At 63.2% G+C, this 110,777-nt stretch carries 118 protein-coding genes and 1 tRNA gene (2 of these 119 running past the window's edge); 76 read left to right on the forward strand and 43 right to left on the reverse strand.

Going from position 1 to position 110,777, the window contains the following annotated elements; translation table 11 throughout:
- Positions 1-118, reverse strand: partial view of an ABC transporter ATP-binding protein gene (locus tag A6B35_RS28415; protein WP_006203171.1) — the start only. It extends 1,415 nt beyond the left edge of the window; only the first 118 of its 1,533 coding nucleotides appear in the window; it begins with the start codon at positions 116-118; its stop codon lies off the left edge, out of view.
- A 190-nt stretch (positions 119-308) separates the two neighbouring features.
- On the opposite strand from A6B35_RS28415, the gene A6B35_RS28420 reads away from it, so the two are divergent.
- The gene (locus A6B35_RS28420; RefSeq protein ID WP_193364566.1) at positions 309-515 is read left to right on the forward strand and encodes a SlyX family protein; all 207 of its coding nucleotides are present in this window, start codon (positions 309-311) and stop codon (positions 513-515) included.
- Between the two features lie 16 nt (positions 516-531).
- Positions 532-936 (forward strand): hypothetical protein, encoded by a 405-nt coding sequence (locus A6B35_RS28425; protein WP_006203173.1) that lies wholly within the window; start codon positions 532-534, stop codon positions 934-936.
- Here the strand turns inward: A6B35_RS28425 and A6B35_RS28430 are convergent.
- The 4 genes from A6B35_RS28430 to A6B35_RS28445 all read right to left on the reverse strand — a co-directional run bounded on the left by A6B35_RS28430 (position 931) and on the right by A6B35_RS28445 (position 3,859).
- Positions 931-1,392: a GNAT family N-acetyltransferase gene (locus A6B35_RS28430; RefSeq protein WP_006203174.1), complete on the reverse strand. Its 462-nt coding sequence runs from the start codon at positions 1,390-1,392 to the stop codon at positions 931-933. The two genes, A6B35_RS28425 and A6B35_RS28430, sit on opposite strands and share 6 nt — an antisense overlap.
- Before the next feature lie 95 nt (positions 1,393-1,487).
- Entirely contained in the window at positions 1,488-2,477 is a 990-nt protein-coding gene (locus A6B35_RS28435; RefSeq protein WP_006203175.1) for a BMP family lipoprotein, read from the reverse strand.
- Between the two features lie 243 nt (positions 2,478-2,720).
- Entirely contained in the window at positions 2,721-3,041 is a 321-nt protein-coding gene (locus tag A6B35_RS28440; protein WP_006203176.1) for a hypothetical protein, read from the reverse strand.
- A gap of 116 nt (positions 3,042-3,157) precedes the next feature.
- Positions 3,158-3,859 carry a DUF2569 family protein gene (locus A6B35_RS28445; protein ID WP_006203177.1) on the reverse strand — a complete coding sequence of 234 codons (702 nt, stop codon included), beginning with the start codon at positions 3,857-3,859 and terminating at the stop codon, positions 3,158-3,160.
- Positions 3,860-4,220: 361 nt separating this feature from the next.
- On the opposite strand from A6B35_RS28445, the gene A6B35_RS28450 reads away from it, so the two are divergent.
- From A6B35_RS28450 to A6B35_RS28500, 11 genes are all read left to right on the forward strand, one after another.
- A tRNA-Ser gene (locus tag A6B35_RS28450) sits at positions 4,221-4,310 on the forward strand.
- 677 nt (positions 4,311-4,987) lie between these two features.
- Positions 4,988-5,182 carry a helix-turn-helix transcriptional regulator gene (locus A6B35_RS28455; protein WP_040583052.1) on the forward strand — a complete coding sequence of 65 codons (195 nt, stop codon included), beginning with the start codon at positions 4,988-4,990 and terminating at the stop codon, positions 5,180-5,182.
- Between the two features lie 12 nt (positions 5,183-5,194).
- Positions 5,195-5,572 (forward strand): hypothetical protein, encoded by a 378-nt coding sequence (locus A6B35_RS36455; protein WP_006203179.1) that lies wholly within the window; start codon positions 5,195-5,197, stop codon positions 5,570-5,572.
- Between the two features lie 145 nt (positions 5,573-5,717).
- Positions 5,718-5,972 carry a hypothetical protein gene (locus tag A6B35_RS35775; protein WP_139032222.1) on the forward strand — a complete coding sequence of 85 codons (255 nt, stop codon included), beginning with the start codon at positions 5,718-5,720 and terminating at the stop codon, positions 5,970-5,972.
- Between the two features lie 148 nt (positions 5,973-6,120).
- Positions 6,121-6,348 carry a hypothetical protein gene (locus tag A6B35_RS28470; protein WP_006203181.1) on the forward strand — a complete coding sequence of 76 codons (228 nt, stop codon included), beginning with the start codon at positions 6,121-6,123 and terminating at the stop codon, positions 6,346-6,348.
- The gene (locus A6B35_RS28475; protein ID WP_100084792.1) at positions 6,336-7,793 is read left to right on the forward strand and encodes a virulence-associated E family protein; all 1,458 of its coding nucleotides are present in this window, start codon (positions 6,336-6,338) and stop codon (positions 7,791-7,793) included. The genes A6B35_RS28470 and A6B35_RS28475 overlap by 13 nt, the downstream gene beginning before the upstream one ends.
- 184 nt (positions 7,794-7,977) lie before the next feature.
- Entirely contained in the window at positions 7,978-8,319 is a 342-nt protein-coding gene (locus tag A6B35_RS28480) for a hypothetical protein (protein WP_006203183.1), read from the forward strand.
- Positions 8,320-8,485: 166 nt separating this feature from the next.
- Positions 8,486-8,809, forward strand: coding sequence for a hypothetical protein (locus tag A6B35_RS28485; RefSeq protein ID WP_006203184.1), 324 nt, complete (start codon positions 8,486-8,488; stop codon positions 8,807-8,809).
- Positions 8,806-9,465: a hypothetical protein gene (locus A6B35_RS28490; protein ID WP_006203185.1), complete on the forward strand. Its 660-nt coding sequence runs from the start codon at positions 8,806-8,808 to the stop codon at positions 9,463-9,465. The genes A6B35_RS28485 and A6B35_RS28490 overlap by 4 nt, the downstream gene beginning before the upstream one ends.
- 180 nt (positions 9,466-9,645) lie before the next feature.
- Entirely contained in the window at positions 9,646-10,761 is a 1,116-nt protein-coding gene (locus A6B35_RS28495; RefSeq protein WP_006203186.1) for a DUF262 domain-containing protein, read from the forward strand.
- Positions 10,758-11,405: an MAE_28990/MAE_18760 family HEPN-like nuclease gene (locus tag A6B35_RS28500; protein WP_006203187.1), complete on the forward strand. Its 648-nt coding sequence runs from the start codon at positions 10,758-10,760 to the stop codon at positions 11,403-11,405. The genes A6B35_RS28495 and A6B35_RS28500 overlap by 4 nt, the downstream gene beginning before the upstream one ends.
- A gap of 57 nt (positions 11,406-11,462) precedes the next feature.
- Here the strand turns inward: A6B35_RS28500 and A6B35_RS28505 are convergent, their stop codons facing one another.
- From A6B35_RS28505 to A6B35_RS28525, 5 genes are all read right to left on the reverse strand, one after another.
- Positions 11,463-12,260: a toll/interleukin-1 receptor domain-containing protein gene (locus tag A6B35_RS28505; RefSeq protein ID WP_006203189.1), complete on the reverse strand. Its 798-nt coding sequence runs from the start codon at positions 12,258-12,260 to the stop codon at positions 11,463-11,465.
- A 60-nt stretch (positions 12,261-12,320) separates the two neighbouring features.
- Entirely contained in the window at positions 12,321-12,911 is a 591-nt protein-coding gene (locus A6B35_RS28510; protein WP_006203190.1) for a recombinase family protein, read from the reverse strand.
- An 87-nt stretch (positions 12,912-12,998) separates the two neighbouring features.
- Positions 12,999-13,484 (reverse strand): hypothetical protein, encoded by a 486-nt coding sequence (locus tag A6B35_RS28515; protein WP_006203192.1) that lies wholly within the window; start codon positions 13,482-13,484, stop codon positions 12,999-13,001.
- Positions 13,485-14,011: 527 nt separating this feature from the next.
- Complete coding sequence (locus A6B35_RS28520; RefSeq protein ID WP_139032223.1) at positions 14,012-15,832, reverse strand: AAA family ATPase; 1,821 nt, start codon at positions 15,830-15,832, stop codon at positions 14,012-14,014.
- Between the two features lie 110 nt (positions 15,833-15,942).
- On the reverse strand, positions 15,943-17,190 hold the full coding sequence (locus tag A6B35_RS28525; RefSeq protein ID WP_040583058.1) for a tyrosine-type recombinase/integrase: 1,248 nt from the start codon (positions 17,188-17,190) through the stop codon (positions 15,943-15,945).
- A gap of 258 nt (positions 17,191-17,448) precedes the next feature.
- Here A6B35_RS28525 and A6B35_RS28530 point away from each other — a divergent pair, with 258 nt between their 5' ends.
- From A6B35_RS28530 to A6B35_RS37585, 5 genes are all read left to right on the forward strand, one after another.
- Positions 17,449-17,757 carry a DUF6538 domain-containing protein gene (locus A6B35_RS28530; protein ID WP_139032224.1) on the forward strand — a complete coding sequence of 103 codons (309 nt, stop codon included), beginning with the start codon at positions 17,449-17,451 and terminating at the stop codon, positions 17,755-17,757.
- Between the two features lie 156 nt (positions 17,758-17,913).
- Positions 17,914-18,747, forward strand: coding sequence for a hypothetical protein (locus A6B35_RS28535; protein WP_006203197.1), 834 nt, complete (start codon positions 17,914-17,916; stop codon positions 18,745-18,747).
- Positions 18,748-18,924: 177 nt separating this feature from the next.
- Positions 18,925-19,878, forward strand: a complete 954-nt coding sequence (locus A6B35_RS28540) for an Abi-alpha family protein (protein ID WP_006203199.1) — start codon at positions 18,925-18,927, stop codon at positions 19,876-19,878.
- Positions 19,879-19,980: 102 nt separating this feature from the next.
- The gene (locus A6B35_RS37580; protein WP_425277660.1) at positions 19,981-20,334 is read left to right on the forward strand and encodes a Rap1a/Tai family immunity protein; all 354 of its coding nucleotides are present in this window, start codon (positions 19,981-19,983) and stop codon (positions 20,332-20,334) included.
- Positions 20,335-20,807: 473 nt separating this feature from the next.
- Entirely contained in the window at positions 20,808-20,912 is a 105-nt protein-coding gene (locus A6B35_RS37585) for a YjiS-like domain-containing protein (protein ID WP_425312840.1), read from the forward strand.
- On the opposite strand, the gene A6B35_RS28550 is transcribed toward A6B35_RS37585, so the two are convergent.
- Complete coding sequence (locus tag A6B35_RS28550; protein WP_006203201.1) at positions 20,876-21,406, reverse strand: MarR family winged helix-turn-helix transcriptional regulator; 531 nt, start codon at positions 21,404-21,406, stop codon at positions 20,876-20,878. The two genes, A6B35_RS37585 and A6B35_RS28550, sit on opposite strands and share 37 nt — an antisense overlap.
- A gap of 432 nt (positions 21,407-21,838) precedes the next feature.
- Here A6B35_RS28550 and A6B35_RS28555 point away from each other — a divergent pair, with 432 nt between their 5' ends.
- From A6B35_RS28555 to A6B35_RS28565, 3 genes are read left to right on the forward strand one after another with little or no spacing between them, the layout of a single operon-like run.
- The gene (locus A6B35_RS28555) at positions 21,839-23,278 is read left to right on the forward strand and encodes an efflux RND transporter periplasmic adaptor subunit (protein WP_006203202.1); all 1,440 of its coding nucleotides are present in this window, start codon (positions 21,839-21,841) and stop codon (positions 23,276-23,278) included.
- Positions 23,271-26,417 (forward strand): multidrug efflux RND transporter permease subunit, encoded by a 3,147-nt coding sequence (locus A6B35_RS28560; RefSeq protein WP_006203203.1) that lies wholly within the window; start codon positions 23,271-23,273, stop codon positions 26,415-26,417. The genes A6B35_RS28555 and A6B35_RS28560 overlap by 8 nt, the downstream gene beginning before the upstream one ends.
- The gene (locus tag A6B35_RS28565) at positions 26,414-29,689 is read left to right on the forward strand and encodes an efflux RND transporter permease subunit (RefSeq protein ID WP_006203204.1); all 3,276 of its coding nucleotides are present in this window, start codon (positions 26,414-26,416) and stop codon (positions 29,687-29,689) included. The genes A6B35_RS28560 and A6B35_RS28565 overlap by 4 nt, the downstream gene beginning before the upstream one ends.
- A gap of 108 nt (positions 29,690-29,797) precedes the next feature.
- Here the strand turns inward: A6B35_RS28565 and A6B35_RS28570 are convergent, their stop codons facing one another.
- Positions 29,798-30,232, reverse strand: coding sequence for a hypothetical protein (locus A6B35_RS28570; RefSeq protein ID WP_006203205.1), 435 nt, complete (start codon positions 30,230-30,232; stop codon positions 29,798-29,800).
- A 162-nt stretch (positions 30,233-30,394) separates the two neighbouring features.
- Entirely contained in the window at positions 30,395-31,579 is a 1,185-nt protein-coding gene (locus tag A6B35_RS28575) for a Gfo/Idh/MocA family protein (protein ID WP_065518300.1), read from the reverse strand.
- A 121-nt stretch (positions 31,580-31,700) separates the two neighbouring features.
- Between A6B35_RS28575 and A6B35_RS28580 the strand changes: the two genes are divergently transcribed.
- From A6B35_RS28580 to A6B35_RS28620, 9 genes are all read left to right on the forward strand, one after another.
- Entirely contained in the window at positions 31,701-32,591 is an 891-nt protein-coding gene (locus A6B35_RS28580) for a MurR/RpiR family transcriptional regulator (protein WP_006203840.1), read from the forward strand.
- Between the two features lie 73 nt (positions 32,592-32,664).
- Entirely contained in the window at positions 32,665-33,447 is a 783-nt protein-coding gene (locus A6B35_RS28585; protein ID WP_006203839.1) for an SDR family oxidoreductase, read from the forward strand.
- Entirely contained in the window at positions 33,444-34,982 is a 1,539-nt protein-coding gene (locus A6B35_RS28590; RefSeq protein WP_006203838.1) for a mannitol dehydrogenase family protein, read from the forward strand. The genes A6B35_RS28585 and A6B35_RS28590 overlap by 4 nt, the downstream gene beginning before the upstream one ends.
- Positions 34,983-35,020: 38 nt before the next feature.
- Positions 35,021-35,935, forward strand: coding sequence for a sugar phosphate isomerase/epimerase family protein (locus A6B35_RS28595; protein ID WP_006203837.1), 915 nt, complete (start codon positions 35,021-35,023; stop codon positions 35,933-35,935).
- A gap of 52 nt (positions 35,936-35,987) precedes the next feature.
- On the forward strand, positions 35,988-37,022 hold the full coding sequence (locus A6B35_RS28600) for an ABC transporter substrate-binding protein (RefSeq protein ID WP_006203836.1): 1,035 nt from the start codon (positions 35,988-35,990) through the stop codon (positions 37,020-37,022).
- Positions 37,023-37,129: 107 nt separating this feature from the next.
- Positions 37,130-38,680 carry a sugar ABC transporter ATP-binding protein gene (locus A6B35_RS28605; protein ID WP_006203835.1) on the forward strand — a complete coding sequence of 517 codons (1,551 nt, stop codon included), beginning with the start codon at positions 37,130-37,132 and terminating at the stop codon, positions 38,678-38,680.
- Positions 38,677-39,663 carry an ABC transporter permease gene (locus A6B35_RS28610; RefSeq protein ID WP_006203834.1) on the forward strand — a complete coding sequence of 329 codons (987 nt, stop codon included), beginning with the start codon at positions 38,677-38,679 and terminating at the stop codon, positions 39,661-39,663. The genes A6B35_RS28605 and A6B35_RS28610 overlap by 4 nt, the downstream gene beginning before the upstream one ends.
- Positions 39,660-40,646 (forward strand): ABC transporter permease, encoded by a 987-nt coding sequence (locus A6B35_RS28615; RefSeq protein ID WP_006203833.1) that lies wholly within the window; start codon positions 39,660-39,662, stop codon positions 40,644-40,646. The genes A6B35_RS28610 and A6B35_RS28615 overlap by 4 nt, the downstream gene beginning before the upstream one ends.
- Before the next feature lie 127 nt (positions 40,647-40,773).
- Positions 40,774-41,733 carry a DMT family transporter gene (locus A6B35_RS28620; RefSeq protein WP_040583261.1) on the forward strand — a complete coding sequence of 320 codons (960 nt, stop codon included), beginning with the start codon at positions 40,774-40,776 and terminating at the stop codon, positions 41,731-41,733.
- Positions 41,734-41,756: 23 nt separating this feature from the next.
- Here A6B35_RS28620 and A6B35_RS28625 read toward each other — a convergent pair whose 3' ends face one another.
- The 3 genes from A6B35_RS28625 to A6B35_RS28635 form a co-directional block, all read right to left on the reverse strand.
- Positions 41,757-42,905, reverse strand: coding sequence for an amidohydrolase (locus A6B35_RS28625; RefSeq protein WP_006203830.1), 1,149 nt, complete (start codon positions 42,903-42,905; stop codon positions 41,757-41,759).
- A gap of 234 nt (positions 42,906-43,139) precedes the next feature.
- A complete protein-coding gene (locus A6B35_RS28630; protein WP_040583259.1) occupies positions 43,140-44,111 on the reverse strand; it encodes a hypothetical protein in 972 nt (323 codons plus the stop codon).
- A 102-nt stretch (positions 44,112-44,213) separates the two neighbouring features.
- Entirely contained in the window at positions 44,214-45,716 is a 1,503-nt protein-coding gene (locus A6B35_RS28635; RefSeq protein ID WP_006203827.1) for a helicase HerA domain-containing protein, read from the reverse strand.
- Positions 45,717-46,050: 334 nt separating this feature from the next.
- Between A6B35_RS28635 and A6B35_RS28640 the strand changes: the two genes are divergently transcribed.
- From A6B35_RS28640 to A6B35_RS28650, 3 genes are all read left to right on the forward strand, one after another.
- Complete coding sequence (locus A6B35_RS28640) at positions 46,051-46,281, forward strand: hypothetical protein (RefSeq protein WP_006203826.1); 231 nt, start codon at positions 46,051-46,053, stop codon at positions 46,279-46,281.
- A 73-nt stretch (positions 46,282-46,354) separates the two neighbouring features.
- Positions 46,355-46,615, forward strand: a complete 261-nt coding sequence (locus tag A6B35_RS28645; protein ID WP_006203825.1) for a DUF982 domain-containing protein — start codon at positions 46,355-46,357, stop codon at positions 46,613-46,615.
- Between the two features lie 74 nt (positions 46,616-46,689).
- The gene (locus A6B35_RS28650) at positions 46,690-46,878 is read left to right on the forward strand and encodes a DUF3606 domain-containing protein (RefSeq protein ID WP_006203824.1); all 189 of its coding nucleotides are present in this window, start codon (positions 46,690-46,692) and stop codon (positions 46,876-46,878) included.
- Between the two features lie 82 nt (positions 46,879-46,960).
- Here the strand turns inward: A6B35_RS28650 and A6B35_RS28655 are convergent, their stop codons facing one another.
- Positions 46,961-47,446: a hypothetical protein gene (locus A6B35_RS28655; RefSeq protein WP_006203822.1), complete on the reverse strand. Its 486-nt coding sequence runs from the start codon at positions 47,444-47,446 to the stop codon at positions 46,961-46,963.
- 232 nt (positions 47,447-47,678) lie between these two features.
- Here A6B35_RS28655 and A6B35_RS28660 point away from each other — a divergent pair, with 232 nt between their 5' ends.
- Both A6B35_RS28660 and A6B35_RS28665 read left to right on the forward strand, forming a co-directional pair.
- Positions 47,679-48,044 carry a RidA family protein gene (locus tag A6B35_RS28660; RefSeq protein ID WP_040583257.1) on the forward strand — a complete coding sequence of 122 codons (366 nt, stop codon included), beginning with the start codon at positions 47,679-47,681 and terminating at the stop codon, positions 48,042-48,044.
- A 31-nt stretch (positions 48,045-48,075) separates the two neighbouring features.
- On the forward strand, positions 48,076-49,311 hold the full coding sequence (locus A6B35_RS28665; RefSeq protein WP_065518301.1) for an amidohydrolase/deacetylase family metallohydrolase: 1,236 nt from the start codon (positions 48,076-48,078) through the stop codon (positions 49,309-49,311).
- 18 nt (positions 49,312-49,329) lie between these two features.
- Here A6B35_RS28665 and A6B35_RS28670 read toward each other — a convergent pair whose 3' ends face one another.
- Entirely contained in the window at positions 49,330-51,120 is a 1,791-nt protein-coding gene (locus A6B35_RS28670) for an NAD(P)/FAD-dependent oxidoreductase (protein ID WP_006204441.1), read from the reverse strand.
- Positions 51,121-51,606: 486 nt separating this feature from the next.
- Between A6B35_RS28670 and A6B35_RS28675 the strand changes: the two genes are divergently transcribed.
- The 7 genes from A6B35_RS28675 (at position 51,607) to A6B35_RS28705 (ending at position 59,894) form a co-directional block, all read left to right on the forward strand.
- Entirely contained in the window at positions 51,607-51,696 is a 90-nt protein-coding gene (locus A6B35_RS28675; protein ID WP_023669708.1) for a K(+)-transporting ATPase subunit F, read from the forward strand.
- An 18-nt stretch (positions 51,697-51,714) separates the two neighbouring features.
- Positions 51,715-53,418 (forward strand): potassium-transporting ATPase subunit KdpA, encoded by a 1,704-nt coding sequence (gene kdpA, locus A6B35_RS28680; protein ID WP_006204440.1) that lies wholly within the window; start codon positions 51,715-51,717, stop codon positions 53,416-53,418.
- A gap of 7 nt (positions 53,419-53,425) precedes the next feature.
- Positions 53,426-53,641, forward strand: a complete 216-nt coding sequence (locus A6B35_RS28685) for a hypothetical protein (RefSeq protein ID WP_040583462.1) — start codon at positions 53,426-53,428, stop codon at positions 53,639-53,641.
- Entirely contained in the window at positions 53,638-55,731 is a 2,094-nt protein-coding gene (gene kdpB / locus A6B35_RS28690) for a potassium-transporting ATPase subunit KdpB (RefSeq protein ID WP_006204438.1), read from the forward strand. The genes A6B35_RS28685 and kdpB overlap by 4 nt, the downstream gene beginning before the upstream one ends.
- Before the next feature lie 12 nt (positions 55,732-55,743).
- Positions 55,744-56,313, forward strand: a complete 570-nt coding sequence (kdpC, locus tag A6B35_RS28695; protein WP_006204437.1) for a potassium-transporting ATPase subunit KdpC — start codon at positions 55,744-55,746, stop codon at positions 56,311-56,313.
- Between the two features lie 156 nt (positions 56,314-56,469).
- On the forward strand, positions 56,470-59,205 hold the full coding sequence (locus A6B35_RS28700; protein WP_006204436.1) for a sensor histidine kinase: 2,736 nt from the start codon (positions 56,470-56,472) through the stop codon (positions 59,203-59,205).
- Positions 59,202-59,894, forward strand: a complete 693-nt coding sequence (locus A6B35_RS28705; protein WP_006204435.1) for a response regulator transcription factor — start codon at positions 59,202-59,204, stop codon at positions 59,892-59,894. Before A6B35_RS28700 ends, A6B35_RS28705 begins: the two co-directional genes overlap by 4 nt.
- An 81-nt stretch (positions 59,895-59,975) precedes the next feature.
- Here A6B35_RS28705 and A6B35_RS36460 read toward each other — a convergent pair whose 3' ends face one another.
- On the reverse strand, positions 59,976-60,233 hold the full coding sequence (locus tag A6B35_RS36460) for an invasion associated locus B family protein (protein ID WP_206076573.1): 258 nt from the start codon (positions 60,231-60,233) through the stop codon (positions 59,976-59,978).
- Here A6B35_RS36460 and A6B35_RS28710 point away from each other — a divergent pair.
- Both A6B35_RS28710 and A6B35_RS28715 read left to right on the forward strand, forming a co-directional pair.
- Complete coding sequence (locus tag A6B35_RS28710; protein WP_244897058.1) at positions 60,232-60,501, forward strand: hypothetical protein; 270 nt, start codon at positions 60,232-60,234, stop codon at positions 60,499-60,501. The genes A6B35_RS36460 and A6B35_RS28710 overlap by 2 nt on opposite strands.
- 135 nt (positions 60,502-60,636) lie before the next feature.
- On the forward strand, positions 60,637-61,113 hold the full coding sequence (locus tag A6B35_RS28715; protein ID WP_006204432.1) for an NUDIX hydrolase: 477 nt from the start codon (positions 60,637-60,639) through the stop codon (positions 61,111-61,113).
- 9 nt (positions 61,114-61,122) lie between these two features.
- Here the strand turns inward: A6B35_RS28715 and A6B35_RS28720 are convergent, their stop codons facing one another.
- The 5 genes from A6B35_RS28720 to A6B35_RS28740 all read right to left on the reverse strand — a co-directional run bounded on the left by A6B35_RS28720 (position 61,123) and on the right by A6B35_RS28740 (position 66,343).
- A complete protein-coding gene (locus A6B35_RS28720; protein ID WP_065518302.1) occupies positions 61,123-61,974 on the reverse strand; it encodes a citryl-CoA lyase in 852 nt (283 codons plus the stop codon).
- Positions 61,971-63,155, reverse strand: a complete 1,185-nt coding sequence (locus A6B35_RS28725; RefSeq protein WP_006200359.1) for a CaiB/BaiF CoA transferase family protein — start codon at positions 63,153-63,155, stop codon at positions 61,971-61,973. Before A6B35_RS28725 ends, A6B35_RS28720 begins: the two co-directional genes overlap by 4 nt.
- 15 nt (positions 63,156-63,170) lie before the next feature.
- Positions 63,171-64,694, reverse strand: a complete 1,524-nt coding sequence (locus A6B35_RS28730) for a tripartite tricarboxylate transporter permease (protein ID WP_006200360.1) — start codon at positions 64,692-64,694, stop codon at positions 63,171-63,173.
- Positions 64,695-64,698: 4 nt separating this feature from the next.
- Positions 64,699-65,235, reverse strand: coding sequence for a tripartite tricarboxylate transporter TctB family protein (locus A6B35_RS28735; protein ID WP_006200361.1), 537 nt, complete (start codon positions 65,233-65,235; stop codon positions 64,699-64,701).
- Between the two features lie 130 nt (positions 65,236-65,365).
- The gene (locus tag A6B35_RS28740; protein WP_006200362.1) at positions 65,366-66,343 is read right to left on the reverse strand and encodes a Bug family tripartite tricarboxylate transporter substrate binding protein; all 978 of its coding nucleotides are present in this window, start codon (positions 66,341-66,343) and stop codon (positions 65,366-65,368) included.
- Between the two features lie 204 nt (positions 66,344-66,547).
- Between A6B35_RS28740 and A6B35_RS28745 the strand changes: the two genes are divergently transcribed.
- Both A6B35_RS28745 and A6B35_RS28750 read left to right on the forward strand, forming a co-directional pair.
- Positions 66,548-67,300 (forward strand): IclR family transcriptional regulator, encoded by a 753-nt coding sequence (locus tag A6B35_RS28745; RefSeq protein ID WP_006200363.1) that lies wholly within the window; start codon positions 66,548-66,550, stop codon positions 67,298-67,300.
- 326 nt (positions 67,301-67,626) lie between these two features.
- Complete coding sequence (locus A6B35_RS28750) at positions 67,627-70,110, forward strand: EAL domain-containing protein (RefSeq protein WP_006200364.1); 2,484 nt, start codon at positions 67,627-67,629, stop codon at positions 70,108-70,110.
- A gap of 16 nt (positions 70,111-70,126) precedes the next feature.
- Here the strand turns inward: A6B35_RS28750 and A6B35_RS28755 are convergent, their stop codons facing one another.
- Positions 70,127-70,333 carry a hypothetical protein gene (locus A6B35_RS28755; RefSeq protein ID WP_006200365.1) on the reverse strand — a complete coding sequence of 69 codons (207 nt, stop codon included), beginning with the start codon at positions 70,331-70,333 and terminating at the stop codon, positions 70,127-70,129.
- Between the two features lie 141 nt (positions 70,334-70,474).
- Here A6B35_RS28755 and A6B35_RS28760 point away from each other — a divergent pair, with 141 nt between their 5' ends.
- Positions 70,475-71,968 (forward strand): winged helix-turn-helix domain-containing tetratricopeptide repeat protein, encoded by a 1,494-nt coding sequence (locus tag A6B35_RS28760; protein ID WP_006200366.1) that lies wholly within the window; start codon positions 70,475-70,477, stop codon positions 71,966-71,968.
- 51 nt (positions 71,969-72,019) lie between these two features.
- Here the strand turns inward: A6B35_RS28760 and A6B35_RS28765 are convergent, their stop codons facing one another.
- Positions 72,020-72,559: a GNAT family N-acetyltransferase gene (locus A6B35_RS28765; protein ID WP_006200367.1), complete on the reverse strand. Its 540-nt coding sequence runs from the start codon at positions 72,557-72,559 to the stop codon at positions 72,020-72,022.
- 234 nt (positions 72,560-72,793) lie between these two features.
- Here A6B35_RS28765 and A6B35_RS28770 point away from each other — a divergent pair, with 234 nt between their 5' ends.
- The 4 genes from A6B35_RS28770 to A6B35_RS28785 all read left to right on the forward strand — a co-directional run bounded on the left by A6B35_RS28770 (position 72,794) and on the right by A6B35_RS28785 (position 76,478).
- Positions 72,794-73,249: a DUF2214 family protein gene (locus tag A6B35_RS28770; protein ID WP_006200368.1), complete on the forward strand. Its 456-nt coding sequence runs from the start codon at positions 72,794-72,796 to the stop codon at positions 73,247-73,249.
- 172 nt (positions 73,250-73,421) lie between these two features.
- Positions 73,422-74,399, forward strand: coding sequence for a tripartite tricarboxylate transporter substrate-binding protein (locus A6B35_RS28775; protein ID WP_006200369.1), 978 nt, complete (start codon positions 73,422-73,424; stop codon positions 74,397-74,399).
- Between the two features lie 98 nt (positions 74,400-74,497).
- A complete protein-coding gene (locus tag A6B35_RS28780) occupies positions 74,498-74,959 on the forward strand; it encodes a tripartite tricarboxylate transporter TctB family protein (protein WP_006200370.1) in 462 nt (153 codons plus the stop codon).
- 10 nt (positions 74,960-74,969) lie between these two features.
- Complete coding sequence (locus A6B35_RS28785; RefSeq protein ID WP_006200371.1) at positions 74,970-76,478, forward strand: tripartite tricarboxylate transporter permease; 1,509 nt, start codon at positions 74,970-74,972, stop codon at positions 76,476-76,478.
- On the opposite strand, the gene nth is transcribed toward A6B35_RS28785, so the two are convergent.
- Positions 76,475-77,296: an endonuclease III gene (nth, locus tag A6B35_RS28790; RefSeq protein ID WP_006200372.1), complete on the reverse strand. Its 822-nt coding sequence runs from the start codon at positions 77,294-77,296 to the stop codon at positions 76,475-76,477. The genes A6B35_RS28785 and nth overlap by 4 nt on opposite strands.
- Positions 77,297-77,318: 22 nt before the next feature.
- On the opposite strand from nth, the gene A6B35_RS28795 reads away from it, so the two are divergent.
- From A6B35_RS28795 to A6B35_RS28845, 11 genes are all read left to right on the forward strand, one after another.
- Positions 77,319-77,813, forward strand: coding sequence for a DUF2244 domain-containing protein (locus tag A6B35_RS28795; RefSeq protein WP_006200373.1), 495 nt, complete (start codon positions 77,319-77,321; stop codon positions 77,811-77,813).
- Positions 77,814-78,127: 314 nt separating this feature from the next.
- A complete protein-coding gene (locus A6B35_RS28800) occupies positions 78,128-79,033 on the forward strand; it encodes a methylated-DNA--[protein]-cysteine S-methyltransferase (RefSeq protein ID WP_040582108.1) in 906 nt (301 codons plus the stop codon).
- 233 nt (positions 79,034-79,266) lie between these two features.
- Positions 79,267-79,737 carry a hypothetical protein gene (locus tag A6B35_RS28805; RefSeq protein WP_006200375.1) on the forward strand — a complete coding sequence of 157 codons (471 nt, stop codon included), beginning with the start codon at positions 79,267-79,269 and terminating at the stop codon, positions 79,735-79,737.
- 23 nt (positions 79,738-79,760) lie between these two features.
- Positions 79,761-80,153 carry a PDZ domain-containing protein gene (locus A6B35_RS28810; protein WP_006200376.1) on the forward strand — a complete coding sequence of 131 codons (393 nt, stop codon included), beginning with the start codon at positions 79,761-79,763 and terminating at the stop codon, positions 80,151-80,153.
- The gene (locus A6B35_RS28815) at positions 80,120-80,656 is read left to right on the forward strand and encodes a hypothetical protein (protein ID WP_040582110.1); all 537 of its coding nucleotides are present in this window, start codon (positions 80,120-80,122) and stop codon (positions 80,654-80,656) included. The genes A6B35_RS28810 and A6B35_RS28815 overlap by 34 nt, the downstream gene beginning before the upstream one ends.
- Complete coding sequence (locus A6B35_RS28820) at positions 80,634-81,113, forward strand: hypothetical protein (RefSeq protein ID WP_040582111.1); 480 nt, start codon at positions 80,634-80,636, stop codon at positions 81,111-81,113. The genes A6B35_RS28815 and A6B35_RS28820 overlap by 23 nt, the downstream gene beginning before the upstream one ends.
- Positions 81,114-81,202: 89 nt before the next feature.
- Entirely contained in the window at positions 81,203-82,108 is a 906-nt protein-coding gene (locus A6B35_RS28825; protein WP_006200379.1) for a ribokinase, read from the forward strand.
- Positions 82,105-83,565, forward strand: coding sequence for an amidase (locus A6B35_RS28830; protein WP_006200380.1), 1,461 nt, complete (start codon positions 82,105-82,107; stop codon positions 83,563-83,565). Before A6B35_RS28825 ends, A6B35_RS28830 begins: the two co-directional genes overlap by 4 nt.
- Positions 83,566-83,675: 110 nt before the next feature.
- On the forward strand, positions 83,676-84,290 hold the full coding sequence (locus tag A6B35_RS28835) for a LysE family translocator (protein WP_006200381.1): 615 nt from the start codon (positions 83,676-83,678) through the stop codon (positions 84,288-84,290).
- A gap of 155 nt (positions 84,291-84,445) precedes the next feature.
- Entirely contained in the window at positions 84,446-84,718 is a 273-nt protein-coding gene (locus tag A6B35_RS28840) for a hypothetical protein (RefSeq protein ID WP_244425875.1), read from the forward strand.
- Between the two features lie 57 nt (positions 84,719-84,775).
- Entirely contained in the window at positions 84,776-85,144 is a 369-nt protein-coding gene (locus A6B35_RS28845) for a hypothetical protein (RefSeq protein ID WP_006200383.1), read from the forward strand.
- A 65-nt stretch (positions 85,145-85,209) separates the two neighbouring features.
- Here the strand turns inward: A6B35_RS28845 and A6B35_RS28850 are convergent, their stop codons facing one another.
- Positions 85,210-86,151, reverse strand: coding sequence for a nucleoside hydrolase (locus A6B35_RS28850; RefSeq protein WP_006200384.1), 942 nt, complete (start codon positions 86,149-86,151; stop codon positions 85,210-85,212).
- Positions 86,152-86,295: 144 nt separating this feature from the next.
- On the opposite strand from A6B35_RS28850, the gene A6B35_RS28855 reads away from it, so the two are divergent.
- Together A6B35_RS28855 and A6B35_RS28860 are read left to right on the forward strand one after the other, a co-directional pair.
- Positions 86,296-86,721: an Hsp20 family protein gene (locus tag A6B35_RS28855; RefSeq protein WP_006200385.1), complete on the forward strand. Its 426-nt coding sequence runs from the start codon at positions 86,296-86,298 to the stop codon at positions 86,719-86,721.
- 64 nt (positions 86,722-86,785) lie between these two features.
- The gene (locus A6B35_RS28860) at positions 86,786-87,043 is read left to right on the forward strand and encodes a BQ00720 family protein (RefSeq protein WP_006200386.1); all 258 of its coding nucleotides are present in this window, start codon (positions 86,786-86,788) and stop codon (positions 87,041-87,043) included.
- Positions 87,044-87,114: 71 nt separating this feature from the next.
- Here the strand turns inward: A6B35_RS28860 and ptsN are convergent, their stop codons facing one another.
- The 6 genes from ptsN to lptC all read right to left on the reverse strand — a co-directional run bounded on the left by ptsN (position 87,115) and on the right by lptC (position 92,361).
- Positions 87,115-87,579 carry a PTS IIA-like nitrogen regulatory protein PtsN gene (ptsN, locus tag A6B35_RS28865; RefSeq protein WP_006200387.1) on the reverse strand — a complete coding sequence of 155 codons (465 nt, stop codon included), beginning with the start codon at positions 87,577-87,579 and terminating at the stop codon, positions 87,115-87,117.
- Between the two features lie 62 nt (positions 87,580-87,641).
- Positions 87,642-88,226, reverse strand: a complete 585-nt coding sequence (gene hpf, locus A6B35_RS28870) for a ribosome hibernation-promoting factor, HPF/YfiA family (protein ID WP_040582113.1) — start codon at positions 88,224-88,226, stop codon at positions 87,642-87,644.
- Between the two features lie 291 nt (positions 88,227-88,517).
- Entirely contained in the window at positions 88,518-90,047 is a 1,530-nt protein-coding gene (gene rpoN / locus A6B35_RS28875) for an RNA polymerase factor sigma-54 (RefSeq protein ID WP_006200389.1), read from the reverse strand.
- Positions 90,048-90,261: 214 nt separating this feature from the next.
- Positions 90,262-91,080, reverse strand: coding sequence for an LPS export ABC transporter ATP-binding protein (gene lptB, locus A6B35_RS28880; RefSeq protein WP_006200390.1), 819 nt, complete (start codon positions 91,078-91,080; stop codon positions 90,262-90,264).
- Positions 91,080-91,661 (reverse strand): LptA/OstA family protein, encoded by a 582-nt coding sequence (locus A6B35_RS28885; RefSeq protein ID WP_006200391.1) that lies wholly within the window; start codon positions 91,659-91,661, stop codon positions 91,080-91,082. Before A6B35_RS28885 ends, lptB begins: the two co-directional genes overlap by 1 nt.
- Positions 91,648-92,361: an LPS export ABC transporter periplasmic protein LptC gene (lptC, locus tag A6B35_RS28890; RefSeq protein WP_006200392.1), complete on the reverse strand. Its 714-nt coding sequence runs from the start codon at positions 92,359-92,361 to the stop codon at positions 91,648-91,650. The genes A6B35_RS28885 and lptC overlap by 14 nt, the downstream gene beginning before the upstream one ends.
- 303 nt (positions 92,362-92,664) lie before the next feature.
- Here lptC and sppA point away from each other — a divergent pair, with 303 nt between their 5' ends.
- The 4 genes from sppA (at position 92,665) to lhpI (ending at position 95,375) form a co-directional block, all read left to right on the forward strand.
- The gene (gene sppA / locus A6B35_RS28895) at positions 92,665-93,621 is read left to right on the forward strand and encodes a signal peptide peptidase SppA (protein WP_006200393.1); all 957 of its coding nucleotides are present in this window, start codon (positions 92,665-92,667) and stop codon (positions 93,619-93,621) included.
- 80 nt (positions 93,622-93,701) lie between these two features.
- Entirely contained in the window at positions 93,702-93,986 is a 285-nt protein-coding gene (locus A6B35_RS28900; RefSeq protein WP_006200394.1) for an integration host factor subunit beta, read from the forward strand.
- 41 nt (positions 93,987-94,027) lie between these two features.
- Positions 94,028-94,372 (forward strand): DUF1049 domain-containing protein, encoded by a 345-nt coding sequence (locus tag A6B35_RS28905; protein WP_006200395.1) that lies wholly within the window; start codon positions 94,028-94,030, stop codon positions 94,370-94,372.
- Between the two features lie 37 nt (positions 94,373-94,409).
- Complete coding sequence (gene lhpI / locus A6B35_RS28910) at positions 94,410-95,375, forward strand: bifunctional Delta(1)-pyrroline-2-carboxylate/Delta(1)-piperideine-2-carboxylate reductase (protein WP_006200396.1); 966 nt, start codon at positions 94,410-94,412, stop codon at positions 95,373-95,375.
- 41 nt (positions 95,376-95,416) lie between these two features.
- Here the strand turns inward: lhpI and A6B35_RS28915 are convergent, their stop codons facing one another.
- Together A6B35_RS28915 and A6B35_RS28920 are read right to left on the reverse strand one after the other, a co-directional pair.
- Complete coding sequence (locus A6B35_RS28915; protein WP_006200397.1) at positions 95,417-95,794, reverse strand: VOC family protein; 378 nt, start codon at positions 95,792-95,794, stop codon at positions 95,417-95,419.
- 99 nt (positions 95,795-95,893) lie between these two features.
- Positions 95,894-96,592 (reverse strand): helix-turn-helix transcriptional regulator, encoded by a 699-nt coding sequence (locus tag A6B35_RS28920; RefSeq protein ID WP_040582129.1) that lies wholly within the window; start codon positions 96,590-96,592, stop codon positions 95,894-95,896.
- A gap of 111 nt (positions 96,593-96,703) precedes the next feature.
- Here A6B35_RS28920 and A6B35_RS28925 point away from each other — a divergent pair, with 111 nt between their 5' ends.
- The 6 genes from A6B35_RS28925 (at position 96,704) to olsB (ending at position 103,635) form a co-directional block, all read left to right on the forward strand.
- On the forward strand, positions 96,704-97,795 hold the full coding sequence (locus A6B35_RS28925) for an RsmD family RNA methyltransferase (RefSeq protein ID WP_006200399.1): 1,092 nt from the start codon (positions 96,704-96,706) through the stop codon (positions 97,793-97,795).
- Positions 97,796-98,653: a TrmH family RNA methyltransferase gene (locus A6B35_RS28930; RefSeq protein ID WP_006200400.1), complete on the forward strand. Its 858-nt coding sequence runs from the start codon at positions 97,796-97,798 to the stop codon at positions 98,651-98,653.
- Positions 98,650-99,138: a signal peptidase II gene (gene lspA / locus A6B35_RS28935; RefSeq protein WP_006200401.1), complete on the forward strand. Its 489-nt coding sequence runs from the start codon at positions 98,650-98,652 to the stop codon at positions 99,136-99,138. The genes A6B35_RS28930 and lspA overlap by 4 nt, the downstream gene beginning before the upstream one ends.
- 79 nt (positions 99,139-99,217) lie before the next feature.
- Positions 99,218-100,213: an acrylyl-CoA reductase (NADPH) gene (gene acuI / locus A6B35_RS28940; RefSeq protein WP_006200402.1), complete on the forward strand. Its 996-nt coding sequence runs from the start codon at positions 99,218-99,220 to the stop codon at positions 100,211-100,213.
- An 80-nt stretch (positions 100,214-100,293) separates the two neighbouring features.
- Complete coding sequence (locus A6B35_RS28945; RefSeq protein ID WP_006200403.1) at positions 100,294-102,585, forward strand: PAS domain-containing sensor histidine kinase; 2,292 nt, start codon at positions 100,294-100,296, stop codon at positions 102,583-102,585.
- A 174-nt stretch (positions 102,586-102,759) separates the two neighbouring features.
- The gene (gene olsB, locus A6B35_RS28950; RefSeq protein ID WP_006200404.1) at positions 102,760-103,635 is read left to right on the forward strand and encodes a l-ornithine N(alpha)-acyltransferase; all 876 of its coding nucleotides are present in this window, start codon (positions 102,760-102,762) and stop codon (positions 103,633-103,635) included.
- 77 nt (positions 103,636-103,712) lie between these two features.
- Here olsB and A6B35_RS28955 read toward each other — a convergent pair whose 3' ends face one another.
- Positions 103,713-104,345, reverse strand: a complete 633-nt coding sequence (locus A6B35_RS28955) for a trimeric intracellular cation channel family protein (RefSeq protein ID WP_040582133.1) — start codon at positions 104,343-104,345, stop codon at positions 103,713-103,715.
- Positions 104,346-104,484: 139 nt separating this feature from the next.
- Positions 104,485-105,123, reverse strand: a complete 639-nt coding sequence (gene grpE, locus A6B35_RS28960) for a nucleotide exchange factor GrpE (protein WP_006200406.1) — start codon at positions 105,121-105,123, stop codon at positions 104,485-104,487.
- A 218-nt stretch (positions 105,124-105,341) separates the two neighbouring features.
- Here grpE and A6B35_RS28965 point away from each other — a divergent pair, with 218 nt between their 5' ends.
- Together A6B35_RS28965 and A6B35_RS28970 are read left to right on the forward strand one after the other, a co-directional pair.
- Positions 105,342-105,539: a hypothetical protein gene (locus tag A6B35_RS28965; protein WP_006200407.1), complete on the forward strand. Its 198-nt coding sequence runs from the start codon at positions 105,342-105,344 to the stop codon at positions 105,537-105,539.
- A gap of 130 nt (positions 105,540-105,669) precedes the next feature.
- Positions 105,670-106,692: a fatty acid desaturase gene (locus A6B35_RS28970; protein WP_006200408.1), complete on the forward strand. Its 1,023-nt coding sequence runs from the start codon at positions 105,670-105,672 to the stop codon at positions 106,690-106,692.
- 53 nt (positions 106,693-106,745) lie between these two features.
- Here the strand turns inward: A6B35_RS28970 and A6B35_RS28975 are convergent, their stop codons facing one another.
- From A6B35_RS28975 to A6B35_RS28995, 5 genes are all read right to left on the reverse strand, one after another.
- Positions 106,746-107,366: a DJ-1/PfpI family protein gene (locus A6B35_RS28975; RefSeq protein ID WP_006200409.1), complete on the reverse strand. Its 621-nt coding sequence runs from the start codon at positions 107,364-107,366 to the stop codon at positions 106,746-106,748.
- Between the two features lie 194 nt (positions 107,367-107,560).
- On the reverse strand, positions 107,561-109,168 hold the full coding sequence (locus tag A6B35_RS28980; protein WP_006200410.1) for a GMC family oxidoreductase: 1,608 nt from the start codon (positions 109,166-109,168) through the stop codon (positions 107,561-107,563).
- 97 nt (positions 109,169-109,265) lie between these two features.
- On the reverse strand, positions 109,266-109,796 hold the full coding sequence (locus tag A6B35_RS28985; RefSeq protein ID WP_006200411.1) for a DUF934 domain-containing protein: 531 nt from the start codon (positions 109,794-109,796) through the stop codon (positions 109,266-109,268).
- Positions 109,797-109,902: 106 nt separating this feature from the next.
- On the reverse strand, positions 109,903-110,667 hold the full coding sequence (locus tag A6B35_RS28990) for a phosphoadenylyl-sulfate reductase (protein ID WP_006200412.1): 765 nt from the start codon (positions 110,665-110,667) through the stop codon (positions 109,903-109,905).
- Positions 110,642-110,777, reverse strand: the 3' end of a protein-coding gene (locus A6B35_RS28995) for a nitrite/sulfite reductase (protein ID WP_006200413.1). Its footprint extends 1,535 nt past the window's final position; the window shows 136 of its 1,671 coding nt (coding positions 1,536-1,671); its start codon lies beyond the right edge, outside the window; it ends in the stop codon at positions 110,642-110,644. The genes A6B35_RS28990 and A6B35_RS28995 overlap by 26 nt, the downstream gene beginning before the upstream one ends.

Here is a 110,777-nt window from a genome sequence, read left to right on the forward strand (position 1 = left end):
TCTCGCCGACGATGCCGTGGATGGTGCCGCGAACGATTTCCAGATTGATGTCGCGATTGGCGCGCACGGCGCCAAAACTCTTGTTGATGCCGATCAGCTCGATTGCGGCTTGCGCCATGTCCCACTCTTATTTTTATCGCTTGGTCAAAACGCCTAGCATGACACCCCGCCCGTGCCAATTGGCGGAGTGCTGTCCACTCTCGACAAATCCCCGCGCGCTTGTCAATTTCGAACGTGCCCGGGACCTTCACATTCGCTAATATGGACACGCGGCCTGGGAGCCGCGCAACGGACCGGGGTTTTGAATGATCATGCCTGCCGACCGGCTGACGACGCTGGAAATCCGCGCCGCCGAGCAGGAAAAGACGATCGAGGAACTGTCCGGCCAGATCGCCGAGCAATGGAAGGTGATCGAACGCATGCAGCGCAAGCTCGACGCGCTGACCGACCGGTTCCTGGCATTGGAGGAGCAGTCCGCGCCCGACGTGCCGGTGACCAAGCCGCCGCACTGGTGAGGGAGGAGCAAGTGTCATGGCCAGTGAAAGCGACCGCATTGCCCGCGCCGGCGATTATGTGCTTGGCCTGATGAACGACAGGGACCGCCAGCGCGCCGAGCGCGACCTGGAGATCGACCCTGCTTTCCGCGACACGGTGCTGCGGCTCGCCGAACGGATGCGCGTCTTCGACGACGCCGCACCAGTGGACGCAGCGTCCGACAATCGCTGGAAACTGGTCTCGCAGCGCATCGCCGACCTGCCGCAGATGCGGCTGGCCGCCCTTGGCGAGGCTGAAGCCAAGCCGCCCGTCGTGATCCACAGGCTGGAGCGCCCAGCCTATGGCGTCGGCGTGCATTCCCTCGGCCGGCGGCGCGGAACCGTCATCGCCATTGCCTTGGCCACAGCCTTCGCGCTCGGCTATCTGGCCGGACAGCTATAGGCGGAGCTTGCGCGACATCAACTGCATCGGCCCGCTGTCCTGTTCGAACGTCTCGACCGCAGCCCAGCCAAGCCTGGCGTAGAAATCGCGCGCTTCCCAGGTGTAGAGATAGAGCACATCGACGCCGATCGACGCGGCACGCGCCTCGACCGCGCCGACCAGCGCCGTGCCGATCCCGCGGCCGCGATGCCCGGCATCGACGACAAGCCCGGCGAGCCAGGGCGTCAATTCATGCGCCGGTTCCAGTTCGTTGCGGACGAGCAGACAGGTCCCGATCGCGACATCCCCGTCACGAGCCACGAAAGCGGCTTCGAAGCTGTCTCCTGCCGAAAGCCTGTTGAGGTCGGCGATGTCTTTCTCGAGTGTCCTTCCCGTTCCCTCGAAGAAGGCGTCAAGGCGCATCCGTGCAAGAACCTCGACATCGCGAGCTTCCATGAGTTCGATTGTCGGCCGCATCGTTTCTCCCGTGGCTGACGCTGCTCTGTCGACCGTCCAGTCAAAACAAAAACCGCCGGGACGATGCCCGGCGGTTTGCAACCGATACTGGCCGATCAATACGGGCAGGCGTTGTCCGACATGTAGTCGTGCACCTTGACGGTGCCGGCGATGATGTCGGCCTTGGCCTTCTCGACGGCCGTCTTCATCGCGTCGTCGACAAGCGCCTTGTTGTTGTCGTCCATGGCGTAGTCGACGCCGCCTTCCTTGAGGCCGAGGTCGTTGATGCCGCCGGTGAACTTGTCGTTCTTGGCGTCCATGAAGGTGTTGTAGACGGCGACGTCGACGCGCTTGACCATCGAGGTCAGCACCTTGCCGGGCTGCAGGCCGTTCTGGTTGGAATCGACGCCGATGCCGAGCTTGCCGGAATCGGCCGCTGCCTGCAGCACGCCGACGCCGGTGCCGCCGGCCGCGGCGTAGATCACATCCGCGCCCTGGTCGATCTGCGTCTTGGCGATCTCGCCGCCCTTGGCCGGGTCGTTCCAGGCGGCGGGCGTGTCACCCGTCATGTTCTGGATGACGTCGGTCGCCCCTGCCGACTTGGCGCCGCCGACATAACCGCAGCCGAACTTGCGGATCAGCGGAATGTCCATGCCGCCGATGAAGCCGACCTTCTTGGACTTCGAGGCCATCGCCGCCATCACGCCGACCAGATAGGAGCCTTCTTGCTCCTTGTAGACGACGGAGCGGACATTGGGCTTGTCGACGACCATGTCGATGATGGCGAACTTGGTGTCAGGGAATTCAGCGGCGATCTTGTCCAGCGCGTCAGCCCAGGAGAAGCCCGCCATGACGATCGGATTGCGGCCGTCCTCGGCGAAGCGGCGCAGCGCCTGCTCGCGCTGGGTGGCGTTGGAGACCTCGAATTCGACATAGGCAATGCCGGTCTCGGTCTTGAATTTTTCAGCGCCGTTGTAGGACGCCTCGTTGAAGGATTTGTCGAACTTGCCGCCAAGATCATAGAGAATGGCTGGCTGGATATCGGCGGCGAAGGCCGGAAGAACCATTGCGGTTGCGGCCAGGAGGCCGAGAACAATACGTTTCATGTGATCCACACCCTGTCGGTTATTTTTCCGTTGTACACCGCGTCCTGCCCGGTTCTCCGGCAGGCACGCGACGTCAGGCAGGAGTGTACTCCCCTCCCGCTCCGGGCCAATCTGGCACGGCCCGAAACAAAATTCACGCGGAATTTTGACCTTTTGGAAAAGCATGCCGCGGGCGGGTTGCGGCGCCCACCATTCCGTTCGCCAAGCCGCCGTAAGGTTGTTCGTGCTGGTGGTCCGCAAACGTCAGGTCGCGGCGAATTCATTGCGCCGCTGCCGCCGGTAGCCGACGGCATAGAGCAGGAAGGCCAGCACCGCGAACACGGCAAAGCCGGGCTGGCCGAGCACAAAGGCGATGGCGCCGTCCCACAGCAGCGGGCTGGCCTTTTCGCGCACGTAGCTTTCGAAGGCCGCGCGGGTGTCGGGGGAGACCGCCAGCCAGCTTGCGTTGAGCGGCGTCATGACAAGCGCCGAGGCCGCCACCGAGCGCGTCGCATCGACCACCGCCATGATGACGGAAATCGAAAGCGCGACCATCGCCGCGAGACGAAAGATGAAACGGAACATCCAGACTTCCTCCCCAGGATTTCCCTGGCCCCTCCCTTGGGCCCGGTTACGTCCCTTCCCGTCAGAGAGATAGAACGCGCCTGCCCGGACGGCAATCGTGACACGCGAATTTGAAATTACGCGACCGGCCTGGCTCTTCGCCGATTCACGCGCCAGACGGCAAACAGCCCGCCGGCGATGGCGCCGACAACCAGCCCGGCCAGGCCGATGAACACGGCGAAATAGCCGCAGGCGCCTTCGAAACAGCTCATGTCCGTGATTTCGGCGATCAGCGAGCCGGCGGCAAATCCGACGCCGGCGCCGAGCACCGCGCCGAGGAGGATGCCGAGCAAAGCGGCAACGACCGAAACCAGAACCGACGGGCTTTCGGCTTCCGGCTTGGCATAGACCGTCTCGGAGCCCGAGCCGCGCCGCAAAAGATAGATGCAGAGCACGCCGATGGCGATTTCGCCCAGGCTGAAGACAAGCCCTTGCGCTGAAAATCCGAAATCCGGCGCGAGCAGCACATAGGCCAGCCTCGCCGCCAGCCAAACGATGGTGACGACTTGCCAGATGATGAAATGACGCGGAAAGCGCGCCGAGCGGTTGAAGGCAAGGCCGAGCAGGTAAAGACCCCACAGAATGGTGACGATACCGCCGGCAAGACCGCTGTAGATGAAGTATGCGACGCTGTCCGGCAGGTCGTAGCCGCCGATCACCCGCCATGACGAGATCAGGCCATAGGCCGAAAGCGCCATGGTGATGCAAAGCCACGCCACCGGCACGTAGGCCAAGCCGCTGTCCGGCCGCCTGGCCGGCTCCTGGTTGATGGATGTCATGTGCCGACAATGCCCCCGCAAAGCCTTAAATCCACTCGACAGGGGACGGCTGGCGAAGTCAAGCAACGACAGGCTGTGCCGCGCTGCCTGTGCACATTATTCGCCCGCCGCCGTGCCGAAAAGCACCGCGCCGGCGGCATCGCCGACGATCCGTGCGCGGCAAAGCCGGCGAAGCGCCATTATGGCTTGGCATTCGCCGCGGGATCGACTAGATGAGCCCCGCGCCTGTTGCTTCGACGGCTTCAGGTGCAGGGAAGGGTTGCCCGCGGTTGACGGCGCCCACGACGCGGAGGTTCCGCCCCCAAGGGAATGCATGTCCCCAACCCGCGCGGCAAAACCGGCCGGCGCGCCATGCAAGGACGGAGAGGTGGCCGAGTGGTTGAAGGCGCACGCCTGGAAAGTGTGTTTACGGGAGACCGTAACGCGGGTTCGAATCCCGCTCTCTCCGCCATTTATGTCAATTAACACAATAAAATCAACACTTTAACCGGAAATGGTTGTTTCGACCCACATTTCTACCCACATGGGATTATTTTCCTATCTTATGCACCCCAGGCCATCGGGCGGCGGACTCGGTGGGCCAGGGCTAAAGCCCTCCTTAGAACAGTCCTAGGTGGATTTTTGGGTGGCGCCCATGCCGCATTGCTGCCGGGGGAAGAAGCGGCGGTAGTTCAAAGTATGGCTAATACACAACGTGTAACAGCCATACCAACAGCTGCCGGTGCGGCCGTTGCCACAGCCGAAGATGCGGGCCGATTGGCCCCCGGTGCTCAACGCGCGGCGAACGTTCTCGACAGCAATCCGGTCACGCGCTCGCCAGTGACGGACACACTGACTCCCGACCAAACCCGTCCCTCGCGACTCCTTCCCGCGCACCAACTCGTAAGAGTGTCGAATAGCACCGCGCGACTCCCGGCTTGCAAATTCTACTAGTCGACTCCTGTCTAGAGTATTTTTCGATCAGTTTTAAGTATGTCTATTGCGCAAGGTTCAATATACGGCTTTCACCTAGCTATCAGAAAATATACTTCCAAGCATCCAAAGTATGGCTTTTCGATTTCCATTGACTACGATGGGACACGGACGCACAATCATCCGTCCGGACATGGGGTCCGCACGGAGACGACAATGACTACATTTATCAGGAGACCAGAAGTTCTTACACGAACCGGCCTCAGCGTGTCAACACTTTATGAGTTGATCAAAGCTGGCCGGTTCCCGAAGCCGCTGAAGATCGGCCTGACCGCCGTAGCCTGGGATGCCGATGAGATTCAGCGATGGCAGGAACGCAAAATCGCGGAACGCGACACCGCAGCAGCGTAAGGAGAAACGAACATGGACGAAACATCCTTCACCGCCCTCAAGAAGGGCATCGCCCCTGCGACGCAGGCCCCGACGCCCCCGCCGCCTCCGCGCAGCAAATACTACGAGTCCTTTGTCGACTTCGTCTCAGACAAGGATTTGCATGAGGGCGCGCAGAACAGGAACGAAATCGCGTCGTTCGCCAAAGAACCGTGGCGAAGCGAGCAGCAGCAAGCCCATGAGCGGGATCAGCGGCGGCAGACCGAAGCCGAAAGGGTGGCGGGGGAACTTCTGGCGCTCGCGCCGGATGCGCCCGACGAGTTCGCCCCCCTCGTCCGATCCTATCCGTGGCTTGCGGCATACCTGCTGCCGGTCTTCGTCAAAGCGAGGAAGCACGATGCCACGCCCTAAGACAAAGCGTCGGCGGAACAAGGTCGCGGAGGTTCAAGCGATCCTCCGTGACCTGAAGTTCTCCCCTGACGGCAGGCACGACTTCGCAGATCAAGTCATGGCTCATCTCCGCCCAGACAATCTGGTGGTGATCATGAGAGCACTCATGCTGCTTTCCGATTATCACCCCGATGTCGAGATGAAGTTCCGCCAGTTCATCACTGCGCGCTGCCGGGAGTGGGTGGCCGAGATGATGCAAATGCCAGAGTTCGAACGATGGCGGGCGTCCAGCACCTCGATGCGGGCCATGGGCATCGAGCCGAGCCCCGAACTCTTAGCGACGGAAGCCCGCATAAGATTTCTGGCTGCGCGAGAATTGGAGCGTCGAGGGATGGGCCATCTCATTCCCCGAGTCCATTGAGATGGGAGCGCCCCGCACCGCAACCGACAGCCGAAGGGTATGGCGAATCGATTTAATCGAAAAGCCATATCAGCTCCGCGCGGGGCGTTCGCTTTTTCCCCTGATCGTAATTTTCTGGATCGTGCTGGCAACCTGACGGAGTTCGGAAATGGGTGATGTGATTTCATTTGAAAAGGCGCGAGCTAAGCAGCGCAGACCGCCCGATCCGCTGGTTGATCCGGCGTTCGTGACAGCGTGGGAGGCGATCTTCGAGGCGCTGGAACTCGTGGAGACCATTCAATTGCCGAGGACGGAGCGAGCGCGGGAACTGCTTCTGCGGGGATTGGGCGTGATGCTTGAAAGGGAACAGAGGAGATTGGGCCAGTGCGCGAAGTGATGAAAGCGGAGACTTTGGATTGGGAAGTGGTGGGGCCGCTCACGGAGGAGGATATGGCGGCGCTGACGGCGGAGGCCGAGGCGGAGTGGAGCGCGTTTGAGCGCGGGCAAGAAAAGCCGACGGGGGGCGGCAACGGGCCGCTGGTGAAGATGTTCGCGGAGCAACTGACCCGGAAGCAGCAGGCGTCCGCAGTCCCCGCCCCGGCCAAGACGGAGGAAGGCTCGGCGGAACTTAGCCGGGTGAGAAATCCCAGTGGGATTGTGGCTTCGCTGGATAATGCGGTGATGGCGATACGGAAACTCGGGGTCGTGTTTCGGTTTGATGAGTTCCGGCAAAAGGTCATCTGCGAGGGCTTGGAAGGGCGGCTCGGCGTGACGATGGAGGACATCGTTCTGCATGTTCGGAGGGCGGTGATCCAGACGCTTGGGTTCGATCCAGAGCCCACACACACGCGGGATGCGATCCGCCTTCTGGCACAAGAGAACTCCTTCAACCCGGTGCTCGACTACATCGATGCTCCGCAGTGGGATGGGGTGTCGAGGATCGACACATGGGTGAGCGTGTATCTCGGAGCGGAAGACAACGAGCTGAACCGGGCGTTTGGGCGAGCGGTCTTGATCGCGGGCGTTCGGAGGGCGCGCCGCCCCGGATGCAAGTTCGACTGCGTGCTGGTGCTTGAGGGACCGCAGGGGCGCGGTAAGTCGAGCGTACTTAAGATCATGGCCGGGGGCGAAGATTTCTTCTCGGACGAGATCGTTATCGGCGTGAGCTACAAGGAGCAGCAAGAACTGCTCCAAGGGAAGTGGATTGTGGAACTGCCGGAACTGGCCGGGCTAGCCCGCGCGGAGATTAGGGGAGTAAAACAGTTCGTATCGAAGCAGTACGACCGAGCGCGGGGGGCGTTCCAGCGCTCGGTGGAAGAGATGCCCCGCCGGTGTATTTTCGTGGGCACGACAAATGACTCTCAGTACCTCCGCGATGTGACCGGGAACCGGAGGTTCTGGCCGGTGACGGTGGGCAAGATTGATCTGAAGGGGCTGGCTGAAGACATGCCCCAGCTTTGGGCCGAGGCTGCGATGGCGGAACGCGAGGCCCCCGATCCGATTTCGATCCCGGAAAGGCTTTGGGCTGCTGCTGAGGAACGACAGGCTGAGAGGGTGGCGGGCGACCCGTGGGAGGACGTGCTGCTGAGCGCCTTGCCCGCGTATGCGAAAGTTGCGGAAGGCGAGCTTCGGATATCCACTCAAACGGTCTTCGAGAAGATCATGAACATAGATATGCGCCAAGCGCGGATGGCCGACTACCGGCGCCTGGGCGATTGCATGCGTAAGCTTGGCTGGAGCGGGCCGAAGGTCCTCCGGCTCGATGGCGCTAACGTGAAGGGCTTGGAAAGCGGCTCTGAAGTTGAGCGGGTGATATGGCTCTTGCGCGCGCTACCGGTGTAACCGGTCGCTACCGGTAGCGCCTATAGACTTTCCGGCGTGATATATCACAACCCAACAATGGTAAATGGACCGGTAGAACCGGTAGAAGCGGTAGAAGTCGTTCAAAAACAACAATTTAAGTCGCTACCGCCCCGCTACCACATCTACCGCTTGGCGGAGGCAGGTCGCCCAAAACGAGGAAGAAATGACTGAACCCGAAATCAGCCCGGCGCTGCGAAAGCTGCTGGACATCATGACCTCACCGGAGGTGCCCGTGGCGCGGTCCATCGCTGCTGCGCGAGCGATCATCGAATACGAAGCGCCTCCCGAAGTCTTCGACCTCACCTACCGGTTTCTCATGGGCGTGGCCGAAGACCCCAACTCGGACGTCGGCTTGCAGTTGAAGGCCCTTGAACTCATTCGCAAGGTCGAGGCGCGGCGTGTATCGCCGGGGACGACGAAGGGGGCGGACCCAATGGAGGGGCTCGGCCTGCGATTGGAAGCGGCGCGGGTGAGGGCGGAGGCGAAGCGGAAGGCGGTGAACTAGGCGCAGTTTCTGTTGCGGGCCGGTTGAGGTGGATGGGTTTGGGGCGCGGTTGGAAAAAGCAAGGGCTATACACAATTCGAGCATTGCCGACTAAGAGTTGGCCGAAGTGGGCGGAAGTCTGATAATCAGTGATGGCCACGCATGAAGAGCTTGCAGGGGAACTCTGATGTCGGAAATCCTTCGTATAGGGCGGATCATTCACGGTGAAACGGACGCTAAGTCGCTCCAAGACGGTATGACGATTGTCTTCGAGAAGTCACTTACGCCGCTCTTTGAAACTGACATGCTTGTTGTCGAAATGACCAGCGGCGAAATCGTCCTTCACGTGTTGGAGAATGACGGTGATACAATCGCGGTGAGCGGGCCTTCCCCAGGTCAGGGAAATTGGCACTTCCACTTAGACAAACAGCAAGGGAACACATGGGTGGTCCGGCTTGAACCACAGCACATCGAACTTTTGCAGCTGCTGGGAAGGCGTCAGTCTCAATGAAATCCGAGGAGGCTGAAGAAATCGGTCTAACGCTGCCGTCCAGTTTCAACTCGCATGATGCCTCCGAACTGCAAGCGCAACTGCGCCCGTATCTGAATATCGGGCCGCCGCAGTACTTCTTCACAAAGTCGCTTGACCCGGAGAAGGTCATCCAGCTCATTGGAAACGCTCCCCTCTGGTGGGCGTTTGGCACAGCGGCAACTGCCTTTCTGGTGTCCCTCGGTACGACCACCGGAAAACGCGTCGCGGACGATATTTATGAACTCGCAAAGTCGGCACTGAAGCGAAAGGAGGCGGCTCCCGTTGCGAACGTAAGTGAGGCATTGGCAAGGGCCCTTAACCAAGCCGGTCCACGCGCTTCACTCGTCGTAGGAATTGCCGTTCCAGATTCGCATTGGGGAACGGCCCTCGTCATCCGTGAGCCTGACACCGAAAAGATCGCGATCGACCTTTCGCGCTTTGCAGTCAATGCAGCTGAATTGTCACGCGCGATGAACGAGCAGCTGAAGGCCGGCCAAAAACCGCTTGGCCGAGCGTTCATAACTTTCGAGGGCGACGAAGTGGTCGTTAGCTGGATCGACCAGGAAGATCTCGCCAAGCACAAAATGCGCCTGCCGGACCTTTCGAAGAAGGGCAGCCCCGACCAGTCCGGCTGACAATATCGGCGCACTGGTAGCGATCTATCCATCTCGCCACACCACGCTTCTCTCCCATCGAATCTCGCCCAGCCGCCAAAAATCGAATCGTGTGCAAATTGTAGCGGGCGAGGACGAAGTATAGTCGTTGAAGGGTGAACATCGTGGTAGAGGCAAAATCAGCCAAAAGGATGCAAGGAAATGCTTTCTGAAGAAATTGAAAAGGCACAGCGCCTCGTCCGCACGGACGCCTACCAGATGTCGATTGGCGAAATCGTCAGCATGTATGAAACCCGGGAGATCATCATCGACCCGGAATTCCAGCGGCTGTTCCGATGGGACATCGGGCAGAAGTCCAAGCTGATCGAGTCTTTGCTTCTCGGTATCCCTTTGCCTTCAATCTTTGTGTTCGAGAAAGAAGACGGCAGTTGGGAACTGATCGACGGGCTTCAGCGCATCTCGACAATCCTTGAGTTTATGGGACGCCTCCGCAACCCAGAAGGAGGCCAGCATTCTCCGTCCGTCCTCGAAGCCACGAAGTACTTGCCCTCGCTCCACAATGCGGTCTGGGAGCCGTCCGACCGCATTCCAGAGGTCCCGTTAGACGAGCAGCGCCCTGTTGATCGAGCTCAGCAGCTTGCCATTCGCCGCGGAAGGCTCGGGGTCGAAATTCTGAAGCGCCCCAGCGACGACCAGACTAAGTACGACCTTTTCCAGCGGCTGAATGCCGGAGGCACTCAGGCGAACTCTCAGGAGCTTCGCAACTGCATCATGCTGATGATCAACGGCGACTACTTCCGAGCAGTGAAGGCTGCCGCCGAACAACTGCCGTTCCGCACTGTGACATCAGTCAGTGAGGATCAGGCAGAGAGACAGCGCCACATGGAAATGGCCGTTCGCTTCCTTGTCCACACGAACGTTCCATATGACGGTCGGCTCGACGTGGAGGAGTACATCGACGAAGGCATCGTAAGCCTCGCGCAGGCTGGAAACCACGCACTCGCGACTGACCAGATCAGCCGGACTTTCCAGCTGCTTGACGAGATCGCAGGCGGAAATGCCCTCCGCAGGTTCCAGAACGGCGGCTATGTGGGGAAAGTTGGTCTTGTAGGACTTGAAGGGATCGCGGTTGGTGTCGCGAAGAACCTCGACGCTATCCAGGCGCTCGGCCCGGAGGAGGCCCAGGCGTTCGTACGGACGAGGATGCAGGAGTTTTGGTCGCAGCCGCAGAGTGCAAACTTCACTTCCCCCGGCCTGCGAGGCACTATCCGCATTCAGCGGACCGTCCCATTCGGTGAGGCGTGGTTCCGTCCATGAGCAAGCCGTACACGGTGGCCGACTTCTCAGCGCAAATCACGGAGGACCGCAACTGGCGCATTAAAGAGATCTCAGACCTGAAGGCCGCGATCACGCGCGGGGACAACAATCTCCAGCGGGTTCTCCTGCGCGCGTTGGTCACGATTTGCTATGCGCATTGGGAGGGCTATGTCAGGTTTTCGGCAAGGAAATATCTCGAACACGTCGCGCTGAGACGCTTTCAGTACGGCGAGCTCGACAGGCAGTTCTTTCGGAACTACTTTCTGCCCCGGCTGGCTGCGCTGACGATTTCAAAAGTCAGCATCGCTGAGCGCTGCGACCTGATTGACGAGATACTCAACTCTTCAGACCGCCGTTTCAGCCGAGTCAACGAGGATTTGATCAATACCAAGGCCAATCTGAACTTCGACGTCTTCACCGACATCTGTCTAGTGTGCGGCGTACACGCGCAGCCGTTCTCTGAGCAGGCTACGTTCATTGACGTCGTCCTTCTCAGGCGCCGGAATGCAATCGCTCATGGAGAGGACACCCTTGTAGCCCTCCCAGATCTTGCCGAAATCACCAACCACACAATCGCGCTAATGCGAGCCTTCGGCGATGCCTTAGAGAACCATGTCGTTCTTCGGACCTACAAAGCAGCCTGACGCAGAGTGATTGACGTATGGGGTTTGGGCCCGAGCGGAGGCCGCGAAATGCGGCCTTCAAAATTTTGCCCGTCGAGGCTCAACGATAGGAGAACGAGGCACGCTACCATCCGTAGAGGCTGGATCATTTGCACTAGGCTGCAGCCCCGATTGCCGTGTAAGTTCTTCGGCAAGGGCCATCAAATTGAGCGGCGGGTTGCCAGAGCTGCCAAACCTGAAATGGGCATCATCAATGTTGAGGGCTTTTACCAACATCGCCCGGAGATCATTCTGCGCCCGTGATTGCTGCGATTGAGCAATCATAATTTGCGCCAGAGCGGCCTGAATGTTGTCCTTTTCCTCGGCTCGTGGACCATTGGCTTTTGGCTCCGCCTGCTTATCAACAGGGATTTTCCGATACTCTGATTCAAGATCGGGCCACCATTTTTCGAAGGCTCCGCTCAACCGCCCTTCATCGATAGGTGTTGGCGATGCAGCATTTATGTCTTTGACCAATTTCAGGATGCCGCTTCGGTCGAACTTATTGTGCTGAAATTGATTGAGAGGGCTTTGAACGAGAGCCAAGGCCGGCATATCGCAGAGTATAGGCGCAACTCTTCCAGGCAGAGTGTTTGACAGCGCTCCGGCCTCGAAAAGAACCCACGGCGCTTTGAAGTTGGTCTCCGTCAAGACGACGATGCCAAATCCGCGCTCACTCAGGTTGGAGGCCAGGGCGTTGAGGCCACGATCTCCAGACGCAATATCGTGGGACGACATGAAAACATCTGCGGCTTGTAAAACATTGGGCAGCCAAGCCTTGAGCGCGCCGGCTACCAGCCGACTTTGTTCCCCGGACCAACTGGCAAATATCTTCATCCTTCACCCCTCCCGCTTGTTTTGTAGCGTACTAGCAGCGCGGGTGAAATAGCCTGCTTGTCATGGCGAGGGTTCGCCCCTGGCTTGGTGCTTGATCCGCTGGATAGTGCCGACGCTCACGCGATGCTTAGCCGCCAAGGCGCGGACGCTTCCGTGGTCGCGGGCAATCGCCTCCTCCGTCGCCTTGGAGACGCGAGGTCGGCCCAGCTTCTTGCCCTTCGCTCGGGCCGTGTTGAGCCCCGATTTGACGCGCTCGCTGATCATCGCGCGCTCGAATTCAGCGAAAACACCCATCATCTGAAACATGGCCTTCCCAGCCGGGGTGGTCGTGTCGATGCCCTGCTGGTGGAGGAAAAGGTCGACGCGGAGGGCGTGAAGGTCCGAGAGAAAGGCAACGAGGCCCTGGAGGGAGCGGCCCAGCCGGTCGACGCTCCACGTCATCACGACGTCGAAGCGCCGGCGGGCGGCGTCTTTGCAGAGGGCGTCGAAGGCGGGGCGCTTGTCCCGCCCCTTCGCCCCGCTAACGCCGTGGTCGCGGTAGACCTCGACAATGCTCCAGCCGGTGCGGCCCGCGACCTCCCGCAGTTCGCGCTCTTGTCGGTCGGTGGTTTGCTGGTCTGTGGATACGCGAAGGTAGAGTGCGGCCCTCATAGCGTTCGCCCTTTCGACATGAGCCTAGCGTTCAACTAGACGGCGCGCTTTTCGCGAGCCGCCCAGCAGAACGTTGGCGATGCGCCGTTAGATGGTCAGTTCGAACTCGGTCGCGGCTTTCGCGGCAAGCGATGCCTCATGGGCAGTCCGGGCTTGGGCGTCGAGACGGTCGCGTCTCGTGGTGGGAAGCCCTGTGAAAAGCCCCATGAGGAACTTGTTCCGGTCTTTCGCGTCGGTCTGCTCATACCGGGCCTTATTGTCGGGGCTGAGCGCATTGCGGACCATCTGGCGGATAAACCGAACGTGCGGTTCTTCGGCTGGGCCAGCCGTTCGCCCAATGGCCCCCTCGATCAGCCGTTTGCGTTTGGCGTCGAAAGCGGCGCTGGCCGCCTCCTGGCTTTTCGCGCCCGCGTATGCGTCCTGAAGGGACTGGAGCGCGAAGCCCATGAGGTACTCAACCGAGGCGTCTGGAAGGGCTTGGCCGTCGAGCGTCCATTTACCTTTTTCGACGGCCAAGGTTGCCTCGCCCAGATGGCCAAACTCGCGATGTGAAAACGTGCGCATGACTTGCATAGGTGTATCTCCGTTCGATGGTGCGGCTGAACCGCGTTAAGTGACTGAATTTACTCAATGAATGTCGCTCCACTGGTGTGTGGCAGTCAAGCGCTTTTGTGCGAAAAACAAATGGTTTTTGAACGCAAAATTGGGCTGCGGAAACGCCCGGATTTCCGGGCTTCCGACGCGGGCATTTCGGAGGGGTTTTTTGAACACGCAAAGTGCGGCTGCGTAGCGGATCGGAGGCCTGGGATATGGCCCATCGCGGGCGGGCGCGGATCGTGGTGGATGGCGGACCGGGCGACCGTGTGCGACGTGGCCGTGGGGCGGGCCGTGGACGCGCGTTCACGTCATGGCGCACCGGATAACCGGCCCAATCCGGGCGCGCGTTGTCGGGCATTTGCGGGCGATTGAATACGTATGGCTTTTGACCCCCCACCCCCCTCGTTCTTTTCGCCGCGCGGAGGGGTTTCGCTGATGCCGCCCCCCGGCATCCCCCGCACCATGTCCCTCGCAAATTTTGTGCGAATTTCTAGTACATCCGATTAAACAGCAGGCCGATCCTTAGAGCCGTCGACTAGGACGCTGACGTAGGCAATCAACTCCGCAAGGTCCTCCTTGCCTGTCACGCTAGCCATTCGGGTTTTCAGCAATTCAAGAGAGTGAACCTTCTTCGCAAATTCGAAGCGTTGTTCGCTTACTTCTGAACACACCCGCTTGATAAGTTTGGCCGCGTCGACTTTGGCAAGCCACTGCGGATCGGACAAATTGCCCTTGAAAATGTCGGCAGCTTTGAATTCTTTTTCGCCGCCCAGCGCGACGAGGCGTTCTTCAATCCGCTTGTGCAACTCGTCAAACTGTAGGCCCGGAACGTGCGCAACCACCAGCGTGGCGATTGCAGCCGATTCTATTAGATAGCACTCGAAGTGCCGGCGCGGGAGCAAATGGACATGCCCACCTGATCGCCGCAACAAATCCTCTTTATTGCGCTCTGACAGGTCCTCGGAATCGAAGCCGAAGGTCACGGATTTGACCAGAGGCGCAGCTGCGCTGCTAAGGCGATTATATATTTCCAGTACCAACTCCAGTCGTGTTCCTGTTTGGCTAAAATCTCCGGTGGCAATCACCGGCACGAACATTGTTGAGCGCGGCATTGGGCCAACGGAATTTGTATAAATGTAGGGAAAACATAGTTCCTCGGTCGGACCTTCGATCCAGATAATTCGATCGACTGCGAAAACGTCGGTCATCGAGATTCCAAGCTGGCCCGTCACCTGGCGTAAATCCTCCAACCTGCCGAGATCGACCGGTGAGATCGAGGATTCAAAACCTGACTTTCGAACAAAATGAACAGTCGATGGTGAACTCGCGCTTAGAACCTCGGGCGAGTGAGTGGAAATAATATATTGATGTTGCGGATAGTTTGTCTGAAGAATTCGTAAGAGAGTTTTAGCCGCAGCAGGATGTAAGAAGCTGCTTATCTCGTCGATAATGATAACTGCCTCGTCGAGGGTCATCGCGACTGTTAGGATGGCAATGGCTTGGGCGACTCCGGTGCCGGAATTGTTCAGACCAACGCTTAATTCTGGATGCTCCTGCTCGTCTATTGGCCATACCAAGATTTCTAGATCGTTCTGCTCTGTTGGGCGGACGCTCAGGTTGCGGATCGTAGAGAAGATCTCTCGGATGTGGGCTACCAGCCTTGCGAAAACTGCCGCACGCTCGCCCTGAATTCGATTGAGCACCGCCGGCAAATTATCCGCCGAGCTATTGAGACGATCCGGATAGCCAAACTCCGAGCGCCCTAAGCCAAAACGCTGAGCGTCGAACATAAAAACGTAGTCTTGCCAAACTGAATTTACCAGATCGTGTGTATTGTCAGCACTAATTCGACCAGGTATATAACTTATTCTTCCAGAGTTCGTACCAAATAAAACTCTCGTCTCAGTTGAATTCGGCTTAAACTTGAACGGGAGGTTCCATATTGGCTGTGCATTTCCTTGCTTTTGAATTTTCAAATTATTTGACGGTGAAGATAGAAATTCGTCCATCATTCTTTGTGCAGATGAAACGTCAGCGGACGCGATTTCCCAATATACGCTCGAAAGATGCTTAAGCCATGAGCTCTTTATGTCTTCCCCACCAATTGATACATCTAACTCAAGATGCGAATAACCTAGCCGTTCAGGTCGAAATTCGCGCGGGCTCCTATGAGGAGAATTGCCGAGTTGGAATAGCGAACGGAGAATGGCGCTCTTGCCGGCGTTGTTCTCACCGACAATAATGTTGATCCCCGGTTTCAAATCGACCGGACCAGTATCTGAAAAGCTGCTGTAGTTAGAAAGCTGAAAACGATCGATCCGCACAGGCGCGCCCCTCCCTCACCGAGGAGCACCCAATCATCATACCATTCGCGGCACAATGGTCGATAAGAACCAACGCGCGGGATCAAGCACGTATATCAATTATCGCAAACTTATGCGCTGACTCGGTTCGGTGTTGGCGCCGTGCCGCAATATCCTGCCCATGCGGTCATCAGCCGACGACGCTTGTCGAGCATATCGCCGCGCTGATACGCGGCCTCGGTTTTATCCGACAGCACGTGAGCCAATGCGGCCTCCGCGATTTCGCGAGGGAAGTTTGAACGTTCCGCTGCCCAATCGCGGAATGTGGAGCGGAAGCCGTGAACGGTCAGGCCCTCTATCCCCTTCATGCCGCGCAGCAGTTCCAGCATCGCCATGTTGCTGAGCGGCTTCTTGGGTCGTGCGCCCGCGAACATGTAAGGGCTGCCGGCCTCTCGCGGCAGCGCCTTCAGAATGGCGATCGAGCGATCTGACAGCGGTACGCGGTGCGCACGGTCTGCCTTCATGCGCTCGGCAGGGATGGTCCAGAGTTTCTTCTCGAAATCGAACTCGCCCTCGGTCGCACCGATAGCCTCGCCCGTCCGCACGGCGGTCAGGATCGTGAACTCAAGCGCGCGGGCTGAGATGCTGTCCATCGCCCGGAGCCGCTTCATGAACGCGGGCAACTCGGCGTAGGGCATCGCCGCGTGATGTTCGACCTTTGCAACCTTCGACCGGGCCGGTAGGAGCTTGTCGAGGTGGCCGCGCCACCGGGCCGGATTGTCGCCGCTGCGATAGTGGCGGGCCTTCGCCCAATCCAACACCATCTCGACGCGGCCCCGGACTCGGCTGGCCGTCTCCGTCTTCGTTGTCCAGATCGGCTCAAGAATTTGCGTGATGTGAGCGGTCTCGACCTTCGCCACCGGCAGATCGCCGATGACCGGCCAAGCGTAGGTCTCAAGTGTGTTCTTCCACTGCTCCGCATGCTTCGCATTCTTCCACCCCGCCGAGTGGGCCGCGATGTAGCGCTCGGATGCCTGCTTGAACGTGACACGCTTAGCATCGTCCGCTCGGAGAGCAGCGGTGCGCTCGCGACGGTCCTCGATTGGGTCTTTGCCGTCCGTAACCAGTTGCCGTGCGGCCCTCGCCCTTTCCCGCGCCTCTTTCAGGTTGAAGGTCTGGACGTCACCCAGCCCCATGTATCGGGCCTTGCCGGCGAGCATGAAGCGGAACAGCCAGGACTTGGTGACGTCCCCTTCCTCGGCCACCTTCGAAGTGCTCTTGGCGACTTGCAGATATAGCCCGCCCCCATCACCATACGTGCCCGGCTTGGTTTTCTTCGCCACCTCGATGGCGCTCAGTTTGTTGATTGTCCTCGGCATCAGGTCCACCCCAGCAACATGCGCTTCCACATGACGGAATGTACCTACAATCCAACCCACAAACAAGCATTGGATTTGGCCGGAATTGGGCAGACCTATTCGGAACGATCCGGGCTGCTATCGTGATGGTTTTATTGAGCTTTCGGAACTCGGCGGAACTGGGCGAGAGTGCGGCGGACGGACGCTCTCTCCGCCAGCCTTGCCTTAAGGCTTTGATTCCCCAAGAAAACCCTTGTGTTGCAAGGACTTCAGCCCCAAATGGTGCTACAACGCCTGCTACAAACGGGGTTCACCAGCACCATGAAATACGTCCATTTCCAACGCGGCCGATATGTCGTCCGCGTCACGGTGCCGCTCGAACTTCGTGGGATCATCGGCAAGCGCGAACTGGTCGCACCGCTCGACGCCGACAAGCGATCGGCACAACGGGCGGCGCTCTGCATCATCAATGGCTTTCTGGCGACGATCGATGACGCCCATGCAAAGTTCGCCGCGACCAGACCGACCATCACCAGCGCGGCCAAGGCGCACTACCAACAACGAAGCGATCTTTGTCGAATGGTCTGACGACCAGGAGATCAGGCGCGACGCAGCTTGAGATCGGACCCGTCGTAAACAAAGGAGCGCCCATACGGGGCGCTCTCTTCATTTGTTTATCCCGTCTGCGCCCTTCCTTTCCTCCTGCCGTTCAAGCAATATCACCGCGCAACAGCAGGGCCTTTTATGAACGCAGCTTCGAGCTTCGACTGGTGGCAATTCATCTCGGACGTGGGATCTACTGTCATCGGCGTTGTCATTGGTTTCGGGCTCTCAATTTTGATCCACAGACTTGAGATCCGATACGACGAACGCAAAGAGCAAAATACTGATCGTATGCGACGGCTTGCGTGTGCAAAGCATATCATGGCGTCGTGCGCAGCGAATATCGAAACTCTAATAAATTTTAAGATACAGATGTCAGTTCCGCTCGCTCAGGATGCGGAGACCCTTCGGCCGCCTGTGATATCCCGAGATATACATCAAATCATCGAATCAAGTTCCAATTTGCCTGCTATGTTCCAAGGCCTTACCAAAATCCCGAAGTCCGAGCTACCGCAACAGGCCGAGCTTCTTTCTCTTATAGACGAAATACCAATGTTGATTGGTCTCGTGCATCAGTCATCTGCGTCGATAGATAATTTAAATTCAACCCTAGATGAAAGAAATATGCTGCTTCAGCAGCACGCAATGCAGAATATTCAAGGATTGAACGCGGCGGCGATTATATACTATTACACAATGATATTGTCTCAAAGTGATAATGTAATCATGCAGAACGACATTGGGTTATTTTTTAATCAGCTTCTCGCCGAGCAAGTCGACAGCTACGCGAAGCACGAATATAAGGGGGTAAAGGTTCTAAAATTTAGCATCAATGAACCTCAAAAGCAGCACATGCCTCCGAACGACTACGTTAAGGGCTATCGCGATCAATTTCGCGATTTTTCGGAACAGGTGAAGCCAAAGGAAATGTTCACGCTGGCTGATTCCTATAGCCGAAACGGCGAGTTTAAATAAGCTTAGGGTCTACGTTGCCGGCCGGACGCACATAGAGTGGTCCACCGCCCCTGTAGGGCTTCGGCCTCTCCGGCGGTGTAAAAAGGGTCGCCGCCCCCGTCTCAGTTACTTTTTATCTTGCGAGCGTCGGGAGCAATCCTATGTTTCCAGTGGGACTAAAGGGAGAGGGTGGCGTGGATGGGGACCGATTTAACTCCAGCTCCAGAAGTGACGATTCTAAAAAGCGAGATGGAAGCCGCAGCCGCCCGTGTGGCGGAACGGGCGATGAACACGACGATAGACGGCGTGTCGGGCGTCGTTGGTGATCTGTTCGGGGGGTTGTTTGGTGACGGCCTAAAGCAATGGCGAACGCGAAGGCTCATAGATACACTGATTAAGACCAAGGATCATCTGGAGGCGGCCGGAATCCCGATCGAGAATGCAAAGTCCCTACCTATGGGCGAGCTTTATGCGATCTTCGAGGGGTGCTCTAAGCAAGAGGACATCTCCCTCACAGAAATGTGGTCGGCTTTGTTGGCAAACGCTATGAACCCGACCAATGACAAGTATATTGATCCATCATTCTCTAGGATTCTGGGAAATTTGAGTGGACTAGATGCGGCGATACTAAAGTATATAAATGACTATACCAGAAAAAATGACGACTTAGCCGCAACGCAAAGAGAAATATTGAACAAAGCGCAAACTGATAGACAGAGCAAGAGCGATAAAAGCTTCCATCAAATGATTGACGAAAATGACAAGTCGTTCTCAGAGTGGGCAGCTAATGAGCTTCAAAGCCGGTTCAATGCATTTAGTGAAGAAAACATTTCCTACTCGATAAGCAATTTGCTTAGAATGGGATTGATTTACCCTCCGGAATACACGATCCCTGAAAATCTTATCCAGGTCGGCATCCAGAAAAAACCCAGGAACGAGAATGAACTTGTCGCCGACGATAGGCGGTTGCGTGCATATCTACGAGCGATGAACGATCAGGCGGGCGCCGCCATCGAGAAGAAAAGCACGCTTCAAAGCCTTGTCACAATCGTCCGTCCCAATTGGCCGATGATTCAGCGAAACTCGACAATTCAGCCGGCGTATTCGCTGTCTGGCCTTGCAATACGATTCCTGCTGGCGTGTTCGCCGTAGGCGGCTGCTTACGGCGCTGGTCCGTGGATCATTCGCATGATCTTGTCGATCGTGGACGCCGGAGGCTAGTCTGCCCGCGAGCTTGGCACTAGGTGGGGGAACATGAACCGAATTGCCGCAATAGCGTTGATCGCCGCTGGGCTGTTTCCATCTCACGCTTCGGCAGAGGAGCAGGGATTTACTACACAGGGACTTCTAGACCAATGCAACACCAAACCGGGATCGGTCGCTGCGGCGTTGTGCCTAGGCTATATCGCAGGCGTGGCCGACACAATGATTCAGCCGGTCGGCGAGGACGCCCAAAGATACAAGACGTGTCCGGGAACTCCCACGCCAACCTATGGCGCCTATAGACAGGTGTTTGTAAACTGGGCGCAGAAGCATCCTGAGAAATGGAATTCGCCAATGTTCGCTGGCGTAAGCCAGTCTCTCCACGAAATGTGGCCGTGCCAATAATGTGCGAAGCCCACAATCCCTCGCTACAAAAATTGGCCTGTTGCGCGCTACAAAATCGAGCCACCAACATGCGATAACCCATTGAAATTAAAGGTGTTAATATGCCCTATGCGTTTCCCGCTCTCTCCGCCAGACTTCGGCGAACCACGATATCGTAGTCTTGACGGATCAAATCCGTTGAGCGCACGCTGACATCTGCAACATCTCGACCGCGTTCAATCGAAACACCACGAATTCCACGCCGGTTCCGACGCGGGCTCCAACGCTCGGCCCCTCGGTCGTCCTTCATTGTCCTCCCATCGACGGCGCGAATGGTCGCGTCGCAAGGGATGGAGACGACAATGACGACGATGGATCATGGAAATTACGAAACCGGCCGGAGGAAGTTCGACCTTCTCGGCTTTGCCGGCCGCGCTCTGGGCCTGGCCTATCATGCCATGAAGATGCGCAGCGAGCGCGCCGCGCTGCATGAGATGCCGGACTATATGCTCAAGGATCTCGGCATCAGCCGCTCGGACATCGACCGTTACACCTCCGTGCGCTACGCGCTTTCCCATGGCGAGAGGTTCAATGCCTGAAGGACCCGCTCCCTCCCGGTATCTTGTGACGCCGCGTCAGCCGGCGGTTCGACCCCGGCTTCGACCAACTGGTCGAGCAGCAGGGCCGCAACGCGCAGTATCTCCCTTTCGGAGGGGGTCAGGGCCTTGCTCATGCTTTCCGATAGCCAGGTGTTCTGGCGGTCGGCGTCGCGCGCCAGCAGATCGTGCCCGTCCTTGGTGATTTCGATCAGGAACTGGCGCCGGTCGATCTGGTCCTGCGTGCGCCGGATCAGTCCGCGCTCGTCGAGGTCGGCGATGAGCCGCGTGAGCGACTGCGGCTGCAGGCGTTCCAGGGAGGCGAGATCGGAAGCCGTCATCGAGCCGCCGGTCCGCTCGAGCCGCCGCAGCAGGCCGAGCTTGGCCGCGCTGACGCCATGGGCAGACCGCATCAGCCGCAATTGCCGCCCAAGGCCAAGAACGCTACGCCGCACGGCATCGGCCGTCTCCAGCGCCGGATCGTCGTGCCCGTCCATGTGATGCCTCCCGCTCCTTTCGCGTTGGCGCGTGCCGACCTTGCCGCCCTCTGCCAGCAGGTCTCGCACAGTGCGCCTCCTACCAACTGATACGCACATGCGCATGTAGTACTCAGCACCAGACCGTTTCTGCAGAAACCACGCAGCAAAAGCCCACCATTTGCGCGGCTGGCGGAGGCCAATACCTTACGGGAATTTAATTTAGTACGCAATTGCGTAGTAAAATTCGAGAGCGTACGGTTTCCTGCGGGTGGCGCGGAGCCCATAGGATTGCGAGCAGGACTTCGATGAGGCCGTCTCTGACAGGGTGTATCCCGCTGCCTCTGTGGGCTCGTGCCCGGCCGGCTATGGCGCGCAGGACAGAAGAGGCGCCGTGCTTCTCCGCCGCGACGCTCGCCAATGTCGCGGCATCCTCCACGGAGACGAACTATCGTGGACGATGAGATCGACAAGCGGCTCCCGCTCCCGAGCGTTGAGGCAACGCAGCGCGTAAAACCCCGCCGGCGACGCGGCTGGATCGTCATGCTCCTGCTGCTGGCCGCCGCCGGCGGGCTTGCCGTCTGGCTGCATCCGTTTTCGCGACCGCAGCAGACGGCCGAGGAAGGCCGCGGCGGCCGTTCCGGCCGCAGCAGGCTCACTCCGCAGCCGGTGGCGGTCGCTCCCGTTGCAACGGGCAGCATTCCCATCGTCTTCGACGCGCTTGGCACGGTGACCTCGCTGTCCACCGTGACCGTGCGGCCGCAGGTCAGCGGCCAGATCACCCAGATCGCGCTCACCGAAGGACAGATGGTCAGGAAAGGCGACTTCCTGGCCCAGATCGACGACCGCAACTTCGTCGCCTCGCTGCACCAGCTGACCGGCCAACTCAAGCACGACCAGGCGTTGCTCGATGATGCGCGACTGGATCTGAACCGCGACGAAAAGCTGACAACGAACGCCATCACCATCCAGGCCGTCGACCTTCAGCGCGCCACCGTCGAGGCCGATGAGGGCACCGTCGCTTCCGACCAGGCGCAGATCGAGGCCGTCCAGCTCAACATCTCCAATAGCCATATCGTCGCCCCCGCTGACGGCCGCCTCGGCCTGCGCCAGGTCGATACCGGCAACTACGTCACGCCGGGCGACGCCAACGGCATCGTGGTGATCACGCAGATGCAGCCGATCTCGGTGATGTTCTCGCTGCCGGAGGACAACCTTGCGGCGGTGACGGAGGAGATGCGAAACGGCGCGACGCTGCCGGTGACGCTGTTCGATCGCGATGACGTTCAGCAGATCGCGTCGGGCACGTTGCAGACGGTCGACAACCAGATCGACCCGACGACAGGCACGGTGAAGATGCGCGCCATCTTCGCCAACACGGACCAGGCGCTGTTTCCGAACCAGTTCGTCAATGCCCACCTCCTTGTACGCACGCTGAGCAACGTCATGGTGGTGCCGAACGCGGCGATCCAGCATGGCGCGCCTGGAACCTTCGTCTATGTGGTCGGCGCCGACGATACGGTTTCCGTCCGGCCGATCGCCACCGGGCCTGGAGATGCCACTGCCACGCAAGTTCTGTCCGGGCTCTCGCTCGGCGACAAGGTGGTCGTCGACGGGGTCGACCGGCTGAAGGACGGCGCAAAGGTCACGGTCCCGGATGCCGCCACCCCGGCGATCGCCCCATCAGCGACGGCGCCGGCTGCGGGCCAGGCACCAGTTGCCGGGCAGGCACCGGCGGCGCCCACCGCTGGCCAGCCGCCGGCACAAGGCGCGCCTCCTGCAGCCACCAATGCCCCGGGCGCCCAGCAGCGCCACCACCGCCACCGGAAAAACGGCGCGGGCGGCGGCACCGGCGCAGGCGGTTCGGGCGATGCGGGCGGCGACAATGGATGAGGATCGGGACGCCGGCCCGGACGACGGCCTCAGCCCCTCGCGGCCGTTCATTCTGCGACCGGTGACGACGACGCTGCTGATGGTCAGCATCCTGCTCGTCGGCATGATCGCCTACCTCTTCCTGCCGCTGTCGGCCCTGCCGGAGGTGGATTACCCGACGATCCAGGTGCAGACCCTCTATCCCGGCGCCAGTCCCGACGTGATGACCTCGTCGGTCACCGCGCCGCTGGAGCGCCAGTTCGGCCAGATGCCGGGCCTCGACCAGATGTCTTCGAAAAGCTCGGCCGGTGCCTCGGTGATCACGCTGCGCTTCAGCCTCGATCTCAGCCTCGACATCGCCGAGCAGGAGGTGCAGGCGGCGATAAACGCGGCCGGCAACCTGCTGCCCGCCGACCTGCCGGCGCCGCCGATCTACGCCAAGGTCAATCCCGCCGACGCGCCGATCCTGACCCTGGCGGTGATGTCCGGCACCTTGCCGCTGACGCAGGTCGAGAACTATGCCGAAACCCGCCTCGCGCAAAAAATCTCCCAGGTTCCAGGTGTCGGCCTCGTCAGCCTGAGCGGCGGCGAGCGGCCGGCCGTTCAGGTGCGCGTCAACCTCAAGGCGCTGTCGGCGATGGGTCTCAACATGGACGACTTGCGCACCACGATCGGCAATCTCAACGTCAACACGCCGAAGGGCAGCTTCGACGGGCCGAGTCGCTCCTACACCGTCAATGCCAATGACCAGATCAGCGATCCGAAAGCCTATGCCGACGCCGTCATCGCCTACCGCGACGGCGCCCCGGTGCGGCTCTCCGCAGTGGCCGACATCGTGCAGGGCGCCGAGAATTCCAGGCTGGGCGCCTGGATGAACGATACGCCGGCAATCATCCTCAACGTGCAGCGCCAGCCGGGCGCCAACGTGATCCAGGTCGCCGACTCCATCAAGGCGCTGCTGCCGCAGCTGCGCGCCGGCCTGCCGCCGTCGGTTCAATTGAGCCTGCTGACCGACCGGACCGATACGATCCGCGCTTCGGTCCATGACGTCGAGTTCGAGCTCGGGCTTGCCGTGCTTCTGGTGGTGCTGGTGATCTTCCTGTTCCTGCGCAATTTGCCGGCGACGGTCATCCCCAGCCTCTCGGTGCCCCTGTCGCTGATCGGCACCTTCGCAGTTATGTATCTTTGGGGCTTCAGCCTCGACAATCTGTCGCTGATGTCGCTGACCATCGCCTCCGGCTTCGTCGTCGACGACGCTATCGTGATGATCGAGAACATCTCCCGTTTCATTGAAGGCGGCGAACCCCCGCTCGAGGCGGCCTTGCGCGGTTCCTCGCAGATCGGCTTCACCATCATCTCGCTGACGGTTTCGCTGATCGCCGTGCTGATCCCACTGCTCTTCATGGGCGACGTGGTGGGCAGGCTGTTCCACGAATTCGCCATCCCGCTGGCCATCGCCATCGTCATCTCGGCGATCGTTTCGCTGACCCTGGTGCCGATGATGTGCGCGCGGCTTCTGCGGCACCGGCCGGAGCGGCGGCAAGGCTGGGTGGCGCGCAAGAGCCAGGCCGCGTTCGACGCCGTCACCTCGGGCTATGCGGCGGCACTCCGCTGGGTGCTGGACCACCAGACATCGATGCTGGTCGTAGCGGCGGCGACGCTGGCGCTCACCGCCTATCTCTACATCGTCATCCCCAAGGGTTTCTTCCCGGTCCAGGACACCGGCGCCATCGAGGCGGTCACCGAAGCCGCCGGTTCGGTCTCCTATGCCGACATGGCGGCGCATCAGCAGGCGCTGGCGGCGGCGATCCTGAAGGACCCGGATGTGGCCAGCCTGTCGTCCTTCATCGGTGTCGACGGCCAGAACCTGACGCTGAACAGCGGCCGCATGCTGATCAACCTCAAGCCGCGCGACACCCGCACGCTCGACGCCAGCGCCATCATCCGCCGGCTGGGCCAGGAGACTTCAGGCGTCACCGGCATCTCGCTCTACATGCAACCGGTGCAGGACCTCACGGTCGATACGGCGGTGAGCCCGACGCAGTACCAGTTCGTGCTGCAGGACGCCGATCCCGCCGAGCTCGCCGACTGGGCGTCGCGGCTCACTGCCAGCTTCGCCCGCCTGCCCGAGCTGGCCGACGTCGCCAGCGACATGCAGCAGAACGGCCTCGCCGCCGACATCACCATAGACCGCGCCACCGCGGCGCGTTTCGGCATCACGCCGGCGACCGTCGACAATGCGCTCTACGACGCCTTCGGCCAGCGCATCATCTCGACCATCTTCACCCAGTCCAACGAATACCGCGTCATTCTCGAAGCCGACCCCTCGGTCAAGGAGACGCTTGCCTCGCTGAATTCGATCTATTTGCCGTCGGCCGGTTCCGGACAGGTGCCGCTGTCGACGATCGTCAGCGTCACGGTCAAACAGTCGCCGCTGCTGGTCAGCCATCTGGCGCAGTTCCCCTCCTCCACCATCTCGTTCAACCTGGCGCCCGGCGTCTCGCTCGGCCAGGCGACCGAGGCGATTAGCGCCGCCGAGCACGCGCTCGGCCCGCCGCCCAGCCTGGTCACCGGCTTCCAGGGCGCGGCTCTGGCCTTGCAGAGCTCCTTGCGCAACGAGCTGCTGCTCGTGCTGGCGGCAGTCGTGACCGTCTACATCGTGCTAGGCGTACTCTATGAGAGCTTCATCCATCCGATCACCATCCTGTCGACCCTGCCATCGGCGACGGTCGGCGCCCTTGTCGCCCTGATGATCGCCGGACATGACCTCGACATTATCGGCATCGTCGGCATCGTGCTCCTCGTCGGCATCGTGAAGAAGAACGCCATCATGATGATCGACTTCGCGCTGCAGGCCGAGCGCAGCGAGGGCCGCAGTCCGCGCGAGGCGATCTACGAGGCGAGCCTGCTGCGGCTGCGCCCCATCCTGATGACCACCATGGCCGCGCTGTTCGGCGCCCTGCCGCTGATGCTGGGCGGCGTCGCCGGCTCTGAACTGCATCGGCCGCTCGGCATCACCATCGTCGGCGGGCTGATCGTCAGCCAGGTGCTGACATTGTTCACGACGCCGGTCATCTATCTCGCCTTCGACCGGCTGGCGCAACGTTTCGGCCCGACCGGCGCAATCGCCGAGTTGGAACCCGGCCGGTCGGCATCGTGAATTTCTCGGCGCCGTTCATCGCCCGTCCGGTGGCGACCACCTTGCTGACGCTCGGCCTCGCCGCCGCGGGCCTGCTGGCTTACTTCCATCTGCCGGTCTCGCCGCTGCCGCAGGTCGATTTCCCGACCATCTCGGTGCAGGCCTCGATGGCCGGCGCCAGTCCGGAGGCGATGGCCGCCGACGTCGCCTCGCCGCTCGAACGCCATCTCGGGCAGATCGCCGACGTGACCGAAATGACCTCGCGCAGCAGCACCGGCACCACCAACATCGTGCTGCAATTCAGCCTCGACCGCGACATCGACGGCGCCGCCCGCGACGTCCAGGCCGCCATCAACGCGGCGCGCGCCGACCTGCCGTCGGACCTGCACAGCAATCCGCGCTACCGCAAGTACAATCCGGCCGATGCGCCGATCATGATCCTGGCGCTCACCTCGCGCACGCTGACACCCGGCCAGCTCTACGACACCGCAGCCACGGTGCTGCAGCAGAAGCTGTCGCAGGTCGAAGGCGTCGGCAATGTCGATCTCGGCGGCAGCTCGCTGCCGGCCGTGCGCATCGAGCTCAACCCGGGCGCGCTGTTCAATTACGGCATCGGTCTGGAAGACGTGCGCGCCGCCATCGCTTCGGCCAACGCGCACAGCCCGAAGGGCGACATCGACGACGGCGCGCGGCGCTACCAGCTTTACACCAACGACCAGGCGAGCCACGCCGCCGACTATCGCGACCTGGTGATCGCCTGGCGCAACGGCGCCGCCGTGCGGCTGCGCGATCTCGCCGATGTCGAGGATTCGGTCGAGGATGTCCGTAATCTCGGCCTCGCCAATGGCGTGCCCGCGGTGCTTCTCGTGCTCTACCGCGAACCGAACGCCAACATCATCGACACCGTCGACCGGGTGCGCGCGGTCATTCCGCAGCTCGAGGCGTCCATTCCGGCCGACGCGCATCTGTCGGTAAGCAGCGACAGCAGCACGACGATCCGTGCGTCGCTGTCCGACACCGGCATGACCCTGGCGCTCGCCATCGTCCTGGTCGTGCTCGTCGTGTTCTGTTTCCTGCGCGACTGGCGGGCGGCGCTCATCCCGAGCGTCGCGGTGCCCTTCTCGCTGCTCGGCACTTTCGGCGCCATGTACCTGCTGGGCTATACGCTCGACAATCTGTCACTGATGGCCCTGACCATCGCCACCGGCTTCGTCGTCGACGACGCCATCGTCGTCCTCGAAAACATCATGCGCCATGTCGAAGACGGCATGCCGCGCCGGCAGGCGGCGCTGCTCGGCGCCCGCGAGGTCAGCTTCACGGTGCTGTCGATGAGCGTGTCGCTGATCGCCGTCTTCCTGCCGATCCTCTTGATGGGCGGCATCCTCGGCCGGCTGTTCCAGGAATTCGCGGTGACGCTGTCGCTGGCGATCGTCATCTCGCTCGTGCTCTCGCTCACCACCACACCGATGATGTGCGCGCATTTCCTGCGCCCGCCGCAGACACGCCGGTCGCTGCTCGCCCGCTTCGGCGAGGGCGCGTTCGAGCAACTGCGCCGTGGCTATGGACGCTCGCTTGCCTGGGCGCTCGACAATGCCGCGATCGTGCTGGTCATTCTCATCGGTGCGATCGCCCTCAACGTCTATCTCTACGTCGTGGTGCCGAAGGGCTTCTTCCCGCAGGAAGACACCGGCGAACTGGTCGGCGGCATCCGCGCCGACCAGAGCATTTCCTTCCAGCTGATGCGGCAGAAACTGACCGAACTGCAGTCGATCGTCCGGAGCGATCCGGCGGTGGCCAATGTGGTGGGCTTCATCGGCGGCCGGCAGACCAATTCCGGCTTCGTCTACGTCACCTTGAAGCCCCAGGCCGAGCGGGCTCCGCTGCAGGCCGTGGTGACGCGTCTGCGCGCAGCACTCCAGCAGGTGCCGGGCGCCCAGCTGTTCCTGTTCCCGCGGCAGGAGATAAGGGTCGGCGCGCGCCAGAGCCTCGCCACCTATCAGTATTCGCTGCAGGCGGACTCGATCGCCGAACTCGACGCGTGGGCGCCCAAACTGCTCGACGCGCTGAAGCAGGCGCCGGAGCTCGCCGACGTCAATTCCGACCGCGACGAGGCAGGCCTGGAGACCAATTTGTCGATCGACCGCGAAAGTGCCGCCCGGCTCGGTGTCAGCACCTCGGCCATCGACAACACGCTCTACGACGCGTTCGGCCAGCGCCAGGTGTCGACGATCTTCAATCCGCTCAACCAGTACGAAGTCGTCATGGAGCTGGCGCCGCGCTATCTGCAGGATCCGTCGGCGCTGTCGCGCATCTATGTCAGCACCTCGGGTGCCGCCGCCAGCGGCACCCAGCGCACCAATGCGCTGGCCGGCATGGTGACGGCCGCCGCCAACACGCCGGCTTCCGCCGCATCACTTGCCGCCAGCGCATCCGTCCGCAACCAGGCCATCAACGCCATCGCCGCCATCGGCCATTCCAGTGCCTCGAGCGGTGCGGCGGTCAGCACCGCGCAGGAGCACATGGTGCCGCTGTCGGCCTTCAGCCACTACGCACCCGCCACCATGCCGCTGTCGATCAGCCACCAGGGCCATTTCGTCACCACGACGATTTCCTTCAACCTGGCCGAAGGCGCTTCGCTGGGCGATGCCACCGCGGCGATCGACCGGGCGATGGCGACCCTCAAAATGCCGGAATCCATCCATGGCGCGCTTGCCGGAACCGCGCTGGCCTTCCGCTCGGCGCTGACCAACGAGCTGCTGCTGGTCGCCGCCGCTTTAGCCACCATCTACATCGTGCTCGGCATGCTCTACGAAAGCTACATCCATCCGATCACGATCCTGTCGACGCTGCCCTCGGCCGGACTTGGCGCGCTGCTTGCGCTTGAACTCACCGGGATGGATTTCAGCGTCATGTCGCTGATCGGCATCATCCTTTTGATCGGCATCGTCAAGAAGAACGCCATCATGATGATCGATGTCGCGCTGCAGACCGAGCGCAAGGAGGGTGCCGCACCGCGCGAAGCCATCTACAGGGCGTGTCTGACGCGTTTCCGGCCGATCATGATGACGACCTTCGCCGCCCTCCTCGGCGCGCTGCCGCTGGCGCTCGAAACCGGTACCGGCGCGGAGATCAGGCAGCCGCTCGGCACGGCAATCGTCGGTGGCCTGATCGTCGCCCAGATGCTGACGCTCTACACGACGCCGGTCGTCTATCTCTGCCTCGATCGCCTGCGTCTGTCGGCGGCACGCCGGCCACTGTGCAAACAGCCGGGATTCGCGCCGATGCGAACTTGATGGTGCCGGATATTCCTTGACGATTGCGCTCATCTGCCCCGTGAGGCGGTGAACTGTATCCATCGCCTCACGGATATGACCCCTTGCCGCTGCGCAAGAACCTGTTCGTCAAAGCATGAAAACTCCCCGCAGCCAGGCGAAGAAACCGAACTTCCCGGACACTGCCGCGCGGACGCGCGTCGCCGCCCATCGAGCCGGCATCGTCGCGCCGACATGGCAATGGCAGACGATTTCGTGCAACTGCCAATCGGTCAGTTCGAAGAAGCGCTTGGCTTCACCGTAAGTATCCTCCTTCAGGCCTTGCGCGCGAAAGATCGGATCCTCGAATGCCACGGTGATGGGTGAGCCCGCGGAACGCATTCTGTCGCGAACCTCCGCGCTTATGTATTCGGTGCCCGCAAGCGCCCCAAGGCACCGATCGGGATTTTGCTCCAGAAGTTGCGCCCAGCGCTCGAGGCGCTGGCCCCGAGTGGCAATCAGAAGCGTCGCTTCGGCGTGAACGTCGGCAACGCTTTGCAGTTGGTCAAGTGTTTGGTGTTTCACGGCCGCCTCCTACCAGCAGGTGATTCACCCCAACCCCAGAATGGAATTATGGCACTCCGCGAGGTCGGCAAGACCCGGCATGCGCAGTGCAAAAATATCCTCGGATCAGGCCATGGAACCGTGCAGCCGAGGCCTTCGAAACATGGCGATCAAGGGACAGATTTACCCAAACCGCGCTGGCGTCCACGCCCCGCCGCCAGCGTTCGATTCAACGGCCGCCGCGACGAACTTCACGCCACGCGCACCATCGACGACATCGGGCACCTGCGCTGCCCGCGCCGCATCGACAGCGGCACCCGAACGGTGGGAGCGAATGATGTCGGCGGCATCGCGGTAGAAGTTGGCGAAGGCCTCGATATAGCCTTCCGGGTGGGCGGCCGGCATGCGCGACACCCGCCGGCTTTCCTCGGTCGAGCCATGGCCGCCGCGCACCAGCGTACGCGTCTCTTCGCCATAGCGCGAGAAGCGCAGCTCCTCCGGCCGCGTGCCCGACCATTCGAGCCCGGCCTTGTCGCCGTAGATGCGCACGGAAAGGTCGTTGTAGTGGCCGGGCGAGGTCTGGCTGGCCAGGATCGTGCCGCGCGCGCCACCCGTCCAGTGCACCAGCACATGCGCATTGTCGTCGAGCCGTCGCCCAGGCACGGCGGTGAACAGATCGGCCGAAACCGCCTCGGCCTCACAGCCGGAAATGAAGCTCGCCAGGTTGAAGGCATGGACGCCGATATCGGCGAGCACTGCCGATTGCCCGGCGCGTGCCGGATCGGTGCGCCATTCGGCCTGCTTCTGGCCCTGCGCGTCGATCGGCTGCGTCAGCCAGTCCTGGATATAGGCGCCATGCACGGACACGATTCGGCCAAGCTCGCCCGCCGCCACCATCTCGCGCGCCTGGCGGACCATGGCGTAGCCGGTGTTGTTGAGAGTGACGACGAAGCGGCGGTTTTTCGCCCGCGCCAGCGCCACAAGCGCTTCGGCGTCGGCCAGCGTCGTCGACAACGGCTTGTCGCAGATGACGTCGATGCCGGCCGCGAGGAAAGCGGTGGCGATCGGCGCATGCAGATGGTTGGGGGTGACGATGACGACGGCCTCGATGCCGTCCGGCCGCTCTGCTTCCGCCTTGGCCATGGCATGATAATCGGCATAGCTCCGCTCCGCTGGGATGCCGATCTCTGTCGCGGACGCTGCTGCATTCTCGGGATCCGAGGACAGCGCGCCGGCAACCAGCGCGATCTGGTCGTCGAGGCGCATGGCGAGGCGATGCACCGCGCCGATGAAGGCATTGCGGCCGCCGCCCACCATCCCGACCCTAAGGCGTTGGCGCGTCGATCCGTCCGATGTTGCATAGACCATGATCTTTCAAACTCCTCCCGGATTTTCGATAGCGTGCATAGCCTGAAGTGCCGCTAGCATTTTCGAACACGATTTCCAATTTCCATTTTGTAAAACGATCGTACCGCGCTAGCGTAAAGGCATGAGCGGAGCGCAAAAATCATCGGAACGGTCCAGTATCGACGAGGCCGCGACCAGGAAACGGGGACGCTCGCTGGCGGCGCTCGGCTACACCAAGCCGCAGACCTACGAGGAGTTGCGCGCCGTGCTCTCCTCCGGCACCGTGCATTTCCCCAAGCGGCTGCGCCAGGTCGCGATCTTCCTGTGGCAGCACCCGAGCGATGTCGCGCTGGGCACCATCGCGCAGGTCGCCGAGCAGGCCGGCGTGCAACCTTCGACCCTGGTCCGCTTCGCGCAGATCTTCGGCTATGCCGGCTTTTCCGATTTCCAGGGACTGTTCAAGGACCATATGAAAGGCTCCTGGCCGGAGCGTGCGGGCGCCGAACGCACGGCCGAGCCCAACGCCAATCTGCATTTTCTCAACGGCATGGTCGGCGCCTCGCAGACCTCGCTCGGCCGCATCGACAATAGCTTCGACATCGAGAGCTTGGAGAAGATGGTCGCGCTGCTCACCGAGGCCGAGCTGATCTATGTCATCGGCAGCAAACGCGCCTTTCCGGTCACAACCTATCTTTCGCTGACACTCTCGCAGCAGGGCGTGCGCAACGTGCTGGTCGACAATGTCGGTTCCACCGCGCTCGACCAGGTCGGCTGCATCGGCAAGCACGATGCGGTGCTGGCGGTGAGTTTCAGCCCTTATAATTCGATCACGCCGGACCTCGTCGCTGTTGCGCATGAGCGCAAGGTGCGCATCGTCACCATCACCGACAGCACCTTCTCGCCGCTGGTCAAGCTGTCGGACATTTGGCTGGAAGTCGTCGAGTCAGACTTCGCCGGCTTCCGCTCGCTGGCCGCTTCGCTGGCGGTCGGCATGGCATTGGTCCACGGCGTCGTCGCACGCCGGACAGAATGACCGGAAATGATTGACTGAGGAGAACTGTCGTTCCATATTTGAAAAAATAGAAACCTTATTCCATGGAGGAGGAATGGAGGTTCGGCTCGACGGCAAGGTAGTGTTGGTCACAGGTGCGACGCAGGGCATAGGCTTGGCGATCGCCGAGATGCTTGCGCGCTCCGGCGCCGAAGGTCTGCTGATCACGGGCCGTGAGCCTACGCGCGGCAAGGCCGCGGCGGCATCACTCTGCGAAATGGGCACGCCGACGGAATTCGTCGCCGCCGATCTCGCGGACCCCGAGGCGCCGGCCCAACTGGTCGCGGCATGCCTTTCCCGTTTCGAGCGTATCGACGGACTGGTCAACGCCGCCGGCTTGACCGACCGCGCCTCTTTCCTCGACGCCGACCTCGACGACTGGGAAGCGCTGTTTGCCGTCAACGCCCGCGCACCCTTCTTCCTGATGCAGGCAGCCATCGCCGATATGGTCAAGCGCGGACAGGGCGGCGCCATCGTCAACATCCTGTCGATCAACGCGCATTGCGGCTCGCCCGAGCTTGCCGTCTATTCCGCAACCAAGGGCGCGCTGGCGACGCTGACCAGGAATGCGGCCAACGCCCACCGCTTCGACCGCATCCGCGTCAACGGCATCAATGTCGGCTGGACCGACACGCCCGCCGAACGCATCATGCAGGCGCAGACACTCGGCCATGGTCCGGGCTGGCTCGACGCCGCCAATGCCGCGCAGCCTTTCGGCCGCCTGCTGACGCCGAACGATATCGCCAACCTCGCCGTCTTCCTGCTTTCCGATGCGGCCGGGCCGATGACCGGCGCGGTGATCGACCAGGAACAGTCGGTGATCGGGGCGAACCGGTGAGCGCCGCTGCGGCACCCGAAATGCTTGGCCCGGAGCTGCTTAGCCGGCTTCCAACCGCCGTCCAACGGCCATCCTATGACCGTGCGGCCCTCATGCCTGGCATGGCCCATATCGGCGTCGGCGCCTTCCACCGCTGCCACCAGGCCGAATACACCGACGATCTGTTGTCCCGTCATTTCGACCGCTGGGGTGTCATCGGCATCAACATCCGCCCGCCCCACCTCGCCGAAACGCTGGGCCGGCAGGGCGGCCTGTACACGCGCCTGATCCGCCAGGACAATCATGTCGGGGCGCGCATCATCGGCAGCATCATCCGCGTTGTCGACAGCCAGGATAGCGCCGTGCCGGCGTTGGAAGTGCTGGCCTCGGCCGACATCGAGATGGTCACTATGACGGTCACCGAAAAAGGCTATTGCCATATCCCGTCGACCGGCGCACTCGATCTCGACCACCCTGACATTGTCCACGACCTCGCCAACCCGCATGCACCGCGCAGCGTGCCCGGTATCCTGGCGCGGGCGCTGGAACTGCGCAGGACCTCGCATGGGCGGCCGGTGACGCTGCTCTCCTGCGACAACATCCCGACCAACGGCGTCATCCTAGGCAATGTCGTGCGGACGATTGCCAGCCGGCGCGGCAACGGCCTTGCGGACTGGATCGCCGCCAATGTCGCCTTTCCTTCGGCCATGGTCGACCGCATCGCACCGGCGACTACACAGGCCGACCTCGACACCGTCGAGCAGCTCTTCGGCTATCGCGACGCTGCCGTCGTCGTCGGCGAACCGTTCCGGCAGTGGGTGATCGAGCAAAAATTCGCCGGGCGCGTGCCGTGCTGGGATCTTGTCGGGGCGAGCTTCGTCGACGACGTCACACCCTTCGAGCATCTCAAGATGCGGGTGCTGAACGGTGCGCAGACGACGCTTGCCCATCTTGGCGTGCTCTGCGGCTTCGAGCACACGTCGGATGCCATCGCCGATCCGCTGCTCGCCACGTTCGTCCGCCGCATGCTGACCGAAGAGACCCTGCCAACGCTCAGGGCGGTGCCTGGCTTTTCCGCGCCTGCCTATATCGAGCGAAGCCTGGCGCGTCTCACCAACACGGCGATCCGCCATCGCAACCACCAGATCGCCACCGACGGCTCGCAGAAGATCGTGCAGCGTCTGCTCAACCCGATCCGCGACCGGTTGCGGCAGGGTGGGAGCATCGCGCTGCTGTCGGTCCCCGTCGCCGGCTGGATGGCCTATCTGATCAAGGCCGCCCCGCGCTTCGGCAAGTGCTGGCAGGTGTCCGACCCCTTTGCCGGAAGGATCTCGGCCCTCGCCGACCGCATCGGCGCCGACGCCAAGGGGCTCGCCGACGCCATTCTTGCGATAGACGCGATCTTCGATCCGTCACTGGCCACCAACACGATATTCCGTACAAATGTCATCGCCGGGCTCGATGGTCTGCTGTCAGAGAATCCGCTGGCCTTTGTAAGACATGCCTGCACTGAGCCAATAGATGCGCGGTTGAAGCGACCAACACGATCTGCATAGTACGATAGGTCGTGAAGTTCACGACCACGGGAGGCATCATGAAGCTTGGACTGCTCACAGCGCCATTTCCGGATACTCCACTCGCCGAGGTCGCCGACTGGGCAAGCTCGGTCGGCTTCGAGGCGCTGGAGATTGCCTGCTGGCCGAAATCCTCGGGCGACAGCCGCCGCTATGCCGGCACCAGCCATGTCGACGCCGCCGCGACCTCGGCCTCGCAGGCCAAGGAGATCGCCGCCGCGCTCGCCGAAAAGAAGCTGTCGATCTCGGCGCTCGGCTACTATCCCAACCCGTTGCATCCCGATGCGGCGCACCGCGAGGCTGTGATCGATCATCTGAAGAAGGTGATCGTGCTGGCCGGGCGGATGGGCGTCTCTTTGGTCAACACCTTCTGCGGCGGTGATGCCTCCAAGCCCGTCGACGTCAATTGGGAAGCCGCGCTCAAGGTCTGGCCCGCCATCATCGCCCATGCGCGTGACCACGGTGTCAGGCTCGCCTTCGAGAACTGCCCGATGATCTTCAGCTACGACGAATGGCCGGGCGGCCACAACATCGCCTATTCGCCGCAGATCTGGCGCCGCATCCTGGAAGCCTTCGGCGGCGATATCGGCATGAACTTCGATCCGTCGCACCTGGTCTGGCAGATGATCGACCAGGCCCGCTTCATCCGCGAATTCGGCCCCTACATGCTGCATGTCCATGCCAAGGACCTGATGATCGATCATGATGGACTCTATGAGCGCGGAATCCTCTCGGCCGGCATAGGCTGGCAGGTGCCGCGCATGCCGGGGCTCGGCGATGTAGACTGGAACATCATCTTCTCCGGCCTCTACCGGGCCGGCTACGATGGATCCGTCATCATCGAGCACGAGGACCGGCGGTTCGAGGGGAGCGACGACAACATCAAGCGAGGGTTCCTTCTTGCGCGCGACGTGCTGCGCCCCTTCGTGAAGTGAGGGACAAACGGCTTTAAGACTGAACCAAAGATCAATGTGGAGGAGTACTGAAATGAAAAAATACCTGACCATGGTCCCGCTACTTGCCGGCGCGGCCTTCCTTGCCTCGGTGGGTGTATCGTCGGCCGAAGGCAAATACACGATCGGCATCTCCAACACCGTGCAGGGCAATGGCTGGCGCGAGGAGATGATCTGCGCGATGAAGGCGCAGGCGCTCGCCTCCGGCGAGGTGACGAAGCTCAACATCGCCCACCGCAACACCGACGCCGCCGGACAGCTGGAAGACATCCGCAACCTGATCAGCGCCAAGGTCAACGCCATCGTCGTCAACCCGGCCGACCCGGCCGGCATCAAGGCTGGCCTGGAGGAGGCTACCAAGGCCGGCATCGTCGTTGTCGCCGTCGACCAGGCGGTCACCGAGCCGTCCGCCTACATTATCTCCAACAACCAGGAGCAATATGCCTATCTCGGCGCCAAATGGCTGTTCCAGCAGATGGGCGGCAAGGGCGAGGTGTTTTACATGCGCGGTGCCGCAGGTGCCTCGGCCGACAGCGACCGGGACAAGGGTTTCAAGAAGGCGCTTGCCGAATTCCCCGATGTAAAGGTCGCGCAGGAGGTCTTCACCGGCTGGCAGCAGGATCAGGGCAAGCAGCAGATCCTCTCCTTCCTTGCCACGGGCGCACCCTTCAACGGCATCTGGACCTCAGGCATCGACAACGTCATCGTCGACGCACTGGTCGAATCGCAGGCACCGCTGGTGCCGGTGGTCGGCGCCGACAATGCCGGATTCGTTGGCCAGCTCAGCTCGGTCAAGGGCCTCGTTGGTGCCGCGGTCACCAACCCCGGCTCGATCGGCGGCGCCGGTGTCACGCTGGCCCTGCAGATCCTCAACGGCAAGAAGCCGGCACAGCAGACCGTGCTGGTCGAGCCGCAACTCTGGGAGAACGCCACCGAGGAAGGCAAGGCCAAGCTCAAGGCCGCCGCCGATCCCTCGCTCAGCCCGGAATGGCCGGTCTCGATCTCGATCCCGGACTGGACCACGTACACGAAAGAGCAGATCGTGGCCTGCAAGGGTCCGGGCGAGTAGGCGCTGATGCGAATTGCATAGCGAGGATGGCAGGCTGCCGTCCTCGCTATGCGAGGTTTGATGGATTAGCGCTCTACGGCAAGAGAATTTCTGATGCGGACAGCGATTTGACCACCAGCCCGCTCCTTGACGCCACCGGCGTCGCCAAGAATTACGGTGCGGTTGCAGCACTTCGCAACGCTTCGCTGTCGGTGCTGCCGGGCGAGGTCCATGCGCTGATGGGCGCCAACGGCGCCGGCAAGTCGACGCTGGTGAAGATCCTGACCGGCGCTATCCACGCGGACGCCGGCCGCGTCCTGATCCGCGGCGAGACGCGCGACATACGCTCGCCCGCCGCCGCGCGCCGCGCCGGCCTGCTTCCTGTCTACCAGGAGCCGTCGCTGATCCCCGATCTCGACGTTCTTTCCAATCTGCGCCTGACCGGCACTCCGGTCGAGCCGTTCCGCGCCTGGGTGCGCGAGCTCGGCATTCCCGACCTCGACCTGCGCGACACCGCACGCGACATCCCGCTCGCCGTTTTGCGTGTGCTCGACCTGGCGCGCGCGCTGGCCGTCGAGCCCGATGTGCTGCTGCTCGACGAGATGACGGCGGCGCTGCCCGCCAACCTCGCCGAGAAGGTGCTCGAGGTGGTGCGCCGGCAAGGCGACAGCGGCCGCTCGGTGATCTTCATTTCGCACCGTTTCGTCGAGATCTCGGCGCTGTGCGACCGCGCCACTGTGCTGCGCGACGGCGAGACGGTCGGGGTCGTCGACATCGTACCGGGCGTCGAGGAGAAGATCGTCGAGCTGATGCTCGGCGCCAGGATCGTCAAGACCAAAATGGCCGCGCGCCCCACCGGTCAGGCCGCGTCGACCGCGGCAAGCCGTCCGCGGCTGAGCGTGCGCAATCTGCGCGTCGGCACTAAGCTCAACGACGTCTCCTTCGACCTCGCCAATGGCGAAGTCGTCGGCGTCGTCGCGCTCGAGGGCCAGGGCCAGGACGAACTCTTTGCCGCGCTGGCCGGCTCGATCCGCCCCTCGGGCGGCACGATCGAAGTGGACGGCCAGGGCGTAAAATTTACCCACCCGAGCGACGCCATTCGCGCTGGGATCGCCTATGTACCGGGCGACCGCACCGAGGCGCTCGCCATGCAGCGCTCGGTGCACGAGAATATTGCGCTGCCCTTCAGCGCGGCACTGCGCAAGTGGGGACCGATCCGGGTACACAAGGAGCGTACGGTGGTCGCCAGCGCCATCGCCCGTCTGCAGATCGACACCCGCGCGCAAGGCGAGGTGCAGCGCCTCTCGGGTGGCAACCAGCAGAAGGTAACGATCGCCCGCTGGATCGCCGCCAACGCCCGCACCATCCTGTGCTTCGACCCGACGCGCGGCATCGATGTCGGCACCAAGCAGGAGATCTACAAATTGCTGCGCGAGCTCGCCGGCCTGGACAAGTCGGTGCTGTTCTACACCTCGGAGCTGGAAGAGGTGCAGCGTGTCTGCGACCGCGTCATCGTCATCTTCGGCGGCCAGGTCGTCGACATCTTCCCGGTCGAGGAGGCCGACGAGCCGGCGCTGATGCGCGCCGCCTATGGCCTGCCGCGCGGCGTCACCGCCGATGTCGGCATCCTGGCCGACCCGACGTCGCATCCGTCACAGACCCCGGAGGCGGCTCCTTGACCCGCTTCTTCCGCAACCAGGGCTGGGTCGCCGGTCTGTTCGCCCTCTTCTTGGCTCTGTTCGTGCTCACCAAGCTGATCCAGCCGGGCTATGGCAGCGGCGATTTCGGCTCGCTGGTGCGAGCCGTGCTGCCCTACGCCTTCGCTGTGGCGGCCCAGACCGTCGTCGTCATCGCCGGCGGCATCGACCTCTCGGTCGCCGCCATGATGGCGCTGACCAGCGTCACCGCCGCCTCGATGATGAACGGCGCCAGCGAGGAATACGCACTGTTCGTGGTCCCCTTCGTGCTCGCCATGGGGCTCGTGCTCGGCGCACTCAACGGCATCCTGATCGTCGTCACCCGCGTGCCCGACATCGTCGTCACCTTGGCGACGCTGTTCGTCCTGCAGGGCGCGGCACTGCTGGTGCTCGGTGCGCCGGGTGGTGCAGCCGCCGAATGGCTGAAGGCCAGTATCGTCGGCACGCTGCCGATCCCCGGCCTGCCCGACAGCATCGATGCCTGGGTGCCGAAGGCGCTGGTGCTGCTGGTCGTCTGTCTCTGCATCATCTGGATACCGCTCAGGCGCTCGAAGCTCGGCCTCTCCATCTACGCCATCGGCTCGAGCGAGCTGGCGGCGTTCCGCAGCGGCGTGCCGGTCGCGCGCACCCGCATCATCGCCTATGCACTGTCCGGCCTGTTCGCTGCCATGGGCGGGTTGGCGCTGACGATGAGCACCGGCATCGGCGCCCCCATCCCAGGCCCCTATCTGCTGGCCAGCGTCGCCGCGGTGGTGCTGGGCGGCGTCGCCCTCGGCGGCGGCAAGGGCGGCCTGCTCGGCCCGATCGTTGCCGTCTTCGTGCTGCGGCTGGTGCGCACCGATCTCACCCTGCTCGCCATCGACCCGAACGTCACCGCCATCATCGAAGGCGCCATCATGGTGGCCGTGGTGATGTTCGGCGCCTTCATCACCATAAGAGGCCGCCCGGCAGGAGCAATGCCATGAGCAGCAGCGCGACCATGCCCCAGCCGGTATCCTTCGGCCGCCGCGTAAAACGCTTCATGGCCGACCGGCCGCTGGTGCCGCTGATCATTCTGTTGATCCTCCTGGTGGTGATCCTGCAGATCCTGCGGCCCGGCATCGTCAACGAGCGCTGGATCGCCAACACGATAAAATTCGCCATACCGCTGGCGATCCTCGCCGGCTGCCAGACCATGACCATGCTGACCGGCGGCATCGATCTCTCGGTCGGCACGGTGGCGACGATGAGCGCCTTCATCATGGCGACCCAAATCGTCAGCCAGGACCCGGTTGTGGCCTTCCTGCTGGCAATGATGCCGGCGGTGCTGATCGGCCTGATCAACGGCATCGGCGTCGGCGTCTTCCGCGTCCATCCGCTGATCATGACGCTTGGCACCAGCCTGATCGGCACCGGCTGCCTGCAGGTCTACCAGCGCACGGTGATCGCTTCCGGCGCCAAGATCCCGGATTTCCTGAACTGGTTGGGCACCGGCCTGACCTACGGCTTCCCCAACGCGCTGCTTTTGTTCGTGCCGCTGGCGGTGCTGATCGTCTTCACGCTGCGCCGCACCGGCTTCGGCCGCCTGCTCTACGCCGTCGGCGACAATGAACGCGCGGCGCGCTTGTCGGGCGTCCGCTACTGGCAGGTGATCACCGCGCTCTACGTCATCTCCAGCCTGCTCGCCGGCATCACCGGCCTGCTCTATATCGGCCTGATCAAGGCGCCGTCGCTGTCGCTGGCCGAACCCCTGGTGCTGCCTTCGGTGGCGGCGGCCGTGATCGGCGGCACCTCGATCTTCGGCGGCCGCGGCGGCTACACCGGCACCATCATCGGCGCGCTGATCCTGACGGTGCTGACGACGCTGCTGACCATCCTGCAGATGCCGGAGGGGGCAAGGCGGATTTTGTTTGGGCTGATCGTGCTGTTTGTGACGGCGGCGTATTTGCGGATTGTGGAGGAGCGGTAGGGGAACGCTGAGCCGGCATCAGCGGGTTCTTCTTCCGGCCTCACTATTTTCAGAACCGGATGTATCCAAACACGGGGATATTGCGGGCACGTCCTTGGGCACCGTTCACTGAAGGGAGGGGCATGACATGCAGGCAATGCCGATAGCACATCGCACGGAGCAAGCTGCCGCTGGCCCCATGTCCTCTATGACCGGTTATCCGGCCGCCGTCCTATGCTGGCTTCTTTCGGCTGGTGTGTATATCGCGGCCAAATGGGTTGCGCCTGAAATGCCGCCCTGGGGCCTCTGCTTCTGGCGGCTGACCCTAGCCTGCGCCATCCTGCTGCCGATCGTGCACCGTCATCACGACGCGATGATAGGGCTTGTACGATCCCGGGCCGTGGAAATCGTCGCCGTCGGAGCGATCGGCCTCACGCTGTGCCAGGGCATGATCTACCACGGCCTCAGTGACACCGACGCAACCACGGCCGGCATCATCATGGCGCTGTCCCCTGTGATGACGATGGTGCTTGCGCGTTTTGTTCTTGGCGAACCGCTCGGGCTTTGGAAGTCTCTTGGAGCGCTGATCGCTTTGGCCGGGATGCTGGTCATCGTCGCGCACGGGAACCTGACGGCGCTCCTTCAACTCCGGTTCAATCCCGGCGAGTTGTGGATTGTCGGAAGCGCCTTCTGCTGGGGTCTGTACACCGTGCTTTTGCGCCGTTCCAAATTCGGCCTCGAACTCCTGCCCCTGGTTGTGCTCCTGCTCGGAGCCGGCGCGCTGGTCGCCTTGCCTTTCCACCTGTGGGAACTGTTCAACGACGAACGCTCCGCCATGAACATCAATGGCTTGCTCGCGCTCGCCTATATGGCAGGCCCAGGCGGCGCCTTGATGTACTACCTCTACAACCGAAGCGTGGAAACGCTTGGCGCGAGCAGGGCCAGCATGCTGCTCTATCTGCAAACCATGTTCGTCGCCATACTCGCCTATCTGTTGCTCGGAGAGAGCTTGCACGATTACGATCTGATTGGCGCTGCCTTTATCGTGGCGGGAATCGTGATCGCCACTGTGCTCAAACCTAAGGCGAGTCACGCCCGCATCTCGTAATTGGCAGCCAGCCCGAGAGCCAATCAGCCCAGAAGGTTGCGCGCCGTGCGCATGAAGATTCTGGATCCGATCGGGATCAAATCGTCTGGAAAGTCATAGTCGGGATTGTGCAGCGCCGGATAGCGCTCGCCGGCACCGAGGAAGAACATTGCCGACTTGGCCTTGTGGCCAAAGATGCCGAAATCTTCCGAGGCGCGCATCGGCAGGGCTTCCTCCGTGCGTGGCACGCCCTCTTCGTCGAGCGCGCGCTGCAGATGGTCCACGGCATCCGGCGCGTTGACGCTGGCAACGAAGATCTCGTGATAGTCGTAGCGGGCGGAAAGGCGATGCTCTTCCGCGATCCTTGCGGCCAGCGCTTGCGCGGCGGCGCACAGGTCCGCCATGCGCTCGTCGCGCCTTGTGCGCAGCGTCGCCCACACTTCCGCATGTCCCGGCGCGATGCCGAACACGGCTTCACCCATCGTGGCATGGGTGACGGTCACCATGCTGAAGTCGTCGTCGGCAAAGGTTCCGTGCCCGAGCGCGGGCAGCGCCGGCATCAGTTGGCTGACCGCCAGCATTGGCGAGACGCCCGTTTCGGGCATCGACGAATGCGCGGTCTTGCCTTCCAGCACGATCCGCATGCCGCGTGAAGCACAGTTCACGACGCCGGGTTTGATACGCACCTCGCCGAACGGCACGCCGGGCAGATTGTGCAGCGAGAAGGCGAAATCCGGCGCGATCTCGGAAAAGCGCGGATCGGCGACGACGCCAGCCGCGCCATTGCCGGTTTCCTCCGCCGGCTGGAACATCAGCACGACGCGGCCGCGGGCAGGTCTTTCGCGCCCGAACTGGCGGCCAAGTGCGGCGAGGATCGCGGTGTGCCCGTCATGGCCGCACATATGCGACTTTCCCGGCACCAGCGATGCATGAGAAACGCCTGAAAGCTCGTAGATCGGCAACGCATCGAGTTCCGACCGGAACAGGACCGTCGGTCCGGCTTTGCCGCTTTCATAGACCGCCGCCACACCGTGGCCACCCAATCCGGTCAACATCAGGTCCGGCCCCGTGTCGGCGAGGAAGTCGACAACCTCGCTCGCGGTCTTCTCTTCCTCGTTCGAGATTTCCGGATGCTGGTGCAGCTTGCGGCGCCATGCCGTCAGCTCGACAATGTCTCGATTGGTCAGGGTCATTTTCTTCCTGCTCCGCTTGGAGCAATTCCAGGAAAAGTGCGTAGCGGTTTTCCGTCCGGAATTGCTTCAAAACAAATACTTAGAGCGGGTCGGCGATTCCGCTCCAGCGCCGCCGTCTCCATAGCACGCGCAAGTTTACTGCGCGTTGGAACACGACGTCATCAACTGCAATTTCGAACCAGGAGGACAGCGGCGTCCGCCTGTCGGCCATGCCGGCAGGCGAGCGGCAAAAAATCACGACCCCTTGCAGATCGGCAGCGGCTGTGGCGGCGGTGCCGGATGATCCTTGCTGTATTGGGCGATGATCGGCTCGAGGGTTTTCCGCGGCCAGAATTTCGGCGCGCCGATTTCCTTGAGGCAGGATGCATTCCAATAGGCGCCTGTTTTCGCGACGGCGGCGATGTCGCGCGATTCCGGATAGATGTAGAGCGTCGTCGGGTTGTTCTTCACCATCGCGATCATCTGCCGGGCATCCGCCGACGACCAGCTGGTGCAGCCATTGCTGCGCCCGCCGGCATAATCCACCAGCTTGCCGAACGGCACGTAGCCGTCATGGTCGGCGTAGGAGCTTTTCGGGCTTTTGCGAAGGCACATTCCCTTCAGCACCTGCGCCGCATGCCCGCCGATCACCCGCTGCCTGGCGTTGGCGGCTTCGCCTTCGCCGTCGAACTGTATGAAGGTGCGCAGGAACGCCGCGTCCTGTTTCGCGCCGGTGCGGTAATAGCCTTTGAACGAGGTTTTCGCCTCGCCGGTCATATAGGCGCCGCCGGTCGTCAGTGACGAATCCAACGCATTGCCGAAGTTTTTCGCGCAGCGTCGTCCGTTGGAGAAATCGACGACGCCTTTCAAATTGCGGCCGCTGCCGTGACCCGACGAAATCGCACGAAACGACTGCTCGGCCTCGCAGATGACGTAGTACCGGCGCCCCAGCACGCCGTTGCCCATATCGCCGGGGCGCGTCGCGTCCATGGCAAAGTAACAGGGGTTCTTGACGGCGCCCTGGCCCACTTTCTTCAGGTAGAGCGCGCGCGCCCTCTCCAGCACCACTTGCGCGATTTGCCCGTCGCCGTCGCCGACATGGGCCTGCAGCCAGGCAGGGATATCGGATCGTGCGGCGAAAGATCGGACCGACGTCGTCAAGGCGATGACGGCGACGAGGAGGCCGAGGATACTGACGACACCCAGCGGAACAGATCTCAACCGCACCGGACTTCTCCTGCCAAAGCCGTTTTGCGAATCACCGCGGCGTTAGCATAAAAGGCCTCGCGCCAATCGGCGAAACACTTCTGGTTTAGCGCACGTCACCTATCACAGCGCCAGGCTCCCCTGCTCCGCCTCCTCGGCATTGGGGTCGCCCGGCGCCGTCGCCCAGGCGAGTTCGACCAGCGTCACCGTGCGCCGGCCGGTGCCGTCGAGCTGGCAGACGATGAGGCCTTGTTCCTCGATATAGGTCAGCAGCCGCCGCGCGCGGCGCAGCGAGTGCGAGCCATAGGCGCGGGCGATCGCGGCATCGCTGGGACAAGGCCAGCCCTCCTTCGCCGCACGCGCGATCATCATGAAGACGCCCTGCATATCCTCGGGCAGCAGCGAGGCGCGTACCGAGACGTCCTGCCAGGCGTCATCCTGCGCCACATCCGAACCGAGCCCGGCGCGGGCGCGTGTCAGCATGCGGCGGAACGCCGGAAGGTCGGGCACGACCGAGGCAAGGCCCTCGATGCGGCATCGGACGACGAACTCCTGATAAAGCACGCCGATGACGCGAAAGCCCGCATCGGGCTCGGCCAGCACGGCGCGCAGGACACGGTCCACGCGCTCGCGGCGCTGCGCCAAATCCTCGGCGCTGATCGGCGGCTCCACCGGTTCGGGACGGATGTCCAGCGCCGCCGACTTCGCTGCCATCAATTGATCGAGCAGATCAGGCGACGCCGCCCGGCGCTGCGGCCGCACAGGCTCTGGCGGCGGGGCGGCCAGGATGATCGCGCGGGCGTCCTCGAGGGCTGCTTCCGGCATCGCCATCAGCCGCGGGGTGCCATTGCGCGGACTTGTATCGGTCGGGCCGATGCGCAAGCCCAGCGGACGGCGCGACAGTGCCGGGCCGAGCGCCATGAACTGCCCGCGCTCCAGGTCGCGAAACGCCTCGGCCTGCCGCCGCTCCATGCCCAGAAGATCGGCGGCGCGCGCCATGTCGATATCGAGGAAGGTGCGGCCCATGAGGAAATTGGAAGCCTCGGCCGCGACGTTCTTGGCGAGCTTGGCCAGCCGCTGCGTGGCGATGATGCCGGCAAGCCCGCGCTTGCGGCCTCGGCACATCAAATTGGTCATGGCGCCGAGCGAGAGTTTGCGCGCCTCGTCGGAAACCTCGCCGGCCACCGCCGGCGCGAACAGCTGCGCCTCGTCCACCACCACCAGCATTGGATACCAGTGGTCGCGGGCGACCTCGAACAGCCCGCCGAGGAAGGCGGCGGCGCGCCGCATCTGGTTCTCGGCGTCGAGCCCTTCGAGATTGAGCACCGTGGAGACGCGATGGATGCGCGCCCGCTCGCCAGCAGCCTGCAGGCCGCGCTCGGTATGCTCCTCGGCATCGATCACCAGATGGCCGAAACGCTCGCCCAGCGACACGAAATCGCCTTCCGGGTCGATGATGGTCTGCTGCACCCAGGGCGCACTCTGCTCCAGCAACCGCCGCAAGAGATGCGACTTGCCGGACCCCGAATTGCCCTGCACCAGCAGGCGGGTCGCCAGCAGCTCCTCAAGGTCGAGCGCCGCCGGCGCGCCCGCAATCGTGTGTCCCATCTCGATCGCAACAGTCATGTCGACTCAAGGCTCTCCTTCGCAGACGGGCTTATCAACCGCATGGCAGCCCGTCGAGCGCGCAGAGCCGGCCGCTCCGTGTTGCGCACAAGCTGGGCGATCGCCATCAGCCTAGATGGGCAGCAGACCCCGGAGCCGGCCTGCCTGGCCTCTTCGACACCGCCTCACGCAGGCTTGACCGGCGCCAATGGCGACGCATCCAGCCCCTTGAAGGGGTCGCACCAGGCGTCGATGACAACGTGCCTTGCCAACTGGTCGGACCACCATTTCGCTGGTGGAAATTACCGTTCGGCGTATCATCCTTTTCGGGAGGGTTCATGGCAGGAGGAGGCCAATGAACGTCGTGCTGAACGTGCCTGTCATCGACATGACAACGCAAGAACTTGTTTCTTCTGCGCTTTCAAAATTCCGCGCCGGCGACACCATTTCGACCAGGGCGGCAATCGAGGCGATCCGCCGGATCAGCCCGGCCTGTGAAGACAGCGACGACGATCTCGTCGAACTGATCGTGATGGCGGCAATTGGTAAGACCATGGGGGTGGTGTTCGATCACCGAAGCCACTAGCGAAAGTCCAACCGCATTTGGAACGAATAGCTCGTTGCGCCGTTCGATTCGTTGGAATCGAAGAGTGGCGTCAATGCGTGATGAACAATTCGACGTTCCTGTCGTGATCGAAAGCGGACGAACGGGACAGCTCCTGACGGTAACCGGCACGGTCCAGGCCGCCTCGCTGCTGGTCGACAAATGGCCGCAGGCAAAGCGCGGGCCGAAATACCGCTCGGCCTTGAAAGCGATGATGGATGCAATGGAGCAGCGGCGGGCGGTTGGCACCGCGCGGCGGGCATTCACCGCCGCCGCCAGGGAGGCGCATGTCTTCGTCGGCGAAGACCGACACTAGCTGGCTCGGATCGCGCCTGGGAACTCCTGGAAATCTTGCTCGTTATGCTCTCGGTTGAAACGAGGGACGCAGTCATGGCCGATGACAAGACCAAGACCGACAACCGCGACCGCTCGCAAGTGGCCCGCGACGATGACTACGAGGTCCGGCATTTCGCCGAGGAGGCGGGCATCACGCCGGAGCAGGCCCGGACACTCATCAAACGGCACGGCACCGATCGCAAGGTGCTGCACGAATTGGCGGAGAGCATCAAGGGATCGTAGGGCTGATCGGCGGCGACCTGCAGAGCAACTCCAGGAAAAGTGTGAAACGGTTTTCCGTGCGGAATTGCGTCAAACAAAGAGTCTAGCTGCCTAACGGATGCGGCATATAGCCGACAAAGCCCGCTATCCTCCAGCGGCCGCTGACTTTGGTGCAGAAATAGAGGGTCTGCCATTTCAGCCGGTCGACGCTGCCGTCGGCCTTGGCGACCGAGCCGTTGAATTTCTTGTGCAGCACCGCGCGGTCGCCGTCGACATCGATGTCGCGCATGTTGGTAACGCGAAACAGCGCCTCGCGCAGCGGCTCGGCGAACTTCGTCGCCGCGGTCTCCCTTGCCTGACGCAGCCACTCGTCGCGATAGGCGATGAGCGTCGGGAACTGGAGCCGCCAGGCGTCGGCATCGCTGAGGAAATGCGCATGCATGCCGAAGAAGCTCTCGGCGACGAAATCGTCCTCGACCATCGACCAGTCCTGTCCGAGAAACGCGTCGATGTCGCGTCGCACCAGCATCTCCCACAGCGCGTGGCGATCGGCGTCGCCGGCCGGAAACGGGTTCTTGTCGAGAGTCATTTTTCTTCTCCTGGCTGGGAAAACGCCTCTGCACGCACCGACCTGTTTCACCAAGGCGATCGCAATCGGCAGCGGCGGCGCAAGATGCTGGGCCGCCTGCAGCAAAGCAACATGGGATTTCGAAAATCTTGCTTTCCAATCGGGCCTCTATGAGGATCGCGCCGATAGGCGTAGAGGGTCGGCAACGGTGGGACCACGAACAGTCCTGCCTTGTCTGAACAGGAGCCTTTTCTTGCCCAAGCAGTGTTTTGGAACATCCCATGTGCCGCTCTCGCCTGCCGTGCGCGCCGGCGATTTCGTCTATGTCTCGGGCCAGGTGCCGGTCGGCAGCGACGGCGTAGTGGTCACAGGCGGCATCACCGAGCAGACCGAGCAGGTGCTTTCGAACATCAGGTCGGCACTGGCGCTGGCTGGCTGCACCATGGACGACGTCGTCAAGACCACGGTCTGGCTCGAGGATGCGCGCGATTTCGGCGCCTTCAACACCGTCTATGCCCGGCATTTTCCGAAGGATCCACCGGCCCGCACCACGGTCGAATCGCGGCTGATGATCGACATCAAGATCGAGGTCGAAGCCGTCGCCTATCGGCCGCTCTGACCGGGCACTGCAACGCGAACGAGGCTGGCCGATGCAATTCGATCTCCTGATAAAAGGCGGCCGCCTCATCGATCCGGCCTCCGGCCTTGATGCGCCGCGCGATATTGCCATCGCCGATGGCAGGATCGCTGCGATCGATGCCGCCATCGATGCCGAACACGCCGCTCGAGTCATCGATGCCAGGGATTGCATCGTCACCCCCGGCCTCATCGACCTGCACAGCCATGTCTACTGGGGCGGCACCTCGCTCGGCGTCGACGCCGACCGCCTTGCCGCCAAGAGCGGCACCACCACCTTCGTCGACGCTGGCAGCGCCGGCGCCGGCAATTTCTTGGGCTTTCGCCGCCACGTCATCGAGCGCTCGAAAGTCCGCATCCTCGCCTACGTCAACATCTCCTTCGCCGGCATATTCGGCTTTTCGCAGACGGTTTCCGTCGGCGAATGCAGCGACCTCAGGCTCTGCGAGCCGCGCGAGGTCGTGGCCGCGGTGCGCGAGCACGCAGACGTGGTCGTCGGCGTCAAGGTCCGCTCCGGCCGCCATGCCGGCGGCACCAGCGGCATCGCCCCGGTCGATCTCGCGCTCGAGGCCGCCGACAAATCAGGCATGCCCCTGATGGCGCATATCGACGAGCCGCCGCCCGGCCGCTCCGAAGTGCTGCCGCGCCTGCGCAAGGGCGACATCCTCACCCATTGCTTCCGGCCGTTTCCCAACGCGCCGGTCTTCGCCTCCGGTGCAGTGCGCCCCGACATGCGCCTCGCCCGCGAACGTGGCGTCATCTTCGACATCGGCCACGGCATGGGCTCGTTCGACTTCGAGGTTGCCAAGGCGATGCTGAGGGACGGGCTGGCGCCCGACGTGATCAGCAGCGACGTACATCTCTACTGCGTCGACGGTCCCGCCTTCGACATTCTGGTCTGCATGTCGAAACTTCTGACGCTGGGCATGCCGCTGGTCGAGGTGCTGCGCGCCGCCACACAGCGGCCGGCCGAAGCGATCGCCAGGCCTGATCTCGGCACGCTGAAAGTCGGCGGCATCGGCGACGTCGCGGTGCTGCGGCTGGTTTCAGGCCGCTTCACCTTCGTCGACGCCGTCGGCGCCTCGCTGGTCGCCGAGCAGCGGCTGGTCTCGGATGGCATCGTCATCGGCGGCAAATGGTGGCCGAACGAGGCAGCCGGCGATGTCAGCGAGACCGAGCGTTTCGAGGTGCATAGCCACCACACCCATGTCGACCTCGCGGCCAGGCATTTCGGCCACAGCCGCGAGTAACGCTCGGAGCCAGGCGCGTCAGGGGCCGAAGTTACTCGGCGCCCCATAAACCGGCGTTGCAATCCCTTCCATCCGCGCCTTGATCTGCAGCGCCACATATTTCGAATAGAACCGCGACAGCGCCAGATTGCCGCCGTGGAACCACAGTGCTTCCTGCGCGGTGGGCTTCCACATGTTGCGCAATTCGCCTTGCCACGGTCCGGGATCGCCCTTCACGCCGGAACCCAGGCCCCAGCACGGACCGACCTTGTCGGCAACCTCGCGCGAGACGATAGCCGCAACCGTCTCGTTCATCGACTGGTAGCCGGTGCAGGAGATGATCGCGTCGGCGGCAAGTTCGCTGCCATCGTCGAACAGGATGCCGCTCGGCGTCAGCGACTTGATCCCGACACCGCTGCGCACTCCGACCTCGCCATTGATGATCAACTCGCAGGCGCCGACATCGATATAGAAGCCCGAGCCGGTGCGATAGGCCTTCATCAGAAGCCCGGTCTCGTCCTCGCCGAAATCGATGGCGAAGCCCGTGGCTCGCAAGCGGTCGTAGAACGCCGCGTCGCGTGCCCTGATGACGTCGTAGAGCGCCCGCTGGCCCTTCGGCACCAGTGCGAACGGCGTCGAGGCGACGATCATGTCGGCCTTGTCGGTGGAGATGCCGCGCGTCAGCGCCTTCTCCGAAAAGATCTCGAAGCCGACCTCCATCAGCGTATCGGATTTGACCACAGTCGTCGGCGAGCGCTGGACCATGGTCACCTCGGCGCCGCTCTCCCAGAGGTCGACGCTTACATCATGCCCGGAACTTGCCGCGCCGATGACCGCGACCTGCTTGCCGCGGAATTTCTCACCGCTGGAATACTGGCTGGAATGCAAGAGCTCGCCCTTGAAGGTCTCGGCGCCCGGCAGCGCAATCTGCCGGGGCGGACCATAGGCGCCGGTGGCGAAGACGATATGCTTCGGCTTCAACGTAATGCGCTGGCCGACACGATCGACCACGACCGTCCAGATCTTCCCGGCTTCGTCATAGCTGGCGCTGACGCATTTGGTGGCAACCCAGTAGTTGAGCTCCATGACCCGCGTGTACATCTCCAGCCAGTCGCCCATCTTGTCCTTGGGCGTGAACACCGGCCAGTTCTCGGGGAAGGGTATGTAGGGCAGATGGTCGTACCAGACCGGGTCGTGCAGCACGAGCGATCGGTAGCGGTTGCGCCAGGAATCGCCGGGCCGCGCATTCCTCTCGATGATGAGGGAGGGCACGCCGAGCTGCCTCAGCCGCGCGCCCAGCATGATGCCGCCCTGGCCGCCGCCGATGACCAGGCAATAGGGCTGCTCGCGCACGCCGAGGTCGCGCGCCTCGCGCGCCCGCGCTTCCGCCCAGGTCTCGCGACCGGGATCAGCCTTGTGGCGGATGCCGAGCGGCCGCGCCGGACCCTTCTGCTCCTCGAAGCCCTTCAATTCGCTCATCGCGGTGAACAGCGTCCGGCAGCGGCCGTCCTGGAGGCGTAGAATGCCCTCGCCTCGCGCCACGACCGTTTCGAACGTGAACCAGGCCTCGACAATGCCCTCGTCCGCGCTCGCCTCACCGGACAGGCGCCAGTGAGACGGCTTCGCGGTCGCCAGCGTCGCCTCCAGCATCTCGCGGATCGCCGCCTGGCCTTCCATGGTCTTGATGTTCCAGGTGAAGGTCAAAAGATCCCGCCAGTAGCAATCTTCGGCGAAAAGGTTGGTCGCAGCGTCGACATCGCCCGCTTCGAGTGCCCGGCCAAAGGAGCCGAGCCAGGTGGCAGCCTGTTGCGATGGTGCGATGTCGAGCATCTGTCTTCCTTCGTCAGTTCCCGATGCGCCGACAGGATGCTCGGTCGCCGCGTCGTCGCAAGGTAGGATAATTGGAGCCGACCTGTCACGCTGCAGCTCTGATCACGTTCATGGTCGACCGACAGGACGACAATCCCATTCGGGCAGCGAAGCGGCGCGTGGCGATTTTCGACACCAGCCCCGAAATCAGGGCACCAAAACCTTTATAAGATTCCTATTTCTTTCCTCCCCGCCCCGTCTCGAACCTTTATGGCGATCGGGTCCATATTCCATCGCAAGCAAAACACTCAGGACGCCGTGATCCTCTAGGGTACGGCGGGCTGTTTTCGTGGAATTTCTGGCTCGCCAGCCTTCGGCGCCAAGTACAAACAGGAGCAAGGAACAACACAATGGACATTGTCGTCATCGGGATCGAGGTTTTGTTTTTCGCCCTTTCCCTTGCCTACATCAAAGCCTGCGACAATCTTTAAGCGGAAGGATCGCACCATGCTTGTCGATTACATCCTCGGTGGCGGCGTGACCTTGTTCCTGCTCGTCTACCTGACATACGCCCTCGTTCGCCCAGAACGCTTCTGACGCAAGGCACGGAAAGCCATGACACTCAACGGATGGATACAGATCCTCGTCTATTGCGGGATCGTCGTTTTGCTCGTGAAGCCGCTCGGCGGCTACATGTACCGCGTCTTCAACGGCGATCGCACATTCCTGTCGCCCCTGCTCGGCCCGGTTGAACGCGGCCTCTATCGAATCTCGGGAACCAGCGAACGCGAGGAGCAGCACTGGACCGCCTATGCTGCCGGCATCATCTTCTTCAGCCTTGCCAGCTTCCTGGTGCTTTACTTTCTGCAACGCCTGCAAGGCGCCCTGCCCTACAATCCGGCTGGGATGACCGCGGTTGAGCAGAACCTCGCCTTCAACACCGCCGTCAGCTTCGTGACCAACACCAACTGGCAGAATTACGGCGGCGAAAGCACGATGTCTTATCTCGTGCAGATGGCCGGCCTCACCGTGCAGAACTTCATGTCGGCAGCGGTCGGCATTGCCATAGCGGTGGCGCTGATCCGCGGCTTCGCCCGGCATTCCGTCAAATCGATCGGCAATTTCTGGGTCGATATGACCCGCTGCACCCTCTACATCCTGTTGCCGCTCTGCATCGTGCTCACCCTTGTCTACGTCTGGCTGGGCATGCCGCAGACGCTCGGGCCTTACGTCGACGCCACCACGCTTGAAGGCGCCAAGCAGACGATAGCACTCGGCCCGGTCGCCTCGCAGATCGCCATCAAGATGCTCGGCACCAATGGCGGCGGCTTCTTCAACGCCAACGCCGCGCATCCGTTCGAAAACCCCGACGCGATCTCCAACCTGATCCAGATGGTGACGATCTTTGCCCTGGGTGCGGCACTCACCAACGTCTTCGGCCGCATGGTCGGCAACCAGCGTCAGGGCTGGGCGATCCTGGCCTCGATGGGCGTTCTGTTCGTCGCCGGCGTCGCCGTCTGCTACTGGGCGGAAGCCGCCGGCAATCCGCTTGTCCATGCACTGGGCATCGACGGCGGCAACATGGAAGGCAAGGAGACCCGCTTCGGCATCGCTCTCTCGGCCCTGTTCGCCGTCATCACCACGGCCGCGTCCTGCGGCGCGGTGAACGCCATGCATGACAGCTTCACCGCCATCGGCGGCCTGATCCCGATGATCAACATGCAGCTCGGCGAGGTCATCGTCGGCGGCGTCGGCGCCGGCCTCTACGGCATCGTGATGTTCATCATCGTCGCCGTCTTCGTTGCCGGCCTGATGGTCGGCCGCACGCCCGAATATCTCGGCAAGAAGATCGAGGCCAAGGAGGTCAAGATGGCAATGCTCGCCATCCTCGCCCTGCCTCTGGTCATGCTGGTCTTCACGGCCATCGCGGTCGTGCTGCCAAGCGCCGTGGCCTCGATGGCCAATGGCGGTCCGCACGGCTTCTCCGAAGTTCTCTATGCCTACACTTCGGCGGCCGCGAACAACGGCTCGGCCTTTGGTGGTCTTACCGGCAACACGCTCTGGTATAACCTGACGCTTGGCATCACCATGTGGGTGGGTCGCTTCTTCGTCATCATTCCAGCGCTTGCCATCGCCGGCTCGCTGGCGACGAAGAAGACGGTTCCGGCTTCCGCCGGAACGTTCCCGACAGACGGTCCCCTGTTCGTCGGCCTGCTGGTCGGCGTCATCCTGATCGTCGTCGGCCTGACCTTCTTCCCGGCGCTGGCGATCGGACCGATCGTCGAGCATCTGGCGATGATCCATGGGCAAACATTCTGATACCGTCATGTCCTGGTTCAACATCATGCGTCGGAAGGCTCGGCCCCGGGCCGACAATGAGGGGGAGGCAACTCCCCCTCCCTTCCCGACCTTGTCCACATTCTTCGGCATCGCGGCAGTCATGATCGTCATCTGGCTGCTGGCCTACGGGCCGCCGCATCTTCCTTCGGCATCCGATCGATCGGTGCCTGCCAACAACATCGATACTGGAGCCACCAAATGAGCCAGTCCAAATCCGCTGTTATCGTGGATGCCCGCATCCTGTGGCCCGCCATCGGCGGCGCCTTCAAAAAACTGAACCCGCGCACCCTGATCAAGAACCCGGTGATGTTCGTCGTCGCCATTGTGTCGCTGCTCACCTCGGTCCTCTTCCTCAGGGACCTGGTGACCGGCGGCGGCGACTTCGGCTTCACGCTGCAGATCATCATTTGGCTGTGGTTCACCGTGCTGTTCGCCAACTTCGCCGAAGCCGTCGCCGAGGGGCGCGGCAAGGCGCAGGCCGACTCGCTGCGCAAGGCGCGCACCGAGACCCAGGCTAAGCTCTTGAACGGCGAGGGCCGCACCAAGTTCAAGCTGGTGCCCGGCACCGCCCTGAAGGTCGGCGACATCGTGCTTGTCGAGGCCGGCGACATCATCCCGTCCGACGGCGAGGTGATCGAGGGCGTCGCCTCCGTCAACGAGGCTGCGATCACCGGTGAATCCGCGCCGGTCATCCGCGAATCCGGCGGCGACCGTTCGGCTGTTACCGGCGGCACGCAGGTCTTGTCCGACTGGATCCGCGTGCGCATCACCGCCGCTTCCGGCCACACCTTCCTCGACCGCATGATCTCGCTGGTCGAGGGTGCTGCGCGCCAGAAGACGCCCAGCGAGATCGCGCTCAACATCCTGCTCGTCGGCATGACGCTGATTTTCGTGCTGGCCACCGCAACCATCCCGAGCTTCGCCTCCTATTCGGGCGGCTATATCTCGGTGACCGTTCTCGTCGCGCTGTTCGTAACTTTGATCCCGACCACAATCGGCGCACTGCTGTCGGCCATCGGCATCGCCGGCATGGACCGCCTGGTGCGCTTCAACGTTCTGGCCATGTCGGGCCGTGCTGTCGAAGCGGCCGGCGACGTCGATACGCTGCTGCTCGACAAGACCGGCACCATCACGCTCGGCAACCGCCAGGCCACCGAGTTCCGCCCGGTCAAGGGCGTCACCGAGCAGGAACTGGCCGATGCCGCACAGCTCGCCTCGCTTGCCGACGAAACGCCGGAAGGCCGTTCGATCGTCGTGCTGGCCAAGGAGAAATATGCCATCCGTGCTCGTGATATGGGGACCCTGCACGCTACCTTCGTGCCCTTCACCGCGCAGACCCGCATGAGCGGCGTCGATATAGACGGCTCATCGATCCGCAAGGGCGCGGTCGATTCGGTGCTCGCCCATGTCAATCAGTCGACGCTCGCCAGCAGCGGCACGCGGCCCGGCAGCGAGGCCGTCCGCGACCTGCAGGCGATCGCCGATGAGGTCGCCAAGTCGGGCGGCACGCCATTGGCGGTGGAGCGCGACGGGCGCCTGCTCGGCATCGTCCACCTCAAGGACATCGTCAAGGGCGGTATCCGCGAGCGCTTTGCCGAACTGCGCAAGATGGGCATTCGCACCGTGATGATCACCGGCGACAATCCGATGACGGCAGCGGCGATCGCGGCGGAAGCCGGCGTCGACGACTTCCTCGCCCAGGCCACGCCCGAGGACAAGCTGAAGCTGATCCGCGACGAACAGGCCAAGGGCAAGCTGGTCGCCATGTGCGGCGACGGCACCAACGACGCACCCGCCCTTGCCCAGGCCGATGTCGGCGTCGCCATGAACACCGGCACGGTCGCCGCGCGCGAAGCCGGCAACATGGTCGACCTCGACAGCGACCCGACCAAGCTGATCGAGATCGTCGAGATCGGCAAGGCGCTGCTGATGACGCGCGGTTCGCTGACGACCTTCTCGATTGCCAACGACGTCGCCAAATACTTCGCCATCATCCCGGCTATGTTCGCTGTCTTCTACATCGCACCGGGACAGACCACCGGGCCGCTGCAGGCGCTCAACATCATGCATTTGGCGACGCCGCAAAGCGCCATCCTGTCGGCCATCATCTTCAACGCGCTGATCATCATCGCGCTGATCCCGCTGTCGCTGAAGGGCGTGAAATACCGCGCCATCGGCGCCGGCGCGCTGCTCAGCCGTAACCTGCTCGTCTACGGCCTCGGCGGCATCATCGTTCCGTTCGTCGGCATCAAGGCGATCGACATGATCATCACCGCCATCGGCCTCGCCTAAGGAACCACGTCCATGCTCACGCAAATCAGACCCGCGATCATCATGATCGTCTCCTTCACTGTGCTGACCGGCCTCATCTACCCGATCGGCATGACCGGCATTGCCCAGGCGCTGTTTCCGCGCCAGGCCAATGGCAGCATGATCGAGAGGGACGGCAAGGTCGTCGGTTCCGAACTGATCGGCCAGGCCTTCGCCAGCGACCATTATTTCCACGGCCGCCCGTCGGCCGCCGGCGACGGCTACAACGCGACCTCCTCCAGCGGCTCGAATCTCGGCCCGACCAACCAGAAGCTGATCGACCGCATCAAGGGCGACGCCGAGAAGCTGAAGGCGGAAAACCCGAACCAGCCGGTTCCGATGGATCTGGTGACGACCTCCGGCAGCGGCCTCGACCCGCATATCAGCCCGGAAGCGGCCTACTTCCAGGTACCCAGGGTGGCCAAGGCCAGGGGCGTCGACGAAGCCAAGATCAAGGCGCTTGTAGACAGCCATGTCGAGGCCCGCGAACTCGGCTTCATGGGCGAGCCCGTGGTCAATGTGCTGGCCCTCAACCTTGCGCTGGATGTGGCCACGAAGCATTGAACGGCAGCGGCCGGGGTCGACAGCCTCCCCGGCGCCGTCCATATCTAGAGCAATTCCAGGAAAAGTGCGCAGCGGTTTTCCGTCCGGAATTGCGTGAAAACAAAGAGATAGAGCGGTTCTGCGTTTCCGTGAAACGTTGAACCGCTCCAGGGTCAAATGCCTGAGGACAGAAGCAACGACACCAGACCCTCTCCGGACGCACTGCTGGAGCATGCGGAGCGGGAGGAGCGCGGCCGCCTGAGGATATTCCTTGGCGCCGCACCCGGCGTCGGCAAGACCTACGAGATGCTGATGGCGGGCCGCGCCAGGCTGGCCGACGGCATGGACGTGGTGATCGGCGTCGTCGAGACGCACGGCCGCAAGGAAACCCTGGCGCTGGTGGCAGGCTACGAGGTCATCCCGCGCCAGAAGGTCGGCTACAAGGGGCGTGTGCTGGACGAGATGGACATCGATGCCATCCTTGCCCGCCGCCCGAAGCTGGTTCTCGTCGACGAGCTCGCCCACACCAACGCGCCGGGCAGCCGCCATCCCAAGCGCTATCTCGATGTCCAGGAAATCCTGGCGAACGGCATCGACGTCTACACGACTCTCAACATCCAGCATGTCGAGAGCCTGAACGATGTCGTGGCACAGATCACTCATGTCAGGGTGCGCGAGACGGTTCCCGACTCCATCATCGACCAGGCCGACGACATCGAGATCATCGATCTCACCCCCGACGACCTGATCCAGCGACTGAAGGAAGGCAAGGTCTATTTCCCCAACACCGCCCAGCGCGCCATCGAGAACTATTTCTCGCCGGGCAATCTGACCGCGCTTCGGGAACTGGCGCTGCGGCGCACGGCCCAGCGCGTCGACGAGCAGTTGCTCAACCACATGCAGGCGCACGCCATTCCGGGGCCATGGGCGGCAGGCGAAAGAGTCCTCGTCTGCGTCGACGCGCGTCCGGGCGGGGCGGCTCGCGTCCGCTATGCGCGCAGGCTGGCCGATCGGCTTCGCGCGCCCTGGACGGCGCTCCATGTCGACACCCCTCGTTCGGCTGTCATGTCCGAAGAAGACAAGGATCGGCTGGCGACATTGCTGCGCCTTGCCGAGCAACTCGGCGCCGAGGTGACGACGATTCCTGGTCAGTACGTAGCGCAGGACATCGTGCGCCACGCGACGGCGAACAATTTCACCCATATCGTCATCGGCAGGCCGACCCGATCGCGCTGGCGCGAACTGATCGAGGGCTCGCTCACCTATGATCTCATCCGCAATGCCGGCGACATCAGTGTCCACGTCATTTCGGGAACCGAGCGGGGCAATGAAGCGACGTCGAGGAACGTCAAGGCGGCGGACGAGCAGTGGCAGTTCGAGATCTGGCCCTATCTCAAGGCCACGGCCTTCGTCACCGGCTCGCTCGCCTTTGCCGTGCTTCTCGACCAGTTTCTCGACGTCCGCAACCTCGCGATCATCTTCCTCATCGGGGTGTTGACATCGGCGGTGACCGGCGGCCTCTGGCCGGCGCTGTACGCCTGTCTCGTCAGCGCCCTTGCCTTCAACTTCTTTTTCCTGGAGCCGCGCTACACGCTGACGATCCGGGACCCGGAAAGCATTGTCGCGCTTGCCGTCTTCCTCGTTGTCGCCGTCATCGCCAGCAACCTGACGGCGCGCGTGCAGCGCCAGGCGATCGCCGCCCGCTCCCGCGCACGGGCGACGGAGGATATCTATCTCTTTTCAAAGAAGCTCGCCGGCGCCGGCACGCTGGACGACGTTCTGTGGGCGACCGCCTTCCAGATCGCCTCGATGCTGAAGCTGCGGGTCGTGCTGCTCCTGCCCGAAAACGGCTCGATCACCGTCAAGGCCGGCTATCCGCCCGACGACACGCTGGCCGAGGCCGACATCGCGGCCGCCCGCTGGGCCTGGGAGCACGACCGCGCCGCCGGCCGCGGCGCCGACACGCTGCCCGGCGCAAAACGCCTCTACCTTCCCTTGCGCACCGGACGCACGGCCGTCGGCGTCGTCGGCCTCGACAATGACAAGCAGGGGCCGCTGCTGACGCCGGAGCAGCAGCGTCTGCTCGACGCGCTGGCCGACCAGGCAGCCGTCGCCATCGAACGCATCCAGCTAGTCGCCGACGTCGACCGCGCCAAGCTCGCGGCCGAGGCCGACCGTTTGCGCTCGGCGCTGCTGACCTCGATCTCGCATGACCTGAAGACGCCGCTCGCCGCCATCATGGGCGCCGCCGGGACGCTCCGCGAATTCGCGCCGGCGCTGCCCGAGAAAGACCGGGCCGTGCTGTTGTCGACCGTGCTCGATGAATCCGAGCGGCTGAACCGCTTCATTGCCAATTTGCTCGACATGACCAAGATCGAATCCGGCGCCATGGAGCCGAACTACGCCTTCCATTTTGTCGGCGACATCGTCGGTTCGGCCTTGAGCCGGGCGCACAAGATCATCGAGGAACACAAGACCGAGATAGACATCCCCTCCGATCTGCCGATGCTGCGGCTCGACCCGGTCCTGTTCGAACAGGCGTTGTTCAATCTCCTAGACAACGCCGCGAAATATGCGCCGCCCGGATCGACGATCCGGCTGCAGGGCTGGGTCGACAATGGCTTCGCCATCCTGCAGATCATGGACGAGGGTCCGGGCATTCCACCTGCCGACCTGGAGCGGATTTTCGACAGCTTCTATCGGGTGCGCAAGCGCGATCAGGTGCGCGCCGGCACCGGCCTTGGCCTGTCGATCTGCCGTGGTTTCATCGAGGCGATGGGAGGCACCATCTCGGCGGCAAACCGGACGGACCGCCCGGGCGCGATCTTCACCATCCGCATGCCGGTGCCGACGGAGCTGCCTGAAGTGAACGAACCCAAAACGAACGACCAGACTGTCGGTGACTTGGCATGACGCATCAGAACGTCACCATATTGGTCGTCGACGACGAACCGCCTATCCGCAAACTGCTTCGCGTCGGCCTCGGCAGCCAGGGCTATGCGGTCTCGGAGGCGCCAAACGCAAAGGCGGCGATCGAACTCGTGGAGACCGAGCAGCCTGACCTGATCCTGCTTGACCTCGGCCTGCCCGGCATGACCGGCCACGAGCTGCTCGGCAAGTGGCGCGACGACGGCCTCAACATTCCGGTGGTCATCCTGTCCAGCCGCACCGACGAGACCGGTATCGTCCAGGCGCTCGAGCTCGGCGCTGATGATTATGTCACCAAGCCGTTCGGCATGAACGAGCTCATCGCGCGCATCCGCGTGGCGCTGCGACACAAGTTCCAGCAGCAGGGCGAGAAGCCGGTGTTCCACACCGGCGACCTCATGGTCGACCTGGTCAAGCGCATCGTCAAGGTCGAAGGCAAGGAGGTAAAACTCTCGCCGAAGGAATACGACATATTGCGCATCCTGGTGCAGCACGCCGGCAAGGTGCTGACCCACCATTTCCTGCTGAAGCAGGTCTGGGGCGATTCCACCGATGTGCAATATCTCAGGGTCTATGTCCGCCAGCTCAGGCAGAAGATCGAGAAGACACCCGACCAGCCGCGCTACATCACCACCGAGACCGGCGTCGGATATCGCCTGCGCGAGGTCGACTGATACGGGCGATCGGCATTCGCCGATCGTCCCGGCCTGTTATGGGCGATCGGCATCGCCGATCGTCCCGAACGACAATCAACTTCAGTCGGCCGAGAGTTCGGCAGTCCTGGCCAGCGCGCCGCCGAAGCCGTTGAGCGAGAAGCTGATCGGTTGTCCCGAATCCACCGCGACCGCATTGATCTTCAAGGTGGGGCCGTTCTGCAGCAGTGGCATGATGTCGGCGTTGAACGCCAGGCCCCCATTGCCCATGGCAGCGCCGGTCAAATGCCCTATATAAATGGCAGGTTCTTCACGCGGGAGCGGATCGATGCCGCAGCTTCGTCTATCGACTGTCTTCATGTCGGCCGTGCTGGCAACAGTCATGCTGCCGGTTGCAGCCCCGTATGCCTTGGCGCAAGCCGTTACTCCAACAAATCGCAATATTCTGATCCAGCAGAACGACTTGCAGGCCTTGCAAAACAGGATACAGCGGCGGCAATTCCAGCAACAGCAGCAGCAATATCGCGCCCAGGATCGTCAAATCGTGCCGCAACCTCGACAGCAGGTGCCGGTGGTCAAGCCACCTTGCCAGGTGCTGGGCAACGCAATTCTGACGGGTTGCCGCTGACAAGCCGGCATTTTCGATTTATTTAGCCGACTTATCTGCCGGAAATGTCACATTGCATCGAGGGCGGGTTTGGGGTTTGCACGACGGCAGCTCTCTCGCGCAACGGAGACGCTGTCTCGACTGGGTTTTGGGCAAATGGCGCCGACCAAGAAGAAAGCGGTACGCAAGGCAAAGAATGGTGAACGGATCCGCCAGGTCGCGGCCATTCCGTTCCGGCTGGGCGCGGCTGGCGATTTCGAGGTCATGCTGGTCACGTCGCGCACGACCAGGCGCTTCATCGTGCCCAAGGGCTGGCCGATGAAGGGCAAGAGCGGCCGCAGGGCAGCCATGATCGAGGCGCGGGAAGAGGCCGGCGTTCTCGGCAAGACATTGAAAGAACCGGCCGGCACCTATTCCTACTGGAAAAGGCTGGAGAACGGCTTCATCCGTGTCGACGTCATTGTCTACCTGCTGGAGGTGACCAAGGAACTGTCGAACTGGCAGGAGGCCGAAAGCCGGCAGCGGGCATGGCTGGCGCCGGAGGACGCGGCGCTGCTCATCGACGAGCCGGATCTTTCCACGCTGCTCAGGGATTTGAAGCTCCCCCAGGCTGAGTCCGCCGGCGGGCTCTGACGCGTCGCCTCAGTTGCTTTCCTCGTCGCGCCCGGGAAATGGCCGCACAGGCGTGCCTGTATAGGCCCACAGCCATTCCCGTGGCAGCGGCCCCTTGTTGCGGTCGCTCTGCTGCGATTGCTCCCACGCATGCGCCAGGATGCCGACCGAGCGCGACAGCACGAACAAGCCGCGCGTCAGCGCCGGCGGAAAGCCGAGCTCGCCATAGATCACGGCGGTAGCGCCATCGATGTTGAGCGGGATAGTCTTGCCCTTGCGCTGCGCAAGCTCGACCTCGATCGCTTCGGCGATGTCGGCGAAGCGCCCGCCGATGATGCCCCGCGCGGCAAAATCGCGGGTCACTTCGATGAGGCGCGGGGCGCGTGGATCGACGGGATGGAAGCGATGGCCGAAACCCGGCACATAGCCCTTTTCCTCGGCGAGGAACCGATCAAGCCGCGCCGTCACGGCATCGGCCAGCGCCGTGCCTTGATCCATCGCCGCGGCAACATCGCCATAGAAGGAAAGCGCCTGTTCGCCGGCGCCACCATGCACGTCGCCGAGCACATTGATGGCCGAGGCCATGGCGCTGTTGATGCCGACGCCGCAGGTAGCTGCCATGCGGGCAATGGCGATCGATGGCGCCTGCGGACCGTGATCGACGGCCGCGCCCAGCGCGATGCCAAGCAGCGCCGCCTGCTCCTCGCCTGGCAGTTCGCCGCGCAGCATCAACCAGATCGTCGCCGGAAAGCTGACGCGGCCGATCAGGTCCTGGATTTCATAGCCGCGCAGCCGGATCACGCCTGGCCGCATTTCGATGATATCGGTCTGCCACCACTCCTCGCCGCGCTCGCGGCCGGTCTTTTTCTCCTGACCGCTCATGCCCGCGCCCTTGTCTTGGCGCGCGGCGGCAGGTCGGCGAAAATCTCGTCCATGTGCTCGCCCAGCACCGGTGGCGCCCTGGTCGGCAAGGGGGCCGCGCCGTCGACCATGAAACCGCCGCGCACGACGGTCAGCGGCTTGCCCATGCCGGGCAGGCCGTCGAAGCGCATGGTCATATCGCGTTCGATGACTTGCTTTTCGTCGAGCACTTGCGGGATCGTCAGCACCCGCCCCGCCGGCACGCCGGCGCGGTTCAGCTTCTCTTCCCAGACGGCCGCCGAGGCATCCGCCAGGGCTTCCTCGATCAGCCCTTTCAGCGCGACGCGGTTGCTCTTGCGCGTCTCGCGCTCGGCAAAGCGCGGATCCGACGCCAGCTCCGGCCGCCCGATCAACTGGCACAGCGTGACGAACTGCTCCTGCTTGTTGGCGGCGATGTTGAGCAGACCGTCGCCGGTGCGGAACGCGCCGGAAGGAGCCGCCGTCATGTTCTCGTTGCCCATCGGCTGCGGCTCGACGCCGGCCGTCAGATAGTTGGACACCGGCCAGCCCAATGCCGAGAGCGTGCATTCGAGCATCGACACGTCCAGGAAGGCGCCCTCGCCGGACACTTTCTGCTTCACCAGTGCCGCGGCGATCGCAAAAGCCCCGACCAGCCCGCCCAGTGTGTCGGCGACCGGGTAGCCGACGCGCAATGGCGCCGTCTCCGGCGTGCCGGTGATGCTCATGATGCCGGAAAGGCCCTGGATGATCTGGTCATAGGCTGGATTGTCGCGCATCGGCCCGGTCTGGCCGAACCCCGATATGGCGCAATAGACAAGGCCGGGGCGGACCTCTTTCAGCCGCTCATAGCCGAGGCCCAGCCGGTCCAGGACCCCCGGCCGGAAATTCTCGACCAGTGCGTCGGCGGAGGCGACCAGATCGAGGAAGCGCTCGCGATCGGCGTCTTTCTTGAGATCGAGCACCACCGATCGTTTGCCGGCGTTCTGCGCCAGGAACGAGGCGCCCATGCCGGCCTGGTTAAGTTGCGGCGAGGCACCGAGCTGACGCGCCAGATCCCCGCCTTGCGGCGCCTCGACCTTGATCACGTCGGCGCCGAGCAGTGCCAGCTGGTAGGCGCAGTACGGGCCGGCCAGCACGTTGGTCAGATCGAGGACGCGGATGCCGGAAAGCAGGTCGGTCATGATGCTCCAGACAGGTCAGGCATCGCCGGGCACATGCTCCGGCCCGCGCCGCCGGCGATGCTCTATAAAGGCCCAGATATGCGGCCCCGCCAGGCCGATGAAGGCCAGCACCAGCAGCGTCAGCGACAGCTTGTGCGTGTAGAATACCGACCAGTCGCCGTTCGAGATGGTCATCGCCCGGCGGAACTGCGTCTCGGCGAGTGGCCCGAGGATCATGCCGATGATCACAGGCGCGGTCGGGAAATCGAAGCGCCGCATCAGGAACCCGGCAGCACCCAGCAGATACAGGATCACCAGATCGATCGGCGACTGCGAGATGCCGTAGGTGCCGACGGTGGCAAAGACCAGGATGCCCGCATAGAGCTGTGGCGCCGGGATTTTCAACAGCCGCACCCAGAGCCCGATCAGCGGCAGGTTGAGGATGACCAGGATGACGTTGGCGATGAACAGGCTGGCGATCAGGCCCCAGACGAGGTTGGCCTGCGTCGTCAAGAGCAGCGGCCCTGGATTGATGCCGTAGCTCTGGAAGGCCGACAGCATGATCGCCGCGGTCGCCGAGGTCGGCAGGCCGAGCGTCAGCATCGGCACCAGCACGCCGGCGGCCGAGGCATTGTTGGCGGCTTCCGGACCGGCAACGCCTTCGATGGCGCCGACCGTACCGAACTCCTCCTTGTGTTTCGAAAGCTTCTTCTCGATGGCGTAGGACAGGAAGGTCGGGATTTCGGCGCCGCCGGCCGGCATGGCGCCGATCGGAAAGCCGATCGCCGCACCGCGCAGCCACGCCTTCCACGAGCGTCCCCATTCGGCCGCGGTCATGTAGAGCGAGCCTTTCAGCGGCACGATCTCGTCCTTGCCGGCGTAGCGGCGCGACGCCATGTAGAGCGTCTCGCCAACCGCGAACAGGCCGACCGCAACGATGATGACGTCCACACCGTCGAGCAGTTCGCCCATGCCGAAAGTGAAGCGTGGCTGGCCCGTCTGCAGGTCGACGCCGATCATGCCAATGACGAAGCCGGCGAACAGGCTGGTGAGCCCCCGCACCGACGACGAGCCGAGCACCGCCGACACGGTGATGAAGGCCAGCACCATCAGCGAGAAGTACTCGGCCGGCCCGAATGCCAGCGCGAATTTGACCACGATCGGCGCCAGGAAGGCGACGCCCAGAGTGCCGATGGTGCCGGCGACAAAGGAGCCGATCGCCGACGTCGCCAATGCCGCTCCGCCGCGGCCGGAGCGGGCCATCCGGTTGCCTTCCAGCGCCGTAACGATGGTGGCGCTTTCGCCGGGCGTGTTGAGCAAGATCGACGTCGTCGAGCCGCCATACATGGCGCCGTAATAGATACCGGCGAACAGGATGAAGGAGGCCTCCGGCGCCACCTGGTAGGTGATCGGCAAAAGCAAGGCGATGGTCAGCGCCGGCCCGAGGCCGGGCAGCACGCCGATCGCCGTTCCCAATGTCGTGCCGAGCAGGCACCACATGAGGTTGACCGGCGTGAAGGCGACCGAAAATCCATGGGCGAGCTGATTGAGAGTTTCCATCGCTTCAGCCCCTCGCCATGCCGATGATCGCGTCGATGACCGAGTTCAGCTGGTTCTCGATGAAGCCGGCGCCGATGTTAACACCAAGCGCTCTGGCGAAACCGAAATAGGCCGCGAGCGCCAGGATCAGTCCAAGCAGTGCATCGCGCAACGGATGCTTGCTGCCGAACCCGTAGCAGATGAGAACGAACATGATCACCGAGGCGGCGGTGAAGCCCAACGGATGGATCAGCAGCAGGTTGGCAACCAGTCCAGCGGCCACGAAGCCCATCGCCTTCCAGTCGGTCGGCGTTTCCTTTTCCTCCTCCGGCTGCCAGCCGCCCCTCAGCGCGGCGACGATGAGGAGCAGGGAAAGCACCAGCATGCCTGTCATTGTGAGATAGGGAAAGACGGTCGGGCCGACCTTGGAGTAGAGCGGCGATACCGGGATCGCCAGCGTCTGCCAGGCCACGGCCGCGGCGCAGGCGAGAAGCCCAATGCCGATCAACAATTCGGGCATTGCAAGGCGTCGCGGCGGCGCCTGCTGGTCGCTGGTGCTCATGAATGTCCTCCCAAGATGGCCAGCCTCCCACGGCTGGCCCTGACCGCAGTCTTACCCGCGACGGATCACATGTCCATGCGGTTGCGGAGCCTCCAGAAGGGGGCGGCGCGGGCCGCCCCCTCGGGAAGCATCAGGCGAGGCCGAGATCCTTGAGGATCGCAGTGATACGGGCAGTGTCCTCGGTGAGGAACCTGGCATAGTCGTCACCGGTGAGCAGGATCTGCGTCCAGTTGCGGTTCTTGCACTCCGTTGCCCAGGCCTCGCTCTTGGCCATGGTCTCGATCAGCGTGACCATGGCGGCCTTGTCGGCGTCGGAGACACCGGGCGGTGCAAAGACGCCGCGCCAGTTGAACAGTTCGACATCGATGCCGGCTTCCTTCAGCGTCGGCGCGTCGATGCCATCCTGGCGCTTGTCGGCCGAGATCGCGAGCAGCCGCAGCGCGCCCGCCTTGACCTGTTCGGCGAACTCGCCATAGCCGGAAATGCCGGCAGCGACCTGGTTGCCGAGCAGAGCCGAAAGGGCCTCGCCACCGCCGGCGAACGGCACGTAGGAAAGGTTGGTCGCCGGCACGCCGGCCGTCTTGGCGATCAGGCCGAACAGGATATGGTCCGAGCCGCCGGCGGAACCGCCGGCCACCGGCACCTTGGTCGGGTCCGCCTTCAGCGCGGCGACGAAATCGGCGGCCGTCTTGAACGGCGAGGCGGCCGGCACCACCAGCGCCTCGAATTCGCCGGTCAGGCGCGCGATCGGCGTCACCTCGGTGAGGTTGTTGGCCGACTTGTTGGCGATGATGGCACCGACCATGACCATGCCGGCCACCATCAGCGAATTGCCCTTGCCGTTCCACTGGTTGACGAACTGCGGCAGGCCGACCGTGCCGCCGGCGCCGCCGACATTGGTGATCTGCGAGCCGGAAATCAATTTTTCAGAACGCAGCACCTGGTCGATGGTGCGCGCCGTCTGGTCCCAGCCGCCACCGGGCGCCGCCGGCACGAAGATCTGGATCTGCGGTGCGTCCTGTGCGAAGGCGGATGTGAAGTGCAGTGCGGCGAAACCGGCGGCGCCTGCCGCGGCGGTGCTCGTCAGGAATTTGCGTCTGTTCAGCATGGGATTCCTCCAAATCGCGACACCTCCTCCGGTGCCTGCCAGAAACGTGGCCTGAATTCAGACCCGCCATCAAGTTCAAGCAGATGTTACCGCGTTCTGTCAACAGGAACAGCATTCTACTAGACAGAATGCACGGCATCCGGCATAGTTTGGCCGGTTGGGGTCTTCGTCCGAACCGGGAACCGAAACGAAATCGTCAAGCAGATGAATGACATACGGTCCAGATCCGCATCGGCGGACGGCGTTGCCGCACTCGATCGCGCCATCGCCATTCTCGACGCCTTCGCCTCGGTTGACAAGTCGCTCAGCCTTGCCGAAATCGCCGCACGCACCGGTCTCTACAAGAGCACGATCCTGAGGCTGGCGGGCTCGCTGCTGCGCGGCCAATTGCTGGAACGCCTGGATGACGGCCGCTACCGTGTCGGCCCGGCGACCTTCCGGCTCGGCGCGATCTACCAGCGTTCGGTGGCGGCGGCCGACATCCTGCTGCCGATCATGCGGGATCTGGCCGAGCAGAGCTGGGAGAGCGTCGCCTTCTACGTCCGCTCGGGCGATGTCCGCAGCTGTCTCTACCGCGTCGAATCCAAGCATCCGATCCGCTACACGATCAGGGAAGGCGACGTGCTGCCGCTGCTGCTGGGTTCGGGAGGCCGCGTGCTGGCGGCGTTCTCCGGCGAGCCGGGCGAGCCCTACGAAACCATCCGCGCGACCTATCATTATCTGTCGGTGGGCGACCGCGACCCCGAGACGGCGGGCGTGTCCGCGCCGGTGTTCGGCCCGGGGCGCACCCTGCTCGGCGTGCTGACGCTGGCCGGCCCGAGCACGCGTGTCGATGCGGCCTTCCTGCGGCGCATGACGCCATCCCTGTTGGCGGCGGCAGCCCGCGCCACGCGCGCTTTCGGGGAAGACGCATCGATGCTCGAACATGCCCTATCGAAAGCCGATCCCCACCCGTAAAGCGCTGGCGTGTCCACGGGTTCTCGTCATTGCCTGCACTTCCGCCTCGCAGACACGGACAGTGAACGAGGATTCGGAACCAATCGAATGCAATGAAACTTGTCAGAAAATCATAAGCATAACGCCACGTAATCTGTTTCTGCCGCAGTACGCGGCACTCGAAGCAAAATAACCGAAGAATTTATCGGCTGTTAAGGCCAATATGCTACTCGAACTGCTGTCGCCGACTGCAGCGCGACGTGGGGAGAACGCGACACCTGGCCGGCATCTGGATCAGCCGGCAGGGCAAATCAACGGGGGGCCATGGCTATTCCCATGGAAGCTTGATGAGGCTGTCACCGGCAGATACCAGCCCCCGACTGCTCGGGCTGGTCTGGCCTTTCGTCCTCGTGATTCTTGTCCAGGCCCTGCTTGCCAGCGGCAGCCTCTACACCCTGTCGGCGGTTCGCGCCTATGTCGGCGGCGAGAGCCACTGGTCGAAGGGGCAGAAGCAGGCCATCTATTTTCTCAACCTCTATGCCGACACCGGCAGGCAGGAGTTCTTCGATGAATACCGCGGAGCCATAGCGGTTCCGCTCGCCGATCATTCGGCGCGGCTTGCCCTCGAGCAGACCGAACCCGACACCGACGCCGCCCGCGCCGGCTTCCTGCAGGGCAGAAATCATCCCGACGACGTGCCGGGGATGATCTGGCTGTTCCAGAACTTCCGCCAAGTGAGCTACCTCGACATCGCCATCCAGCACTGGACCGCGGCCGACGGCATGATCCTCGCGCTCGACCGGCTCGGCACCGAGATCAACCAGAAGTTTGAGGAAGGTCCGCCAACGGCGGCGCAGATCGCTGCCTGGAAGGCGGAAATTCACGGCCTCAACCATCAGATCGGACCGCTGTCGAAGTCTTTTTCCGACAGCCTCGGCGAAGGATCCCGCTTCATCAAGATGGCGCTGACGCTGGCGAATCTTGCCACCGCCGCCTTGCTCATCCTGCTTGCCGTGTGGCGTACCCGCAAACTCCTGGCGCAGCGCCAGGCTTTCCGGATCGCCCTCAACGCTGAACGCGAGCGCGCCCAGATCACGTTGGCCTCGATTGGCCAGGCCGTCATCAGCACCGGTGCGGACGGGCGGCTGGACTACATGAACGCAGTCGCGGAACGTCTACTGGAGCGGCCGTTCAGCCAAGCAAGAGGCCAACCGATCGCGTCGCTGTTCAGGCTGGTCGACAGGGACAGCGGCATCGAGGAGCACCGGCTGATGGAACGCCTGCTGGCAGGCGAGCCACTGCACTCCAATGAACGGCCGCAATTATTGCGACGCGCCGATGGCTCCGTCGTTCCTGTCGCGCTGACAGGCGCGCCGCTACTGGTTTCCGGCCAGATCGTCGGCGCCGTGCTGGCCTTCCACGACATGACGCGCGAACAGGATTATATCGAGCGGCTGTCATGGCAGGCATCGCATGACGGGCTGACCGGGCTCACCAACCGACGCACCTTCGAGAGCAGCCTGCAAAAGGCGATCGCGGACCTGCACCATTGGCCGCGCCAGCACGCATTGATGTACCTGGACCTCGACCAGTTCAAGCTCGTCAACGACACCTGTGGTCATGCGGCGGGCGACCAGCTCTTGCGGCAGGTTTCCATGCTGCTCGGCAATGAGCTGCGGCCCGACGACATACTGGCTCGGCTGGGCGGCGACGAGTTCGGCGTCCTGCTCTTCGATTGCGATCCGGATCTCGCGTCCGAGATCGCCGAACGGCTGCGCGCGACCGTTCAGGACCTGCATTTTGCTTGGAGCGGCAGGCCTTTCAACATCAGCGTCAGCATCGGCATGGTCGAGATCACCGATGCAGAAATCACGCTCAAGGATACCCTGCAGGCAGCCGATGTCGCCTGCTACATCGCCAAGGAGAAGGGCCGCAACCGCGTCCAGCTGCATAGCGACAGCGACACGGCCTTGCGCGAACGTTTCAGCGAAATGGCCTGGGTCCAGCGCCTGCATGCCGCGCTGGAAGAAGACCGCTTCAAGCTTCACGCCCAGGAGATCTGGCCGCTCAACGCCGCCGCGGCCGAGGCCGGCGCCCATATAGAAATACTGCTGCGGTTGACCGACGAGGATGGCCTCATCGTTTCGCCGGCCAGCTTCATTCCGGCAGCCGAGCGCTATGGCCTGATGCCGTCGATCGACCGCTGGGTCGTGCGCAACACTTTCAGCGTTCTGGTCGCACGCCTTGCCAACCCGCAGGCCGCCCCCATCGCCACCTGCGCGATCAACCTATCCGGCGCAAGTTTCGGCGACGACACCTTCCTCGGCTTCCTGCGCGAACAGTTCGACGTCCATGGCATTCCGCCCGGCATGATCTGCCTGGAGATCACGGAAACCAGCGCGATTGCCGACCTCACCAACGCCATGCGTTTCATAGCCGACCTGCGCGAACTGGGCTGCCGCTTCGCCCTCGACGACTTTGGCTCCGGCATGTCGTCCTTCGCCTATCTGAAGCACCTGCCCGTCGATTATCTGAAAATCGACGGCAGCTTCGTCAAGGACATGCTGGAGGACCGGATCGATCGTGCCATGGTCGAGATGATCCATCATATCGGCAAGGTGATGGGCAAGCGAACCATCGCCGAGTTCGTCGAAAACGACGGCATCGTCGAGGCTTTGAAGACGATCGGCGTCGACTATGCGCAAGGCTATGCGATCGCCCGGCCGCAACCTTTCGACGCTTCGACGCCCCTGCTGAAACCTGGTGCAGGACCGGGCATCGACGATGACCCTTGGAGCGACGTCGCGCGCAAGTTGCGCAAGCTCGGATAACGGCGCCGCCGCGCCCTCACCAGGTGGGATCCCGGCCTTCGAGATCGTCGTCCGGCAAGACCTGCGGCTGGCGACGGAGACTGGTATAGGGGGCCACGTAAGCCATGTTGAGTGCATCGCCCATGGCGGCAAGCGATGCGCCGATTTCGAGCCTCGGAAAGCTTAGCCGTGGCAGGTTAAGGCGGCGGACGGTGGTCGGGGCGGCGGTGGAGATGTCGGTCATGGTGTCCTCCTGTGACGGCGAGAATGACACCGCTTCCCACTCAGGTCCTTGGCTCGGACCTGAATAATCCTGAACAGTCCTGAAGTTCGCCTTCAAGACCCTCTTGGGTTATCCTAGCCCACGAGGGACGGGTTCTTGGCAATGGACTTGGAGTTTGGGAACTATCGCCTGAAACGCGCCGAACGGCTGCTGCTCGGGCCCAACGGGCCGATGGTGCTTTCGGCGCGATCCTTCGACATCCTCGTGATGTTGCTAGAGAGGCCGGACGAGGTGATCGGCAAGACCGAACTCTTCGATGCGGTCTGGCCCAGCCTGGTGGTGGAGGAGAACACGCTGCAGGTCCACATTTCGGCGTTGCGAAAACTGCTGCCCGCCGAGATGATCGTAACCGTGCATGGTCGCGGCTATAAATATGCCGGCCCCAAGCCCTTCGTGGCTGCAACAGAAGCTCCGGCGCCGCCCAGACCCTCCATCGCCGTTCTTCCCTTCGACAACATGAGCGGCGACCCTGAGCAGGACTATTTCAGCGACGGGATTACCGAAGACATCATCGCCGAGCTCGGCAAGTTCAGGGAGTTCCTGGTCATTGCGCGGAACTCCTCCTTCCAGTTCCGCGGCAAGGCGAATGACGTGGCCGAGGTGGCGAACAAGCTTGGCGTCCAGTATGTCGTCGAAGGCAGCGTGCGGAAGATCGCCAACCGGGTCAGGGTGACCGTGCAGCTGATCGATGCGTCCTCAACAGCCCATATCTGGGGCGAGCACTACGACCGCGAACTTGATGACATTTTTGCCATCCAAGACGAAATCACCCAGATGATTGCGGCCCGCCTGGCCCGGCAGGCCAGAACCGCGATTGCATCGCGCGCCAGAGCCCGGCCGACCGACAACATGTCGGCCTATGAGTTTTACCTGCGGGCACTGCAGCTGGCAGCCACCTATGACTATGACACGGTGCGCGAAGCTGAACCTTTTCTGCGCCAGGCCGTAAAGCTCGATCCGCGGTTTGCTGCTGCCCACGCCTTGCTCAGCTTTGTCGAGACCCTCAAGTTCTTCTGGATCTACTACAATCCCGACGTTTTGCACTCAGGACTGGAGATCGCAAGAACTGCACTGCAGCTTGACCCCGACGAGGCCTATGGGCATCTCGCCACCGGTTTCGCTCACTTGTACTTGCGCCAATTCAGGCAAGCTGAAATCAGCCTTGACCGGGCGGTTGCGCTCAATCCGAATGATCCGTTCATTCTTAGTATCCGTGCGCTTCACCTGAACTACACGGACAGGCCGGATGAGGCGCTTGTTGAAATAAACGAAGCCCAGCGCCGCGACCCATACGCTGTGGGATGGTATGAAGACTTTCGCGGCATCATCCTGACCACGGCTGGACGATATCGCGAGGCAACGGCCTGCTACGCGAAAATGGCAACTGTACCACCGTGGTCGCTGGTTCGTCTGATCGTCTGCCATTCCGAACTCGGCGAAATTGAGCAAGCGCAAGACCTCCTGGCAAAGGTCAAGGCGCACTATCTCGGACTACGACTTGACGAGATCGTTGATACGGAAGTGGACTTCTATGAGGATCCCGCCGTGTGCAGCCGTTATCGCGCGATCCTGCAGCGCATTGACCAGCAAGAATAGGCTTCACCACGGCCGCGGCCCGGAATGACCGGCATGCCCGTGTCGGCCCGTCTAAGCCTGCCGCTCCAGGAGGATCGTGGCACCATCGTGATAGGTGGTCCTGAGCACTTCCTGGTAGCCGCACTTTGCCGCGACATTCAGCGAAGCGGTGTTTTCGGGATCGATGATGCAGACGGTTCTTGCGCCCTGGAACGTCTCGTCGCCCCAGGCGAGAACCCGTCTCACGACTTCACTGGCCAGGCCCCGGCCGTGCGCCTGCGGCGCCAGCGCCCAGCCGGCCTCCGGCACGCCCTCGATCGACGGCTTGATGTCGCGCTTGAGGTCGTGGAAGCCGGCCTCGCCGATGAAGCGGCCGGTGGCCTTGTCCTCGATCGCCCAGAAGCCGTAGCCCAGAAGCGACCACAGGCCGGCATGGCGCAGGAAGCGCATCCAGCTTTCCTCGCGCGTGCGCGGCTTGCCGCCGATGAAACGGGTGACGCCGGGATCGGCCCACATGGCGACATAGGCGTCGAAATCATCCAGCCGGTGCGCCCTGAGAATGGTGCGCGCCGTTTCGATGACAGGTACGCCGGCTGGCTTTGGACTGACCATGGAATTTGCCTCTGTTGAGTTGTCCCGCGCCTAGCAAATGGCTTGCGTGGGGCAAGGGCCACGACAGCATGGATCATCCTCCAGGACGACCGGACTGTCAGCAGATGGCGTCAATAGCGCCGACGGTCAGGTGCCCACCACCGGCGTATCTGGGAATTTCGCCCGGCGATGCTACTCTCCGCCCGGTGCCGATTCAGGCGCTCCTTGCCGCGCCGTCCGATCGAAGAGAGAAGCATGGATACCACCGACCTTGTGCTGGCCATCGTCCATCATCTGCTGGTGTTTTCGCTGGCCGGCATTCTCGGCGCCGAATTTGTGCTGATCCGCGGCAACTTGCCTGCCGCGACGCTCAAGCGGCTTGCCGGCATCGATCGTCATTACGGCATCATTGCCACGCTGATCATCATCGTCGGCATCGGCCGTGTCTTCTATGGCCTGAAGGGTTGGGAATTCTATGTCTACAACTGGATGTTCTGGGCCAAGATGGCGGCCTTCGCCATCGTCGGCCTGCTGTCGATCATTCCGACCATCCGCTTCATTTCCTGGAACAGGCAGGCCGCCGCCAGCCCCGGCTTCCAGGTGCCGGCGGCGGAACTTGCATCCGTGCGCGGCTATGTGCGCGCCGAAGCGTTCATCTTCCTGCTGATCCCGGTCTTCGCGGCAGCGATGGCACGCGGCTACGGCTATTAGATTGCACATCCCCTTTCACCCATTGGGTGCGGACAGTTGCGGATATCAGCAGTTTGCCGTTTCAGTTCGATTGCAATCTGCTAGCTTGCGCTAATTATTGCTCTATCCACAGCCGGTGTTGAGAGGAACTCCGCGCTGTGGTTGCAGATCAGAATTTCTGGGAGGAACCACTATGAGAAAATTTGTCGCCGCTCTCGCAGCCGCCGCTGCTGCCACCCTTTATCCGTTCGCCGCAGGCGCCCAGACCTATCCCGAACGCACCATCACTGTCGTGGTGCCGTTTGCGGCCGGTGGCCCGACCGACACGGTGACGCGCCTCGTCGCGGAAGCCATGTCGAAGGATCTCGGCCAGCAGGTCATAGTCGAGAATGTCGGCGGTGCCGGCGGCACGCTGGGCGCCGGTCGCGTCGCGAAGGCGGAGCCGGACGGCTATACGCTGCTCCTGCATCATATCGGCATGGCGACCAGCGCGACGCTATACAGGAAGCTCGCATACGACACGCTGAACGCCTTCGAATATGTCGGCCTCGTCACCGAGGTGCCGATGACCATTGTTGGCCGCAAGGACCTCGAGCCGACCGACTTGAAGGGGCTGGTCGAGTACGCCAAGGCCAACAAGGACAGCATCACCGTGGCCAATGCCGGCATAGGTGCGGCCTCGCATCTGTGTGGCATGCTGTTCATGAGCGGCATCAAGACGCCGCTGGTTACCGTGCCATACAAGGGCACTGGCCCGGCGATGACCGACCTTCTCGGCGGCCAGGTCGACATCATGTGCGACCAGACGACCAATACCACGAAGCAGATCAAGGGCGGCACGATCAAGGCCTACGCCGTGACCTCGCCGGAACGCCTCGACGTGCTGCCGGACGTCCCCACGACGACGGAAGGCGGCCTTCCCGAGGTGCAGGTCGGCATCTGGCACGCCATCTATGCCCCCAAGGGCACGCCGGCCGAAATCACCGAACGGCTGTCGAAATCGCTGCAGGTCGCATTGAAGGACCAGAACGTCGCGGCCCGTTTCGCCGAACTCGGCACCAAGCCGTCACCAGAGGCCGACGCGACGCCGGCCGCGCTGAAGGCCAAGCTGGAAGGCGAGATCGGGCGCTGGAAGCCGATCATCGAAGCCGCCGGCCAGTACGCCGACTGAGATTTTCGAACGGGGCGCCACCAGCGCCCCGTTTTCGCTTCAGCTCCGTTTTCGCATGCAGCGTCTCGCGCTCCAGACGCGGGCCTGGGAGGAACGTCATGAAACCTTTCGCAATCGACAGGACCAATGGCCTATGCGCCGCGCTGTTCATCGCTTTCGGCGCATTTTTCGCCGCTCAGTCGCTCGGCCTCGAAATCGGCACCGCCTTCCGCATGGGGCCAGGCTATTTCCCATTGGCCCTAGCGGTGGTGCTGATCCTGCTTGGCATCGTCATCCTCGTACAGGCGGTGCGCTTCGAGAGCGAGCCGATCGGCCACATTGCTTGGCGCGGCATGTTGTTCATCCTCCCCGCTCCGATCTTCTTCGGCCTGACGGTGCGCGGCCTCGGCTTCATCCCGTCGATCTTCCTGACGGCGCTGATCGCATCATTTGCCAGCGGCCGCATGAAGCCACTGACCGCGCTGGTACTATCGGCCGGCCTGACGCTGTTTGCGTTCCTCGTCTTCAGTTACGCACTTGGCCTGCCGTTCCGGCGCTTCGGCCCGTGGCTGCCATCGTGAGGAGATGACCATGGAACTCCTCGACAATCTGGCGCTCGGCTTTTCGACGGCCACATCGCTGACAAATCTTGGTTTCTGCCTGATCGGCGTCCTTCTCGGCACGCTGATCGGCGTCCTGCCCGGCATCGGCGCCACCGCAACCATCGCCATGCTCTTGCCGATCACCTTCCAGATCGGTGACCCGGTCTCCTCCCTCATCATGCTCGCCGGCATCTATTACGGTGCGCAATATGGCGGCTCCACCACCGCCATTCTCATCAATATGCCCGGCGAATCCTCGTCGGCAGTCACCGCAATCGACGGCTATCAGATGGCCAAAAATGGCCGCGCCGGGGCGGCACTCGCGATCGCGGCGATAGGCTCGTTCTTTGCCGGAACGGTGTCGACCTTCCTCGTCGCCGTCTTCGCCCCGCCGCTGACGGCAATCGCGCTGGAATTCGGCGCGGCCGAGTATTTTTCGCTGATGATCGTCGGCCTCGTCTCGTCCGTCGCGCTTGCCCACGGCTCGATCGTCAAGGCGCTGGCGATGGTCGTGCTCGGCCTGCTGCTCGGCATTGTCGGCACCGACATCTACACCGGCACGCCGCGCTTCACGCTCGGCATCACCGAATATGCGGACGGGCTGAATTTCGTCGCGGTGGCGGTCGGCGTCTTCGGCGTCGCCGAGATCCTGCGCAACCTCGAGAACGAGCATGAGCGCTCCGTGCTGATCCGCAAGGTCTCCGGCCTCATGCCGACCCGCGAGGATTTTCGGCGCATGGCGGCGCCCATTGTGCGCGGAACGATCATCGGTTCGGCGCTCGGCATCCTGCCGGGAGGCGGCGCGATCCTTGCCGCCTTTGCCTCCTACACGGTCGAAAAGCGCGTATCGAAAAATCGGGGGGAATTCGGCAAGGGCGCCATCGAAGGCGTCGCAGGACCGGAATCGGCCAACAATGCCGGCGCCCAGACCTCCTTCATCCCGATGCTGACGCTCGGCATTCCGGCCAACCCGGTGATGGCGCTGATGATCGGCGCGATGATCATCCAGGGCATCGTACCCGGCCCCAATGTCGCGACCGAACAGCCGGCGCTGTTTTGGGGCATCATCGCCTCGATGTGGATCGGCAATCTGATGCTGATCGTCCTGAATCTCCCGCTGATCGGGCTTTGGGTGAAGCTCCTCACGATCCCTTACTACGTGCTCTTCCCGATCATCATGGCGTTCTGCTCGATCGGCGTTTACAGCGTCAGCACCAACGTCTTCGACCTCTACGCCGTCGCCTTCTTCGGCGTCCTCGGCTACGTCCTGACCAAGCTGCGCTGCGAACCCGCGCCATTGCTGCTCGGCTTCGTGCTTGGCCCGCTGCTAGAGGAAAACCTGCGCCGCGCCATGATTCTCTCGCGCGGCGACCCGAGCACCTTCGTGACGAGACCGATCAGTGCCGGCCTGCTTTTCATTGCGCTCGCCGTGCTCGTCATCGTCTTCCTGCCCGCAGTCAAGAAGAAGCGCGAAGAGGTGTTTGTGGAGGAGAATTAGGCCACTTCGTCCGCCGCGCCGAGCGGCCCGATCGGCACCAGCGGCGCCGGCACATCGGTCGTCTTCTCCGCCGCCTTGCAGATGTCGGCGATGACGCAGGCCGGACAATCCGGCTTGCGCGCCTTGCAGACATAGCGGCCATGCAGGATCAGCCAGTGATGCGCGTGGCGCATGTATTCGTCGGGTATGACCGTCAGCAGCCCTTGCTCGACCTGCTCCGGCGTCTTGCCGGGCGCCAGGCCGAGCCGGTTGCCGATGCGCAGTATATGCGTGTCGACCGCCATCGTGTGCTGGCCGAAGGCCATGTTGAGCACGACGTTGGCGGTCTTGCGCCCGACCCCCGGCAGCTTGACCAGTTGCTCGCGGTCGTCGGGCACCTCGCCGCCATGGTCGGCGATCAGCGCCTGCGACAGCGCAATGACGTTCCTGGCCTTGTTGCGCCAGAGCCCGATCGTGCGGATGTAGTCGCCGACCTTTGCCTCGCCCAGCACCAGCATCTTCTGCGGCGTATCGGCGACCTTGAACAGCGCCCGCGTCGCCTTGTTGACGCCGGCATCGGTGGCTTGAGCCGAAAGCACGACCGCCACCAGCAGCGTGAAGGCGTTGACATGCTCGAGCTCGCCCTTCGGCTCCGGCCGCTGCACGGAAAAGCGCCGGAAGACCTCATGCACTTCGGCCGCGCTGTAGAGCGACCGTGATCTGACCGGCCTCGGTCGCGGCTTGGCGTTCGAGCCGTCGCGCCGGCCGGGCGGCAACTCCTTGTTGGGCATCGGGGAATTTTTGGGCATCGAGGATTTTTTGGACTTGGGGCTCGCCATACCCTTCCTATAATATCCCGGCATGAGCGACACAAACGCCTCTTTCCAAGCCGACGAGCCCTTCTTCCACGCTTTGCTGACACCGCACCGTTCGCTCGGCCGCACCGGCTTTTTCGTGCTGATGGGCATGCTGCTGTTCGGCTGGCTGGTGACCGGGGCGTTCTTCCTGTCGCGCGGCGCATGGCCGGTGTTCGGTTTCTTCGGCCTCGACGTGCTCGGCGTCTACATCGCCTTCCGCGCCAACTACCGCGCCGCCCGCGCCCGCGAAGAGGTGTCGGTGTCCCGAACCAGCCTCGACATCCGCAAGACGGCGCCGTCAGGCAAATCGGAAGCGCATCGCTTCAATCCGTTCTGGTCGCGCTTCTCGATCGCCCGCCATGCCGAGATCGGCATCACCAGGATGGCGGTGGAGGCTCAAGGGAAGACCGTTTCGATCGGCACCTTCCTCAATCCCGACGACCGCGAAAGCTTTGCCACGGCCTTTTCACGCGCGCTGGCAACCGCCAAGGCGCGCTGACGATCTTCTGCCGCCACCACCTTTTCCGAGTGTTTGCGCTGCCCCTCACCTGCCTGCCGGCATCCTCTCCCCGTATAGTGACGGGGAGAGGGGCGCTCTCATCCACCGGTTTCGCCAATCGCCAATGTTGCAAGAGGGGCGCCGGCGTCGCGGCCAGCCACTTCTCCCCGTCGCTATACGGGGAGAAGTGCCCGGCAGGGCGATGAGGGGCAGCGCCAACGTCCAATAACACAACCCGAAGCGATTTTCTCCGCAAGTTTCGGGTGGTGGCAAAGGGCGGGAAGAACGATATTCGCGGTCAAGGAGATATTGCCATGAACGCCCAGATGACCATGAATACCCGCATGAAACCAACCGCGATCCTTGAGAACGACATCACGCCCGAAGGCAGCGACTATGAGGTGGTCCGCCGCGCCATCGAGAAGATCAGTCTCGACTATCGCGACCAGCCCTCGCTGGAGGTTCTGGCCGAGGAGGTCGGCGAGACCCCGACCGGCCTGCAGAAACTGTTCACCCGCTGGGCCGGTCTGTCGCCCAAGGCCTTCCTGCAGGCGGTAACGCTCGACCATGCGCGCAAGCTGCTCGATTCAGGTATGCCGCTGCTCGAAACCTCGTTCGAGCTTGGCATGTCAGGACCTGGCCGGCTGCACGATCTCTTCGTCACCCACGAAGCGATGTCGCCAGGCGACTACAAGACGCGTGGCGCGGGCCTCACCATCCGCTACGGCTACCACATCTCGCCCTTCGGCATCGCCTTGATCATGGTCACCGACCGTGGGTTGGCCGGTCTCGCCTTCAACGATCCAGGCGGCGAGCGGGCGGCCTTCGCCGACATGTCCAGCCGCTGGCCGAACGCCAACTATGTCGAGGACATGAGCGCCACCGCGCCCTATGCGGCGCGCATCTTCGATCCGACGCTGTGGCGCGCCGACCAGCCGCTGCGCGTGGTGATGATCGGTACCGATTTCCAGCTGCGCGTCTGGGAGGCCCTGTTGCGCATCCCGATGGGCAAGGCCTGCACCTACTCCTCGATCGCCGAAAGGATCGGCGCACCGAACGCCAGTCGGGCGGTGGGTGCGGCGGTCGGCGCCAACCCGATGTCTTTCGTCGTGCCCTGCCATCGCGCGCTTGGCAAATCCGGAGCGCTTACCGGCTATCACTGGGGCCTGACACGCAAGCGCGCCATCCTCGGCTGGGAAGCAGGGCAGGTCGCGTCCTGAAACCTCGATTTTTTATGTTTTTGTTGCACAAAAGCGCAGATAGCAGTATCAATAAGTATTCCTATAATTATTCTCTGACTGTTATCGACGATACAACCGGCGACAACCTGTGGTTTCGCCGGATTTCTTAGTTACGCCGAGGCAATTCTATTTAAGTTTACCCTAAATTAACCACGATAAAGCGAGGATACCTTTGGGTTAGGTCGGACTGTCCGGCTTGATAGGAGGTCTCGATGAAGTTCTTCCGCACCGCCATCGGTGCAGCTGTTCTGGTTACCTGTATCGGCCAGACCGCATCGGCCGCAACCGGAAACGTCCTGTTCAACGGCACCATAACCGCGACCTGCACGCTGACGGTGAATTCCAACGGCACGATGACCGTCAGCACCAACCTTCAGTCGCTGAGCTCCCACAATGCCGGCGGTTCGGCCGGCAGCGTCCAGGTGGACACCACGGGCGGTGTCTCGCTCAGCGTCGATCCGGTCACATCCACCACCGTGCCTGCCTCTGATGTCACGGCCACCACCTGGACGCCGACCTTCGCCTCCACCGGTGCCCACACCATTGCGGAAACCGGCACCACGACCGCGCTTGCCGCGCCCGGCACTTCGACCGTCGCGGTCAATCTCGCCGGCACCAAGGGCGGCAGCAACCGCTTCTCCGCCGGCAACTATCAGGCAACGGTCACGCTTCGCTGCGAATGACACCCTCGCGAAAGGAGCGAGCTTTGACATATGTTCGAATTCTGGCGGCGGCACTGGCTGTCGCCCTCGTTCCCATTGCCGCGTCGGGCCAGTCGATGACGCCGATGCGCGGCGAGGTCAGGTCCTTTACCGACGCCTTCGCCGTGCGGGTCTTCCCGGGCAACCCGTATGACCAGCGCATACGCGTCGAAATCCATGTCTATGACCAGAATTTCCAACCCGTCGATGCCAGGATCACGCCGAACGCCTTCCTGCTGGCTGGCCAGGCATCGCGCCCGGTTCTGGTGGTCGTGCCGTTCGACGGCGCGACCGAGCGTAAAGTGCGTATCTGTACCGAGAGTATCCCCTTTCCAAGCGAGCAGACGCAAATAAGGGCACAGATATGCGGAAAGTTTTTCGGGCATCGCAGGTTCTGACCCTTTCCTTGCTGCCCGTTTGGGCGGTCGTAAATCAGGGGTTTGCCGAGGATATCCTGAACCTGAACCAGAACCAGACGGGTTTCACCCTGCCCGGCGTCACCTTGCCTCAGGGCCAGGACGAGGTTCATGCGTCCGACGGCACGACCTGCCGCTCCGCCGTTTCCGGCAGCGGCGCCTATCTCGACGTCGGCGTCATCAGAGGCAACAGCAACAGCCAGTCGAACAGCGACCTCGCCACTTACGGCCGCGTGGTGGTCCCGATCGGGCGGAAGCCGAAGCGCGTCGATTGCAGCCGCCTCTACGAGCTCGAGGTCGAGCGTCTGCAGCTTGAACTGAAGCTGCTGAAGATGGGCCTTGGCGCCGACGGCCAGACGACGGGGAGCGTGGCTGCCGCCGCTCCCACGGCCGCCACCGCTCCTGCGGCCGCATCAACCGGATGGGCCAACGAAGGCTGGAGCATCAGAACCGGAAACGGCGATGGCAAGAAGAAGAAGAAATAGCCTCGCGCTGCTCACAGTCGCTGCTTTGGCCCTGTCCGACCTTCCGGCGCATGCGGCGATCATCGGCACCTGCACGATCATGATCGGCGCCTCGGGAACGATGACGCCGAACCCGGCGATCAACATATTCGGCTCCAAGCAGGCCGGCGGGTCGAGCGCAGGCGCCACCATCACCGCAAGCTCCCTGCTCTGCTCCATACTCAATTTGCTCGATTGCTTTTCGGTTTCAGCGCCGCCACCTATCGCCTTCACCTCCGCGCCAAGCGGCGGCGACACCAACACTACCTTCGCCACAGTCTTCCGCATCGACGGCTCGGGCACCGACATCCCGGGCAGTTCGCCGCAGCGCCTCACCAACGGCACCCACACCATCCAGGTCGACCTCACCGCCACAAAATCACCGGGTATCTTTCCGGCCGGCAACTATCAGGGCACAGTCACGGTGCGCTGCGAATGAGGCAATGAGCCAAACCACACGCACAAGCATGCTCTGGCAACGGATCGCCTTACGGGTTAGCTTCCCGCGCATTCAGCAGGAGGCATTTCTTGATTATCGTTGTCGGCTCGATCAACCTCGACCTCATCGCCAATGTCGACCGCTTGCCGGCACCTGGCGAGACGGTGCGCGGCTCCAATTTCACGACGGCGCCCGGCGGCAAGGGCGCCAACCAGGCATTGGCTGCCGCGCGCGCCGGCGCCAAGGTCCGAATGGTGGGCGCGGTCGGCAAGGATAGTTTCGCCGCCGAGGCAACCGCATTGCTCAGGGACGGGAAAGTCGATCTGTCCGGCGTCGGAGAGAGCTTCGCCTCGACTGGCACGGCGCTGATCCTGGTCGGCGCCGACGGCGAGAACGTCATCGCCGTGGTGCCGGGCGCCAACGATTCGGTGCTGCCGGCCGACATTGCCAAAGCCCTGCTGAAGAAGAACGATGTCGTGCTTCTCCAGCATGAGATCCCGCTGCAGACCGTCGAGGCCGCGCTCGACGCGACCCGGGCGGCCGGCGCGGTCAGCGTGCTCAACACCGCGCCGTTTCGCGGCGAGGCGTCCGACCTGCTTGCCAAGGCGGACTACGCCGTCGCCAACGAAACCGAATTCGACCTCTATGGCGAGGCGTTGTCGCTCGCCGGCCGCGACCGCCCGGCGCGGATGCGCGACTATGCCGGCAAGACCGGCCGCACCATCGTCGTCACGCTCGGCGGCGACGGCGTGCTGGCCGCGACGCCGGACGATTTCCTGACGGTGCCGGCGCTGAAGATCACCCCGGTCGACACCGTCGGCGCCGGCGACACCTTCTGCGGCTATTTCGGCGCCGGCCTGTCGTCCGGCCTGCCGCTCGAACAGGCGCTCGTCCGCGCCGCCGCCGCCGGCTCGCTTGCTTGCCTGAAGCCCGGCGCCCAGCCGGCGATCCCGCTGGCAAAAGATGTCGACGCCGCCCTGACCGGTGCGCGATGACAGGCCCGCGCCCGGCCACCAAACATGCCTTGCCGGCGGCCGGCGAGATCTGCCGCCTGTCCGCGGTGGAACTGGCTGATCGTATCAGACGCCGGCAGCTTTCCGTGCGCGAGGTGGTCGCGGCCTTCCTCGACCGCATCGAGGCGGTGAACCCGCAGGTCAACGCCATTGTCTCGCTGCGCGAGCGTAGCGACATCCTGGCTGAAGCCGCCACGGCCGACGCCCATCTGGCGGGCGGTGGGGAGGCGGGGACCCTGTTCGGCCTACCGATCGCCATCAAGGACCTTGCGCTGACCAAGGGGCTCAGAACCACCTTCGGCTCGCCGATCTTCGCCGATTTCGTCCCGCAAGAAGATGATTTCTTCGTCGAACGCGTGCGCAAGGCAGGCGCCATCATCATCGGCAAGACCAATGTTCCCGAATTCGGATTGGGTTCGAACACCTACAACAGCGTGTTCGGCTCGACGCTCAATGCCTTCGACCCGGCCCTGACCGCCGGCGGCTCGAGCGGTGGTGCGGCCGTAGCCCTTGCGCTCGACATGCTCCCCGTGGCCGACGGCAGCGATTTCGGCGGCTCGCTGCGCAATCCGGCCGGCTGGAACAATGTCTATGGTTTCCGCCCGTCGCAGGGCCTTGTGCCCGGCGGACCGGACCTTGAGGTCTTTCATGCGCAGATGGGAGTCGACGGACCGATGGGCCGCAACATCAGCGACATGGCGCTTCTGCTCGATGTGCAGGCGGGCTATCATCCACACGCGCCATTGTCCTGGGAGAAACCAGGCTCGTTCCTCGAAGGGCTGGCAACGCCGGCAAGCGGCGGTCGCGTCGCCTGGCTCGGCGATCTCGGCGGTCATCTGCCGCTCGAAGCCGGCATCCTCGATCTGTGCGAAGCAGCCCTCGGCCGGTTCGCGGATGCATCCTTCCTGACCGAACCACTGCTGCCGGATTTCGATTTCGAAGCGCTGTGGCAGGCCTTCGTGACCCTGCGCCAGGCGAGCAGCGGCTCCGCGCTCAAAATCCACTATGACGATCCGCACAAACGCGGCCTGCTGAAGCCGGAAGCCGTCTGGGAGGTGGAGAAAGCCATACGGCTGACGGCGCCGCAGATCCGCGCGGCCTCGGTTGTCCGCACGTCCTGGCATAAGGTGCTGCTATCGCTGTTCGAGCGCTTCGACCTCGTCGCGCTGCCGACCGCGCAGGTCTTTCCCTTCGCGGTCTCCACCCACTGGCCGAACCAGGTGGCCGGGCGCGCCATGGACAGCTATCACCGCTGGATGCAGGTTTCTGCCTTCGCCACGCTGGGCGGCTGTCCGGCACTCAACGTACCGGTCGGCTTCGACGCCAAGGGCAGGGCGATGGGCATGCAATTGATCGGTCCGCCGCGCTCCGACCTTGCCGTGCTGAGAGCGGGAGCGGCCTATGAGGCGACGCTGCCGTGGCAGGCCGGCGCCTCCTGAGGCCAGCCTGGTTCTATCGGTGACAGTTCCGGCGGCTTGCGCCCGCGGCGATCCCATGCATTGATTTGACATGGCCGCGTCGCATAGCGGCATTCTGTCGAGGAAACCCCATGTCGCTGGAACTCTACGCCGCCTATCTGCTTGCCTGTCTCGTCATCATCCTGGTGCCCGGACCGACGGTGACGCTGATCATCGCCAACAGCATCCGCCACGGTTCGCGCGCCGGCCTTGCCAATGTCGCCGGCACGCAGGCTGGGCTTGCCATCATGATCGCCATTGTCGGCATCGGCCTGACCTCGCTGATCGCGGGCATGGGCCACTGGTTCGAATGGGTGAGGCTGATCGGCGCCGCCTATCTGATCTGGATGGGCGTGCAGATGTTCCGCTCGAAGGGCACGCTGAACGCCGACGGGACGGCGCGGAAGCCGCGTGGCGGCTTCTTCCTGCAGGGCCTGCTGGTGGCGCTGAGCAACCCGAAGACGCTGGTGTTCTTCGGCGCCTTCTTCCCGCAATTTATTTCCCCGGAAGGCAACTATGCGCTGCAGATCACGGTCATGGGCCTCACCGCGATGATCTTCGCCGCCGTGTCGGATTCGACCTACGCACTCGCCTCCGCCCGCGCCGGACGCCTGCTGTCGGCCAGCCGGGTCAAGCTGCTGTCGAGGATCAGCGGCAGCTTCCTGGTCGGCGGCGGCCTGTGGCTGGCTTTTTCCAAGGCGAAGTGACGGCGGCCGGTAGCCGGTAGCCGGGCCGCGAACAGTAATCTCTTGGAACAGGGGGCCGATTGAAAGTCGGCCTTCTCTCCACCACATGAATCGGCAAGTGGGGATTCATGCCGGTGTCATGGACTTTTGCTGACGTGAAAAGGAACGCGCCCGGCGTGATCCTGATCATTGCCGTGTTTGCGGCGGTTTTTGCCATGGATCCGCACAAATGGGCGAATGACGCCAGCCCGATCCGCTCGGTCCAGCCAATCAATGCAACGGTCAAAAGTGTCCAATTGGATCACGGCCGTGGCATCTATCTGGTGTCTGTCGAGGATGGCTCGTCTTTTCTTGTCGAAGACGAACGCCCGCATCTGATCGGCGCTCACGCAAACATTGAACTCGTCACGCGCGAGAATGGCTCGACCTTCTACAGGTTCGCAAATTGAACGACCGCCGGTCACGATACCGATGAAACACAGGGTCCCTGCTGTCAGGTGATACGTATGGCCAAGGTTCGGCATTCCCTTGCCTGGATAACCCTGCGGGAGAACCTCAGGGGCATCCTCACCATCCTTGTCGTGGGCGCGTGCGCGCTGGCGATCGGCATCCCGATTGCGAGGCAAAGCAGCCCGATCGTCAATGTCGAGCGCCTGACCGGTACTGTGGTCAACGTTCTCAACGCTCCTGCAAGTCCCGAAGTCGCGATCGGCAGCGGGTTCCGCTATTTGTATGGGATTCGCCTCGATGAAAATGACCGCCTTGTGTTCGTCTATGACGACACGGCGTCGCCGCGAGCCATCGGCTCGAAGGTCTCAATCGAGCGGCAGCATCGCCGCAACGACACCGAAACCTATAGCCTGCTCCGCAAATAGGCGGCCAGGCATCGCCCAGAAGCTCTACGCTTCTGGGCGAACAATATGCATCAATCCATACAGTTCTAAAGCCGCCCCAGCCTCTCCAGAAGCAGCGCGAAAAACGCGTCGTGGTCGATGTCACGCATCACCATGGCGTTCTGCGGCCGCTTGGTCACGCCCCACCAATCGATAACGGTCATGCCCATGGTGAGCTCGGACGAGGTTTCGACCGTCACATTGCAGTTGCGGCCCTCGAACAGCTCCGGCTTCAGCAGATAGGCGATGACGCAGGGGTCATGCAGCGGTCCGCCGTCGGTGCCGTATTTCTCCTCGTCGAAACGCTCGAAGAACTCCAGCATCTCCGCCGTCGCCGTGCCGACCCTGGTTCCGAGTTTGCGGAAGGCCTGCGTGCGCTTGGCGGTGGTCAGCGCCTTGTGGGTGACGTCGAGCGGCATCATGACGATCGGAATGCCGGCTTTGAACACGATATCGGCGGCATGCGGGTCGACATAGATGTTGAATTCGGCGGTCGGGGTGACATTGCCGCCCTCGAAGAAGCCGCCGCCCATCAATACGATCTCCTTGATGCGAGGCGCGATCCTCGGCTCGCGAATCAGCGCCAGCGCGACGTTGGTGAGCGGCCCGAGCGCGCAAAGCGTGATCGTGCCGCTCGGCTCGTTCATCAGCGTCTCGACGATGAAATCGACCCCATACTGGTCCTGCAGCTTCATCGTCGGGTCGGGCAACTGCGGCCCGTTGAGGCCGGTCTTGCCATGCACTTCCTCGGCGGTGACCAGTTCGCGTGCCAGCGGCCGGATGGCGCCGGCATAGACCTTGATATCGGGCCGTCCGGCCAGCTCGCAGATCTTGCGTGCATTCTTTTCGGTAAGGTTCAACGGCACGTTGCCGGCAACAGCTGATATGCCGACGATGTCCAGTTCGGCGCTGCCGAGCGCCAGCAATATGGCGACGGCATCATCCTGGCCGGGATCCGTGTCGATGATGATCTTGCGGGTATGGGGCATTTCAATTCCTTGTCTGGGGAGTCTTTTTGGGCGGGGTTTTTTGATGGCTTGAACTTGGCCAGGGGGCAGACCATATCAAGACCATCGGGAAAAATGCCATCTGGGTTTTTCCAGTTTATGTCGCTCTTGAGAGGACACTGTAACATGAGCCGAATGACGCCCTTTTCGAGTCCGCTTCTCCTGGGGTTCGACTCCATGGAAAAGACGCTCGAACGCCTGGCGAAGTCCGGCGACAGCTACCCCCCGTACAACATCGAGCGCCTCAGCGGTGCTGACGGCAATGCCGAAAGGCTGCGCATCACGCTTGCCGTCGCAGGCTTCGCCGAAAGCGATCTCGATGTCACCACGGAGGAGAACCAGCTCATCGTGCGCGGCCGTCAAAATGACGACACCGAGCGCGAATTCCTCCACCGCGGCATCGCCGCGCGCCAGTTCCAGCGGTGTTTCGTGCTGGCCGACGGCATGCGGGTGATTGCGGCGGAGCTGAAGAACGGCCTGCTGTCGATCGATCTCGACCGCCCGGAGGCCGAGCGGCTGGTACGGAAAATAAACATATCGGTGAAAGACTGATCCTCACCGATGGCTCTCATGCGAGGCGGCCTTGAGCGGCGTCCTCGCGCCAAGGAGGCTTGAAATGACCAGAACTGCCGAAAATCTCACCATGTCCAGCGGCGAATTCGCCCATCTCGGCGAAGGTACGGTCGCCTATCTGAGGAAAGTGTCGAGCGACGATCTGCGCGGGCGCTTCCCCGGCCTCGGCGAAATCGCGCCCGGCATGGAGCTGTGGGCGCTGTTTGCCGCCAACGGCCAGCCGATCCTGCTTTCGGATGCCCGTGACCGGGCTCTGGCGGGCGCGCTTGAGAACGACCTGACCACCGTCGCTATCCACTAAAGCGACTGCTGGCCACTGAAATGGACAGGGCCGCCCGCGGCGGCCCTTGGAAGATTTATCCCAAAGAAACTTCAGGCCGCGTGCGAGGCCTGTGTGTCCGACAAAAGCGCATGGATCGCGACCGCATCGCGCGTGCCCCTGATCTTGGCCACCGTGTCGGCATCGCGCAGCACGCGCGCGATGCGCGACAACGCCTTGAGGTGGTCGGCGCCCGCACCTTCCGGCGCCAAGAGCAGGAACACCAGATCGACCGGCTGATCGTCCAGCGCCTCGAAATCGACCGGTGTCTCCAACCGGGCAAAGACGCCCGCAATGCGCTTCACCCCGGCCAGCTTGCCATGCGGAATGGCAATGCCGTTGCCGACGCCGGTGGAACCCAACCGCTCGCGCTGCAGGATGGTGTCGAACACCTCCCGCTCCGGAATGCCGGAAATCGCCGCCGCCCTTTCGGACAGCAATTGCAGCAGCTGCTTCTTTGAGTTCGCCTTCAACGCCGGCATGATCGCCGGAACGTTGATCAGATCGCTCAGATCCATGCTTGAAATTCCCTTGTTCGCCCGCCGCCCGCCAGTCCTCGCCCCCTCGCGCGGCTGGCTTCTTATCCCTGTGCGACTTTGGTCGTGGACGGATCGATCCAGCCGATGTTCCCATCCGGCCGGCGATAGACGATGTTGAGATGATCGTTCCCGGCATTGCGGAAGACGAAAACCGGGCTGTCCTTGGTGTCGAGCTCGATGACGGCCGACGCCACCGACATGGTGCGCAGCGTCATGGTCGATTCGGCGACGATGGCCGGCGCGAAATTGTCCGGTATCTCCTCGTCGTCGTCGGCAAGCGGGGCCATCACCGTATAAGCGATGTCGGTGGGTTCGCCGTTTCCATTGCCGGAATTGTGTGACTTCAGCCGGCGCTTGTAGCGCCGAAGCCGCGTCTCCAGGCGGTCTGCCGCGGCCTCGAAGGCCAGCGTTGGATCCTGGGCGTCGCCGGTCGCCTGCAGCGATGCGCCGGAATCGAGCCGGATCATGCAGTCGGCGGAATAGCGCGACCCTGATTTGATGACCGTGACATGCCCTGAGAAACCGCGGTCGAAATATTTTCCGATCGCCTCGCCGACACGGTCGTTGATGCGCGTACGAAACGCATCGCCGATATCCATGTGTTTTCCCGATATGCGCAGTTTCATCTGAAAACTGACCTTCCCTGCTCAGGCTTCAAACTGCCCCGAGTTTATACTCGTGGTCCGTGCGCACAAGCTTTGCGGCGGCACTCCCGCTGTTTTTAAATCCGGACTTTCCGATTGATCACAAGCCGCCTTCTTGGCCGTCCCGTGGCCTTCACCGTGACGGACCATTCGCATGCGGGCTTCGAGCCCGTCTCATGCGGGCGGGCTTCTAGCCACTTCATTGCGGCTTGTCAATGAAGCACGAAAACTGTGGAAATCCGGCCCGTCTCGCAGGGCCCATTTGGGACCGTATCAACGCCCGACGCTGGCCAGGGCCCGTTTTTCGCGCCGCCGCTGCACCGACGAGGGAATGTTCATGCCTTCCCGGTACTTGGCGACGGTGCGCCGGGCGATGTCGACGCCGCTTTCTCTCAGCATATCGACAATGGCGTCGTCGGAAAGCACATCGACGGGCTTTTCCTCGTCGATCAGCTGCTTGATGCGGTCGCGCACCGCTTCCGAGGAATGAGCATCGCCGCCTCCCGCCGAAGCGATCGAGGCGGTGAAGAAATAACGCAACTCGAACACGCCGCGCGGCGTCAGCATGTATTTGTTCGCCGTGACCCGGCTGACGGTCGATTCGTGCATGCCGATGGCATCGGCCACCGTGCGCAAATTGAGCGGCTTCAACTGACGCACGCCATGGACCAGAAACGCGTCCTGCTGGCGCACGATTTCCGACGCCACTTTGAGGATGGTCTTCGCCCGCTGGTCAAGGCTGCGCGTCAGCCAGTTGGCGTTCTGCAGGCACTCGGCCAGGAAGTCCTTTTCCGTCTGGTTTTTCGCGTGGCCGGAAACCCGCGCGAAATAGATATGGTCGACCAGCACGCGCGGCAGCGTCTCGGCATTGAGCTCTACCGTCCAGCTGCCATCATTGGCCGCCCGCACCTCGACGTCGGCGACGATCGCGTCACTGGCGCCGCCCAGGAATGCCGTGCCGGGCCGCGGGTCGAGCGCCCGGATTTCGGCCAGCATGTCGAGAAGATCCTCCTCGTCGACACCGCAGATGCGTTTCAGCGTCTGGAAATCGCGCCGCGCCAACAGCTCCAGATTGGCGACCAGCGCCTTCATCGCCGGATCGAGCCGGTCACGCACGGCTAGCTGCAGCGACAGGCATTCCGCAAGGTCGCGGGCAAACAGGCCGGCGGGCTCGAATGTCTGGCAAACGTCAAGCACCTTGGCCACCGCCGCCGCGTTCGCGCCGAGACGGACGGCGATTTCGGCGGTGTCGGCGCGCAGGTAGCCGGCCTCGTCGAGGCCGTCGGCAAGCTCGCCGGCGATCAGCCGCGCCGCCGGATCGGCGAAGGCAAGGGCGATCTGCTCGCCGACATGTTCGCGCAGCGTGATTGCCGTGGCCGCCATGTCGCCGACGTCGAAGCCCTCGGACGACGATCCGCCGGCGTTGCCGCCGGAGGCCGATTTCCATTGCGCCGTAAGGTCGGGCCCGAGCCGTTCGCTGGTGCCGGGATCGTCCGGAAAAAGGTTCTCCAGCGAGGAGTCGAGCTTGTCCGAGATCGCCTCGGCGCTCCATTGCGTCTCGGCTTCGAACCAGTCCCCGTCTGAAGCGGGCTCAGGCGCGGCGTCGTTCTTCTGCGCCTGGTCGCTCGCCGCATCGTCCTGCGGCTCGGCGCGCTCAAGCAGCGGATTGCGTTCGATCTCGTCGTCGATGAAGCGGTCCAGCTCGATGTGAGTAAGCTGCAGCAGCCGAATCGACTGCATCAGCTGCGGCGTCATCACCAGCGACTGGGACTGTCGTAGCTGTAGCTTTGCCGCCAGAGCCATGGTTCGGTTTCAAACGCCTTCTCTACCCACTGGGAAGTCTACGCATCGGAACAGCCGGAACAGATTTTCCGACCGGGCATAGAGACTGGCCCGGCTTTTGCTTGTCAAGCGAAACGCTAGCAAGAGTCGCTTACCGGAGCGTTATCCGGACGAAAGATAGCAAAAAACAACCGGGAATTGCCCCAAATTCACTGCGGGGAAACGTATTTTACGCTCAGAGCGTAAAACCCTCGCCGAGATAGAGACGCCGCACATCCGCATTGGCGACCACCTCGTCGGCGCGGCCATGCGTCAGCACCTGGCCGGCATGGATGATGTAGGCGCGGTCGATGAGGCCGAGCGTCTCGCGCACATTGTGGTCGGTGATCAGCACACCGATGCCGCGCGCCGTCAAATGGCGCACAAGCTGCTGGATGTCGGCGACGGCAATCGGGTCGATGCCGGCGAAAGGCTCGTCGAGCAGCATGTAGGCCGGGCGCGTCGCCAGGGCGCGGGCGATCTCGAGGCGACGCCGTTCGCCGCCGGAAAGCGAGAGCGACGGCGCCTTGCGCAGATGGCTGATGTGGAACTCCTCGAGCAGTTCGTCGAGGCTGCGTTCGCGCTCCTTGCGGCTCTTCTCGACCACTTCGAGTACGGCGCGGATGTTCTGTTCGACGCTCAGACCACGGAAGATCGATGCTTCCTGCGGAAGGTAGCCGATGCCGAGCCGGGCACGGCGATACATCGGCATCGAGGTGACGTCGAAGCCGTCGATCTCGATCGTGCCTTCATCCACCGGCACCAGGCCGGTGACCATGTAGAAACAGGTGGTCTTGCCGGCGCCGTTGGGGCCGAGCAGCCCGACCGCCTCGCCGGCGCGCACGCCGATGGTCACGCCGCTGACGACCTTGCGGCCCTTGTAGCTCTTGGTCAGGCCCTTGGCGATCAAGGTGCCCTTGAACTTCGCGGAATCGACGTTGGCCGTGGCCGGTGTCCCCAATTTGCCGGCGGCCCGCCCCGGAAGGCGGGCCAGCAGCGACGCTACGCCGGCCATTAGTTCTTCGGCGCTCCCTGCTTCGGTGGCGGTGTCATCGACATGATGACGCGCCCGCCGCAGCCGTCGACATTGGCAAGGCCGGTCTTCATCTGCACGGTGAGCTTGCAGCCCTTCAGCACGTTGGGGCCTTGCGACAGCACCACTTCCTTGCCGGACAGAACGAGCACCTGCGTCTTCATGTCGAAAGTGCCGTTGTCGCCGGTGGCGATCTGGTCATCCGACTTCATATAGACTTTGTTCTCGACTACCAGATGGTCGATGTTGGCCGAGCCGGTCATCGCCGAGGCTCCTGCGGCCGCGCCCTTTGCGGCATTGGGATCCTTGACATAGTACACCGTCATCTTGCCGGCCTTGAGCATGGTCGGCCCCTGCGTGACGGTAACGTTGCCGCTGAACACGGCGACACTATCCGCCTGGCGGACTTCCAGCTTGTCGCTCTCGATCTGGATCGGCTGGTCGCCCGACAGTTTGAGGCCGGACTGACTGGTCGCGCCGGACTGGGCAAGCGAAGGCACCAGGCCGAGCAGCAGCAGCGCCGATGCCGCGCCCACAAGCCGTGCCGAACTACTGGGACGCATTCGATTCTCCGCTCTTTGCCTCCGCCGCCTTCAGGCTGGCGGCGTCGATGTTGACGCGCACTCTGTTTTCGAAAACCAGAACCTTGCCATTGTCCTGGATCGACATCGTGTCCGCCGTGATCCGCGAGCCGCCGCGGCTGACATCGACCGGATCATTCGTCTTCATAGTGCCTTTGCCCATGTCGAGGAAGATGGATTTGAGCTTGGCCTCGATGCCATCGGTTGTCGTCACCGTGATGTCGCTGGTCAGGTTCATCGTGTTACCGGCGCGATCGTAGATGCCGCGCGTCGCGTTGACGGTCGCCACGTTGTCGGGCGCCAGCGGCAATTTGGCATTGATGCCTTCCAGATCGATGATGCCTTGTTTGCCGACGTCCTGGATGGCCCGCAGCGCCGTCAGCGAATAGGGCAGCTTCTGCTTGGTGAAGCCGTTGAGCTTGGGATTGGCCATCACCAGCTTGCCGTCGGAGAAGGCGCTGCCGTCGGCCTGCACCGAGATCGACTCGGGCGCGGCGAGATAGGAGTAGACCGGAAAGGCAACGGCGATGATGGCTGCAAGCAGCGGTACCGCGAATTTTAGCACCCGCACCCGGCGCGAATGCCGCTGCGCGAGGTCGAAGGCGTCACCACGCGTGCCGGCTGGCGCCGCAGGCGCCAAAGCCGTCTCGGCATTGGTCTGTTCGTTCGATCGCGCTAGCATGACTATTTTCTAATAAACCCTTGCCCGCCAAACCACCGCCTATAGGTGGGATGCCGGTCCCCGCAAGCAAGCACAAGCCGAGGAAAACCGCAAAAATATGACGGCCGCTGTCTTACAAACGGAAATGAAGGCGACACAATTTCCGCACTTCATAGCAGATACGGACACGCAGCGTTAATTTTTCGTGAAACGCTGCTTCGCAGCCGCAGACAATCTTGTGTCCTGCGCAAACCGCAGGAAACGGTAGCCGGGCGTTGGCGCTTGCTTTAAAAGCATCTCTTCCCACCGACCGCGAGGCTGACCATGGCACTGAGAGCCGACGACCTGATCGACCGCCGCCGTTTGCGCCGCAAGCTGACATTCTGGCGCGTTGCCGCGCTCGGCGTCGCGGCGGCCGCACTGATCGCGCTGTCGGCGTGGGTCTACAGCGACGACTTCACCGGTTCGGCGGTCGACCACATCGCCAAGGTCAGGATCGAAGGCACCATCACCGAGGACGAGGATCTGATCAAACGGCTGGAAACCATCCGCCAGTCCGCGAAGGTGAAAGGCGTCATCCTGTCGATCGATTCCCCCGGCGGCACCACGGTCGGCGGCGAATCGATCTTCGAAGAGGTGCGCAAGCTCGCCGCCGACAAGCCCGTGGTGGCGGAGGTCGGCACGCTCGCCGCATCCGCCGGCTACATGATCGCAAGTGCCGCCGACCACATCGTCGCCCGCAAATCCTCCATCGTCGGTTCGATCGGCGTGCTGATCCAATATCCCGACGTCAGCGGCTTGATGGACAAGCTCGGCATCAAGCTGGAGGAAGTGAAGTCCTCGCCGCTGAAGGCCTCGCCCTCGCCCTTCAAGCCGACCAATGACGACGAGCGCGCCATGGTCCGCAAGCTCATCCTCGACAGCTACGACTGGTTCGTCGGCATCGTCGCCGAACGGCGCAAGATGACCCGCGAGCAGGCGCTGGCACTTGCCGACGGCTCGATCTTCACCGGCCGCCAGGCGCTTGCCAACCACCTGATCGACGCCGTCGGCGGCGAAACCGAGGCGATCGACTGGCTGGCGACCAAGGGCGTCGACGCCAAGCTCAAGGTGGTGGAATGGAAGGACACGCAAGGGCGTGGCAGTTTCCTGTTCTCCAAGACAATGGCCAGGACGATTGCCGGCGCGCTCGGCCTTCCCGACGCCGGCGGTGACGTGATCCACGAAATTGGAGCGGATCGCTTGTTTCTTGACGGTCTCGTTTCGGTCTGGCACCCTTGACGGGCCGTTTGGGACGGATGAAAAAGCAAATAAAATCATCCTCATAATTTGACCGCAGTGCTTTCACGGGGACCGTTCTCATGATCAAATCCGAACTTGTGCAGATCATTGCCACGCGCAATCCGCATCTTTTCCTGCGCGACGTCGAAAACATCGTCGGCGCCATTTTCGACGAGATCACCGACGCCCTTGCCGAAGGCAACCGGGTCGAACTGCGCGGTTTCGGCGCTTTTTCGGTGAAAAACCGCCCCGCCCGCACCGGCCGCAACCCACGCACCGGCGAATCCGTCGAGGTCGAGGAGAAGTGGGTGCCGTTCTTCAAGACCGGCAAGGAGTTGCGTGAAAGGCTGAACGGCGGCAAATAGGCGCCGCGCGGGGTCAACCCGGCCTTTCGACAGGAAACCTTATGTTCAATCGCTTCATGCTCATCGTGGTCTTCGTGCCGCTGGCCGTCATCCTGATCGCGCTGGCCGTCGCCAACCGCGAACTGGTCGCCTTCACGCTGGATCCGTTCAATCCCGGCAACCCGGCGCTGACGCTCACGCTGCCCCTCTTCATCTTTCTGTTCCTGGCTCTCGCCGTCGGCATGGTCGTCGGCAGCCTGGCGACTTGGGTTAAGCAGGGCCGCTACCGCAAGCTGGCGCGCCAGCGCGGGGTCGAGGCCGAGAACCTGCGCCAGGCGGTCAGCCGCGCCCCTGCGCCGCCGCAAGGGCCGGCCCAGGGGACAGCTTTGCCGAAGCCGACGGCCTGAAGCACGGTTTGGTGCCTTTCGCTCCACGGAGTTTTTCATGCTGACCATTTCGGCCGCCGAGGTCGACCATGCCCTGAGCTTCAAGGGACTGGTCGAGACGTTGCGCAGTGCCTTTCGCGACGGCGCCGTGCAGCCGGTCCGTCACCATCACACCATCGAACGGCCCGATGGTGCGGCCTCTACGTTGCTGCTGATGCCGGCCTGGACCGATTTCAACGCTGCCGGCACCTCGGCGGGCGGCCATATCGGCGTCAAGATCGTCACCGTATCGCCCGACAACAATGCCATCGGCAAACCCGCGGTGATGGGGCTTTATCTCCTGCTCGATGGCGCGACCGGCGAGCCCGAGGCCATGATCGACGGCCAGCGGCTGACGCAGTGGCGCACCGCCTGCGCCTCGGCGCTGGCCGCGTCCTACCTCGCCCGCGAGGATGCCTCGCGGCTACTGGTGGTCGGCGCCGGCGCGCTGTCGCCGTTCCTCGCCAAGGCGCACTCGGCGGTGCGGCCGATCAAGACCATCCGCATCTGGAACCGCACGCCGGCCAATGCCGAAAAGGTCGCGGCTGAATTGCGCGCGGAGGGTTTCCCGGCCAGCGCCGCCGGCGATCTCGACGCCGAACTCGGCGAGGCCGACATTGTCTCGTCGGCGACCATCACGACGGCGCCGCTGATCAGGGGCGCACTGCTGAAACCAGGCGCACATGTCGACCTGGTCGGCGGCTTCACGCCGACGATGCGCGAAAGCGACGACGACGCCATTCAGCGCGCCCGCGTCTATGTCGACACCCGCGCCGGCGCCACCAAGGAAGCCGGCGATATCGTCCAGCCGCTGGCCTCCGGCGTGCTGAAACCGGAAGCCATCGTCGCCGATCTGCATGAACTGGCCCGCGGTGAAAAGCAGGGCCGGCAGAGCGTCGACGAGATCACGCTATTCAAATCGGTCGGCGCAGCCCTCGAGGATCTCGCCGCCGGCATCGCGGTCTACAAAGCGCTCAAGGATTAGGCAGTGGGCAATAGGCAATAGGCGAACACCAACCCTACTGCCTACTGGCCTATCTCGTTCAGCCAATAGACCCGCAACCGGTGATTGTCGGGGTCGAGCGCGACGAAGGTGCGGCCGAAATCCATGTCGGTCGGCCTTTGCAGGATGTTCAGGCCGCGCCCGGCCCAGTTCTCATGGGCGGCGTCGACCGCATCAGGCGTATGCAGCGCAAAGACCAGCTCGGCGCCGCCACCCGCCGCCGCGGCCGCCGGCTCCACCGTGTGGCGCGACCACAGGCCAAGCTTGAAGCCGCCGTCGAGCACGAACAGCACGAAGGTCGGCGACGCCTCGACCGGCTGGCGTCCGAGCAACGCGCCATAGAAGGCGCCACTCCGCTCCGGGCTGTCGACATAGAGGATGACGAAATTGGGGGTGTTCATGTCTGCTCTCCAAAGTGTTTCGATTGGAGGAGCATAGGCAGTCCCACTGTCAGATTCTGGCAGCAGCCGATTGGAAGAACACGAAAAGTTCGGACGGGATCAGCCGCCAGGCGGGGACCGCGGCGTATCCAGCGTCGTTCGCCATTCCCTGAGCAAGGCCTGCCGCCGGCGCGGGTAGCGGACATCGGTGGCGTTGAGTCCGGAGATGCGATCGGCGCGAAAATGACGAAAATCCTGCCGCGCCTCGCACCAGGCCACCACGACCCGCACCTTGTCGAAGAAGCCGAGTGCAAACGGCCAGACCATGCGCTCGGAGGCCGCACCGCCGGCGTCACGGTAGAGGAAGCCGAGCTTGCGCTCATTGCGGATGGCCTGCCGCACCAGGCTGAGATCTATGCCTTCGACGGCGCCAGCGGCCGGTCCGACCAGCAGCGTGCTGGCATCGAGTTCCTCGCGCAGATCGTCCGGCAGCACCGCGGCGATCTTGGCCAGCGCGTCTGTGGCGGCGGCCGACAGCCGCGAATCCGGCTGCTTGGCCACCCAGCGCGAGCCGAGCACGATGGCCTCGATCTCTTCATCGGTGAACATCAGCGGCGGCAGCATGAAGCCGGGCCTGAGCACATAGCCAAGCCCCGCCTCGCCCTCGATTGGCGCGCCCTGACCCTGCAGCGTCGCGATGTCGCGGTAGAGCGTGCGGATCGAGATGCCCATCTCGCCGGCAAGCGTGCGCCCGCTCACTGGCCGGCGATGCCGGCGCAGGAGCTGGATCAGGTCGAGCAGGCGTGCGGAGCGGGACATGATCCCAGATTTGCCTGCTTCCTCGAGCGAGGTCCATCGCATCGCCGGACCATTTTGTTGCGAAGCCGGTGGCCCTATGTCAAAAGCGGCCTGCCGTTCCGGAGACCTTTCTTGAAATCCTTTCGCGACCGAAACCGCGACAACCGCCCGCGCCAGCCTGCGAGATCCGGGACGGAGCAGTCACGCCCACGCGACGGCGGTCATCCGGTCAAGCCGGCGCCAAAGCCTGACGAAAGAAACGAGATACGAGCGCAGGACCGGTCCGAACCGAAGCCCACACCGCGCATCCTTGCCCGCCGCGACGGCGTCTTGCCCGCCGAACGGCTGCCGCTGATCCTCGAAGTTGCGCCCAATACCGATTATGCGCTGCTCGACAGCGGCGCCGGCCAAAAACTCGAGCAATATGGCCCCTATCGCATCGTGCGGCCCGAGGGCCAGGCGATCTGGCAGAAAGCGCTGCCCGCGAAGGACTGGGACCGTGCCGACGCCATCTTCACCGGCGATACCGACGAGGAAGGCATCGGCCGCTGGCGCTTCCCGCGGACGCCGCTCGGCGAGACCTGGCCGATGAAGCATGACGGCATCGACTATCTCGGCCGCTTCACCTCGTTTCGCCATGTCGGCGTCTTTCCCGAGCAGGCTTCGCACTGGGATCATATGGCCGGCCTGATCGCGGCGGCGAAGCGGCCGGTCAAGGTGCTGAACCTGTTCGGCTACACCGGGCTTGCCTCCCTGGTGGCGGCCCGCGCCGGGGCCGAGGTCACCCATGTCGATGCCTCCAAGAAGGCGATCGGCTGGGCGCGCGAGAACCAGGAGATGGCCGGGCTGGGCAACAAGCCGATCCGCTGGATCGTCGACGACGCAGTGAAGTTCGCCGAGCGCGAGGAGCGCCGCGGCAGCCGCTACGACATCGTCCTGTTCGACCCGCCCGCCTATGGCCGCGGGCCCAAGGGCGAGGTCTGGCAATTGTTCGAGGATCTGCCTGGGTTGACCGATCTCTGCCGCGCGATCCTGACGCCCAGACCGCTGGCCGTGGTGCTGACCGCCTATTCGATCCGCGCCTCCTTCTTCGCGATCCATGCCTTGATGCGCGACACTTTTGCCGGCATGGGCGGCACGGTGGAGTCGGGCGAATTGATCATCCGCGAGAAATCCGCCGGCCGGGCGCTGTCGACCTCGCTGTTTTCGCGCTGGGTGGCCTGAATGAGCGAGCGGCACGCAGGCGCGCCAGGGCAGGTCAAGGAAGTCACCAGCCTCGCCAATCCGCTGGTCAAGGACATCAAAGCGCTCGCCTTGAAGAAATTCCGCGACCAGCAGAATGCCTTCATGGCCGAGGGCCTCAAGCTGGTCATCGACGCGCTCGACCTCGGCTGGTCGATCAAGACGCTGATCTTCGCCAAGGCAGGGCGCGGCAATGCGGTGGTCGAAAAGGTCGCGGCGCGCACCGTCGCCGCCGGCGGCACCGTGCTCGAAGTTTCCGAAAAGGTGCTGACGGCGATTACCCGCCGCGACAATCCGCAAATGGTGGTCGGCGTCTTTGCCCAGAAACTCCTGCCGCTGAAGGACATCCGCGCCAGGGACGGCGATGTCTGGGTGGCGCTCGACCGGGTGCGCGACCCCGGTAATCTCGGCACCGTCATCCGCACCGTCGATGCCGTCGGCGCCAAGGGCGTCATCCTGGTCGGCGAAACCACCGATCCGTTCTCCGTCGAGACGGTGCGCGCTACCATGGGCTCGATCTTCGCCGTGCCTGTGGCCAAGGCGACGCCCGAAGCCTTCCTGGCCTGGCGAAAGAGCTTTTCCGGCCTCGTCGCCGGAACGCATCTGAAGGGCGCGGTCGACTACCGCTCGGTCGATTTCTCCAGGAGCCCGGTGCTGCTGTTGATGGGTAACGAGCAGCAGGGCCTGCCCGACAGCCTGGCCGAAAGCTGCGACCGGTTGCTCAGGATCCCGCAGGCCGGCCGCGCCGATTCGCTCAACCTCGCAGTGGCGACAGGCGTCATGCTGTTCGAGATCCGGCGCGGCGCGCTGAAGCTTGGGCCGGAGAACACCAAATCGTGAAGTCATGGTCCCCCTATGCCGTGCTGGTCGTCGTCGCCATCGGTCTCGACCAGTGGATAAAACAACTGGTCGAGACCGGCCTCGCCTTTCAGGAGAAGGTCGACCTGGTACCGTTCCTGGCGCTCTTTCGCACCTACAACACCGGTATCGCCTTCTCGATGTTCTCGTCCTTCGGCGACACCGGCCTGGTGGTCATTGCCGCCCTCGTCGTCGCCTTCGTGCTCTATCTCGCGACGCGCACGCCGGCCGGCCATGTCCTTTCGCGCACCGGCTTTGCCCTGATCATCGGCGGCGCGCTCGGCAATCTGATCGACCGCGCCGTCTATGGCCACGTCATCGACTACATATTGTTCCACACGCCGGTGTGGTCCTTCGCCGTCTTCAACCTCGCCGACGCCTTCATCTCGGTCGGCGCGGCACTGGTCGTCTTCGACGAACTGATCGGCTGGCGGCGCGAAGCCGAGCCCCAGGGGCCGGACGCCTGAACGCCCGACTCGCTTGAAAGATTGACCTCGCCGGGCCGTCGCCGCACAGTCCGCGCATCGCAATTCCGAGGAGAAAAAAGTGTCCGAAACCTTCAAAGCCATCCTCGTTTCGCGCGACGCAGAGAAAAAGCAGTCGGTGGCGGTGACCGACCTGACCGAGACCGAGCTGATGGAAGGCGACGTCACCGTCGCGGTCGAAGCGACGACGGTCAACTTCAAGGATGGGCTGGCCATCACCGGCAAGGCGCCGGTCATCCGCCGCTGGCCGCTGGTGCCGGGCATCGATTTCGCCGGCACCGTCGTCTCCTCGTCCCATGCCGACTGGCGCAAGGGCGACAAGGTCATCCTGAACGGCTGGGGCGTCGGCGAGACGCATTTCGGCGCCTACGCCGGTCGCGCCCGCGTCAACGGCGACTGGCTGGTGCCGCTGCCTGAGGGCATGAGCCCGCATGATGCGATGGCGGTCGGCACGGCAGGCTATACCGCCATGCTTTGCGTCATCGCGCTCGAAAGGCACGGCATCGTGCCCGATCGCGGCCCGGTGGTGGTGACGGGTGCTGCCGGCGGCGTCGGCTCGGTCGCGGTCTCGCTCCTGTCCAGCCTCGGCTACCATGTCATCGCCTCGACCGGCCGCAATGCCGAAAGCCCCTATCTGATCGATCTCGGGGCTGCCGAAGTGATCTCGCGCGACGAGCTTGCCCAGCCGGCAAAGCCGCTGGCCAAGGAGCGCTGGGCCGGCGGCGTCGACGCGGTCGGCAGCCACACGCTGGCCAATGTTCTGTCGATGACGTCCTATGGCGGCGCGGTTGCCGCCTGCGGGCTGGCCGGCGGCATGGACCTGCCGGCGAGCGTCGCACCCTTCATCCTGCGCGGCGTCTCATTGCTCGGCATCGATTCGGTCATGGCGCCTAAGCCGGTCCGACTCGAGGCATGGCGCCGTATCGGCACCGATCTCGACCATAAGAAGCTCGCCACGCTGTCCACGACCATCGGTTTCGACGGTATTGTCGCGGCCGCGCGCGACATCGTCGACGGCAAGATCAGGGGCCGCGTCGTGGTCGATATGCAGCGCTGACAAGGCAAATCGGCGCGACCGCTAAAATTCGAATGATCCGCCGCAATCTTCCATAATCTCTCTATGGCAAGGCTTTCCGCATGATCGCGGAATCCGGCATCAGAGCTCCGGGCAGTGCCGAAGGCGTCGACGGGCCAGGCCCCGAGGCGCCAAAGCGGCTGCTTGTCGCACCGCCGCCGCTGGCACCCGCATCGCCGCCGGCCAACCCCGAAGGCCTACCCTTCCTGACCATCGTCGCCACCGCCGTGTTGGCTGGACTGGCTCACCTGACCGGCGCACCGATCTTCGTCACCATCGGTTTGCTGGCGACCGGCCTGGCCGGTCTCGGCATGCACCTGCGAGCCAAGCGCAATGAACGCCGCACGGCGGCCCTGCTCGACGAGACCGCCGCCCGCAGCCGCGCCGAGATCGAGACGCTGGCCGACCGCATGTGGGAGATGCAGGAGAGCGAGGAGCGCTTCCGCGGGCTGATCGACGCACTCGGCGATCTCGTTGTCCATCGCGATCGCGACGGCAACATCGTCTATGCCAACAAGGTTTTCGCCGATCTCGTCGAGATCGACCAGCGCCACCTTGCCGGCAAGACCTTGTCCGAGCTTGGCATCGATGTCGGCATCGTTCCCGACGCCGCCTTCTCGGATCACGACTGCCTGAGTTCCACCGACGTCGCAATTCGCACGCCGAGTGGCCCGCGCTGGTTTTCATGGATCGAGCTGTCGGTACGCGACAAGGACAACGGCGCCGTCTCGCATCGCGCGATCGCCCGCGACATCACCGCACGCAAGCGCGCCGAATCCTCGCTGATCACCGCCCGCGAGCGGGCCGAATATGCCAGCCAGGCGAAGTCGCGCTTCCTGGCCACCGTCAGTCATGAGATCCGCACGCCGATGAACGGCATCATGGGCATGGCCAAGCTCCTGGTCGACACCGACCTGTCGCCCGAGCAGCGGACCTATGTCGGCGCCGTCTCGACCTCGGCCAGCGCCCTGCTGGCGCTGATCGAGGACCTGCTCGACTATTCCAAGATCGAGGCCGGCCGTTTCGACCCGGAACCGCAGCCGACATCGCTGCGCGAGATCGCCGACAACATCATCGAACTCATGGCGGCGCGCGCCTTCGGCAAGAACATCGGGCTTGGCTGCCATGTCGAGCTCGACGTGCCGCAGATGATCACCGCCGATCCCGGCCGGGTACGCCAGGTGCTGCTCAACCTCATCGGCAACGCCATCAAGTTCACCGACACCGGCGGCGTGCTGGTGAGCGTAGCGCGGGCGCGCACCGAGACCACCGACCGTATCTGTTTCACCGTCACCGACACAGGTCCCGGCCTGCGCGAGGAGGACATGGAACGTATCTTCGAGGAGTTCGAGCAGTCCGACGGCACCTCGACCCGGGTGCATGGCGGCGCCGGCCTCGGCCTCGCCATCTCAAGGCGCCTGGCCAAAGCCATGGGTGGCTCGATCTCGGTGTCGAGCCGGCTTGGCGAGGGATCCGAATTCGTCTTCGAGCTCCCCGCCACTGCGGCAACTGAGCCGCCGCAGAACCGGCAAAGCATCCTGGCCGGCCGCCGTGCCGTGATCGTTTCGAAGAACGCGATCGAGGCGGACGCCATCGCCCGCACCATCCGCGCCCACGGCGGCGCGGTCGATCTGGCGACGACGCTTGCCCAGGCGACACCTTTCGCCGCCGGCTGCGACGTGCTGCTGGTCGATGCGGCGATGGAAAACAGCGATGGACGCCTGCTCAAGCGCTTGCGTCAGAACGGCTTTGCCGATTGCGAGGCGATCACGCTGATCGCGCCGACCGATCGCGGCATGCTTGGCGAGTTCCGCGCCAATGGCTATGCCACCTTCCTGGCCAGGCCGGTGCGCGGCGAGACGCTGCTGCGCGTGCTGTTGACCAGCCATGCGCCGGTCCTGCCCCAGCCGAAATCGGACAAGCACGGCGCCCCGCCCGTGCGCGCCGGCGCGGGTCGCCGCGAGCACGGCCTGTCGGTGCTGATCGCCGAAGACAACGACATCAACGCCATGCTTGCCCGCGCCACGCTTCTCAAGGCCGGGCACCGCGTCAAGGTGGTCGGTAACGGCAAGGCCGCCGTCGAGGCCATCACCGATGCCGGGCTCAAGCACCGCTTCGACGTGGTGCTGATGGACCTGCATATGCCGGTCATGGACGGGCTGGACGCGATAGCCGCCATCCGCCGCCATGAAGAAGAGATGGCCGTGCCGCCGGTTCCGATCATGGTGCTGTCGGCCGATAGCCAGGAAAAGACCCGTCACGCGGTGCTCGCCCACGGCGCCAGCGGCTTCGTCACCAAGCCTCTTGACCCCGACGCCCTGGTCCATGCCGTCGAGGGTCAGGTCGCGGCCTGACGCCCGCGTCGGCCGTCTCTCATCACGTAAACGTAGCCGGTTGAGCGTATTCGCCAGCCGACGAAGTATTGCCCGTCGCGCCGTATCACGGTACTGTCACAATCCTGTTGCACCTACACCGTATCCCCGTGCCAAGAGGGATGGCTCGAAGGAGAATCACTCGTGCATACAGTTATGCCTGAATGTGACACTCGGCCGAACGCCGGCGGCGCCATGCTCGCCGCGCGGACCGCCGATGCCGTCGCAACTGGGGCACCTCTGGGTCGTATCGGCAATCTCGAAGTGCGGCTCGCCCGCAATGCGGCCGAAATCGCCGCCGCGCAGGAAGTGCGCTACCGGGTATTCTATGACGAGCTTGGCGCCAGGAAGGATCTGTTCCAGGCGCAGGATCGTCGCGACGCCGATCGCTTCGACCCGCTCTGCGATCATCTGCTTGTCCTCGACACTTCGCTTGCCGGCCCCGAGCACCGCCGCATCGTCGGCACCTACCGGCTGCTGCGGCAGGAAATCGCGGCGACGGCCGGCGGCTTCTATTCCGAAGGCGAGTTCGAACTGACCAAGCTGATCGCCCGCCACCCCGGCCAGCGCTTCCTCGAACTCGGCCGCTCCTGCGTCCTGCCGCAGTATCGCTCCAAGCGCACCATCGAGGCGCTGTGGCAAGGCATCTGGGCGTATATCAACCATTACGGCATCGGCGTGATGACCGGCTGCGCCTCGTTCCATGGCGTCGTGCCGGCGGCGCATGCCGAGGCGCTCACCTATCTTGCCCATCACTGCCGCACCGACTCGGCCTGGGATGTCCGGGCAGTCGCCGGCCGCTACTGCTCGATGGACCTGATGCCGATCGAGGCAGTCAACGCCAAGGCGGCGATCGCGGCGATGCCGCCGCTGGTCAAGGGCTATTTGCGCGTCGGCGCCCGCATCGGCGACGGCTGCGTCATCGATCACGAATTCTCGACCGTCGACGTGTTCGTGGTCATGCCGGTCAAGGAGATCGGCGCCCGCTACGTCAACTACTATGGCGGGGAAGCCCAGCGCTTCGCCGCCTAAGAGTAGTGAGTAGCGAATAGTGAGTAGTCGGTAGAACGCACCAATCACTCAATGCTCACTACTCACTACCTACTCTTTCACGGAATATCTTCCGGCCTCCGGCCGGGCCGGCTCTTGTAGGACGGAAAGGCCCAGCCGAATTTGAGCGCGCCGCCGCGCACCAGGAATGCCGCGGCAAAGCCCGCCAGGCCGGATGCCAGCGGCGGCAGTCCGGCAAGATCGCCGAGTGTAAACAGCGTAGCACCCGCAAGGGCGGCCGTGACGTAGATCTCCGGCCTCAGGAGCACCGACGGCTCGCCAGCCAGCAGATCGCGCAGGATGCCGCCGAACGTGGCCGTCAGCACGCCGGTGACAACGGAGACGACCGGCGACCCGGTAATCGCCAGACCCTTGGCCGCGCCCATCACCGAAAAGGCGGCAAGGCCGATGGCGTCGAGCCAAAGCAGCAATTTCCAGCGCGACTCGACCCGGTGCGCGCTGAAGAAGACAAGCACCGCGACCACCGCGCAGATCAGCACATAGCTGGAGTTGCCGACCCAGAACACCGGCAGGTTGAGGATCACGTCGCGAAACGTGCCGCCGCCGATGGCGGTGACGCTGGCCAGGAACAGGAAGCCGATAATGTCGAGCTGCTTGCGCGAGGCCGCAAGTGCCCCGCTCGCCGCGAAGACGGCGACACCGGCGTAGTCGAGGAGGTCGATCGGGTTCAAGGACATGAGGCAGTAGGGATCAGGCAGTAGGGGATTAGGAACTGGGGAGTATGAATAACACGAAGCCGCGCAATACGACCGCCTTGATTCCCCTACTGCCTACTGCCTACTGCCTACTGCCTACTGCCTATTCCCTACCTCACGCATCTTTCTCGGCCTGCTCATTCACCGGTCCCGGCTCGACCGGCGCTTCGGCCGCCGCCTGCTTGGGGCCGCCCTTGGCGACGCCGACCATCGCCGGCCTGAGCACGCGCTCGCCGATCGAATAGCCCGGCTGCACCACCTGGACGACGGTGCCGGCGGGAACCTCGGGATTGGGTACCTCGAACATCGCCTGATGGAAGTTCGGGTCGAACTTCTCACCTTCCGGCGCGAGCTTTTTCACGCCATGCCGCTCCAGTGCCGACAGCATGGCGCGTTCGGTGAGGTCGACGCCCTCGATCAGCGCCTTGAAACCGGCGTCGCCCGCGGCCTTGGCCTCGTCCGGGACGGCATCGAGCGCGCGGCGCAGATTGTCCGACACCGACAGCATGTCGCGGGCGAAATTGGCGACCGCGTAGGTGCGCGCGTCATGCACGTCGCGCGCGGTGCGGCGGCGCAAATTCTCCATCTCGGCGGCAACGCGAAGGGCGCGATCCTTCAGTTCCTCGTTTTCCTTCAGCAGCCGCACAAGCGCCTCGTAGTCACCGTCGACGCTGCCTTCGGTACGTTCGCCCGCCGCCGCCTCAGTGGCTTCAATTTCCTCGGGCGCGCGTTCGTCTTTTGCCTGGTCGCTCATCGCCGTTTCCCGTCATTTTCGAATGGTCTGGATTTGCGCCCGATATCGAGGTTTGGCGGCCAAAAATCAAGGGGCAAGCCATATTGGAGGCTGCCGGCGATCTTTCGATATTAATTCAAATTTTACCGTAACGGCCGGCTTTTCTTGCAAGGCCCCTGCAATGCGGGAACCATTACCGGCCCGGAGGAGTTTCGAAGCCAACACAGGATTTTGGGACAATGACAGGCAATAAGCGCGACAGGCGCGAGGAACTCGCCGCCGATATCAAGCGCCAGATGGGCACCGAGGCGACCAAGCGGTTCCTGCGCACGCTGCCGGCATTCCATTTGCAGGCCGAACTGCCCGAGCATCTCAGGGAACTGCTCGACCGTCTCGACGGGGCGGAGGCCAGTGTGGCCGCCAGCGAGCGCCACTAGGCACTTGTTCCGGAAGACGGATGGAACAACAGTCGCAGCCGTCATGGCCTGCCATCGCGCGACAATTACGCGCAGTAATTTTGCGTGAGCTTTGCCTTGCGGCGGCGGAGCCTGTTGCTTATGCTTCCTGATGAACATGATTTCCCCCGAGGCGGTTGCCAACAGCAAGCGCGCCTGGCTGAAGATTCTGGCGCGCTACAAGAAGCCTGACCGGCGGCGCAGCGCCCTCGAACTCGCCATCACCCTCATTCCCTTCGTCACCCTCTGGGCGCTCTCTTCGGCCGCCTATTCCTACGGCCATTGGTGGGGTTTGATCCTCATTCTTCCCGCGGCCGGGTTTCTGGTGCGCATCTTCATGATCCAGCACGATTGCGGACATGGGTCCTTCTTCGCCAACCGCTATGCGGACGACTGGATCGGCCGCGCGCTCGGCGTCCTGACGCTGACCCCCTATGATTGCTGGCGGCGTGCCCACGCCACCCATCACGCCAGCGCCGGCAATCTCGACGAGCGCGGCATGGGCGACATCAAGACCCTGACCGTCGCCGAATACCGGCAGATGTCATGGCGGGGCCGGCTGGCCTACCGGCTCTATCGCCATCCGCTGGTCATGTTCGGCCTCGGGCCGATCTGGCTTTTCATCTTCGAGCAAAGGCTGCCGGTCGGCATGATGCGGGGCGGCCTGACGCCCTGGGTGTCGTCCATGGCGACCAATCTCGGCATCGCGCTTGCCGCCGCGATCCTCATCTGGTTCGTCGGGCTAGGCGCGTTCCTGGTCGTCCACTTGCCGATCGTCATCCTCGCCGGTTCGGCCGGCGTCTGGCTGTTCTATGTCCAGCACCAGTTCGAAGAGACGGAATGGGCAAAGGATTCCGAATGGGAATTCCAGCACGCCGCGCTGCATGGATCGTCCTATTACGACCTGCCGGCCGTGCTGAACTGGTTCACCGGCAATATCGGCGTCCATCACGTCCACCATCTCTCGGCCAAGGTGCCGTGCTACCGGCTTCCGGAAGTGCTGCGCGATTTTCCGGAACTGCGCGACATCGGCCGCGTCACACTTCTCGACAGCCTGCGCTGCGTCAAGCTGGCGCTATGGGACGAAAGCCGCAGGAAACTTGTGTCCTTCCGCGAAGCGCGCTTGGCCGCGTAGAACAGACCGCCGCACCGGCAGTGCGGCGGCTTTCTCCCTAGGCTATGCCCCGTTCAGGCCGCCTTGCGCTCGTCGCGCATCAGCGCCTTGCCGTCACGGATCTCGGTGCCGAGCACCTTGAGGCATTCGCGCATGAAGGCTGCAAGGCCCGGCCAGCCCTTGGCCGACACCAGATTGCCGTCGACATGGGCGCCGGTCGGCGCGACGTCGATGTAGATGCCGCCGGCCAGCGTGACCTCCGGTTCGCAATATTGCAGCGCCGCGACTTCCCTGCCGCGCACCACGCCATCGACCGCGATCAGGATCTGCACGCCGTGGCAGATGGTGAAGATCGGCTTGCCGGTCTCATGGAAATGCCTGACCAGCGCCTGCACCCGCTTGTCGATGCGGATGTATTCCGGCCCGCGCCCGCCCGCCGCATAGACGGCGTCGTATTCGGCCGGGTTCACCTCGGCGAAGGTCTTGTTGAGGATGTAGTCGTGGCCGAGCTTTTCCGTATAGGTCTGGTGGCCTTCGAAATCGTGCAACGACGTCTTCAATATGTCGCCGGCCTTCTTGTCGGGGCACACGACATGGACCGTATGGCCAACCGCATGCATGGCCTGTTCGAAGACGAAAATCTCGTATTCCTCGCTGAACTCGCCAACGAGCATCAGTATCTTCTTGCCTGCCATTTCTGGTTCCTCCCTTGCTGGCTATTTATTTCGGGTCGCGAAATAATAGACCTATCCTAAGGGCAAGACGTCGAAAGGAAAAGCGTAAATCGCACAATTGGTCAGACCAGATTGATTTGCACTTGCTAAAACGCCGGCCAGACCCTCGCCCTCGGCTTCCGCATGGCAATCCTGGTCCGACCAATAACGCCCATTCAGGCTGCGGCGCGGATCATATCCGCAGCCTTTTCGGCGATCATGATCGTCGGCGCATTGGTGTTGCCGCCGATCAGTGTCGGCATCACCGAAGCATCGACCACGCGCAGCCCCTGCATCCCGTGCACCTTGAGTTGCGGATCGACGACGGCCATGTCGTCGACGCCCATCCTGCAGGTGCCGGCCGGGTGATAGATCGTGTCGGCGCGGGCCCTGATATGCGCCATCAGGTCGGCATCGCTTGAAACACCGGCGGTGTAGATTTCCTTGCGGCGGTATTTCGCTAGCGCCGGCGCCTCCAATATGCCGCGCATCGTCTTGACCCCCTTGAGCAGAAGGGCGGCATCGCGTTCGTCCTCGAGAAAGCGCGGGTCGATGCGCGGCGGCGCCAGCGGGTCCGGCGTCGACAGCCCGACCTCGCCGCGCGAATAAGGCCGCAGCACGCAGACATGGCAGGAAAAGCCGTAGCCCATATGCAGCTTGCGGCCGTGATCGTCGACGATGGCGATGCAGAAATGCAGCTGCAGGTCGGGCCGATCGATCACCGGATCGGATTTGAGGAAAGCGCCGGCCTCGGCGTACGGAGTGGCGATCATGCCTGTGCCGTCCTTGCGCCAGCGCAGCATATGCCTGAGCAATCCAGGCGTGCCGCGCAGGCCGATGCCCATCATGTCGGCATCCGCCGACGTCCAGGCCATGATGAAATCGAGATGGTCCTGCAGGTTCTTGCCGACCCCAGGCACCTCATGGACGACCGGAATGCCGTGCATCGCCAGTTCGGCCGCCGGGCCGATGCCGGACAACAACAGCAGCTGCGGTGAGCCAAAGGCGCCGCCGCAGACGATGACCTCGCGCTTTGCCTCCGCGACGGTCTCGGTTTTGCCGGCACGGTAGCGCAGGCCCGTGGCGCGCTTACCGTCGAGGACTATCCGTGTCGCGTGCGCCCCGGTGACAACGGTCAGGTTCGGCCGGTCCATGGCCGGATGCAGGTAGGCGGCCGCAGCCGAGCAGCGCTCGCCATTGCGGCGCTCGCCCCAGAACTGCGTTACCTGGTAGAGCCCCGCCCCTTCCTGCTCGGCTCCGTTGAAATCATCGTTGCGCCTGATCTGGTTTTCGCCGCAGGCCTCGACAAAGGCGCGGGCGACGGGACGCGGCTCCTGCTGCTCGCCGACCCGCAACGGCCCGTCGCCGCCATGCAGCGCGTCAGTGCCGCGCTGATTGCCTTCGGCGCGCCGAAAATAGGGCAGTACCTCGTCCCACGACCAGCCATCGCAGCCGAGGTCGGCCCATCCGTCATAGTCGCTGCGATGCCCGCGAATGTAGAGCATGGCGTTGATGGCGCTGGAGCCGCCGAGCGTCTTGCCGCGCGGCTGGTAGCCCTTGCGGCCGCCAAGTCCTGGCTGCGGCACCGTCTCGAAGGCCCAGTTGTTGAGCTTCGGCCGGCCCGGCAGCAGCGCGATGACGCCCGCCGGCGCGCGGATGAACAAATCCTTGCCGGCGCCGCCGGCTTCGATCAGGCACACCGTTTTGGAGGGATCTTCGGAGAGCCTTGCCGCCAGCGTGCAGCCGGCGGAACCGCCACCGGCGATGACATAGTCGTAGCGCATAGTCTCCTCCCGATCATCCGGCGGATGTTTCCGTCCGGATGCGCAAGAGAAGGCTTGCTTGCGAGCATTGTAAAGACGTCGGCGCGTTACCGCAGGGTCAGCCCGTGCGTTTGCGCCGCCAGGAATATTTCGGTCCCTTGGCCTCCGGCTCGGCGGCCGGCTGATAGTAGAGCGGCAGGCCGCCGGTGCGGCCTTCCTCGAGCCGCTTCAGAAGCACCGGATTCGTCACTTCGAACTCGTCGAAGCCGAGCCGCAGCATATGCGGCAGCTGGTCGACCAGAACCTGGCCGGTGGCGCGCACGGCACCCTGAAAATGATAGCGCGCACGCAGCAATTCGCCCTTGGAGAAGGACCGCCCGTCATTGAACGCAGGAAAGGCCAGCGCCACCAGCGACAGCTGGTCGAGCAGCCCGGCGATCTTGTCCAGTTCGTCGCCCGGCAGAAGCAGCACACCAAGGCGCTCCTTCGCCGATCGGCGCACGTCCGCGTCGAGCCCCAGAAACGCCTGCAGCGGCAGGATAAAGCGTCCGTTGCCGGTAAGTGCATCGGCGCTTTCGGCATGAACCCACTCGTCCTCGCGGAAACCCGTCGGGGTCCAGAGGCGGGTCTCCGTCGTCAATTCAGTCATCAAGAAGTCCTAAAGCTCAAAATTTCTGGAGCGGCGCGCCGGTCAGCGACTTTGGTACGGAAGCGCAGGAACCGCCGTTTGCAGGCCGGCTGAGCACCAACATACCTTAAAGCGATGCGTCGGTCAGCGACTTCTCCAGCCCGGAGAGGTGGATGCCGCACTCGGTCTTGGCGTGCCCAGCCCAGCGGCCGCTGCGCGCATCCTCGCCCGGCTGTACCGGCTGCGTGCATGGGAAGCAACCGATCGACAGATAGCCATAGGCGACCAGCGGATTTTCGCGCAGCGCATGCGCGCGCATGTAGGCGGCCTGGTCCGACGTCGTCCAATGCGCCAGCGGGTTGATGCGGATGCGCGAACCGACCGCCTCGAAGACGGGAAGCGCCGCGCGCGTCGAGGCCTGGAAGCGCTTGCGTCCGGTGAACCAGGCGCGGAACGGCTCGACGCCGCGCGCCAGCGGCTCGACCTTGCGCACATTGCAGCAGGCGTCGGTGTTGGTCTCGTTGAGGTTGCCGGTCGGATCGACCCTTTCGAGCGCGGCCTCTTCGGGCTTGATCACCCTGATATCGGTCAGGCCGAAATCGGCGGCCAGCGCGTCGCGATAACCGAGCGTCTCCTCGAAATGCTTGCCGGTATCGAGGAAGATCACCGGCAGCGTGCGGTCGATCTCGGCGATCATATGCAGGAGCACGGCTGAATCGGCGCCGAACGAGGACACGGCGGCGATGCCGCCGCGAAAGATCTCGCGCGTCGAGCGCTCGATGATCTGCAGCGGATTGAGGTGACCATAGAGCGCGTCGAGCCCAGCCGCCTCGGCGGCGATGCCGGCCTCGACGTCGACGATACGGTCAAGCGGCCTTGGTTTCGCCAGCATAGAGCGCCTCCTTGAACGGCGCGGGACCGACTCTGCGGTAGGCGTCGATGAATCGTTCTGAGGGATCGAGGCGAAGGCCGAGATAGGTTTCGACGATCTGCTCGATGGCG

The organism is Mesorhizobium amorphae CCNWGS0123 (genome assembly GCF_001686985.1).
In the GTDB taxonomy this organism is placed as follows: domain Bacteria; phylum Pseudomonadota; class Alphaproteobacteria; order Rhizobiales; family Rhizobiaceae; genus Mesorhizobium; species Mesorhizobium amorphae.

Excerpts from the sequence above, each read along its gene's own strand:
- A6B35_RS28640 (WP_006203826.1), top strand. The coding sequence starts at position 46,051 with ATGAACGTCGTGCTGAACGTGCCTGTCATCGACATGACAACGCAAGAA.
- A6B35_RS28470 (WP_006203181.1), top strand. The coding sequence starts at position 6,121 with ATGGGTGATGTGATTTCATTTGAAAAGGCGCGAGCTAAGCAGCGCAGA.
- A6B35_RS28575 (WP_065518300.1), bottom strand. The coding sequence starts at position 31,579 with ATGGTCTATGCAACATCGGACGGATCGACGCGCCAACGCCTTAGGGTC.
- A6B35_RS28990 (WP_006200412.1), bottom strand. The coding sequence starts at position 110,667 with ATGCTGGCGAAACCAAGGCCGCTTGACCGTATCGTCGACGTCGAGGCC.
- A6B35_RS35775 (WP_139032222.1), top strand. The coding sequence starts at position 5,718 with ATGCTGCTTTCCGATTATCACCCCGATGTCGAGATGAAGTTCCGCCAG.
- A6B35_RS28655 (WP_006203822.1), bottom strand. The coding sequence starts at position 47,446 with ATGACTCTCGACAAGAACCCGTTTCCGGCCGGCGACGCCGATCGCCAC.
- A6B35_RS28525 (WP_040583058.1), bottom strand. The coding sequence starts at position 17,190 with ATGCCGAGGACAATCAACAAACTGAGCGCCATCGAGGTGGCGAAGAAA.
- A6B35_RS28745 (WP_006200363.1), top strand. The coding sequence starts at position 66,548 with ATGAATGACATACGGTCCAGATCCGCATCGGCGGACGGCGTTGCCGCA.
- A6B35_RS28795 (WP_006200373.1), top strand. The coding sequence starts at position 77,319 with ATGAGCGACACAAACGCCTCTTTCCAAGCCGACGAGCCCTTCTTCCAC.
- A6B35_RS28750 (WP_006200364.1), top strand. The coding sequence starts at position 67,627 with ATGAGGCTGTCACCGGCAGATACCAGCCCCCGACTGCTCGGGCTGGTC.
- A6B35_RS28970 (WP_006200408.1), top strand. The coding sequence starts at position 105,670 with ATGAACATGATTTCCCCCGAGGCGGTTGCCAACAGCAAGCGCGCCTGG.
- A6B35_RS28830 (WP_006200380.1), top strand. The coding sequence starts at position 82,105 with ATGACAGGCCCGCGCCCGGCCACCAAACATGCCTTGCCGGCGGCCGGC.
- A6B35_RS28775 (WP_006200369.1), top strand. The coding sequence starts at position 73,422 with ATGAGAAAATTTGTCGCCGCTCTCGCAGCCGCCGCTGCTGCCACCCTT.
- sppA (WP_006200393.1), top strand. The coding sequence starts at position 92,665 with ATGGCACTGAGAGCCGACGACCTGATCGACCGCCGCCGTTTGCGCCGC.
- A6B35_RS28485 (WP_006203184.1), top strand. The coding sequence starts at position 8,486 with ATGTCGGAAATCCTTCGTATAGGGCGGATCATTCACGGTGAAACGGAC.
- A6B35_RS28675 (WP_023669708.1), top strand. The coding sequence starts at position 51,607 with ATGCTTGTCGATTACATCCTCGGTGGCGGCGTGACCTTGTTCCTGCTC.
- A6B35_RS28805 (WP_006200375.1), top strand. The coding sequence starts at position 79,267 with ATGAAGTTCTTCCGCACCGCCATCGGTGCAGCTGTTCTGGTTACCTGT.
- A6B35_RS28715 (WP_006204432.1), top strand. The coding sequence starts at position 60,637 with ATGGCGCCGACCAAGAAGAAAGCGGTACGCAAGGCAAAGAATGGTGAA.
- lhpI (WP_006200396.1), top strand. The coding sequence starts at position 94,410 with ATGCTGACCATTTCGGCCGCCGAGGTCGACCATGCCCTGAGCTTCAAG.
- A6B35_RS28540 (WP_006203199.1), top strand. The coding sequence starts at position 18,925 with ATGGGGACCGATTTAACTCCAGCTCCAGAAGTGACGATTCTAAAAAGC.
- A6B35_RS28625 (WP_006203830.1), bottom strand. The coding sequence starts at position 42,905 with ATGACCCTGACCAATCGAGACATTGTCGAGCTGACGGCATGGCGCCGC.
- A6B35_RS28530 (WP_139032224.1), top strand. The coding sequence starts at position 17,449 with ATGGTGCTACAACGCCTGCTACAAACGGGGTTCACCAGCACCATGAAA.
- A6B35_RS28560 (WP_006203203.1), top strand. The coding sequence starts at position 23,271 with ATGGATGAGGATCGGGACGCCGGCCCGGACGACGGCCTCAGCCCCTCG.
- A6B35_RS28785 (WP_006200371.1), top strand. The coding sequence starts at position 74,970 with ATGGAACTCCTCGACAATCTGGCGCTCGGCTTTTCGACGGCCACATCG.
- A6B35_RS28705 (WP_006204435.1), top strand. The coding sequence starts at position 59,202 with ATGACGCATCAGAACGTCACCATATTGGTCGTCGACGACGAACCGCCT.
- A6B35_RS28500 (WP_006203187.1), top strand. The coding sequence starts at position 10,758 with ATGAGCAAGCCGTACACGGTGGCCGACTTCTCAGCGCAAATCACGGAG.
- hpf (WP_040582113.1), bottom strand. The coding sequence starts at position 88,226 with ATGAAACTGCGCATATCGGGAAAACACATGGATATCGGCGATGCGTTT.
- A6B35_RS28600 (WP_006203836.1), top strand. The coding sequence starts at position 35,988 with ATGAAAAAATACCTGACCATGGTCCCGCTACTTGCCGGCGCGGCCTTC.
- grpE (WP_006200406.1), bottom strand. The coding sequence starts at position 105,123 with ATGAGCGACCAGGCAAAAGACGAACGCGCGCCCGAGGAAATTGAAGCC.
- A6B35_RS28850 (WP_006200384.1), bottom strand. The coding sequence starts at position 86,151 with ATGCCCCATACCCGCAAGATCATCATCGACACGGATCCCGGCCAGGAT.
- rpoN (WP_006200389.1), bottom strand. The coding sequence starts at position 90,047 with ATGGCTCTGGCGGCAAAGCTACAGCTACGACAGTCCCAGTCGCTGGTG.
- A6B35_RS28860 (WP_006200386.1), top strand. The coding sequence starts at position 86,786 with ATGACCAGAACTGCCGAAAATCTCACCATGTCCAGCGGCGAATTCGCC.
- nth (WP_006200372.1), bottom strand. The coding sequence starts at position 77,296 with ATGGCGAGCCCCAAGTCCAAAAAATCCTCGATGCCCAAAAATTCCCCG.
- A6B35_RS28760 (WP_006200366.1), top strand. The coding sequence starts at position 70,475 with ATGGACTTGGAGTTTGGGAACTATCGCCTGAAACGCGCCGAACGGCTG.
- A6B35_RS28430 (WP_006203174.1), bottom strand. The coding sequence starts at position 1,392 with ATGCGGCCGACAATCGAACTCATGGAAGCTCGCGATGTCGAGGTTCTT.
- A6B35_RS28480 (WP_006203183.1), top strand. The coding sequence starts at position 7,978 with ATGACTGAACCCGAAATCAGCCCGGCGCTGCGAAAGCTGCTGGACATC.
- A6B35_RS28515 (WP_006203192.1), bottom strand. The coding sequence starts at position 13,484 with ATGCAAGTCATGCGCACGTTTTCACATCGCGAGTTTGGCCATCTGGGC.
- A6B35_RS28735 (WP_006200361.1), bottom strand. The coding sequence starts at position 65,235 with ATGAGCACCAGCGACCAGCAGGCGCCGCCGCGACGCCTTGCAATGCCC.
- A6B35_RS28965 (WP_006200407.1), top strand. The coding sequence starts at position 105,342 with ATGACAGGCAATAAGCGCGACAGGCGCGAGGAACTCGCCGCCGATATC.
- A6B35_RS28580 (WP_006203840.1), top strand. The coding sequence starts at position 31,701 with ATGAGCGGAGCGCAAAAATCATCGGAACGGTCCAGTATCGACGAGGCC.
- kdpB (WP_006204438.1), top strand. The coding sequence starts at position 53,638 with ATGAGCCAGTCCAAATCCGCTGTTATCGTGGATGCCCGCATCCTGTGG.
- kdpC (WP_006204437.1), top strand. The coding sequence starts at position 55,744 with ATGCTCACGCAAATCAGACCCGCGATCATCATGATCGTCTCCTTCACT.
- kdpA (WP_006204440.1), top strand. The coding sequence starts at position 51,715 with ATGACACTCAACGGATGGATACAGATCCTCGTCTATTGCGGGATCGTC.
- A6B35_RS28725 (WP_006200359.1), bottom strand. The coding sequence starts at position 63,155 with ATGACCGACCTGCTTTCCGGCATCCGCGTCCTCGATCTGACCAACGTG.
- A6B35_RS28740 (WP_006200362.1), bottom strand. The coding sequence starts at position 66,343 with ATGCTGAACAGACGCAAATTCCTGACGAGCACCGCCGCGGCAGGCGCC.
- A6B35_RS36455 (WP_006203179.1), top strand. The coding sequence starts at position 5,195 with ATGGACGAAACATCCTTCACCGCCCTCAAGAAGGGCATCGCCCCTGCG.
- A6B35_RS28815 (WP_040582110.1), top strand. The coding sequence starts at position 80,120 with ATGCGGAAAGTTTTTCGGGCATCGCAGGTTCTGACCCTTTCCTTGCTG.
- A6B35_RS28905 (WP_006200395.1), top strand. The coding sequence starts at position 94,028 with ATGTTCAATCGCTTCATGCTCATCGTGGTCTTCGTGCCGCTGGCCGTC.
- A6B35_RS28510 (WP_006203190.1), bottom strand. The coding sequence starts at position 12,911 with ATGAGGGCCGCACTCTACCTTCGCGTATCCACAGACCAGCAAACCACC.
- A6B35_RS28615 (WP_006203833.1), top strand. The coding sequence starts at position 39,660 with ATGAGCAGCAGCGCGACCATGCCCCAGCCGGTATCCTTCGGCCGCCGC.
- A6B35_RS28650 (WP_006203824.1), top strand. The coding sequence starts at position 46,690 with ATGGCCGATGACAAGACCAAGACCGACAACCGCGACCGCTCGCAAGTG.
- A6B35_RS28945 (WP_006200403.1), top strand. The coding sequence starts at position 100,294 with ATGATCGCGGAATCCGGCATCAGAGCTCCGGGCAGTGCCGAAGGCGTC.
- A6B35_RS28505 (WP_006203189.1), bottom strand. The coding sequence starts at position 12,260 with ATGAAGATATTTGCCAGTTGGTCCGGGGAACAAAGTCGGCTGGTAGCC.
- A6B35_RS28620 (WP_040583261.1), top strand. The coding sequence starts at position 40,774 with ATGCAGGCAATGCCGATAGCACATCGCACGGAGCAAGCTGCCGCTGGC.
- A6B35_RS28670 (WP_006204441.1), bottom strand. The coding sequence starts at position 51,120 with ATGCTCGACATCGCACCATCGCAACAGGCTGCCACCTGGCTCGGCTCC.
- A6B35_RS28710 (WP_244897058.1), top strand. The coding sequence starts at position 60,232 with ATGTCGGCCGTGCTGGCAACAGTCATGCTGCCGGTTGCAGCCCCGTAT.
- A6B35_RS28835 (WP_006200381.1), top strand. The coding sequence starts at position 83,676 with ATGTCGCTGGAACTCTACGCCGCCTATCTGCTTGCCTGTCTCGTCATC.
- A6B35_RS28885 (WP_006200391.1), bottom strand. The coding sequence starts at position 91,661 with ATGCGTCCCAGTAGTTCGGCACGGCTTGTGGGCGCGGCATCGGCGCTG.
- A6B35_RS28980 (WP_006200410.1), bottom strand. The coding sequence starts at position 109,168 with ATGCGCTACGACTATGTCATCGCCGGTGGCGGTTCCGCCGGCTGCACG.
- A6B35_RS28645 (WP_006203825.1), top strand. The coding sequence starts at position 46,355 with ATGCGTGATGAACAATTCGACGTTCCTGTCGTGATCGAAAGCGGACGA.
- A6B35_RS28985 (WP_006200411.1), bottom strand. The coding sequence starts at position 109,796 with ATGACTGAATTGACGACGGAGACCCGCCTCTGGACCCCGACGGGTTTC.
- A6B35_RS28635 (WP_006203827.1), bottom strand. The coding sequence starts at position 45,716 with ATGACTGTTGCGATCGAGATGGGACACACGATTGCGGGCGCGCCGGCG.
- A6B35_RS28535 (WP_006203197.1), top strand. The coding sequence starts at position 17,914 with ATGAACGCAGCTTCGAGCTTCGACTGGTGGCAATTCATCTCGGACGTG.
- A6B35_RS28490 (WP_006203185.1), top strand. The coding sequence starts at position 8,806 with ATGAAATCCGAGGAGGCTGAAGAAATCGGTCTAACGCTGCCGTCCAGT.
- A6B35_RS28900 (WP_006200394.1), top strand. The coding sequence starts at position 93,702 with ATGATCAAATCCGAACTTGTGCAGATCATTGCCACGCGCAATCCGCAT.
- A6B35_RS37585 (WP_425312840.1), top strand. The coding sequence starts at position 20,808 with ATGCCGGACTATATGCTCAAGGATCTCGGCATCAGCCGCTCGGACATC.
- A6B35_RS37580 (WP_425277660.1), top strand. The coding sequence starts at position 19,981 with ATGAACCGAATTGCCGCAATAGCGTTGATCGCCGCTGGGCTGTTTCCA.
- A6B35_RS28435 (WP_006203175.1), bottom strand. The coding sequence starts at position 2,477 with ATGAAACGTATTGTTCTCGGCCTCCTGGCCGCAACCGCAATGGTTCTT.
- A6B35_RS28720 (WP_065518302.1), bottom strand. The coding sequence starts at position 61,974 with ATGAGCGGTCAGGAGAAAAAGACCGGCCGCGAGCGCGGCGAGGAGTGG.
- A6B35_RS28755 (WP_006200365.1), bottom strand. The coding sequence starts at position 70,333 with ATGACCGACATCTCCACCGCCGCCCCGACCACCGTCCGCCGCCTTAAC.
- A6B35_RS28595 (WP_006203837.1), top strand. The coding sequence starts at position 35,021 with ATGAAGCTTGGACTGCTCACAGCGCCATTTCCGGATACTCCACTCGCC.
- A6B35_RS28765 (WP_006200367.1), bottom strand. The coding sequence starts at position 72,559 with ATGGTCAGTCCAAAGCCAGCCGGCGTACCTGTCATCGAAACGGCGCGC.
- A6B35_RS28585 (WP_006203839.1), top strand. The coding sequence starts at position 32,665 with ATGGAGGTTCGGCTCGACGGCAAGGTAGTGTTGGTCACAGGTGCGACG.
- lptB (WP_006200390.1), bottom strand. The coding sequence starts at position 91,080 with ATGGCCGGCGTAGCGTCGCTGCTGGCCCGCCTTCCGGGGCGGGCCGCC.
- lptC (WP_006200392.1), bottom strand. The coding sequence starts at position 92,361 with ATGCTAGCGCGATCGAACGAACAGACCAATGCCGAGACGGCTTTGGCG.
- A6B35_RS28800 (WP_040582108.1), top strand. The coding sequence starts at position 78,128 with ATGAACGCCCAGATGACCATGAATACCCGCATGAAACCAACCGCGATC.
- A6B35_RS28495 (WP_006203186.1), top strand. The coding sequence starts at position 9,646 with ATGCTTTCTGAAGAAATTGAAAAGGCACAGCGCCTCGTCCGCACGGAC.
- A6B35_RS28820 (WP_040582111.1), top strand. The coding sequence starts at position 80,634 with ATGGCAAGAAGAAGAAGAAATAGCCTCGCGCTGCTCACAGTCGCTGCT.
- ptsN (WP_006200387.1), bottom strand. The coding sequence starts at position 87,579 with ATGGATCTGAGCGATCTGATCAACGTTCCGGCGATCATGCCGGCGTTG.
- A6B35_RS28665 (WP_065518301.1), top strand. The coding sequence starts at position 48,076 with ATGCAATTCGATCTCCTGATAAAAGGCGGCCGCCTCATCGATCCGGCC.
- A6B35_RS28440 (WP_006203176.1), bottom strand. The coding sequence starts at position 3,041 with ATGTTCCGTTTCATCTTTCGTCTCGCGGCGATGGTCGCGCTTTCGATT.
- A6B35_RS28780 (WP_006200370.1), top strand. The coding sequence starts at position 74,498 with ATGAAACCTTTCGCAATCGACAGGACCAATGGCCTATGCGCCGCGCTG.
- A6B35_RS28550 (WP_006203201.1), bottom strand. The coding sequence starts at position 21,406 with ATGGACGGGCACGACGATCCGGCGCTGGAGACGGCCGATGCCGTGCGG.
- A6B35_RS28700 (WP_006204436.1), top strand. The coding sequence starts at position 56,470 with ATGCCTGAGGACAGAAGCAACGACACCAGACCCTCTCCGGACGCACTG.
- A6B35_RS28730 (WP_006200360.1), bottom strand. The coding sequence starts at position 64,694 with ATGGAAACTCTCAATCAGCTCGCCCATGGATTTTCGGTCGCCTTCACG.
- A6B35_RS28920 (WP_040582129.1), bottom strand. The coding sequence starts at position 96,592 with ATGTCCCGCTCCGCACGCCTGCTCGACCTGATCCAGCTCCTGCGCCGG.
- A6B35_RS36460 (WP_206076573.1), bottom strand. The coding sequence starts at position 60,233 with ATGAAGACAGTCGATAGACGAAGCTGCGGCATCGATCCGCTCCCGCGT.
- A6B35_RS28685 (WP_040583462.1), top strand. The coding sequence starts at position 53,426 with ATGTCCTGGTTCAACATCATGCGTCGGAAGGCTCGGCCCCGGGCCGAC.
- A6B35_RS28445 (WP_006203177.1), bottom strand. The coding sequence starts at position 3,859 with ATGACATCCATCAACCAGGAGCCGGCCAGGCGGCCGGACAGCGGCTTG.
- A6B35_RS28975 (WP_006200409.1), bottom strand. The coding sequence starts at position 107,366 with ATGGCAGGCAAGAAGATACTGATGCTCGTTGGCGAGTTCAGCGAGGAA.
- A6B35_RS28915 (WP_006200397.1), bottom strand. The coding sequence starts at position 95,794 with ATGAACACCCCCAATTTCGTCATCCTCTATGTCGACAGCCCGGAGCGG.
- olsB (WP_006200404.1), top strand. The coding sequence starts at position 102,760 with ATGCCTGAATGTGACACTCGGCCGAACGCCGGCGGCGCCATGCTCGCC.
- A6B35_RS28855 (WP_006200385.1), top strand. The coding sequence starts at position 86,296 with ATGAGCCGAATGACGCCCTTTTCGAGTCCGCTTCTCCTGGGGTTCGAC.
- A6B35_RS28930 (WP_006200400.1), top strand. The coding sequence starts at position 97,796 with ATGAGCGAGCGGCACGCAGGCGCGCCAGGGCAGGTCAAGGAAGTCACC.
- A6B35_RS28425 (WP_006203173.1), top strand. The coding sequence starts at position 532 with ATGGCCAGTGAAAGCGACCGCATTGCCCGCGCCGGCGATTATGTGCTT.
- A6B35_RS28455 (WP_040583052.1), top strand. The coding sequence starts at position 4,988 with ATGACTACATTTATCAGGAGACCAGAAGTTCTTACACGAACCGGCCTC.
- A6B35_RS28845 (WP_006200383.1), top strand. The coding sequence starts at position 84,776 with ATGGCCAAGGTTCGGCATTCCCTTGCCTGGATAACCCTGCGGGAGAAC.
- A6B35_RS28770 (WP_006200368.1), top strand. The coding sequence starts at position 72,794 with ATGGATACCACCGACCTTGTGCTGGCCATCGTCCATCATCTGCTGGTG.